87 protein-coding genes, 1 tRNA gene and 2 pseudogenes are annotated in these 87,707 nt (G+C 54.6%); 39 read left to right on the top strand and 51 right to left on the bottom strand.

The window, feature by feature from the left end:
- Window positions 1–272 precede the first annotated feature (272 nt).
- The 4 genes from ridA to ACJ9N4_RS18275 all read right to left on the bottom strand — a co-directional run bounded on the left by ridA (window position 273) and on the right by ACJ9N4_RS18275 (window position 2,278).
- Entirely contained in the window at window positions 273–659 is a 387-nt protein-coding gene (gene ridA / locus ACJ9N4_RS18290; protein ID WP_014068687.1) for a 2-iminobutanoate/2-iminopropanoate deaminase, read from the bottom strand.
- A gap of 73 nt (window positions 660–732) precedes the next feature.
- A complete protein-coding gene (gene pyrI, locus ACJ9N4_RS18285; RefSeq protein WP_182273556.1) occupies window positions 733–1,194 on the bottom strand; it encodes an aspartate carbamoyltransferase regulatory subunit in 462 nt (153 codons plus the stop codon).
- A gap of 12 nt (window positions 1,195–1,206) precedes the next feature.
- Complete coding sequence (gene pyrB, locus ACJ9N4_RS18280) at window positions 1,207–2,139, bottom strand: aspartate carbamoyltransferase (RefSeq protein ID WP_182273557.1); 933 nt, start codon at window positions 2,137–2,139, stop codon at window positions 1,207–1,209.
- A 34-nt stretch (window positions 2,140–2,173) separates the two neighbouring features.
- Window positions 2,174–2,278, bottom strand: coding sequence for a pyrBI operon leader peptide (locus ACJ9N4_RS18275; RefSeq protein WP_168769597.1), 105 nt, complete (start codon window positions 2,276–2,278; stop codon window positions 2,174–2,176).
- On the opposite strand from ACJ9N4_RS18275, the pseudogene ACJ9N4_RS18270 reads away from it, so the two are divergent.
- Window positions 2,258–2,375 (top strand): annotated as a pseudogene (locus tag ACJ9N4_RS18270) (hypothetical protein). The gene ACJ9N4_RS18275 and the pseudogene ACJ9N4_RS18270 overlap by 21 nt on opposite strands.
- Window positions 2,376–2,378: 3 nt before the next feature.
- Here ACJ9N4_RS18270 and ACJ9N4_RS18265 read toward each other — a convergent pair.
- From ACJ9N4_RS18265 to arcA, 5 genes are all read right to left on the bottom strand, one after another.
- Window positions 2,379–2,858, bottom strand: a complete 480-nt coding sequence (locus ACJ9N4_RS18265; protein ID WP_182273558.1) for an arginine repressor — start codon at window positions 2,856–2,858, stop codon at window positions 2,379–2,381.
- Between the two features lie 76 nt (window positions 2,859–2,934).
- Window positions 2,935–4,338, bottom strand: coding sequence for a YfcC family protein (locus ACJ9N4_RS18260; RefSeq protein WP_182273559.1), 1,404 nt, complete (start codon window positions 4,336–4,338; stop codon window positions 2,935–2,937).
- A gap of 47 nt (window positions 4,339–4,385) precedes the next feature.
- Window positions 4,386–5,390 (bottom strand): ornithine carbamoyltransferase, encoded by a 1,005-nt coding sequence (argF, locus tag ACJ9N4_RS18255; protein WP_182919319.1) that lies wholly within the window; start codon window positions 5,388–5,390, stop codon window positions 4,386–4,388.
- 152 nt (window positions 5,391–5,542) lie between these two features.
- A complete protein-coding gene (arcC, locus tag ACJ9N4_RS18250; protein ID WP_182273561.1) occupies window positions 5,543–6,454 on the bottom strand; it encodes a carbamate kinase in 912 nt (303 codons plus the stop codon).
- A 10-nt stretch (window positions 6,455–6,464) separates the two neighbouring features.
- Window positions 6,465–7,685, bottom strand: coding sequence for an arginine deiminase (arcA, locus tag ACJ9N4_RS18245; protein ID WP_182273562.1), 1,221 nt, complete (start codon window positions 7,683–7,685; stop codon window positions 6,465–6,467).
- Window positions 7,686–8,358: 673 nt separating this feature from the next.
- Between arcA and ACJ9N4_RS18240 the strand changes: the two genes are divergently transcribed.
- Complete coding sequence (locus ACJ9N4_RS18240) at window positions 8,359–8,811, top strand: YhcH/YjgK/YiaL family protein (RefSeq protein ID WP_182919320.1); 453 nt, start codon at window positions 8,359–8,361, stop codon at window positions 8,809–8,811.
- 188 nt (window positions 8,812–8,999) lie between these two features.
- Here the strand turns inward: ACJ9N4_RS18240 and argF (ACJ9N4_RS18235) are convergent, their stop codons facing one another.
- Together argF (ACJ9N4_RS18235) and argL are read right to left on the bottom strand one after the other, a co-directional pair.
- Complete coding sequence (argF, locus tag ACJ9N4_RS18235) at window positions 9,000–10,004, bottom strand: ornithine carbamoyltransferase (RefSeq protein ID WP_182919321.1); 1,005 nt, start codon at window positions 10,002–10,004, stop codon at window positions 9,000–9,002.
- Window positions 9,974–10,069, bottom strand: a complete 96-nt coding sequence (gene argL / locus ACJ9N4_RS18230; RefSeq protein WP_230857839.1) for a putative translational regulatory protein ArgL — start codon at window positions 10,067–10,069, stop codon at window positions 9,974–9,976. Before argL ends, argF (ACJ9N4_RS18235) begins: the two co-directional genes overlap by 31 nt.
- 99 nt (window positions 10,070–10,168) lie before the next feature.
- Here argL and rraB point away from each other — a divergent pair, with 99 nt between their 5' ends.
- From rraB to ACJ9N4_RS18190, 8 genes and pseudogenes are all read left to right on the top strand, one after another.
- Window positions 10,169–10,591: a ribonuclease E inhibitor RraB gene (rraB, locus tag ACJ9N4_RS18225; RefSeq protein ID WP_182273565.1), complete on the top strand. Its 423-nt coding sequence runs from the start codon at window positions 10,169–10,171 to the stop codon at window positions 10,589–10,591.
- A gap of 46 nt (window positions 10,592–10,637) precedes the next feature.
- The gene (gene miaE / locus ACJ9N4_RS18220) at window positions 10,638–11,396 is read left to right on the top strand and encodes a tRNA isopentenyl-2-thiomethyl-A-37 hydroxylase MiaE (protein WP_411500697.1); all 759 of its coding nucleotides are present in this window, start codon (window positions 10,638–10,640) and stop codon (window positions 11,394–11,396) included.
- A gap of 30 nt (window positions 11,397–11,426) precedes the next feature.
- Entirely contained in the window at window positions 11,427–12,158 is a 732-nt protein-coding gene (locus tag ACJ9N4_RS18215) for a topoisomerase II (RefSeq protein ID WP_182919323.1), read from the top strand.
- A 105-nt stretch (window positions 12,159–12,263) separates the two neighbouring features.
- A tRNA-Leu gene (locus ACJ9N4_RS18210) sits at window positions 12,264–12,348 on the top strand.
- A gap of 266 nt (window positions 12,349–12,614) precedes the next feature.
- The gene (locus ACJ9N4_RS18205) at window positions 12,615–14,975 is read left to right on the top strand and encodes an N-6 DNA methylase (protein WP_411500696.1); all 2,361 of its coding nucleotides are present in this window, start codon (window positions 12,615–12,617) and stop codon (window positions 14,973–14,975) included.
- On the top strand, window positions 14,975–16,339 hold the full coding sequence (locus tag ACJ9N4_RS18200; RefSeq protein ID WP_411500695.1) for a restriction endonuclease subunit S: 1,365 nt from the start codon (window positions 14,975–14,977) through the stop codon (window positions 16,337–16,339). The genes ACJ9N4_RS18205 and ACJ9N4_RS18200 overlap by 1 nt, the downstream gene beginning before the upstream one ends.
- Complete coding sequence (locus ACJ9N4_RS18195; protein WP_411500694.1) at window positions 16,336–19,584, top strand: type I restriction endonuclease subunit R; 3,249 nt, start codon at window positions 16,336–16,338, stop codon at window positions 19,582–19,584. Before ACJ9N4_RS18200 ends, ACJ9N4_RS18195 begins: the two co-directional genes overlap by 4 nt.
- 88 nt (window positions 19,585–19,672) lie before the next feature.
- A pseudogene (locus ACJ9N4_RS18190) lies at window positions 19,673–20,245 on the top strand (integrase core domain-containing protein); the annotation flags it as partial.
- Window positions 20,246–20,281: 36 nt separating this feature from the next.
- On the opposite strand, the gene ACJ9N4_RS18185 reads toward ACJ9N4_RS18190, so the two are convergent.
- Window positions 20,282–20,866: a hypothetical protein gene (locus ACJ9N4_RS18185; protein ID WP_411500693.1), complete on the bottom strand. Its 585-nt coding sequence runs from the start codon at window positions 20,864–20,866 to the stop codon at window positions 20,282–20,284.
- A 339-nt stretch (window positions 20,867–21,205) separates the two neighbouring features.
- Between ACJ9N4_RS18185 and ACJ9N4_RS18180 the strand changes: the two genes are divergently transcribed.
- A complete protein-coding gene (locus ACJ9N4_RS18180) occupies window positions 21,206–21,907 on the top strand; it encodes a hypothetical protein (RefSeq protein ID WP_411500692.1) in 702 nt (233 codons plus the stop codon).
- The gene (locus tag ACJ9N4_RS18175; protein ID WP_395121827.1) at window positions 21,904–22,338 is read left to right on the top strand and encodes a hypothetical protein; all 435 of its coding nucleotides are present in this window, start codon (window positions 21,904–21,906) and stop codon (window positions 22,336–22,338) included. Before ACJ9N4_RS18180 ends, ACJ9N4_RS18175 begins: the two co-directional genes overlap by 4 nt.
- Here ACJ9N4_RS18175 and ACJ9N4_RS18170 read toward each other — a convergent pair.
- Window positions 22,332–23,024, bottom strand: a complete 693-nt coding sequence (locus tag ACJ9N4_RS18170) for a winged helix-turn-helix domain-containing protein (RefSeq protein WP_411500691.1) — start codon at window positions 23,022–23,024, stop codon at window positions 22,332–22,334. The genes ACJ9N4_RS18175 and ACJ9N4_RS18170 overlap by 7 nt on opposite strands.
- A 25-nt stretch (window positions 23,025–23,049) precedes the next feature.
- Complete coding sequence (locus ACJ9N4_RS18165) at window positions 23,050–23,922, bottom strand: phosphorothioated DNA-binding restriction endonuclease (protein ID WP_411500690.1); 873 nt, start codon at window positions 23,920–23,922, stop codon at window positions 23,050–23,052.
- A 300-nt stretch (window positions 23,923–24,222) separates the two neighbouring features.
- Here ACJ9N4_RS18165 and ACJ9N4_RS18160 point away from each other — a divergent pair, with 300 nt between their 5' ends.
- A complete protein-coding gene (locus ACJ9N4_RS18160) occupies window positions 24,223–24,690 on the top strand; it encodes a SymE family type I addiction module toxin (RefSeq protein WP_182919337.1) in 468 nt (155 codons plus the stop codon).
- Between the two features lie 145 nt (window positions 24,691–24,835).
- On the opposite strand, the gene ACJ9N4_RS18155 is transcribed toward ACJ9N4_RS18160, so the two are convergent.
- From ACJ9N4_RS18155 to trpS, 3 genes are all read right to left on the bottom strand, one after another.
- On the bottom strand, window positions 24,836–26,107 hold the full coding sequence (locus tag ACJ9N4_RS18155; RefSeq protein ID WP_182919338.1) for a type II toxin-antitoxin system HipA family toxin: 1,272 nt from the start codon (window positions 26,105–26,107) through the stop codon (window positions 24,836–24,838).
- Window positions 26,108–26,120: 13 nt separating this feature from the next.
- Window positions 26,121–26,618 carry a helix-turn-helix domain-containing protein gene (locus ACJ9N4_RS18150; RefSeq protein ID WP_182919339.1) on the bottom strand — a complete coding sequence of 166 codons (498 nt, stop codon included), beginning with the start codon at window positions 26,616–26,618 and terminating at the stop codon, window positions 26,121–26,123.
- Between the two features lie 220 nt (window positions 26,619–26,838).
- The gene (gene trpS, locus ACJ9N4_RS18145) at window positions 26,839–27,843 is read right to left on the bottom strand and encodes a tryptophan--tRNA ligase (RefSeq protein ID WP_182919340.1); all 1,005 of its coding nucleotides are present in this window, start codon (window positions 27,841–27,843) and stop codon (window positions 26,839–26,841) included.
- A 199-nt stretch (window positions 27,844–28,042) separates the two neighbouring features.
- Between trpS and fosA the strand changes: the two genes are divergently transcribed.
- Together fosA and ACJ9N4_RS18135 are read left to right on the top strand one after the other, a co-directional pair.
- On the top strand, window positions 28,043–28,471 hold the full coding sequence (gene fosA, locus ACJ9N4_RS18140; RefSeq protein ID WP_182919996.1) for a FosA/FosA2 family fosfomycin resistance glutathione transferase: 429 nt from the start codon (window positions 28,043–28,045) through the stop codon (window positions 28,469–28,471).
- 330 nt (window positions 28,472–28,801) lie between these two features.
- Window positions 28,802–29,407: an ATP-dependent Clp protease proteolytic subunit gene (locus tag ACJ9N4_RS18135; RefSeq protein ID WP_182919341.1), complete on the top strand. Its 606-nt coding sequence runs from the start codon at window positions 28,802–28,804 to the stop codon at window positions 29,405–29,407.
- Window positions 29,408–29,434: 27 nt separating this feature from the next.
- Here the strand turns inward: ACJ9N4_RS18135 and ACJ9N4_RS18130 are convergent, their stop codons facing one another.
- The gene (locus ACJ9N4_RS18130; RefSeq protein ID WP_182273625.1) at window positions 29,435–29,731 is read right to left on the bottom strand and encodes an SH3 domain-containing protein; all 297 of its coding nucleotides are present in this window, start codon (window positions 29,729–29,731) and stop codon (window positions 29,435–29,437) included.
- Window positions 29,732–29,939: 208 nt separating this feature from the next.
- Here ACJ9N4_RS18130 and ACJ9N4_RS18125 point away from each other — a divergent pair, with 208 nt between their 5' ends.
- The gene (locus tag ACJ9N4_RS18125) at window positions 29,940–31,061 is read left to right on the top strand and encodes a cupin domain-containing protein (protein ID WP_182273624.1); all 1,122 of its coding nucleotides are present in this window, start codon (window positions 29,940–29,942) and stop codon (window positions 31,059–31,061) included.
- A 42-nt stretch (window positions 31,062–31,103) separates the two neighbouring features.
- Here the strand turns inward: ACJ9N4_RS18125 and ACJ9N4_RS18120 are convergent, their stop codons facing one another.
- On the bottom strand, window positions 31,104–32,519 hold the full coding sequence (locus tag ACJ9N4_RS18120; protein ID WP_182273623.1) for a PLP-dependent aminotransferase family protein: 1,416 nt from the start codon (window positions 32,517–32,519) through the stop codon (window positions 31,104–31,106).
- 176 nt (window positions 32,520–32,695) lie between these two features.
- On the opposite strand from ACJ9N4_RS18120, the gene ACJ9N4_RS18115 reads away from it, so the two are divergent.
- Window positions 32,696–32,857, top strand: coding sequence for a DUF1127 domain-containing protein (locus tag ACJ9N4_RS18115; protein WP_182273622.1), 162 nt, complete (start codon window positions 32,696–32,698; stop codon window positions 32,855–32,857).
- A 53-nt stretch (window positions 32,858–32,910) separates the two neighbouring features.
- Here the strand turns inward: ACJ9N4_RS18115 and ACJ9N4_RS18110 are convergent, their stop codons facing one another.
- Both ACJ9N4_RS18110 and ACJ9N4_RS18105 read right to left on the bottom strand, forming a co-directional pair.
- A complete protein-coding gene (locus ACJ9N4_RS18110; protein WP_182273621.1) occupies window positions 32,911–33,165 on the bottom strand; it encodes a DUF4282 domain-containing protein in 255 nt (84 codons plus the stop codon).
- Between the two features lie 82 nt (window positions 33,166–33,247).
- Window positions 33,248–34,636, bottom strand: coding sequence for a PLP-dependent aminotransferase family protein (locus tag ACJ9N4_RS18105; protein ID WP_182273620.1), 1,389 nt, complete (start codon window positions 34,634–34,636; stop codon window positions 33,248–33,250).
- 102 nt (window positions 34,637–34,738) lie between these two features.
- On the opposite strand from ACJ9N4_RS18105, the gene ACJ9N4_RS18100 reads away from it, so the two are divergent.
- The 11 genes from ACJ9N4_RS18100 to ACJ9N4_RS18050 all read left to right on the top strand — a co-directional run bounded on the left by ACJ9N4_RS18100 (window position 34,739) and on the right by ACJ9N4_RS18050 (window position 44,951).
- Window positions 34,739–35,218, top strand: coding sequence for a carboxymuconolactone decarboxylase family protein (locus tag ACJ9N4_RS18100; protein ID WP_182273619.1), 480 nt, complete (start codon window positions 34,739–34,741; stop codon window positions 35,216–35,218).
- 145 nt (window positions 35,219–35,363) lie between these two features.
- The gene (locus ACJ9N4_RS18095; RefSeq protein WP_182273618.1) at window positions 35,364–35,687 is read left to right on the top strand and encodes an antibiotic biosynthesis monooxygenase family protein; all 324 of its coding nucleotides are present in this window, start codon (window positions 35,364–35,366) and stop codon (window positions 35,685–35,687) included.
- Window positions 35,680–36,078, top strand: a complete 399-nt coding sequence (locus ACJ9N4_RS18090; protein WP_182273617.1) for an amino acid-binding protein — start codon at window positions 35,680–35,682, stop codon at window positions 36,076–36,078. Before ACJ9N4_RS18095 ends, ACJ9N4_RS18090 begins: the two co-directional genes overlap by 8 nt.
- The gene (locus tag ACJ9N4_RS18085) at window positions 36,050–36,745 is read left to right on the top strand and encodes an ArsR/SmtB family transcription factor (protein WP_182919342.1); all 696 of its coding nucleotides are present in this window, start codon (window positions 36,050–36,052) and stop codon (window positions 36,743–36,745) included. Before ACJ9N4_RS18090 ends, ACJ9N4_RS18085 begins: the two co-directional genes overlap by 29 nt.
- Window positions 36,746–36,885: 140 nt before the next feature.
- Complete coding sequence (locus tag ACJ9N4_RS18080) at window positions 36,886–37,356, top strand: MarR family winged helix-turn-helix transcriptional regulator (protein WP_182273615.1); 471 nt, start codon at window positions 36,886–36,888, stop codon at window positions 37,354–37,356.
- Window positions 37,353–38,420, top strand: coding sequence for an HlyD family secretion protein (locus ACJ9N4_RS18075; RefSeq protein WP_411500698.1), 1,068 nt, complete (start codon window positions 37,353–37,355; stop codon window positions 38,418–38,420). Before ACJ9N4_RS18080 ends, ACJ9N4_RS18075 begins: the two co-directional genes overlap by 4 nt.
- A complete protein-coding gene (locus tag ACJ9N4_RS18070; protein ID WP_182273614.1) occupies window positions 38,410–39,477 on the top strand; it encodes a DUF2955 domain-containing protein in 1,068 nt (355 codons plus the stop codon). Before ACJ9N4_RS18075 ends, ACJ9N4_RS18070 begins: the two co-directional genes overlap by 11 nt.
- Before the next feature lie 69 nt (window positions 39,478–39,546).
- On the top strand, window positions 39,547–41,205 hold the full coding sequence (locus ACJ9N4_RS18065) for a hypothetical protein (protein WP_182919343.1): 1,659 nt from the start codon (window positions 39,547–39,549) through the stop codon (window positions 41,203–41,205).
- 234 nt (window positions 41,206–41,439) lie between these two features.
- On the top strand, window positions 41,440–42,450 hold the full coding sequence (locus tag ACJ9N4_RS18060) for a hypothetical protein (protein WP_182919344.1): 1,011 nt from the start codon (window positions 41,440–41,442) through the stop codon (window positions 42,448–42,450).
- Window positions 42,447–43,517, top strand: a complete 1,071-nt coding sequence (locus ACJ9N4_RS18055; RefSeq protein ID WP_182919345.1) for a glycoside hydrolase family 105 protein — start codon at window positions 42,447–42,449, stop codon at window positions 43,515–43,517. The genes ACJ9N4_RS18060 and ACJ9N4_RS18055 overlap by 4 nt, the downstream gene beginning before the upstream one ends.
- A gap of 75 nt (window positions 43,518–43,592) precedes the next feature.
- On the top strand, window positions 43,593–44,951 hold the full coding sequence (locus ACJ9N4_RS18050) for an esterase-like activity of phytase family protein (protein ID WP_182919346.1): 1,359 nt from the start codon (window positions 43,593–43,595) through the stop codon (window positions 44,949–44,951).
- 71 nt (window positions 44,952–45,022) lie between these two features.
- On the opposite strand, the gene ACJ9N4_RS18045 is transcribed toward ACJ9N4_RS18050, so the two are convergent.
- From ACJ9N4_RS18045 to hpaG, 15 genes are all read right to left on the bottom strand, one after another.
- The gene (locus ACJ9N4_RS18045) at window positions 45,023–46,870 is read right to left on the bottom strand and encodes a 3'-5' exonuclease (protein WP_395121835.1); all 1,848 of its coding nucleotides are present in this window, start codon (window positions 46,868–46,870) and stop codon (window positions 45,023–45,025) included.
- 189 nt (window positions 46,871–47,059) lie between these two features.
- Window positions 47,060–48,013, bottom strand: a complete 954-nt coding sequence (yjiA, locus tag ACJ9N4_RS18040) for a GTPase (protein ID WP_182273610.1) — start codon at window positions 48,011–48,013, stop codon at window positions 47,060–47,062.
- A 10-nt stretch (window positions 48,014–48,023) separates the two neighbouring features.
- A complete protein-coding gene (locus ACJ9N4_RS18035; protein ID WP_058840493.1) occupies window positions 48,024–48,227 on the bottom strand; it encodes a YbdD/YjiX family protein in 204 nt (67 codons plus the stop codon).
- Between the two features lie 97 nt (window positions 48,228–48,324).
- The gene (locus tag ACJ9N4_RS18030) at window positions 48,325–50,478 is read right to left on the bottom strand and encodes a carbon starvation CstA family protein (RefSeq protein ID WP_182919347.1); all 2,154 of its coding nucleotides are present in this window, start codon (window positions 50,476–50,478) and stop codon (window positions 48,325–48,327) included.
- 213 nt (window positions 50,479–50,691) lie between these two features.
- Window positions 50,692–51,585, bottom strand: a complete 894-nt coding sequence (locus tag ACJ9N4_RS18025; protein WP_411500689.1) for a helix-turn-helix transcriptional regulator — start codon at window positions 51,583–51,585, stop codon at window positions 50,692–50,694.
- Window positions 51,586–51,765: 180 nt separating this feature from the next.
- The gene (locus tag ACJ9N4_RS18020) at window positions 51,766–52,278 is read right to left on the bottom strand and encodes a 4-hydroxyphenylacetate 3-monooxygenase reductase subunit (protein ID WP_182273607.1); all 513 of its coding nucleotides are present in this window, start codon (window positions 52,276–52,278) and stop codon (window positions 51,766–51,768) included.
- A gap of 17 nt (window positions 52,279–52,295) precedes the next feature.
- Window positions 52,296–53,858, bottom strand: coding sequence for a 4-hydroxyphenylacetate 3-monooxygenase, oxygenase component (gene hpaB / locus ACJ9N4_RS18015; protein WP_014168483.1), 1,563 nt, complete (start codon window positions 53,856–53,858; stop codon window positions 52,296–52,298).
- Window positions 53,859–54,035: 177 nt separating this feature from the next.
- Window positions 54,036–54,968: a 4-hydroxyphenylacetate catabolism regulatory protein HpaA gene (hpaA, locus tag ACJ9N4_RS18010; RefSeq protein WP_182919349.1), complete on the bottom strand. Its 933-nt coding sequence runs from the start codon at window positions 54,966–54,968 to the stop codon at window positions 54,036–54,038.
- 9 nt (window positions 54,969–54,977) lie between these two features.
- Window positions 54,978–56,324, bottom strand: coding sequence for a 4-hydroxyphenylacetate permease (gene hpaX, locus ACJ9N4_RS18005; RefSeq protein ID WP_182919350.1), 1,347 nt, complete (start codon window positions 56,322–56,324; stop codon window positions 54,978–54,980).
- Window positions 56,325–56,345: 21 nt separating this feature from the next.
- Window positions 56,346–57,143 carry a 4-hydroxy-2-oxoheptanedioate aldolase gene (hpaI, locus tag ACJ9N4_RS18000; RefSeq protein ID WP_196390768.1) on the bottom strand — a complete coding sequence of 266 codons (798 nt, stop codon included), beginning with the start codon at window positions 57,141–57,143 and terminating at the stop codon, window positions 56,346–56,348.
- 9 nt (window positions 57,144–57,152) lie between these two features.
- Entirely contained in the window at window positions 57,153–57,956 is an 804-nt protein-coding gene (hpaH, locus tag ACJ9N4_RS17995; RefSeq protein ID WP_182273603.1) for a 2-oxo-hept-4-ene-1,7-dioate hydratase, read from the bottom strand.
- A 129-nt stretch (window positions 57,957–58,085) separates the two neighbouring features.
- On the bottom strand, window positions 58,086–58,466 hold the full coding sequence (locus ACJ9N4_RS17990; RefSeq protein ID WP_196390769.1) for a 5-carboxymethyl-2-hydroxymuconate Delta-isomerase: 381 nt from the start codon (window positions 58,464–58,466) through the stop codon (window positions 58,086–58,088).
- A gap of 9 nt (window positions 58,467–58,475) precedes the next feature.
- Window positions 58,476–59,327, bottom strand: a complete 852-nt coding sequence (gene hpaD / locus ACJ9N4_RS17985) for a 3,4-dihydroxyphenylacetate 2,3-dioxygenase (protein ID WP_182919353.1) — start codon at window positions 59,325–59,327, stop codon at window positions 58,476–58,478.
- A gap of 1 nt (window position 59,328) precedes the next feature.
- A complete protein-coding gene (gene hpaE, locus ACJ9N4_RS17980) occupies window positions 59,329–60,795 on the bottom strand; it encodes a 5-carboxymethyl-2-hydroxymuconate semialdehyde dehydrogenase (protein WP_395121839.1) in 1,467 nt (488 codons plus the stop codon).
- Window positions 60,792–62,069, bottom strand: coding sequence for a 4-hydroxyphenylacetate degradation bifunctional isomerase/decarboxylase (gene hpaG, locus ACJ9N4_RS17975; RefSeq protein ID WP_411500688.1), 1,278 nt, complete (start codon window positions 62,067–62,069; stop codon window positions 60,792–60,794). The genes hpaE and hpaG overlap by 4 nt, the downstream gene beginning before the upstream one ends.
- 269 nt (window positions 62,070–62,338) lie before the next feature.
- Between hpaG and hpaR the strand changes: the two genes are divergently transcribed.
- Window positions 62,339–62,782: a homoprotocatechuate degradation operon regulator HpaR gene (gene hpaR, locus ACJ9N4_RS17970; protein WP_182919356.1), complete on the top strand. Its 444-nt coding sequence runs from the start codon at window positions 62,339–62,341 to the stop codon at window positions 62,780–62,782.
- Window position 62,783: 1 nt separating this feature from the next.
- Here hpaR and ACJ9N4_RS17965 read toward each other — a convergent pair whose 3' ends face one another.
- Genes ACJ9N4_RS17965 through ACJ9N4_RS17950 form a run of 4 tightly spaced genes read right to left on the bottom strand, consistent with a single transcriptional unit; the run spans window position 62,784 to window position 66,319 of the window.
- Complete coding sequence (locus ACJ9N4_RS17965) at window positions 62,784–64,040, bottom strand: FAD-dependent oxidoreductase (RefSeq protein ID WP_411500687.1); 1,257 nt, start codon at window positions 64,038–64,040, stop codon at window positions 62,784–62,786.
- Window positions 64,027–64,281 carry a (2Fe-2S)-binding protein gene (locus tag ACJ9N4_RS17960; RefSeq protein ID WP_411500686.1) on the bottom strand — a complete coding sequence of 85 codons (255 nt, stop codon included), beginning with the start codon at window positions 64,279–64,281 and terminating at the stop codon, window positions 64,027–64,029. The genes ACJ9N4_RS17965 and ACJ9N4_RS17960 overlap by 14 nt, the downstream gene beginning before the upstream one ends.
- The gene (locus ACJ9N4_RS17955) at window positions 64,278–65,381 is read right to left on the bottom strand and encodes an NAD(P)/FAD-dependent oxidoreductase (protein WP_182273595.1); all 1,104 of its coding nucleotides are present in this window, start codon (window positions 65,379–65,381) and stop codon (window positions 64,278–64,280) included. The genes ACJ9N4_RS17960 and ACJ9N4_RS17955 overlap by 4 nt, the downstream gene beginning before the upstream one ends.
- Window positions 65,378–66,319: a 4-hydroxyproline epimerase gene (locus ACJ9N4_RS17950; RefSeq protein WP_411500685.1), complete on the bottom strand. Its 942-nt coding sequence runs from the start codon at window positions 66,317–66,319 to the stop codon at window positions 65,378–65,380. Before ACJ9N4_RS17950 ends, ACJ9N4_RS17955 begins: the two co-directional genes overlap by 4 nt.
- A gap of 308 nt (window positions 66,320–66,627) precedes the next feature.
- On the opposite strand from ACJ9N4_RS17950, the gene ACJ9N4_RS17945 reads away from it, so the two are divergent.
- The 6 genes from ACJ9N4_RS17945 (at window position 66,628) to tsr (ending at window position 74,539) form a co-directional block, all read left to right on the top strand.
- Complete coding sequence (locus ACJ9N4_RS17945) at window positions 66,628–67,443, top strand: AraC family transcriptional regulator (RefSeq protein WP_182273593.1); 816 nt, start codon at window positions 66,628–66,630, stop codon at window positions 67,441–67,443.
- 138 nt (window positions 67,444–67,581) lie between these two features.
- Entirely contained in the window at window positions 67,582–68,502 is a 921-nt protein-coding gene (locus ACJ9N4_RS17940; RefSeq protein ID WP_182273592.1) for a dihydrodipicolinate synthase family protein, read from the top strand.
- Window positions 68,503–68,516: 14 nt separating this feature from the next.
- Complete coding sequence (locus ACJ9N4_RS17935) at window positions 68,517–70,124, top strand: aldehyde dehydrogenase (NADP(+)) (protein ID WP_411500684.1); 1,608 nt, start codon at window positions 68,517–68,519, stop codon at window positions 70,122–70,124.
- 11 nt (window positions 70,125–70,135) lie between these two features.
- Window positions 70,136–71,737, top strand: coding sequence for an APC family permease (locus tag ACJ9N4_RS17930; protein WP_182273590.1), 1,602 nt, complete (start codon window positions 70,136–70,138; stop codon window positions 71,735–71,737).
- A gap of 12 nt (window positions 71,738–71,749) precedes the next feature.
- Complete coding sequence (locus ACJ9N4_RS17925; RefSeq protein ID WP_411500683.1) at window positions 71,750–72,760, top strand: Ldh family oxidoreductase; 1,011 nt, start codon at window positions 71,750–71,752, stop codon at window positions 72,758–72,760.
- 117 nt (window positions 72,761–72,877) lie between these two features.
- A complete protein-coding gene (gene tsr / locus ACJ9N4_RS17920) occupies window positions 72,878–74,539 on the top strand; it encodes a methyl-accepting chemotaxis protein (RefSeq protein WP_182919362.1) in 1,662 nt (553 codons plus the stop codon).
- Between the two features lie 63 nt (window positions 74,540–74,602).
- On the opposite strand, the gene ACJ9N4_RS17915 is transcribed toward tsr, so the two are convergent.
- The 9 genes from ACJ9N4_RS17915 to ACJ9N4_RS17875 form a co-directional block, all read right to left on the bottom strand.
- The gene (locus ACJ9N4_RS17915) at window positions 74,603–75,112 is read right to left on the bottom strand and encodes a GNAT family N-acetyltransferase (protein WP_196390777.1); all 510 of its coding nucleotides are present in this window, start codon (window positions 75,110–75,112) and stop codon (window positions 74,603–74,605) included.
- Window positions 75,113–75,126: 14 nt separating this feature from the next.
- The gene (gene opgB / locus ACJ9N4_RS17910; protein WP_196390778.1) at window positions 75,127–77,418 is read right to left on the bottom strand and encodes a phosphatidylglycerol--membrane-oligosaccharide glycerophosphotransferase; all 2,292 of its coding nucleotides are present in this window, start codon (window positions 77,416–77,418) and stop codon (window positions 75,127–75,129) included.
- Window positions 77,419–77,687: 269 nt separating this feature from the next.
- Window positions 77,688–78,170, bottom strand: a complete 483-nt coding sequence (locus tag ACJ9N4_RS17905; RefSeq protein WP_182273636.1) for a DUF2501 domain-containing protein — start codon at window positions 78,168–78,170, stop codon at window positions 77,688–77,690.
- 85 nt (window positions 78,171–78,255) lie between these two features.
- Window positions 78,256–78,993 (bottom strand): DNA replication protein DnaC, encoded by a 738-nt coding sequence (dnaC, locus tag ACJ9N4_RS17900; RefSeq protein ID WP_182273637.1) that lies wholly within the window; start codon window positions 78,991–78,993, stop codon window positions 78,256–78,258.
- Entirely contained in the window at window positions 78,990–79,535 is a 546-nt protein-coding gene (gene dnaT, locus ACJ9N4_RS17895; RefSeq protein ID WP_182919365.1) for a primosomal protein DnaT, read from the bottom strand. Before dnaT ends, dnaC begins: the two co-directional genes overlap by 4 nt.
- Before the next feature lie 137 nt (window positions 79,536–79,672).
- Entirely contained in the window at window positions 79,673–80,101 is a 429-nt protein-coding gene (locus ACJ9N4_RS17890; RefSeq protein WP_023310299.1) for an organic hydroperoxide resistance protein, read from the bottom strand.
- Between the two features lie 84 nt (window positions 80,102–80,185).
- Window positions 80,186–80,638 carry a MarR family winged helix-turn-helix transcriptional regulator gene (locus ACJ9N4_RS17885; RefSeq protein WP_182273639.1) on the bottom strand — a complete coding sequence of 151 codons (453 nt, stop codon included), beginning with the start codon at window positions 80,636–80,638 and terminating at the stop codon, window positions 80,186–80,188.
- Window positions 80,639–80,751: 113 nt separating this feature from the next.
- Window positions 80,752–81,225 (bottom strand): threonine/serine exporter, encoded by a 474-nt coding sequence (locus ACJ9N4_RS17880; RefSeq protein WP_182273640.1) that lies wholly within the window; start codon window positions 81,223–81,225, stop codon window positions 80,752–80,754.
- On the bottom strand, window positions 81,216–81,992 hold the full coding sequence (locus ACJ9N4_RS17875) for a threonine/serine exporter ThrE family protein (RefSeq protein ID WP_182273641.1): 777 nt from the start codon (window positions 81,990–81,992) through the stop codon (window positions 81,216–81,218). Before ACJ9N4_RS17875 ends, ACJ9N4_RS17880 begins: the two co-directional genes overlap by 10 nt.
- Window positions 81,993–82,397: 405 nt before the next feature.
- On the opposite strand from ACJ9N4_RS17875, the gene ACJ9N4_RS17870 reads away from it, so the two are divergent.
- A complete protein-coding gene (locus ACJ9N4_RS17870; protein WP_182273642.1) occupies window positions 82,398–83,135 on the top strand; it encodes a helix-turn-helix transcriptional regulator in 738 nt (245 codons plus the stop codon).
- Entirely contained in the window at window positions 83,132–83,767 is a 636-nt protein-coding gene (bglJ, locus tag ACJ9N4_RS17865; RefSeq protein ID WP_182274622.1) for a DNA-binding transcriptional activator BglJ, read from the top strand. The genes ACJ9N4_RS17870 and bglJ overlap by 4 nt, the downstream gene beginning before the upstream one ends.
- 38 nt (window positions 83,768–83,805) lie before the next feature.
- Here the strand turns inward: bglJ and ACJ9N4_RS17860 are convergent, their stop codons facing one another.
- Window positions 83,806–84,264, bottom strand: a complete 459-nt coding sequence (locus ACJ9N4_RS17860; protein WP_182273643.1) for a YbaK/EbsC family protein — start codon at window positions 84,262–84,264, stop codon at window positions 83,806–83,808.
- A gap of 328 nt (window positions 84,265–84,592) precedes the next feature.
- Between ACJ9N4_RS17860 and ACJ9N4_RS17855 the strand changes: the two genes are divergently transcribed.
- Entirely contained in the window at window positions 84,593–85,939 is a 1,347-nt protein-coding gene (locus ACJ9N4_RS17855) for a PTS sugar transporter subunit IIC (protein WP_182273644.1), read from the top strand.
- A 99-nt stretch (window positions 85,940–86,038) separates the two neighbouring features.
- Here the strand turns inward: ACJ9N4_RS17855 and ACJ9N4_RS17850 are convergent, their stop codons facing one another.
- Window positions 86,039–87,103, bottom strand: a complete 1,065-nt coding sequence (locus ACJ9N4_RS17850) for a GGDEF domain-containing protein (RefSeq protein ID WP_182273645.1) — start codon at window positions 87,101–87,103, stop codon at window positions 86,039–86,041.
- A 216-nt stretch (window positions 87,104–87,319) separates the two neighbouring features.
- Here ACJ9N4_RS17850 and ACJ9N4_RS17845 point away from each other — a divergent pair, with 216 nt between their 5' ends.
- Window positions 87,320–87,589, top strand: coding sequence for a DUF1435 domain-containing protein (locus ACJ9N4_RS17845; RefSeq protein ID WP_182919366.1), 270 nt, complete (start codon window positions 87,320–87,322; stop codon window positions 87,587–87,589).
- Window positions 87,590–87,707: the final 118 nt, after the last annotated feature.

The raw sequence follows: 87,707 nt of genomic DNA, 5'->3' as shown, positions 1-87,707 counted from the left end.
GTGAATTCATTTTTTGCACCTCATCAGTTATTTAATTTATAACCTCTGAACGTGTCTAAAACTATTAAACCACTTCATGCCCGACCCGAAGCCGGAAGGAATAAGCTGAGGGTACCGCGAAGCGGCGATTTTCTTTGCCGGGAGACGGGATTGTTAAGGGGGCGCGATAGCCCCCTTAACACGTTCACCGCAGCGGATTATGCAGGTAGCAGGAATGTCTGAGTGAACGGAACGATGCCACTGAAATAGCAAAGTGCCATGCCGAAAACGCCTTAGCGACGAACCGCAATCGCTTCGATTTCAATCTTCACGTCTTTTGGCAGACGTGCCACTTCCACGCAAGAGCGCGCCGGGAAGGTGGCGTTGTGCTCGGTGAAGAACGCTTCGTAAGTGGCGTTAACGGTCGCGAAATCGTTCAGATCTTTAACGAATACGGTGGTTTTCACGATATCGCCCACTTTCAGACCCGCAGATTCAACGATAGCCTGCACGTTTTCCAGCGACTGACGCGCCTGAGCGGCTACGTCTTCCGGCACTGCGCCCGTTTTCGGGTTCACCGGGATTTGGCCAGAGGTAATAATCATGCTACCCAGATCAACGCCCTGAACGTATGGGCCGATAGCCGCTGGTGCATTTTCCGTCGCGAGTACTTTGGTCATGATTTCTCCAGAATAACAGCTGATTAAATGTTCCCGGCCATTATAACAGCCGGGATTTCATTACCAACCTCAATTAGTTGGCCAGCACCACATAATGAGAAAACTCTTTTTCGCAGTATTTGCATTTGAGTGCGATGTCATCAGCGCGTTTTTTCACTGCAAAGCTGGAGGCAACCGGCTCAGCATGACTGATGCAGTTGCTGTTTGGGCAGACCAGCACGCTTTCGATGCGCTCCGGCAGGCTCGGACGGGACTTGCCGACCACTTCATACTCGTCGATGCGGTTCACGGTGGCGTCAGGCGCATACAGCGACAGCTGGTTAACCTGCTCGTCGGTCAGGAAGGTATTCTCAATCTTGATCAGGTCTTTGCGGCCCATTTCGCCCGACGGCAGGTTCAGGCCGATGGTGATGCGCTGGTCGGTTTCGGTCAGTTTGAACAGCGTCAGCAGCTTAAAGCCGACCTGCGCAGGGATATGGTCGATCACGGTGCCACGTTTGATGGCTTCAACCTGGAGTTTGTTATCGTGTGTCATTGTCGTTTCCCCTTACAGAGCCAATTCGCGATTCAGAACCAGTGCCAGTAACGCCTGGCGGGCAAAGATGCCGTTTCCGGCCTGCTGGAAGTACCAGGCGTGCGGCGTTTTATCCACGTCTGTGGTGATCTCATCGATGCGTGGCAGCGGGTGCAGCACTTTCATGTTGTCGCGTGCGCCTTCGAGGTCGCTGGCGCGCAGCACAAACTGCGCCTTCACGTTGGCGTACTCGGACGGATCCAGACGCTCTTTCTGCACGCGGGTCATGTAGAGGATATCCACGTTGCCCATCACGTCTTCGATGCTGGCATGCAGGCTCCACGGGATACCTTTCTCGTCCAGCATGTCGAGAATGTACTGCGGCATCGCCAGCGCATCCGGGGCGATGAAGAAGAAGCGGTTGCCGTTAAATTTCGCCAGCGCCTGGGTGAGCGAGTGGACGGTACGGCCATACTTCAGGTCACCGACCATCGCGATATTCAGATTTTCCAGACGTCCCTGGGTTTCCTGAATGGTGAACAGATCCAGCAGGGTTTGCGTCGGGTGCTGGTTCGCCCCGTCTCCGGCGTTCAGCACCGGAATGCCGCCGGAAAACTCGGTCGCCAGACGTGCCGCACCTTCCTGTGGGTGGCGCATCACAATAGCGTCAACGTAGGTACTGATAACTGAAATGGTATCCGCCAGGGTTTCGCCTTTTTTACCCAGCGACGTGTTGCTGCTGTCTGAGAAACCCACCACGCTTGCGCCCAGGCGGTGCATGGACGTTTCAAAGGAGAGGCGGGTGCGGGTAGACGCTTCAAAGAAGCAGCTCGCAATCACCTTGTGCTTCAGCAGCTCCGGTTGCGGATTCGCTTTCAGTTTTGCCGCGGTTTCCAGAACCAGTTCCAGCTCTTCGCGGCTGAGGTCGTTTATGGAAATGATGTGTTTTTGATAAAGCGGATTCATGTTTATCTCCTGACGCCGGGCAAAAAAAAGCCCCTCAAATGAGGGGCTCTGGGAATAGATTGTGCAACGGGAAGAAAAACGGCAGGCCAGCGTCTGATTTCAGACGCGGTAAGACGTTATGTCGTACACGCTTGACCATGCTTCCTCCCGGCAAATTGTCGGGCATTATACGCAGCCCGGTTTTCGGATCAAGCGATTTAATGCACATTTTACTCAGTGCAAACGGTTCTTTGTGAATATTAATTCGTTCTGAGTAAATAATTAATTTGTTTGTGTACCAGCGCAGTGCGCTTCACTATCCGAGGGGCGACCCAGACAATACTGCTTCCGGCCACCACTCCTAAAATTTCCGGTAACTGGTGATAATCCAGAATTCGCGCCACTGCGCGACCATACCCGGCGACGGTATGGATAAGGATAAACTCGCTATTATGCTCCACGCTAACCACCATTTCGGAAACCGAACGCGCGGCGTCAGGGGTAGGGTGCAACTGAGGATTCAGCGAATAAATCTTTAGCCCTTTAGCATTTCGAATTTTTATGACACCGAGCAACCTGAGCAGACGCGAAACGGTAGACTGGCTAATGCTGTCAAAGCCCCTCTCCTGCAAGTCGCGGCGAATTTCTTCCTGGGAGAGATAACTCTTTTCTGTGATCAGACGCTGGCAGACCGTCAGCTGTAGCTGTTCTTTTGGAGAGTAATCACCATATTCCGTCATAACTATTTCCCATGTATGTGGCTGAAACAAAACGCCCGGCAGGCACTACGCTTACCGGGCCTACAACGTCAAAAAATCACAACAACGCCCCCAGGCTTAACGCCGCCATGATCACCACTGTCAAAATCCCCAGCAGCGGCGCAACCCATTTCAGGTAGCGCACGTAAGGCACGCGGGCGATAGCCAGCCCGCCCATGACGACGGCAGAGGTAGGAGTGACCAGGTTAACGATGCCTGATGCCGACTGATAAGCCGTAACCACCAGGTCGCGGTTGACGTTAGCGAAATCGGCAAGGGGTGCCATGATCGGCATCGTCAGAACGGCCAGGCCGGACGAAGAAGGCACAAGAAACGACAACACCACTTCCAGCCAGTACATCACGTTGATAAACGCCACCGTGGATAACCCGCTGACCAGCCCTTCGGCGCTGTGCAAAATGGTGTGGGTAATCATGCCCTTATCCATGATCACTACGATACCGCGCGCAATGCCGATAATCAGCGCGACGCCCAGCAAATCTCGCGCGCCGTTGATAAACGTTGAGGTCAGCTCCTCTTCGCTCATGCGGGCAATCAGGCCGACGATAATGGCGCTGGCGAGGAACACCGCTGAGATCTCCGCCATCCACCACCCCAGCACCGCCACGCCGTAGATCATCACCGCGAAGGCGAGGGCGAAGATCACCAGGATGATTTTGCGCACCGGGGTAAATTCCAGCGACTGCTCGCCTTTGTTGCCGAGGAAATGGGCGAGGTTCTCTTCCTGCTTATCCGCAACAATAGAGAGCGACGGATTGAGGCGCACTTTACGGGCGTAACGCATCACCCATGCCACGCAAATGAGCCAGCCAATCACTAACAGCGCCACGCGCAGGATGATGCCGTTGGTGAACGGGATCCCGGCGGCGTTGGCGGCGATCACCGTGGCGAACGGGTTGATGGTGGAGCCGAGAGTGCCGATCCCCGCCCCGAGCAGCACGGTGGAGGCTGCCACAACCGGGTCGAACCGGGCGGCCAGCATCACCGGTACGAGCAGGGTGTAAAACGGTAGCGACTCTTCGGCCATGCCGTAGATGGTGCCGCCAGCGGCAAACAGCGCCATCAGGATCGGGATCATCCACTCTTCACGTCCGCGAAGGCGGGTGGTGACGCGCTCGATCCCGGCGTCAATCGCGCCAGTTTTGGTGACGATCCCGAGGAAGCCCCCGATGATCAGGATAAACAGCGCCACGTCGATCGCCCCGGCCTGGCCGGAGACGGGATCGTACAGCCCGGCAATCGGTGCCATCAGCACGGAGATTACCCCCTGCGGATGTGCCGCAACGTGTGCGTAGGTTCCGGCAATCGGTACTTCTTTGCCGAGGGTTTCATTCAGGGCCATCTGGTACTGACCGGCAGGCACAACCCAGCTCAGCGCCGCAACGACGGCAATCAGAAAAAAGAGAATGGTGTAAGCGGAAGGAAACTTGAACTTGCCCATGATGTTCTCCTGAAACCCGGCACACCCCGTGGCGTGCCGGGGGGTGATTAGTCGCCGAGTGTCGCCACCATGACCGCTTTAATGGTGTGCATGCGGTTTTCGGCTTCGTCAAAGACGATAGAGTTCGGTGATTCAAAGACCTCTTCTGTCACTTCCAGCCCTTTCAGGCCGTAGGCCATTTCAATTTCACGGCCCACTTTGGTGTGCTCGTTATGGAACGCAGGCAGGCAGTGCATGAACTTGACGTTCGGGTTACCGGTGGCCTTCATGACCTTCGTGTTGATCTGGTACGGGGTCATCAGGCTGACGCGTTCGGCCCAGGCCTCCTTCGGCTCGCCCATTGAGACCCACACGTCGGTGTAGAGGAAATCGGTACCGTGTACGCCTTCTTCCACGTCGTCGGTGAGGGTGATGCGCGCCCCGGTTTCTTTGGCGATGGCGCGACACTGTTCAACCAGACCCGCTTCAGGCCAGAAGGACTTCGGTGCCACGAGGCGGATGTCCATGCCCATCTTGGCCGCGCCAACCATCAGGGAGTTGCCCATGTTGTTACGTGCGTCACCCAGGTAGGCAAAGCTCAGCTCCGGCAGGGTTTTGCCCGGAGCGTGCTCCAGCATGGTCATCAGGTCGGCGAGGATTTGGGTTGGGTGGAACTCATCGGTCAGGCCGTTCCACACCGGTACGCCTGCATACTCACCCAGCTCTTCAACAATCGCCTGGCCGTAGCCGCGATACTCAATGCCGTCATACATCCGTCCCAGCACGCGGGCGGTGTCTTTCATCGACTCTTTATGACCAATCTGCGAGCCGCTTGGGCCGAGGTAGGTCACCTGCGCACCCTGGTCAAATGCGCCGACCTCAAAGGCGCAGCGGGTGCGGGTGGAGGTTTTTTCAAAAATCAGGGCGATGTTTTTCCCGACCAGGGTTTGCTTTTCGCGTCCGGCTTTTTTGGCGGCCTTCAGCTCAATGGCGAGGTCGATCAGGTACTGGATCTCCGCCGGGGTGTAGTCCAGCAGTTTGAGGAAATTGCGGTTTTTCAGGTTGATGGTCATGTGGGAAATCCTTTTAAAATTTAGCTGTCTGATGCCCTCACCCCGTCCCTCTCCCACGGGGAGAGGGTGTGATCGCCCCCTCTCCCACGGGGAGAGGGTGTAATCGTCCCCTCTCCCTTTGGGAGAGGGTTAGGGTGAGGGGAAATTTCGACTCAGTTACGAATCAACGTGCCTTTCTCGCCCGCCAGGATCTCTGCTCCATCGGCCAGCGCGCCGATCCCGGCAATGCCGTGACAGGCTTCAACAAACTCGCGGCAGGCGGCCACTTTCGGCCCCATCGAACCGGCGTCGAATTGCATGCCTTTGAGCAGTTCCGGTGTCACCTGTGCCAGCGGGCGCTGCGTCGGTTTACCCCAGTCGAGATACACCGCATCGGCATCGGTCAGGATCAGCAGGGCATCGGCCTCGATCTGACGCGCCAGCAGTGCGGCAGAGAGGTCTTTGTCGATCACCGCCTCGATGCCGTGATAGCCCCTGGCGTTTTCCACCACCGGCACGCCGCCACCGCCGTTGCAAATCACCAGGTGATCGCGCTGGATCAGCGCCGAGATGGCGTCGCTCTCGACGATGCGTTTCGGCTGAGGGGAGGGCACCACGCGGCGGAAGTAGCTACCGTCGGCCTTGAATACCCAGCCTTTTTCCGCCTGTAGCGTTTTCGCCTGCGCTTCGTTGTAAACCGGGCCGATGTACTTGGTTGGGTTGGTAAAGGCCGGGTCGCTGGCATCCACTTCCACCTGGGTGAGCAGTACGCTGACCTCACGCTGGGGAAGGATATTTTTCAGCGCCTGCTGGAGCATGTAGCCGATCATTCCCTGGCTTTCGGCTCCGAGGATGTCGAGCGGGTAAGGCGTCACTTTGTCGTAAGCACTGTTTTGCAGCGCCAGCAGCCCGACCTGCGGCCCGTTGCCGTGAACCAGCACCACGCGCCACTGTTCCGTCAGCCCGGCGATGGTGCGAGCCGCCAGCTCGATATTCTGGCGCTGGATCTCCGCTTCCAGCGGTTCGCCGCGTTTGAGCAGGGCGTTGCCGCCGAGGGCCACAACCAGAGTGGGTTTTCTTTCCATGATGACTCCTTTAAATTCCGTCGCGTTCCAGTGGGCAGCTCATGCAGCGCGCGCCGCCGCGACCGCGACCCAGCTCGTCACCCGGGATCGGCAGCACGGTAATGCCTGCTTTGTCGTACTTCTCGTTCGTCCAGACGTTGCGCTCGTAACCAATCACCACGCCCGGGCGGATGGTCAGCACGTTGTTGGCGTCGTTCCACTGCTCACGCTCAGCTTCAAAGGCATCGCCACCGGTGGTGATCAGGCGTACCTGGTTAATGCCGAGGGCTTTTTCGATGGCGTGTAGCAGGTCGGTTTCCTGCGTGCGCAGCAGGCCGCCGCGTCCGTCCGGAGTGAGCGTCCAGCACTGGGCGTCTTTACGCACCACTTCCGGGTAAACGGAGAAGGTATCCACGTCGATGTGGGTCATGACGGTGTCGAGGTGCATGCAGGAGCGGTGTTTTGGCAGTTCAACGGCGATCACGCGTTCGGCCTGGCGATGTTTGAACAAACTGTTGGCGAGGAACTCCACGCCCTGCGGGGTGGTGCGCTCGGACATGCCGATTAATACTGCCCCACGGCCAATCACTAATACGTCACCCCCTTCTAATGTCGCGTGGTCGTAATTAATGTTTTCATCACCGAAATATTTAATAAAATCGCCATCGGCAAATGCCGGATGCCAGCGGTATATTGCGCGCAGGTTATTGGTTTCACGCTGACGTGCCGGTTTAGCCATTGGGTTAATGGATACACCGTTATAAATCCAGCAGGAGGTATCGCGGGTAAATAAATGGTTAGGCAACGGCTTCATAATAAAATCATTTGCCGTGTGGGTATCCACCACCATATTTTTAATGGCTGCCGGAATTTCACCGTAGGTTAACCCGCCGCTTAACCGACGCGCCAGTTCGCGGTGTGGCATATCTGCCAGCCAGCCCCGCACGTCACCCGCGAAGGTTGGCCCCAGGCGATAGTCAGAGATTTGCGTTTCCAGCAGCCAGGCTTTTGCTGCAGCAATATCAAGCGTTTGGGTAAGTAGATCGGTTAACAGCAGGACTTCCACACCCTGCTCACGCAGCGTGTTTGCGAAAATATCATGCTCTTCACCCGCCCGTTCAACCGAGAGCACATCATCAAATAACAGTTCCTGACAGTTCGATGGTGTTAAACGTTTCAGACTTAAATTTGGGCGATGCAGCATAACGCTACGCAATTGACCAATTTCAGAACCGACGTAATGCTTTTCCATAATTATTCCTTTAACTGTTTTTCAGAATAAAAAGGGCTTGGCCATGCGCTTCGTTTATTTGCATGGCGGCTTAGCTCAATTGATTTCAGAGCCAATACTAGGCAGTTAAATAATCCGTATTGTGATGCTGCTCACGCGAAAATGGATATTAAAGGGTTTGTTTTCAATTGCATGATTCGCATCAGATAATAGCTAATTTGATATTATTGGCGGGTGAATAGCTAAGCATGTTCCGTTGGCATTATTTGTGATTGTTATTATTTTGTAGAATTTAATCTTTTGAAATGTTTTGTTATCTCATTGATTCTAAATGAATAAATAAATGGCATGGAATGACTATGCAATAATGATAATTAACTATTTTTGACTTAATAAAAATTAATAAATAATTATGGGTTTTTATAGCAAATTATCAAAGTGACAAAGTGTGAAGCAGCAGCGGGTTTTGTTATTAAGGGTTGTTGATCAGGAGGTTAGCTTTTCAGGCTGAAGGGTGAAAACTGATGTTATGCATAACCACTGCATAATTGCCTGAGTGTGATTAACAGCGGGTTAACACATTTCCCGATAAACATGCGCTCGCGCAAACCTCATCGAAAAATGAGTGGTATGGTAGTTTGAATTCTCGTATAAAAGCTGAATTGAAACGACGTTTTATATTGAGGGTTTAATCATGATCGTTGGCAACATTCACCACCTGCAGTCCTGGCTGCCAGAAGAACTGCGTCAGGCCATTGAGCACGTTAAAGCGCACGTCACCGACGCGACGGCGCTGGGCAAGCACGATATCAACGGCAACAACCTGTTTTACCTGGTTTCCGAAGACATGACCCAGCCGTTTGCTGAGCGTCGCGCCGAGTACCATGCGCACTATCTGGATATCCAGATCATGATGAAAGGCCAGGAAGGGATGACCTTCAGCACCCTGCCGCACGGCACGCCGGACACCGACTGGCTGGCGGACAAAGACATCGCGTTTCTGCCGGAAGGTGGGCAGGAGAAAACCGTGGTGCTAAGCGAAGGGGATTTTGTGGTGTTCTGGCCGGGTGAAGTACACAAGCCGCTGTGCGCGGTGGGTGCGCCTGCGCAGGTCAGAAAAGTCGTCGTCAAAATGCGGGTTGCCTGAAACGGGCTTGTTCCCACTCCCCGTGCAAGGCAAAAGCAAAAACGACAACTCTGTTGTCGTTTTTTAATGTTTACTCCCTCTCCCCGTGCAAGGCAAAAGCAAAAATGACAACTTTGTTGTCGTTTTTTAATGTTTACTCCCTCTCCCCGTGGGAGAGGGCTGGGGTGAGGGCACCAGACCGCAGAGGATCACTCCCCAAGCGTCGCGACCATCACCGCCTTAATGGTGTGCATCCGGTTTTCCGCCTGGTCAAACACAATGCTTGCCGCCGACTCAAACACCTCGTCCGTCACTTCCATTCCGCCGTGCAGATCGAACTCTTTCGCCATCTGCTTGCCGAGCGTGGTCTGGTCGTCATGGAAGGCCGGCAGACAGTGCAGGAACTTCACGCCCGGGTTGCCGGTCAGCGCCATCATCTGGCTGTTCACCTGATAGCCGCGCAGCAAAGCGATACGTTCCACCCACTTCTCTTTCGCCTCGCCCATCGATACCCACACGTCGGTATAGATGAAGTCCGCCCCTTTCACGCCAGCCGCCACATCTTCCGTCAGGGTGATCTTACCGCCATTCTTCTCTGCCAGTGCGCTGCACTCGGCCACCAGGCTCTCTTCCGGCCAGCAGGCCTTTGGTGCCACCAGACGCAGGTCCAGCCCGGTTAATGCCGCCGCTTCGAGCATTGAGTTGCCCATGTTATTGCGCGCATCGCCTGCGTAGACCAGCGTCATCTCGTTAAATGCTTTGCCCGGCAGGTGCTCCTGCATGGTCAGCAGATCTGCCAACAGCTGCGTCGGGTGGAACTCGTTGGTCAGCCCGTTCCAGACCGGTACGCCCGCATACTGCGCCAGCGTTTCGACCACTTCCTGACCGTGGCCGCGATACTGAATGCCGTCGTACATACGGCCCAGCACGCGAGCGGTGTCTTTAATTGACTCTTTATGCCCAATCTGGCTGCCGCTCGGCCCTAAATACGTGACGCGTGCGCCCTGGTCAAATGCGGCAACTTCGAAAGAGCATCGTGTACGGGTTGAGTCTTTTTCGAAGATGAGCGCGATGTTTTTACCAGTAAGCTTTTGTACTTCCTTGCCATTTTTTTTATCCGCTTTGAGTTGTGCGGCAAGGGTCAGCAGAGAGGTGAACTGTGCAGGCGTAAAATCGAGCAATTTCAGAAAGTGTTTCTTATACAGATCAGACATTTTATCCTCACATGGCAAACGCCACTAATTGAATTAAAATTCACTTTATATGTATGAATATTCATTTGCAACCCTGTTTAACAAATCTTTCTTACAAAGGTGGAGGCAAACACGTCCGTGTGTGAAAATAGAAGTATCTGCCGCACTTTAAAGAGGAATGAGCCATGGCAAACCCGGAACACCTGGAAGAGCAACGCGAAGAGACGCGTCTGATTATTGAAGAACTGCTGGAAGACGGTAGCGATCCGGACGCGCTGTACACCATCGAGCACCATTTCTCTGCCGACGATTTCGATGCGCTGGAAAAACTGGCGGTTGAAGCCTTCAAACTGGGTTATGAAGTGACTGAGCCGGAAGAGCTGGAAGTGGAAGAGGGCGACACCGTCATCTGCTGCGACATCCTGAGCGAAGGCGCGCTGAAAGCGGAGCTTATCGACGCACAGGTTGAACAGCTGATGAACCTGGCCGAGAAGTTTGACGTGGAGTACGACGGCTGGGGAACCTACTTCGAAGATCCGAACGGTGAAGACGGCGACGAAGACGACGAAGATTACGTCGATGAAGACGACGATGGCGTGCGTCACTAAGCGTTTCAGGCGGTGGCATTTGCCACCGCTTTTTCAAGGTTAAAAAATGGATTACCCGCAGATTCTCGCCCCCGTACTCAACTTCCTCCAGTGCCCAACCCCGCAAGCATGGATTGATAAAGCCCGCGACCCGGCTAACCTGCCGCTGCTGCTCACCGACCATATGGTGTGCGAACTGAAGGCTGCACAGACCGCGCTGCTGCTGGTGCGCAAATACGTCGCCGATGAAAGCGGTGCCGACGCGCTGCTCGACTGGCTCAAACCTTACGAAGCCTTTACCTTCCGCGAAGGCCCGGAGCCGGATTTTGTGGCCCTGCATAAGCAGATTGGCAAAAGCGTGATGCCCAAAACCGACGACCCGTGGGGCCAGGCACTGATCGACAGCATGGTGTTGCTGATAAAAGAAGAGCTGCACCACTTCTGGCAGGTGCGCGAGGCGATGCTGGCGCGCAACATTCCGTATGTGAAAATCACCGCCAGCCGCTACGCCAAAGGGATGCTGAAAGAAGTGCGTACCCACGAACCGCTGACGCTGATCGACAAGCTTATCTGCGGTGCGTACATTGAAGCCCGCTCCTGCGAACGCTTCGCCGCGCTGGCCCCGTTCCTGGACGACGAGTTGCAGAAGTTCTATCTCTCGCTGCTGCGCTCGGAAGCACGGCATTACCAGGACTATCTGACGCTTGCCCAACGGGTGAGTGACAACGATATCTCCCCCCGAATAAAGCTTTTTGGTGAAATTGAAGCCACACTTATCTCGACACCGGATAACGAGTTTCGCTTCCATAGCGGCGTGCCGGTGTAAACCGACACATCAACAGGATGCGATATCGAGATGAGAAGAACGTGGATGCGTATTGCCGTGGTGGCTATTGTGGCCGCCGCCGTGGCGTTCTGGGTCTATTTTGACAAGCAACGTTTGCAGCAAGACCCTGAGCAACAGCTTGATACTACCCTCAATGCGATGCCCGCCTGGCAGGTGCTGAAAGAGCAGGAACCCGCGTTACAGAAACGCATCCGCGACCAGATCCTCACTATGCAGAAAGCGGGTGAGTCTGAGCAGCACATCATCGACGTGATCCAGCCGCAGATCCTGAACCTGCAGATGTCGCGCCTGCAATACGCCCCGGACGCCAGCGTGGTGGAGTATATGAAGGCCAACATGGAGCAGACCGCTGCTATCCAGAAGGTGAGTGACGACGCCTGTTTTCGCTTCCTCTACCCGGCGGTGAAGGGGGGCGTTAACCCAATGCGCGTGCTGGATAAACCGATGATGCAGCGCCGTATGCAGGCCGATGCCGACATGATGCGCTCGGCCTACGGCAAAGATCGCCACACCGTTACCCCGGCAGAACGTGAAGCCGCCGCGACCGATGTCCGCCCGATAATGAAAGCGCTGGCCGACAAATACGGCGAGGATATCCAGTTGCTGCAGATGCCAGAGAAGGCGGTGGGCAAAGAGAAGCTTTCCTGCGATATGGTGCAGGAGATGTGGGCGAAGGTGCTGAAGCTGCCAGAGAAGCAGGCCGCGGGGGTGATTCGGCTGGCGGTTTCAGAGCTGGACTGAGGGTTGCGCTGGTTTTTTCGACACTTAGCGCGGGTTTAGCGCGTCGCCGCTTGCATGGCGGCGCGCGACAGGTATAATCCACAACGTTTCCGCATCCCCTTCAGTGCCGAAGTGGCGAAATCGGTAGACGCAGTTGATTCAAAATCAACCGTAGAAATACGTGCCGGTTCGAGTCCGGCCTTCGGCACCAAAAGATGCAAAAGAAAGTCGCTTAAGGGCGGCTTTTTTTGTGCCTGGCATTTAGTGTCTGTACAATTATCTCCCTTCATTTACAGCAAGCTAGATAAACTTTGTTAACTCTGCTGATGATCAGATTTTCAATTCCATTGTTCATTTCTTTGTCCTCTATCGTTTGAGATAACCCTCGTAGCGGTTATTATTTTGCGAACTGAATTCCAAAACTGAATATTTGCCTGAGCACATTTGCACTAAGGCCGCGATCTCCCCGAGGGTTTCATGACTAACACTAACTTTTCTCAAATGGCTGCGTTTATCTGGTCGGTGGCTGACCTGCTGCGCGGTGATTTTAAACAGTCTCAGTACGGACGCGTGATCCTGCCCTTTACGCTGCTGCGCCGCCTTGAGTGTGTGTTGGCGGAGACCAAAGACGCGGTTGTGGCGAAATATGATGAATTAAAAACCAGCCCACTGCCGGAAGATGCCAAAGAGAAGTTTCTGCTGCGCGCCAGCGGGCTTTCCTTCTTCAATACCTCGAAGATGGATCTGGGCAAGATGGGGCAGAACGACATCAAAGCCAACCTGGAAAGCTACGTACAGGCGTTCTCCCCGGACGCGCGTGAGATCTTCGAACACTTCAAATTCAGTGAGTTTGTCGGCCTGCTGGAAGATGCCAACCTGCTGTTTAAAGTAGTGAAGAAATTCGCCACCACCGATCTCAGCCCGAAAGCGATTTCCAATTATGAAATGGGTCTGGTGTTTGAAGAACTTATCCGTCGTTTCGCGGAAAGCTCTAACGAGACAGCCGGTGAGCACTTCACCCCACGCGATATCGTGCGTCTGACAACTTCACTGGTATTTATGGAAGATGACGAAGCGCTGACGCAGGACGGTATCATCCGCACCATTTATGACCCGACGGCCGGGACCGGCGGCTTCCTCTCTTCGGGCATGGAATATGTGCACGAGCTGAACCCTAATGCGGTCATGCGTGCCTTTGGCCAGGAGCTGAACCCGGAATCCTACGCTATCTGTAAAGCCGACATGCTGATCAAAGGTCAGGACGTCAGCCGTATTAAGCTGGGTAACACCCTCTCTAACGACCAGTTACCGCAGGACCAGTTCGACTACATGCTCTCTAACCCGCCGTTTGGCGTCGACTGGAAGAAGATTGAGGGCGAGATTAACGACGAACATACGCAGAAAGGCTTTAACGGTCGCTTTGGCCCGGGCCTGCCGCGTGTTTCCGACGGCTCGCTGCTGTTCCTGATGCACCTGATCAGCAAAATGCGCGACAACCACAATGTGGATGGCACCGTGAGCAACGGCGGGCGTATCGGGATTATCCTTAACGGTTCGCCACTGTTTACCGGTGGTGCGGGCAGCGGTGAGAGTGAAATCCGCCGCTACATTCTGGAAGCCGATTTGCTGGAAGGCATCGTCGCGCTGCCATCGGACATGTTCTATAACACCGGCATTGCCACCTACGTATGGATCCTCTCCAACAAGAAAGCGCCTGAGCGTAAAGGTAAAGTGCAGCTGATTGATGGCACTAACCTGTGCGGCAAGATGCGTAAATCGCTGGGTTCCAAGCGTAACCTGATGGGCGAAGACGATATCAAACTGATCACGCAGACCTTTGGTGATTTTGAGGTGGTGGATGTCACAACTCTGGAAGAACTGGGTCTGGAAAAAGCCGCCGAGCAAAAATCCAGTCGTGGTCGTCAGCCTGCCACCGCCAAAACCGAAGCGCCGAAAACCTTCGCCAGCAAAATCTTTAACAGCACCGACTTTGGCTACCGCCGCCTGACCATTGAGCGCCCGCTGCGGTTATCCGCTCAGGTCACGGATGAGGCGATTGCGACTCTGCGCTTTGCGCCGAAGCCGTTTAACGCGCCGATGGAACGTCTGTATGAAGATTTTGCAGCTCAATGGCAGGCGGATAACTACGGTGATTTCTCCGAACTGGAAGCCGAAGCGCGCGCCATCATCAAAGCCGAATTTGCTGAGCTGAAAGAGAAGCAGATTAAAGACCTGCTCGACAGCAAACTGTGGCTGGCGCAGCGCACGTTGCTGGAAAAAGCGCAGCAGATTCAGACGGCTCTGGGTGCGCAGGCGGGTGGAAAAATGTTGGTGAGCAATGACTTCAACCAGTTCCAGTTGACCCTGAAAGGGGCCATCAAAACGGCTGGCGTGAAGCTGGACGCGAAAGAGAACAAGCAGTTTATCGATGCCATCACCACCAAAAACCCGGATGCCGAGCCGGTGGTGAAGAAAGCGCTGAAAGAAGCCGCTCAGCCGCTCTATGGCGCGTTTGAATACAAAGGCAAAGTTGTTGAGTTTGAGCAGGACGGCGAGCTGCGTGATAACGAGAATGTACCGCTGAATCCGGCAGTATCTACCAGCGATCTGATTGAAAACTATTTCGAGTCTGAAGTGCTGCCGCATGTTAGTGACGCATGGATCAACGCCGATAAGCGTGATGCGAAAGATGGCGAGGTGGGGATTGTGGGTTATGAGATTCCGTTTAACCGCCATTTCTATGTCTATCAGCCACCGCGCCCACTATCCGAGATTGATGCCGATCTAGATGCCGTCAGCGCCGAGATTATGAAGCTGCTGCAGGAGGTACATTCCTGATGGCTAAGTATAAGGCGTATCCGGAATATAAGGATTCTGGGGTTGAATGGTTGGAGAGGGTTCCCAGGGAATGGGACGTTATTAATATTAAATACCTCAGCCAAGTAAAAAGAGGTGCGTCACCAAGACCGATTGATGACCCTAAGTTTTTCGACGATGACGGAGATTATGCTTGGGTACGCATTGCAGATGTAACGGCTTCGGATACCTATTTACTAGAAACGACACAAAAAATGTCGGCGTTGGGAAGCTCGTTGAGCGTAAAGCTTGAACCTAACAAACTTTTCTTAAGTATCGCAGGTACAGTAGGGAAACCATGTATCACTGCAATTAAATCATGTATACATGATGGTTTTGTATATTTTCCTTACTTGAGAATACCCAATAAATTCCTTTTTTATGTCTTTGCTGGAGAGCAGGCATATAAAGGGTTGGGGAAAATGGGAACTCAGTTAAACCTTAATACTGACACGGTAGGTGGTATTAAAGTCGCATTGCCATCGAATAATGATTTTATTACGAATATTGTAAATTTTCTCGATCACGAAACCGCAAAAATCGATAATCTGATTGAGAAGCAACAGCAACTGATTGAACTGCTGAAAGAAAAATGTCAGGCAGTCATTAGCCATGCCGTTACAAAAGGGCTAAATCCTGATGTGCCGATGAAAAATTCTGGTGTTGAGTGGTTGGGAGACATACCGAGTCATTGGTTATGCACAAAAATAAAACACATAGCACTACTTACACCTAAAAAATCATCAGTAAATTTTAAAAATAACGATGAATGTACTTTCATCCCGATGGAAAAGCTAAAAAGAAACTCTCTTGTAACGGATGAAAGCAAACTAATTCGGGATGTTATAAGTGGTTATACTTACTTCGAAGATGATGATCTTCTGTTGGCTAAGGTTACACCATGTTTTGAAAATAAAAACATTGCTGTAGCTAAAGGGCTGGTTAATAGTATTGGATTCGGTTCTACGGAAATATATGTCTTGAGGCCAACTGAAAAAATCCGTGTGAATTACTTATTATATCGTCTCCAGGAGGACAATTTTATCCGTGCCGCAACAGCAGCAATGACAGGTGCTGGCGGTCTGAGACGTGTACCTTCAGATTTTCTGCTTAACTATCCAATTGCTATTCCGCCAAAACCAGAAATGGATGCAATTGTTGCTTATCTCAATGCACAGGAAGTTCATTATGACTTGATGGAGAAGAATGCGACACAGGCTGTTCAACTCCTTCAAGAGCGCCGCACCGCCCTCATCTCCGCCGCCGTCACCGGAAAAATCGACGTCCGCGACTGGGTTGCCCCTGACACGCAGGATATTGAGGAGCCAGAGGAGGCTACCGCATGAGCATGGACAGCACCAAAGAGCTGATTTTCCAGAATGAGATGATTGCTCAGATGGAAGCAAAAGGCTGGGTTCGTGGCAAAACGGACGGCTACGATCGCGAACGTGCGCTGTACTCGCAGGATGCACTGATTTTTGTGCAAACCACGCAGCCGCAGGAGTGGGAGAAGTTTGCCAAAATTTACCCTACCGATACCGAGCGTCATTTCCTCGATGCGCTGGTGGCGCAGCTGAAAAAAGCGGATATCAACGCCACCGATGTGTTGTCTCGCACTTACGGCACACTCGGCGTGCTGCGTCACGGTATCAAAAGCCATAACGCGCGTTTTTCGCTGTGCCAGTTCAAGCCGGAACATAACCTCAATCCGGAAACCCTGACGCGCTACAAGCAGAATATCTGCCGCATTGTGCCGGAGCTGGTTTACAGCCCACATGCATCGAACGCCGCATTTGAAGAAACGGGCGTTAAGGCAAAGAAATGGCGTATCGATCTGGTGTTGTTCGTCAATGGCCTGCCGATAGCGACCCTGGAACTGAAGTCTGAATTTAAGCAGACGGTGCAAAACGCCATTACGCAATATAAGAAAACGCGTTTGCCGAAGGACCCTGGCACCAACAAACCCGAGCCGCTGCTGACCTTTAAACGCGGGGCGCTGGTGCACTTTGCCGTCAGCCAGTACGAAGTGTTTATGGCGACCAAACTCGAGGGCGATAAAACCTTCTTCCTGCCGTTTAACAAAGGGACTCATGACGGCGGTGCGGGGAACGACATCCCGGAAGATGCCAACGACTACGCCACCAGCTACCTGTGGAATGAGGTGCTGTTGCCGGACAATCTGCTGAAAATTCTCGCCAGTTTTGTGCATCTGCAAATCGTCGAAAAAGAAAATGCCATTGGCCTGAAGTACAAAAGCGAGAGCCTGATTTTCCCGCGCTATCACCAGTGGGATGTGGTGAACAAACTGATCACCGCCGCGACGGTTGAAGGAACCGGCAATAAATACCTGATTCAGCACAGTGCGGGGTCGGGCAAATCGAACTCTATCGCCTGGACGGCCCACCAGCTTTCCCGCCTGTACGATGAAAATGGCGAGAAGCAGTTCCACTCGGTGATTGTGGTGACGGACCGCACCGTGCTGGACGATCAGCTGCAGGACACTATCTATCAGTTTGAACATCAGGATGGCGTTGTCGGGCGTATCAATAACAAAGAGGGTGATGGTTCAAAATCGGAGAAGCTGGCCAGCGCGCTGGAAAACTCTCAGCCAATTATTATCGTCACCATTCAGACCTTCCCGTTTGTCCTGAAGGCGATTGAAAACAGCGTCAGCCTCAAGCAGCGTAAATACGCGGTGATTGCCGATGAAGCACACTCCTCGCAGAGCGGTTCTACGGCGCGTCAGCTGAAAGAAGTGCTGATGATCGAAGAAACGGATGATGACGTGGAGATGTCGTCAGAAGATATTCTGGATGCCACCGTCGCCGCGCGTAAAGGCAGCAACAACCTCAACTATTACGCCTTCACCGCCACGCCGAAAGCCAAAACCCTGGAGCTGTTCGGTCGTCGTCCTAATCCGCAGGAAGCGGCTTCAAAAACCAATAAGCCAGAAGCGTTCCACGTTTATTCCATGCGTCAGGCCATCGAAGAAGGCTTTATTCTTGATGTGCTGAAGAATTACACCAACTACAAGGTGGCGTATAAGTTGCTGCAAAAGCTGGACGATCCTGACCGGGAAGTGGACAGCAAGAAAGCGAAGATCAGACTGAACCAGTGGGTCTCGCTGCACGACCATAACGTGTCGCAGAAAGTGAAGGTGATTGTTGAGCACTTCCGCAAGCATGTGATGCACTTGCTGGCCGGTCAGGCCAAAGCGATGGTAGTGACCAGCTCGCGTAAGGCTGCGGTGCGCTACAAGCTGGCGTTCGATAAATACATTGCCGAGCAAAAGTACGACAAGATAAGCGCAATGGTGGCGTTCTCCGGGGAAGTGGAATTCCACGAAGATGACCACAACAGCCTTGCGCTGCTTAACCAGAAGTTCACCGAAATCAATATGAACCCAGGCCTGAAGGGCCGGGATATGCGCAAAGCGTTTGATACCGACGACTACCAGGTGATGCTGGTGGCTAACAAATTCCAGACCGGTTTTGACCAGCCTAAGCTCTGCGCCATGTATGTGGATAAAAAGCTGGGGGGCGTGGAGTGTGTGCAGACGCTGTCCCGACTGAACCGTACCTATCCCGGGAAGGCGCAGTCCGGCACGTTTGTGCTCGATTTCTACAACGAGCCCGACGAGATTTTGGGGGCTTTCCAGCCGTACTACCAGACAGCGGAACTGACGGATGTTAGCGATCCGCAGCTCGTCTTTGAGCTGTTTGAAAAGCTGCGTACCAGCGGTATTTTCCTGTGGAACGAAGTGGAGCAGTTCTGCGAGGCGTTCTTCAGTAAAAACAAATCCAACGCGGCCATTAGCAATATCTGCAAACCAGCAATGGAGCGCTGGAAACAGCGCTATACATCAGCGATTGATGCGTATGTGATTGCTAAAGAGATGTTTGAGCGCACCAGGAAGACCGGCGATGTTGTGCTAATCACCAATGCGGAAAACACCTTCAAAGAGTGTGAGAAAGAAAAAAGTAAGCTGGATATCTTCAAGAAAGATCTCGGTAGCTTTGTCCGTTTTTACGAGTTTATGTCGCAAATCATCGATTACGATGACAAGAACCTGGAAAAGCTGAGCCTGTTTGCCCGCCATCTGCGTCCGTTGCTGCATGAACAAAGTATTGAAGAAGATGAGATTGATTTAAGCAATGTCGAGATGAGCCATTATCGTCTGTCGAAGCTTCACGAACAGCATCTGAAACTACAGGAAGATGCAACGGACTGCAAAATCAAACCGGGTAATGATGTCGGCACGGCGAAGCCGAAGGACAAGAAAGAAGAGTTTCTGTCGAATATCCTGGCTCGCCTTAATGAGCTGTTCGTCACCGATAATCTCACCGATAAAGACATGATTAATTATGCCTTTGCGGTGCGCGACAAGTTGTCAGAAAACCAGGCGGTGATGACTCAGATTGCGAACAATACGCGCGAACAGGCCATGCTGGGCGATTTCCCGAAAGCCATTGATGATGCCGTGATGGACAGCAACGACGCCCAGCAGGAGATGATGGTGCAATACCTCTCTAACCCTGAACTGGCGAAAGGTTTTGCGCGGGTGGTATTTGATATGTTGAAAGGGGCTTGATTTACGATTCCCCGATAAAAAATGGGATGTTTTGTCAGGAATAAAACCCAAAACATGACATCCCCATCAGTTTACTCAAAAAGGATGGTATCTGCGCTCTCAGGACACGTTCTACGTGGGCAGCCTGAAAGGTGTCGGACGCATTTATCAGCAGACGTTCGTTGATACGTACTCGAAGGTTGCACACTGCAAGCTGTATGTCACTAAAACGCCGATTACAGCGGCTGACCTGTTGAATAATCGCGTGTTGCCATTTTACGCGTCCCAGGGACTGCCAATGCTGAGAATACTGACCGACAGGGGCACGGAGTACTGCGGCAAAGTGGAGCAGCATGATTACCAGCTTTATCTGGCAATAAATGATATCGACCACACGAAAACCAAAGCAATGTCGCCGCAGACAAACGGCATCTGCGAACGGTTCCACAGGACGATATTGCAGGAATTTTATCAGGTAGCGTTCCGCAAAAAACTGTATGGCGAACTCGATACATTACAATCAGATCTTGATGCATGGCTGGCTCACTATAATAATGAGCGAACCCATCAGGGGAAAATGTGCTGTGGCCGGACGCCAATGGAAACATTACTTGATGGAAAACGCATCTGGGTTGAGAAAAATTTAAGCCAGATGCAATCTGACAGATACCTGTATAAATAACTAGTAACTGTCAGATCAGGTCTGAGCTAATATAAATTAACCACATGACGAGATTACAAATGGTGCATTCGAGGTGAAAAATCCTTTATAAGCGTCATATAAGCCATTCGCACGAGCATAGGCTTCAGCTTCTCGTAACTTAGAATTTGCCATGTTGTATCTTTTCCATTTTTCTTCTCCATCATCACATTTTGGAGAATGACCCAAATCAACACCAAAACTTGAAAACTCAGACATCATTACCTGAAGTTTTTCACTGGCAAGACGTTTTTGATTTGCGTCAGTCAATTCCTTTTCTTTTGTTGCGAGCGCTGTGTATTCACTATTTATATTTTTTCTAGTGTTTTCTAATTCAGCAAGCTTGTTTTCATATTCTTTTTTTATTTGCTCGAGATAAACTTCTTTTTTATAGTTCTCTCCTTGTTTTTTTATTATTTCATTCTCCTTTGCTGAGGTTTTTTCATAAAAGGCATTTACCTCTTTATTATGTGCATCTTTTAACGTCTGAAGTGATTTGTACTCACTGATGAAAAAAAGAGCGATGGGTATGCATATAACAATGACGATAAGCGACTGTATAGAGTATTTTTTTACTATTTCAAGTGCACTATCTACTGTCATGTTTTTTACCCCCTGTTTGGTTTGACCTTATTCTAATTAGCTAAAGGTAATTTTGCAATATAGCAACTCACTAAGTTATGATTGATATAATCATATCAACACCTTCTTTCTCAATACTATTAAAATCATGTATGAACATCGACGAAAAATGTTTTTATAGATCGTTTTACCGTTCCTACCGGACAGAAAAGTTGTATTTTTATTGTTACTCAACAGAATATAATGTTCTTCATCAATCCCGCTTGCGGCCTTATGCTTCATAACTCTTTAACAGTTGTCTGGACTGTCAAAAAAATCGTCTATAACATAGCCAGTTAGACTACATATGGAGATGTAAACATGAGCACCAGAAGAGAGATTAAGGATGGGGCTCTGTTTGACGTTCTCGACAGAGGAATCGTCTACACAGAGGTGTTGGGCTGGATTGATATGGGACATGCCCGTGGCAATGATGTGGCGGCGCTTAAACGTCAATTCGTTGAGGGAGAGCGTAGCGGCAAACCATCTTATTTCGTCATGTATCGGCAAGATATGGGCGTCTTAAAATTCCAATCGCGGCTTGGCGTCGGGAAGTTCTCTCACTGGGAAATTAAGCGTGGCCGGAGTACCGAAGACATTAACAGAATCATGCTGGCGATGATGATGATGACCGCATCCAGATTTGAAGGCCTGCAAAGCCTGCGGTTCTTCTCCTGGTATACAGACAGCGGCTTTAGCGGTGAGGATTTGGTGTCTGACTTGTTCGGGTTCTATCGGGCTATCATACCGGGTCGGTATGGCTATCGTCTCAAGCCCGTGAGTTATGATTCAGCCGTGCGTCGCTGGGATTATTACGGCGCTATCGGTTCCCATAAAAATCGTGGGTTCCGTCCGATTCTTTTTCCCGATCCTGTTGACCAGTGTGTGCGGCACCAGCCGTATACGGTTAATCTTCCGCATTTTATGACATGGCTCAGGCCGTGGGATGATTTCACATCCGGAGTGGTGAAGGTCATTACAAATGATGGGACATCGCTCTCGTTCATGGGGGCTAAGCTATGACAATCCTTTTAAAAATCCTGAAGTGGTGCGCACTCTCGGTTGCCACAGTCTTTATCCTTGGATGGCTGTTTGTCTGGCTCGTGGCATCGGGTTCTGAGGAAACGACGGTTTACACAGAACATGATTTTTTCCACTACCACACGCTGACTGACAAGGATATTGAACACGCCCCGCGTGTAACGGACGACTACTATTTCGAGGCGCATCCCGGCGATGGTTATGCCCCTTCAAATAGTATCGTTTTTAAAGGGGCTACCGGGGTCGCACCGTTGCGCGCGTATCTCGAAACGCTGGGATACGCGAAGGAAAAGCGTCGCCTGGGGGAAAAGGAGATCTGGTCAAAACCCGAACAGGTAAAAGGGGACATTTTCTATCTGTACTTTAATGCCGCTACGGGTGAAGTTGAGCTGACCAAAGTGATGAATTACTGAGTTAACTCACTCTGTGTTGATTCATCTACTTTTTGTGCTTTGGTCATCAAGGCTTTCAATTCTTCAATAGTGAGTGAGGGTTTTTGTCTGTGGAGCATTGCATGGCAATTAGGACAGACAGGGCGAAGATCTTTCACGGGGTCGAGTTTGTAGCGCTCCCCAATCTCAGAGAGAGGCGTGATATGGTGGACGTGAATATAGTCCTTACCGGTTTCACCATACGTTTTCTCAAAGTCCATATTGCACACGCTACATTGACAGCCGTAATGATCTATACATTTATCTCTTGCTGTTTTGCTACGTTCGTATTTGTTAACTTTGATCTGCTTAACAGCACCCTCATAAAAGGTTTCGGGCACATCATCTGGATAGTCGATATCTAACCTTGTAGAAAGCGACTCTGCTTTTTTGATGCCATCTTGCGTGAGTTTCCAGATGCCAGGGCCTGATTCTTTAGCATTATGAAGGTACTTGTAATCAACTAGCTTTTTTCGTGCCCATTGGACCATGTTATTCCATTGAGGACGATTGCTATCATCAGGAAGTAAGATGCTCATTTCTTCATCTGTAAGGCCAAACTCCTTCCCCAGCGGTTCATAACATGAGGAAGAGCTTACTTCTCCGCCACGATTATAAATATTTAAAAGTAAAGGGATTTCAATCTCTTTGTAGCCAGGGAACGACATCTTTATGCTCTCCAAATTGTATGAATTACTTCCTGAAAATTTCTCGTATATGCCACTCAATAAAACTAGCTTGCGGATAATTTTCTTTCTGTAGTGGGAGGTGAATTTGAGATCCTGCGAAGTCCCAAAAGAATCTGGATACAACGCTATTGCCATTTACAGCGGAAGATATTTGAACACGCATGTTTTCATCCACTCCAAGAGATCCTTTATCAAAGGCTTTATGGTGGATTGCACAGAGGGCTAAGCCATTCACGACCTCACATGGTCCTCCATATTGCTTCCATTTGATATGAGCGGCTTCAAGTGCGACAGAGGTATTATCATGTCGCATATTGAAACCGCAAATGGCGCACTGATAGTTATAAGCACGCAATACCTGCTGTCGGAACAAGGGATCGCGCTGTTTACGAATTTGCAGGAGATTAAATCCCAACTCGTCGGCGATTTCTTCCTGAATGCTTTCGGTAAAGTGTGCTTCGAGGATTTGCTGAGCGATAGCGTTAATCAGGTTCTTACTGTTGATCAAACGAGTGTAATGCTGCTCGTCAAAACCACCTGCAACATGATGTTCAACTAATTCTCCCGCAGGTGGTTGTCTGCTGGTACCTGATGTGGAACAGCGCGCCGCATTTTGTAGTTCCCAAAAGCCATCACCTTGTAAACGCCAGAACGGCATATCAGGACGGTACTGTGCACACTGTGGCCCAAAACGTTCCAGCAGGCTGTGCAGCTGATCGCGTACTTCCGTACCATAATCAAACAGACGCGCATGCCCCTGCTGGTAGTTCGCCAGCACGTACAGAAGCAATAGAGGCTTATGCGGCGCACGTTGTTCGCCTTTGCGCCAGATGGTGATGTCGGCAATTGCCTGTTCGAGAGTTTTGCTGGAAGCCATCGCGTTACGGAAGAAGGTAAATAATTGCGATGATGCTCGCAAAACTGAGGTCAATCAACCCACAACCAGCAAAAACATGACCTTACTCCACCCATCTCTATTTCCTGAACCCTCCTCGCATTTCTCAAATTTACCCCACCCAAAACCGCTGTATTTATATTCAGCACGGTATAATAGCCACAATAAATAACGCCGAATGGCAAAAGGAAGTATCACAGGAAATTAACGAAGAATTCGCGATATGAAGGTGCTGCAACACCCCCATACCGCTAACCACAACCAACTAAACAGGAGTTGAAAATGGCTGCGACGAATTTTAAGCCAGAGTTTACTGTTTGCAAAACAGAATCAGACGCTTTTACCGGCATGATTGAAAACCACGAGCTGGTACGCAAAAACAGCGCCCGCCGTTTACATGGCAACCAGCCCAATGCCGCGCCCGTCCATCCCCGTGCGGAAACGCCGCAAGACAGTGCCGCCTGCTGCGAACTGTATGCGCGCATAGACATGAAATACCTTCTTCTGGGCGGCGACTGGTTAAAACGGGCGGGCTTTATTAACGGTATGCCCGTGAAAATCCGCGCGATGAAAGACTGCATTGTGATTACCCCACAGCATACAAGAGAATTATGGGGATGCCTGGAAGGTATGAGTGTGGTGAATATTAATAAGCAGAAAGTCGTGCAGTGGTTAAAAACATTTCCGGGGGCGTTGAATGATACCGGCGATATACCGGTGGTTAAGCGTGGGATCGGGCAGGCAGGGTAAGCGTAACGTCTAACGCGTCACTTCCTTCAAATCTGTCTTTACGGGCATGTGAGCGCATGCCCGCATTACTTTAGTCCGAACAGTATGCAATTTCGCAACCGTTAAATCATAAATAATATATTCAGATATGCTGTGGATAATATAATTACCGGTCTGCAAGCCTGAATGCATCCGCCATCTGCTCCTGCTCGCGAAATGGCAGAGCAAGCCTCTCCGCAATCGTTCGCCACTGACTGACTATTCCTCGGAAATCGGCAATAATTTCATCCGCTTGCTCCAGATTAATACGGAAGTATTCAGCGACTTCCCGTGCTAACTCCAGATCAAGTGCATTGTCCGCCTCTGTAATATTTAGCTTCAGACCGTCTGCTCGGGGGACCGGGTTCATATCGTAGGCTTCAGAGAGCCGCCAGCCTCTGCCGGGGACCAGAATAAACCCGTGGTTGCGCAGGTGATCATCGGTATTGGATACCAGAATATTAAAAACGATCCGCGACCAGAGTTCGCGCAGGTCAGAATGGGTCTGTGCGCCGTGCCTTATCAGAACATCAGCGAGTTCAAGATAGCTGACACCTGTTGAGGCATCCTCGCCATCCTGATGTCTCGTCAGCGTCATGGCTGAGGCGAAATGAAGACGATGGCCAGCGTCGGTCCGGTCGAAACGACGCACCATGAAACAGTGATGATCGCTGGCAAATTTACGTGCTTCGGCGGCGGCCACGTTGAGCCCACAACCGACGGCAAGCGCATTAACGACCATCTCCCAGCCGCCAACATCATACTCATCTCTGGTGCTGGGAAATTTAGCGATATAAAGATGTCCATTATCATCCGCCACGCTGGCTTTTGGGCGGGCACCACCCAGGGAGCCACCTGGCGCAATCAGCATCCTTAGCCATTCCTGGCCCATGAGTGAGCGGTTATCTGGATCGTCTTCCAGTGCCCGACTTGCTCTTTCTAATGCAGCAATTTCGGTGAAAGGCGGGGCAGCTATGTCGATTCGGTTATCGAGAAATTCACCTTCGTCTTCCAGCCGATAACGCAAAGCGCCAACCCGATAAAGATCGTGTACGCCCAGCAAATAATCGGACTCGTACAGCTGTGTGCCATCAGCCCTGATCCCTTCACGGATATCCCGTTCCAGGCGTCGTTTCATTAACATCCGTCCCCAGCGATCCGGGCTGGAGTCACCGAACATACCGAATTTATCTCGCGGTGCCGTTGGGTATTGAGCACCCGCAAACAAACCAATTTCCGGGTCAAGCTGCAGGAAATTTAGCTGAGGGTCGGCCAGTGCCTGTGGATCGTACTGAAATTCAAATAATTCTCGTGCACGGGTCCTGCGGCTATGCAGGGATCCAATCCGTCTGGGGCCATGCAGTCCGTCCCAGTCTGCATACACGCCGATCATTGTCATTGTCAGTTCCCTGTTATGATTTTTTATTGGGCTTTAAAAGCGCCGCGAGAGAGGCCGATGTCGCACCTGATGTTTTTGCCCGAGGTTTTTTTTCGGGTGCAGAAGCTGTTATTGGTCTTTCAACCCACTGACCCGACTTGTCGGGTTTAATCGAGGAACTGACCTGCGCATTTCGCCTGGATGCTTTGACCGGGCTTACTGATAATCGCTCGCTGTGCGATTTTTTTATCAGCCGGGAGTCCTGAAGCTGGCGTCCCAGGTCATCCTCAGCCGCAAGCTTATTCAGATCGCTCTCAAGCCCCAAAACCTGCATAACGGACAGATATGCGCCTATTGTTACTCCCGCTCCGCCCGCTTCAAGAGAACGCAACGTCATTGGCGACATGCCTGCCCGCTCTGCTACCTGTTTGGCGGTGAGTCTACGGCGCAGACGCGCCAGCTTGAGTCGCTCGCCAAAATCGATCAGCAACTGGTTTGTATCAGGAAGTAAAGGTGCGGTTTTTTTAGCCATAGTGCTAATATTTTATCTCTTTTTGTTCAATTTAGCCATAATTCTATCGTGTCGGCTCCCTGGCGAGATTAATCCGGTTCAGGCACATAGATAAGATATAACAATGCTAATATTACTTTCTTTATGAGCGTAAAGTGCCAGAATATTGACACTTTACGTTAGTGCAACGAGTGTGTGTGATGGTGTAAGTTATCGTCCAGTCTCAATCACTCCTCGCTCTTCAAAACACCGGCACCCCCAGCCCCATTTTCACTTCCCTTAACGTCCCCTGCGTCACCCCCTGTGCCCGTTCTGTTCCGCGTTTCAGCATCGCCATCAGCTCCCCTTTGTCCTGCATATACATCGCCCGTCGTTCCCGCATCGGCGCAATCAGCTCCTGCAAACACATCTCCAGCTCGTTCTTACACACCCGGTCTCCCAGTCCGCCTGCCTGATAGTGCGCCTTCATTGCCGCCACGTTGGCTTTGTCCGGGTGGAACGCGTCGAGATACGTAAACACCACGTTCCCCTCAATTTGCCCCGGGTCGCTTACCTTCAGGTGATTCGGGTCGGTGTACATGGCGCTCACCGCGCGGTGGATGGTCTCTTCGCTTGCGGAGAGGTGCAGCGTGTTGCCCAGCGATTTCGACATCTTGGCGCTGCCGTCGATACCCGGCAGGCGACTGGTGTCGCTCAGCATCGCCTTGCAGTGGTGCAGCACCGGGGCGGGGAGCAGGCTGTTCATCTTGTGTACAATCTCGTTGGTCTGCTCAATCATCGGCAACTGATCGTCGCCGACGGGCACGCACCCGGCTTTGAACGCGGTGATGTCCGCCGCCTGGCTGATGGGGTAGGCCATAAACCCGACCGGCAGCGAGCGGGCGAAGCCTTTCTGCGCAATCTCGTTTTTCACCGTCGGGTTACGCTCCACGCGGGCGACGGTGACGATGTTCATATACAGCATCGTCAGCTCGGCGAGGGCGGGCAGGGCAGACTGCAGGCAGATTGTGGTCAGGTTCGGGTCGATACCGGCGGCGAGATAGTCGGCCAGCACTTCGGGGATGTTGTCGCGAATTTTTTGCGGGTTACTGCCGTTGTCGGTCAGCCCTTGCAGGTCGGCAATCAACACAAACTGATTGTGCGTCTGTTGCAGCGCCACGCGCTGGCGCAGGGAACCGACGTAGTGACCAAGATGCAGTGGGCCAGTCGGACGGTCGCCGGTGAGGATAGTGGTTGGGGTGTTCATAAAGACTCCTTAATGTGCAAATGCCGAAAGGGGTCTTAAATGTGTGAAAGCCGCCTTTCGGCGGCTATCTGAATGTAGGGTGAACTACGCTATGCCGCCTTTAAGAAGGCAGCCACCAACGGTTTACGGTGAGCACGGCGTGATTTATGTTCATTCCATTACCGTACCACGACTGGCGCGAAAAACAAAAGGGCACGTCATGCTGCAATCTCTCAACCATCTGACCCTCGCGGTCAGCGACCTGCAAAAAAGTGTCACCTTCTGGCACGAGCTGCTGGGCTTAACCCTTCATGCTTGCTGGGATACCGGGGCGTATCTCACCTGCGGCGATCTCTGGCTGTGCCTGTCATACGATGAGGTGCGCCGTTACGTGCCGCCGCAGGAGAGCGACTATACCCATTACGCGTTTACCGTTGCGAAGGACGATTTTGCGCTGCTCTCGCGCAGGCTGGAGCAGGCGGGTGTCACCGTCTGGAAGCAGAACAAAAGTGAGGGAGCATCGTTCTATTTTCTCGACCCGGACGGGCACAAGCTGGAGCTGCATGTCGGCAATCTTGCCGCGCGGCTGGCTGCGTGTCGGGAGAAACCGTATGCGGGGATGGTCTTTTATCCGCAGAAGGGATCCTGAATCCTCTCATACCGAGTAACCGCCAGCGGCTGATATCCGGCGGAGGTGAACAGCGGCGCAAATCTCTCGGGTACTGCGACGGGTGTGCAGATGCCCGGATAGAGCGCGCTGAGATTTTGCAGCATCCTGCGCGCGTGGCTCTGACCACGGTATTCAGGCAAGATAGCAAAAGCACCGAGCCTGACAGCACTGGCACGTCGGGTGTTAATTTTGTTTTCTGTCGGGTTCTGATTGTCATACGCGGTGTGCTGAGCGCCGTATCGCGTGAGGACTTCAACAGGTAAAACAGGCTACACTCTGGTTTTGAGCGCTAATGCTGAGGAAATAACAATGCACTACACACTGAAAGACAGCGACGATAAAGGTAAAGCGGAAGGGACACACGGCGCGGGCGCTCTGCAGCAAAAACTGCTGGAATCCCGTTCGATTGTGATCTCCGGTGAGATCAACCAGGAGCTGGCTGAGAAAGTCATCACCCAGATGATCCTGCTGCAAAGCGTAAGCAATGACCCGATCAAGCTGTACATCAACAGCCAGGGCGGCCACGTGGAAGCGGGCGACACCATCCACGACTTCATCAAGTTTATTCGCCCGGATGTACACGTCATCGGTACCGGTTGGGTGGCAAGCGCCGGGATCACCATCTTCCTGGCAGCGAAAAAAGAGCACCGCTACTCCCTGCCAAATACCCGCTTTATGATCCACCAGCCGCTGGGCGGCGTGCGTGGTCAGGCGACGGATATCGAAATTGAAGCGCGCGAGATCATCCGCATGCTGGATCGCGTAAACAAGCTGATTGCTGACGCCACCGGCCAGCCGCTGGAAAAAGTGAAAAAAGATACCGACCGCAACTTCTGGATGTCTCCGGCAGAAGCGCTGGACTACGGCATCGTGGGCAAGATGATTACCCATTATGACGAGCTGAAGCTCGACTAAGTTCGCAATAGCGCCCGGCTGCGGGCGCTAACGCACCTCAAACACCACCGCCATCCAGTTGATACGGGTGTTTTCCGGAAACTCCGGGTACGGATCAAGGCGTGTACAGGCTCCCGCCCAGATAAACGTATTCTCATCAATACGATACCAGTGCGCATTACCTTCTACCGCATCACCCACCACGGCGGCCTGGATTGTCACCCGGCTTCCCGCAGGCAGTGCCTGTGCCACCGGGGAGAAAACCGACGGGTTATCCTTGCGCGTGTAGACCCCAATGATGGTCTTCACGTTGCCCGTCACCGGCAGTTCAGTGAAATCGCTCATTTCAGGCCTCATGACAAACACACTCTCTTAACGTAACGATATAAGCTGCTGTAAATCCTGGCGGTAACGATAAAGCGTGAAACTGTCATGGTGTGTCATGAGAAAGTCTGAAAGCGGCAGCTTTTTATTCCCGTTTGACCCACGACAAGGCAGCCCGGTACGGCGTCTTTCATAATCACACCTGTTTACCTTCTCACGGGTGCTACCTATGGCGTATCAACTGAACCTGAACTGGCCGGAATTTCTTGAAAAATACTGGCAGAAACAACCTGTTGTGCTGAAAAATGCCTTCCCGAATTTTGTCGATCCGATTACCCCGGACGAGCTGGCCGGTCTGGCGATGGAGCCGGAAGTCGATAGCCGTCTGGTGAGCCATTTCAACGGCAAGTGGCAGGCCAGCAATGGGCCATTTGAGCATTTTGACGGGCTTGGCGAGACCGGCTGGTCGCTGCTGGCGCAGGCGGTGAACCACTGGCATATGCCGGCGGCTGAGCTGGTACGTCCGTTCCGCGTGCTGCCGGACTGGCGTCTCGATGACCTGATGATCTCCTTCTCTGTCCCTGGCGGCGGCGTGGGTCCGCACATCGATCAGTACGATGTGTTTATCATTCAGGGGATGGGAAGCCGCCGCTGGCGCGTAGGAGACAAACTGCCGATGCGTCAGTTCTGTCCACACCCGGCGTTGCTGCATGTTGACCCGTTTGAGCCGATCATCGACGAAGATCTGGAGCCGGGCGATATCCTCTACATTCCACCTGGATTCCCGCACGACGGCTTTACCCATGAAACCGCGCTGAACTACTCCGTCGGTTTCCGTGGGCCAAACGGCCGCGATCTGATCAGCAGCTTTGCTGATTACGCGCTGGAAAACGATCTGGGCGGCGAGCATTACAGCGATCCGGATCTCACCTGCCGTGAACACCCAGGCCGTATTGAACAGTACGAACTTGATCGTATTCGCCAGATGATGATCGACATGATCAGAAAACCGGACGATTTCACAAAATGGTTCGGCAGCTTTGTCTCTACGCCGCGTCATGAGCTGGATATCGCCACCGCCGAACCGCCGTATGCACCGGAAGAGGTGCTGGATGCGCTGCAGGGCGGAGAAACCCTGACTCGCCTGAGTGGTCTGCGCGTGCTGAATATTGGCGGCAGCTTCTTTATCAACAGTGAACAGCTGGAAACGGTTGATGCGAAAGCGGCGGATGCGCTGTGTCGCTACACCGAACTCGGCCAGACCGAGCTGGGCGATGCCCTGAATAACCCGGCGTTTGTTGAAGAGCTGACCGGGCTGATTAACCAGGGTTACTGGTTCTTCGAAGAGTAATGATCCCTTGCCCGGTAGGCACAGGCTACCGGGCAAAACTCCCTACGCCTCCATTGCAATCACAATCGCTTCACCCATCTTCTTCAGCGCATCGCGATTTTTATCGGTAGGCGGCAACGCCACGTTGATCCGCAGGCAGTTGCGGTATTTCCCGGATGCGGAGAAGAGTGACCCCGCCGCGGCCTGGATCTTCAGGCGACACAGCTGTTTGCTGACGCACACCATGTCGACCTTCTCCGGCAGCTCCACCCACAGCAGAAAGCTTCCTTGTGGACGCGTCACGCAGATCCCTGCCGGGAAATACTGCCGTACCCAACAGGTATAGGTTTCCATATTTTGCTGATAAATCTGGCGCATACGCCGCACGTGGCGATGGTAGTGACCGTCACGGATAAACGCCGCCACCGCCATCTGCGTGCCCGGCACGTTGAACCCGCCTGCGGCATATTTCATGTGCATCACCCGGTCGTAATAACGGCCTGGCACAATCCAGCCGACGCGCAGCCCCGGTGCGACGGTTTTGGTAAACGAGCTGCACAGCAGCACGCGGCCATCAATGTCCATAGAGTGAATGGTGCGCGGGCGCGGGTATTCTGCCGCCAGCTCGCCGTAGATATCATCTTCAACAATGACGATATCGTGACGCTGGGCCAGTGCCAGCACCTGCTTCTTGCGTGCCTCCGGCATGATAAAGCCGAGCGGGTTATTGCAGTTAGGCACGAGGATCACCGCCTTGATTGGCCACTGCTCCAGCGCCAGCTCTAGCGCCTCAATGCTGATCCCTGTTTGAGGATCGGTAGGAATTTCAATGGCCTTAATGTCAAACCCGCGCAGCATCTGCATGGTACCGTGGAATGACGGGGATTCGACTGCCACGATATCCCCCGGTTTACAGACCGAAAGCAGGGCAATCGACAGCGCGCCGTGGCAGCCGTTGGTGATGACAATTTCGTTCGCTGCCACGGTAGACCCCCCGTCCAGCATCAGGCGTGCGATCTGCTCGCGCAATTCCAGGCGGCCATCGAGGACGTCATAGCTCAGCATTTCGTTCGGATTGTGCAGCGCAATGCGGCTCATCTCGCGCCACAGGGGCTTCATACTGGGCTGGGAGATATCCGGCGAGCCACCACCAAAAGAGATCATCTCTTTGTCTGCGCGGGCATCCAGCAGCATCATCACTTCATCCCACTGGGTGACCTCTACGGGGCGCTGCACCGGGCGCGTCATGGCCGGGACCGGGGGCTGAGCTTTGCGTTGAGAGACAAAATAGCCGGAACGAGGCTGGGGGGTAATCAGCTGCAGCTTTTCGAGGATCTGGTAGGCCTGCTGTATGGTGCTGATGCTCACGCCGTGCTCCTGGCTCAGCGTGCGAACCGACGGTAAACGCTCACCGCTGCGATACAACCCTTGTTCAATGCGTTCTGCCAGAAGGTTGGCGAGATGTTGATAGCGCGTCATGCTGTATCCTCAGTTTTCACCATACAGATTTAAAAACCAGTACAGATTGCCGTAAAAAACGGCATGCAGATACTGTTTTAGCGGATCTGTATGTTAAACAAAAGTTGTTTTTGAGTCTGTATTGCGCAGGCTGATTTCCACGATGATAACCCCACTGGCACAGTGAGGAGAGCATCATGGAATTCTATGAGAATCGTTCAAAACGTCCGTTTATCGCGTTTGTCTGGATCTGGAAAACGGTGAGACAGTGGTATCTGATCAACCGTACCCGCAGGATTTTAAGCCAGATGAGCGACGAGCAGCTCAGGGATGTCGGGCTGTCGCGACATGATGTGTAAGTTTTGGCGGGTATCGCCCGGTGGCGCTATGCTTACCGGGCTTACGGACAGGATTATTCGACTGATTTCACGGATGTGTTTTCAGCGATGCGGCGCAAATATTCGTTATTCTTAAACGCCACCATGATCAGTTCGAACATGACGCGACAGCCAATCAGGCTGAAGATCATACCGATAAATCCGGTAATCAGATGCTCTGTGAACATGGAGTAAATGCCGCCGACGAAAATAAGCAGCATGGCGATCCAGTAGAAAAAGACCAGCACGCGTGGCGTTAATAAATAGTCGAATCCCAGAATTGATTTCATTTTCTTTTCCTTAGAAATATAAAAAAAGCGTCAAGATTGTATCTGTATCACAATCAGTAGCCAGCCGGACAGCTATCTGATTTCAGAGTAGTAATTCCAGCGTGTGTTGTTTCGGCCTTTCCAGTAACGCCAGCGCCTCCTCATAGCTCCGCACGTTGTTATACCCCATCACCAGCCCGTAGCGTTTGCCTGACCCGCGATACCACTCGGAGAGTGCATTCACCTGTAACTGCTGCGCTTGCCAGCAACGTGCGATCTCCCTGTCGCAACTGCCTTTCGCCAGAAACGCCACGATATGCATCCCGCCGTCGTTCTGCCCGGTAAAGAACAGGTCGCCATATACCGCTTTGAGCGCGGCGATCATCCAGTCACGGCGGGTCTGGTACAGGGCACGCATCTTCTTGAGATGACGGAAAAAATGGCCCTCGTTGAGAAAAGCGGTGAGGATCTTTTGCGTCAGCACCGGCTGGCCGCTGGTGACGATATCCGCGCAGTCGGTAAAAGCGTCCACTGTGCTGGTGGGCATCACCACGTAGCCCATACGCAGTGACGGCATAATGGTTTTGCTGAAGGTGCCCATAAAGATCACCCGGTCATGCTGGTCGAGGCTTTTCAGCGACGGCAGCACCTTGCGGGTGTAGTGAAATTCGCCGTCGTAATCATCCTCAATGATCCACGCCTCGTTCTGGCTTGCCCAGTCGAGAAGCTGCTGTTTGCGCGGCAGGGAGAGCGTAACCGCGAGCGGGCTTTGGTGCGAGGGCGTGACGATAGCAAAACGGGCATCGCGGTGGTGGCGAAGCAGGTACTCCGTATCCATACCCGAATGATCGACGGGCACGGTGTGCAGCCGGGGCACAATCCGTTTGAGCAGCTGTTGTCCCATAAAATAACCCGGATCTTCAAACACGACTTTGTCGCTACGGCTGGCGAGGGTGTCGAGGATCAGGCGCAGGCTGCCGCTGTAGCCGCTGGTGATCAGCACCTGTTCGGCGGTGCAGGACAGCCCGCGCGAGATGTTCAGATAGCGGGCGATGGCCTGGCGCAGCGGATACCAGCCCAGCACCGGCGGGTTGAGCATCTCCTCCTGGCGCATAGAGCGCGTTGCCTGGCCTGAAAGCAGCAGCCATTTTTTATAGGGAAAACTGTCGAGAGACGGGATCCCCGGGCGCAAAAAACCGGCCCGTTCACGCTGGCTGATAAGCGATGCCGGCAGCGTGCCGGTCGCCTGTTCTGCGGGCACGTTCCGGACAGGTAACAGGAGATCCGGGTTCACCCGCGTACCGCGCGCGCCCTGGCTCACCAGATACCCTTCGCCCGTCAGGATGGCATACGCCGTTTCGACAGTTTTGCGTGCTACCTTCAGCTCTTCCGCCAGGACGCGAATGGCGGGCACCTTGTCGCCAGGCTTCAGCACGCCGCGCGTAATGTTGTCGCGATAGCGGGTATAAATCTCGTGATAGCCGGGTTTCATGTCCTACCTCATTTCACGCTTTTTGTATCTTTTTACTATGTCATGAATCGCGTAAATTTTCCTCATCGCATGACATATGCCGCATACAAAAGAGGAAAGACAATGAGCACTCGCGTCAATCACCATAAAGCCACACCAGCCCTCGCCAAAGCGCTGTCCGACCTGAGCATGGAAGTGGCGAAAACCTCCATCGACCCGGCACTGAAGCACCTGATCGACATCCGCGTTTCGCAGCTGAATGGCTGTACTTTCTGCCTGGATATGCACTCGAAAGAGGCCAAAATTGCCGGGGAGCGTGAGCTGCGTTTGTACCATCTGGCGGCATGGCGTGAGTCCCCGCTGTTCAGCGCTCGTGAGAAAGCGGCACTGGCGTTCACCGAAGCGCTGACGCAAATCGGCGTTCACGGCGTGAGCGATGCACTGTACCGCAGCGTGGCGGAGCATTTCTCGGACGTGGAGATTTCAGAGCTGAACTTCGCCATCGTGGCAATCAACGCCTGGAACCGTCTGGGTATCACTTCCCGCATGGAGCCTGGCTCGCTGGATGCGGCTTACGGGCTGAATAAGGCTAATCTGGAGTAATCGCTGTACGCTGCGCTTACCGGACTGACGGGAATGTGTAGGGCGGATAAGCGCAGCGTCAACCGACAAAATACTTCGCTCCTCACCGAAGCATCACGCTTTTCTTTCCCGCATGCTCTCTCTAACCCACAACGGAGAGACAAACATGATCGCAGTCCTTTTCGAAGCTAAAGTTGAACCTGCCTGCCAGGCTCGCTACCTGCAACTTGCCGCAGAGCTTAAGCCTTTGCTGGCGGAAATTGACGGGTTTATCGATATTGAACGATTCCAGAGCCTGACGAACGACGGCAAGATCCTCTCCCTCTCCTGGTGGCGGGACGAAGAGGCTATCCGCAACTGGAAGCAGAACGTCTTTCACCAGGCCGCACAGGCTGAGGGGCGAGAGTCGATTTTTAGCGACTACCGCATACGCATCGCGCAGATGGTGCGGGAATATTCTTTCGAAACAGGAGGTCACGCGAATGTATGACGTTCATGTGATTTTCAATGATGTGCCAGGCGAACTGGCGCGATTCGGCCAGTTGCTGGGACGCAGCGGCGTGGGGCTGGAAGGCGGTGGTGTATTTGGCGTTGAGGCACATTTCCTGGTGGAAGAGGGGGAAAAAGCAGGACGCATTCTGCTTGAGGCCGGGTTTGAGGTGCGTTCGGTGCGCAGGCCGATAATCCGCAAGCTTAAACAGGAGCGCCCCGGCGAGCTGGGTGAGATTGCGGCGGTGCTGGCCGGGCAGGGAGTCTCTATCCTTACTCAATACAGCGACCATGCAAATCAGCTTATCCTGCTGACGGATAATGATAAGCTGGCCGCAGAGATCACTGAACCGTGGGCTGTCGATGTTAAAAACGAGCTTACCTCCCGATAATCATGCGGGACTGGAGCAGGCCATTGCGGCGGTCGCTGCGGCGATGGCCGATGCGTCGCGCGTGAAAATGCTCTGCGCGTTAATGGACGGACGGGCGTGGACCGCCACCGAGCTGAGCGCGGTGGCGGATGTGGCTCCTTCGACTGCCAGTGGGCACCTCGCCCGGCTGGTGGAGGGGAAGTTGATCGCCTGTCTTGCACAGGGGCGGCATCGTTACTATCGCCTGGCGGGGCACGATGTGGCGGTGCTGGTTGAGCAGATGATGGGACTCTCCTGGAACCGTATTACTCCGCCGGAAACCACCGCGCCGAAAGCGATGCGTGATGCACGAACCTGCTATGACCATCTGGCGGGCGCGGTTGCTGTACAGATTTACGATGATATGCAGGCGGAGGGCTGGCTGGAGGAGGACGGTTCGGCACTGACCCTGTATGGTCGCGAGCAGTTTCTGCAGCTCGGCATTTCCCTGAGTGCACATTCGCGCCGTAAGGCCTGCTGCGCCTGTCTCGACTGGAGTGAACGGCGGTTTCACCTTGGCGGTGAGGCAGGTGCGGCGTTACTGATTCATCTTGAAAGCAAAGGGTGGATCCAGCGGGTGGTGGGGTTTCGGGAGGTGATGGTGACCGCTTCCGGCAGGAGTGCCGTTAAGAAGCATTTTAGTCGCTAAATTTCTCTGCGGTCCGATGCCCTTCGCCCCGCAGAGAGAAGGAGGATCTTCTTTAGCAATTCCTGCTCTTTCCCCTCGCGTTTCTTGATAGTTACCATGATAACTATTATCGTGATCATGTTATGCAAGAGGGTTCCCCCATGAGTGAAGACGAACTGTTTAGCCGCAGGCCGATGGGTATGCAGATGGCGATGATCGTGCGCCAGTGGCGTGCTGTTATCGACGATGCCATTCTCGATACCGGGTTGACCCAGTCGAGCTGGACGGTGATGGTTCAGCTGCAACAACTCGGGGATAACGTCTCGGTGAGCGAGCTGGCGGAAGTGCAGGGCATTGAACTGCCGCCGCTGATGCGCACCCTCACACTGCTGGAGACGCGGGGCTACCTGCTACGCACCGTATCGCCCTATGACAAACGCATCCGGCTGTTGACACTGACGCCTGAAGGTAACGCCATCCTGCAACGGCTTACCCGGGTGATTGAGACATATCAGGCGCGTGTATCGCACAATATCGCGCCGGAACAGATGGCGGCTTTTAGCGCCACATTACAACAATTTGCCTGCAATTTGCGGACTATCCGCGAAGAAGATAACAAGACCGAAAAATAATGACTCCTGAACAAAAGTTTGCCCGCTGGGTAAGGGTGAGTATTGCCTCTTTCCTGCTGATGTTTGTTTACTTTATCGTCGCGGATATCTGGATCCCGCTGACGCCGGACTCCACCGTGATGCGCGTGGTGACACCGGTATCGGCGCGCGTCTCCGGCTATGTCGCGGCAGTCCATGTGCACAACAACAGCCTGGTGAAGAAAGGCGATCTGCTGTTTGAGCTGGATGACACGCCGTTTCTCAACAAGGTTGAAGCGGCACAAATTGCGCTGGCGCAGGCGCGTCTTGCCAATGCCCAACTGGATGCACAAATTACCGCCGCACAGGCCAGCCTGCAAACGGCGCTACTGACGGCGCGTAACGATAAAGTGACCTTTGACCGCTACCAGAAGCTGAGCACCCTGCAAAACGTCTCGCAGGCGGATCTGGATAAAGTTCGCACCACATGGCAGAGCAGCGAGCAGTCCGTCAGCTCGATTCAGGCGAACATTCATAACCTGCGTATCCAGCGCGGCGAGCGGGATGAACACCGCAACGTTACGCTGCAAAAATACCGTAATGCGCTGGATGAAGCCGGGCTGAACCTCGGCTGGACGAAGGTCTACGCGCAAGCGGACGGTACGGTCAGTAACCTGCAGCTCAGTCCTGGATTTTACGCCTCCTCCGGTTCGGCCTCGCTGGCGCTGGTGAACAACCAGACCGATATTGTGGCAGATTTTCGTGAGAAGAGTCTGCGCCATACCCGCGAGGGGACCGATGCCGCCGTGGTGTTTGATGCCTTCCCGGGGCAGGTGTTCCACGCCCATGTGACCAGCAGCGACGCGGGGATCCTCGCAGGGCAGGAGGCCGTTAACGGTGAACTGTCTGAACCAGAAACCTCCAGCCGCTGGGTGCGTGATGCTCAGCGCATGCGTATTCACGTGGCGGTGGATGAGGCGCTGCCGAAACACCTGCCAACAGGCGCACGTGCCACCGTGCAGCTCTACAACAGCGAAGGGGCGTTTGCGCGCTTTTTCTCCGGGATGCAAATCCATCTGGTGAGCCTGCTGCATTATGTCTATTAGCACTCTGGCGCGGGTGTTTACCCCGCACGGCAACATCGTCTACACGGCAAACGACTTTCGCCAGACCCTGCGCATCGTCTTTGCCGGGATGATTGCGCTCAGCATCTCGAGTTTTTACAACACCCGCTACGGCGTGTTTTATGTGGTGTACCCCATCATGCTGTTGTCGCTGGTACCGGTGTTTAATCGCCATGTAGCGAAGCAGTTTATCTTCAGTGCATTGCTGAACTGCGTCGAAATGGTGATGATCATCGGCTATCTGTCGCAATGGCCACTGATCATGACGCTGGTGGTATTTGCCCTGTACGTGATGCGTTTTCGCTTTATGAGCAAGGGGCCGCTGTTCCTGTTCGGTTCGATGGGCGTGGTGTGCCAGAGCGTGATGCTCAACTTTATGAGTTACCCCACTACTCACTGGCACACGTTGCTGTTTTCCAACCTCGAAGCGAGCGTGATGGCCGTGTGCCTGAGCGCGCTGATGAACTACCTGCTGCCGGACGTTGAGCCGCGCAACCCGCCGCCGCTGATAGAGAAAGATGACGCCCGCGTACGCCATGAGTCATTGCTCTCCGGCACCGTCGCCACGCTGATTTTTGTGGTCTTCCAGCTCAGCGATTTGAGCGACTCTCTTTCAGCACTGATGGCGGGGATTTTGATCCTGTTCCCGATGCACTACCGTGGCGCGGTAATCAGCTCGATCTGGCGCGTGGTTGGCGTGGTGCTGGGCTGCCTGTATATTCTTGTTGTGCAGCTCATCCTCTACGATCACAGCAGCCACATGTTGCTGATGATGCCGCTTATCGGCATGGGGCTGGCGTTTGGCGCACGCTTACACGTGATGGAGAAGGTTGGGGCAGGCGTGGGTTTTGCCAGCATTACCACCATCGGCATTATGTTCGGGCAGAACATGCACCCGGACAGCGATCTGGTGTTCAGCGATCTGTACCGCATCACCTCCGTGACCTTTGCGCTGGTGGCGACGCTGACGATGGTCTTTCTGGTGCATTTGATCCTCAATCGCTTTGAGGCGACGCGCTACGTGATCCGTAACACGTGACACATCTCTTTTTGTCGTTCTGTGGTATCACTGTTGGCCGGTCAACCGGGCGACAAAAGGAACGAATGAATGTGGCAGACGCGCGCGCTGGAGTTAAATAATCAGGCTTACTGGAACTGGGAAAAGGCCTGCGAGCTGGTGGAATACGCCGTCGCACATGCGTTCAATACCGTGATTGTCGGGCAGGTGGATCTGTTCGACAAACTTGTCTCTCCCAAAGGCTACACGCCGCATCAGTACAATGACCGCCTTTCCAGCCAGCAGCGCGCCCGCTGCGTGTATCTCAACCGCCTCGGTCTTTTGTGTCAGCAAAAGGGACTGCGTTTTTACCTGCAGGCGAAAGAGTTCAACTTCCCGACCGATCTGCTGCTCGCGCACCCTCATCTGTTTGAGCCAGGGCACGGTGTGCGCTTTGACGTGGATTTCTGGAGCGGGTATCTGGCCGAGAAAGTTTCACTCATTTGCCAGCGTATTCCCGCGCTGCATGGCCTGCTGGTGGCCATCTCCAATACGGACGGTCTGCTGCCTGTTTCGCGTCCGAACTGGGAGCTAAGCGCGGAAGCGCCGCAGCATGATGAGCGTAGTTTAGCGCTCTACAGTCGCTGTTTTAACGCCCTGTCTCGCGCCATGCAGCACGAAAATAAACACCTGGTGCTGCGCGTTTTCCCGGCGGGGAATCATGATGTGGCTAACGTGCTGGATGCTATTCACCCGCTGCCGGAAAGCGTGAGCGTCTCCATCAAGCTGACGCCTGAACGGTTCTGGCCGTCGTTCCCGAATAACCCGGCGCTGCTGGCGGTACAGGAACGTGAAGTGTGGGCGGAGATCGATCTGGTAGGAGAAGAGGTGGGCTGGGGCGTGTTTCCGTTCCCGCGTATTGACGAACTGCAGGGGCGGCTGTTGTGGTGTCGCAGCAACCCGGCGATCCGCGGTGCAGTGTGCAAAGCCAGCTGGGAAGGGGTCGATAACCACTGGATCATCGGCACCCTGAGTGAATGCAATCTGGTGGCCTGTAGCCGCATGCTGGCGAGTGATGACACGCACCAGACGCAGGCGCAGCTGCTGACTCACTGGCTGGATGAGCGCTACGGCTGGCGGCCAGATGCGCAGACTTTTGAGACGTTCCAGGCGTTGCTGGAGCGAGCCGGACAGGTGCTTTACCAGGCTATCTACGTGCGCGATCACGTTTTTCATCGTCACAGCCAGGTACCCGAAAGCTACGGTCAGGCGGTGTGGAGCCTGTTCGGGCAGCTTAACCGCAACCACTGGCTGCCTGGTTCGGAGCGCGAGGTCTTTTTCAGCGCCCACGACGTTGAGGCGTCTGCCAGTTCCCTTTCGCGGATCGCTAAAGAGAAGGACGATGCGGGGGCGGCGTCTGCTGAATTGCGTGAACAGGCGCTGCGTTTTGCCGACACAGCGGCATTCCCGTGGGCGCTCAAACAGCGCTGGCTGGAGGAGTGGCAGGGTTTTTCACTCTACTGCCTCCTGTTTTTACATGCGCAGAAAGCCTTCTTTACCCTGCGTTTTGCCCGTGAAGTGGAGAACAGCTGGAGCATGCGGGAAATTTGTCAGATCAACATTCAGGAGCTGTACCGCAGCGCCGCCGAGATGGACGACTACTGCGCAAAGCACGCTGATGCCTCCCCCGGCTTACACGTCTTGTTTGATGCATCCCGCGTTCGCGCCCTGGCCGATAGCCTGGGCGAGGAGCTGAAAGGGCTTAAGTAAGTCGACGGGCATCACATAAAAATCCCGGACTGGGGAGTTTGTGTGACGTTTGTCGCATCACGATTTTTCTGCCATCCGTCAGGTGTGATACCTGTCACGCTGTTCCCCCGGTGCCTGGCGGCTTTGTGATTGACCAGGCAGAACCTGATATTCGTCGGTGATGTTCCCTCGTTCTGTTTATCCCGTTCTCTGAAAATATCCGTGTTTTGTATGGATTCGTGAGATGAGGAAGCGATGTTCCAGGGTGAAAGGCAACTGACGCAGGGCGGGGCGCTGACGCGTTTTCGCGTATCTGCCGCAAAAGAAGAACGTTTTGCGGAATTTTATACCGGGGAAGTGTTTGACGAACGTATCCGCCATGCCCGCAGGGCACAGGATATGTCGTTTTGCCGCCGCATATTCCAGCACCGCTATGCCGGGCGGGGCATCGACCCGTTGCAGGCGTGGCCGCTGGATCATATTGCGGCGAGCGATGCAGACGGCGTTGTCTCTTTCTCCGCGTTTTGCCCTTTACCGTTTCATGTTCAGCGCTGGCTGGCGGTCGATGTTATCGCGCCACATGGCGGGGAATATGCATTTCGTCTCGGTACCTGCGGCGGCGTGCGTCTGTGGTGCTCCGGTACACTGGCGGCCTGTTTTACGCCCTTTACCCGTAACGAAATGCAGTTTCTGGACGTCAGCCTCCCGCTTTGCCAGGGCGAAAACCGCGTGCTTCTCCATCTCGACGAATTGTTTGAGCGCGATACCCTCTGTGCGCTGAAAATGGTCTATCTCGGTGAACCGCCGCTGGGTGTTGTGTGGCATGAGGGTGAGGCACTTCCCCAAAGATCTGTGCCGCCGGAGCCTGACGCGGAGCGCCTGCTGACGCTGATGGCGCAGCGTGAATACGGCCCGGAGGCAGATGCCCTGCTGTATGGGCTGCTCAAACGGGTGAGCGCACGTGAGGAAGGATCTGTGTTTTCCCTGCTGACGCTGCTGCGGCTCTGGCAGGCGCACCGGAATGCCTGTTTCCCTGAACCGCTGTGGCGAAGGGTGAAATCGGCCATTCTGGGGTATCGCTACTGGCACGACGAACGGGGTTGCGATGTGATGGATTTTTGGGACCCAGGCCATGCTACTGCGTTTCATACCGCCCAGCATCTTGCCGGACAGCTGTTCCCGGAGGCGCTTTTTATTGCCTCGTCACGTACCGGAGATCGGCAACGGCGGCTTGGCGAGATGCGGATGAAGGGAGGCAAAGCATGAACAACGAGCCGCTAATGAACACCCTGGAGCGCGTGGTACGTGGTTTTTGTCGCCTGAAAAATCTCGATGAAGTGGGCGCGGGGGACGGATTTGCCATTCATTTCGAGGAGTGGGAATGGGAGGTGGGCGTGGGGCTGTACGGTTACTGGCGCTTTGCTGATTTCCGCAACGATACGGCGCTACAACGTGCCATTCTCGCGTGGTATGACGCGCAGATTGGCAAAGGTCTGACGGAGGTGCAGATCAATACCACTGCGCCGATGATCGCGCTGACGCTGGTGGCCGGGCACCATCAGCGTCAGGATCTGCTCGCCGTGGTCAACGACTGGGCCGATGCGTTGCTGCGTGAGCTACCGAAAACCGAAGAGGGCGGTTTCCAGCATGTGGTGAAGGAGCAGCCCAACACCGGGCAACTGTGGGACGATACGCTGTTTATGACGTGTCTGTTCCTCGGCGTGGCGGGGGTTGTGCTTGAACGCCGGCAGCTCATCGACGAAGCGGGATACCAGTTTTTGCTGCACACCCGCTACCTGAGCGACCCCGTCAGCGGTCTGTGGTATCACGGCTGGACGTTTATCGATAAGCACCATTTTGCTGGCGTATTCTGGGCGCGCGGGAACGCGTGGATCACCGTTGCCATACCTGAATTTATTGAACTGATGGGTGAGCATCTTGACGTGAGCGTACGCCGTTATCTGTCGCAGGTTGTGGCGCGCCAGGTGCGCGCGCTGTGCGAACTGCAGGCGGAGAACGGCATGTGGCACACGGTGCTCGACGACCCGTTGTCTCCGCAGGAATCTTCAGCAACAGCCGGTATTGCTTATGGAATGCTGCGCGGTGTGCGTATGGGGATCCTGAACGATGACGTGAGAGCACATGCTCTGCGCGCCTGCGACGCCGTGATGGCGCGTATCGACGACGACGGGCTGGTGCTTGAGGCGTCGCGCGGTACCATGCTCGGCTGGGATATCCAGTATTACTGCGATATCGCGGTTGCACCCGTGCCTTATGCACAGGCGCTGACCATGCTGCTGCTACTGGAGATGCAGCACCATCGGGAGCGGTAATGTTTCCATCCAATGTCATTTTCCTGACACGTTTATTCTTTACGGTGTTAGCTTCCCTTTATGGATGCTAACACTATGAAAAGAAAAATTATTCCCGCATTTATCGGTTGTGTTCTCTCTTCCTCTGCCCTGGCGGCGCAGCCCACTGCCGAACGCTATATCGTGAGTTTTCCCGAAGGTACACACGTGAAATACAGCGGTGCGTTTGCCAGTGCGTTCCCGAATGGACTCCCCGTTGGTATTGGTTCCGGCCTGCTGTTTACGGGCAAACAGGGTGATGCCCTGACCTTTGTCACCGTCACCGATCGCGGCCCGAATGCGGATTCGCCAAAGGTGGGTAAAAACGAAGCCAAAATCTTTGTGACACCGGATTTCGCACCGCTTCTGATGACAATTCGCGTACAGAACGGCAAAGCAGAGGCCATTGATGCCCGTCCTCTGCATGACGATAAAGGTGAAATTAACGGGCTGCCGCTACAAAGCGGCGTGATCGGCTCCACCAATGAAGTGGCGTTCAGCGACACGTTAAAGGTGCTGAAGGGCGACAATCGCGGGCTGGATACGGAAGGGATTACGCCGGATGGGAAAGGCGGTTACTGGCTGTGTGACGAGTATGGCCCGTTTCTGATTAACGTCGACAGCAAAGGTAAAATCCTGACCGTCCACGGGCCGCAGGCGGCGGAGGGGGAAAAATCTGTCGCGGGTGGTTTGCCCAATATTATCAAATGGCGTCAACCGAACCGGGGCTTTGAAGGCCTCACCCGTATGCCGGACGGGCGTATTATTGCCGCAGTACAAAGCACGCTGGATATCGACGGTAAGAGTAAAAAACAGGCGCTGTTTACGCGTCTGGTGAGCTTCGACCCGGCAACCGGAAAAACCGCGATGTACGGCTATCCCATAGACAGTGCGGTCTACAGCAAAAACAGTGATGCCAAAATCGGCGATATCGTGGCGCTTGATAACCAGCACATCCTGCTGATTGAGCAAGGTGAGGGTAAAAACGAAGAGATGCGTAACCTCATCTACAAGGTCGATCTCAGCAAGGCGAGCGATTTAGCCGCTTTCGATAAGCCGGATGAGTACCCGGAATTTGATGATGAGAAGACGCTGGCGAAGCGCGGTATTACGCTTGCGGGTAAAACGCGGGTGACCGATTTGCGCGCGCTGGGCTGGCAACAGGAGAAGGCCGAAGGGCTGGCGCTGATTGACAATAAAACGCTGGCGGTGGCGAACGATAACGACTTTGGCGTGAAGGTGGCGATGCAAAACCCGGTCGAAGGTAAGAAGCTCAAGGATTATCGGGTGAATACCCAGGGGGCTCTGACGCTGGATGACAAACCGGTGACCACCACGCTCAGCGTGAAGCCGCTGAAGAAGCCGGAGTCAGACAGTGAACTGTGGATTGTGACGCTGCCGGAAGCGTTGAAGTAAGGACTGACCCTCTCCTCGTTGGTGTACAGCCCGGGGAGAGGGAATGTGTGTTGATTAATAGCGTAGATTCACTAAATTGCCTTCGCGCTATGCTCGTAGGTATCGACAAGATGATCGCGCAGGCTTCCGGTTCCGTGCATTGTCACCAGAAGATTCTGGCGCGCGCGGGTAAATCCGACATACAGGCGCTTGATATCGTCACTCAGATCCTCCTCGTCCCTTTCCTTTGCGGCATCCATAATAGCGACCGAGTGGAATTCAAGCCCTTTACTGCTTGGTAACGGCATCACGCAAAGGAAATCATTTTGCGGCGACCAGTGCTTTTTATCATCGCTGGTGACAATCATCTGGTAAGGGATGTTACGTGCCGAGAGACGTGGCCCCAGCATACCCGAGAGGCTGTATGTTGAAGGGCACAGTATGGCGATCTCTGACCATGCAACACCTTGCTGCCGCTGCTCTGTCACCCAATCGAGCACGTGAGTAATCTCCTGGTCCTGATTATCAAAGCTGGCCAGTGCCGGGTAATTACCTGACAATCCTCCGGCATCAGGTTGCTGGTATTTGAGCGCCTCTTCAATGTGATTATTGAGGTAATTAAATGCAATGCTGCTGGCGAAATGGAGTATTTGCCGGGTATTACGATAATTGGTGTTCAGGATGGTCGTGCGGCCGAGGGCCTTGATATCGACACTGGAGAGTGTGAAGTCGAGCGCTTTTTTCTTCTGGTAGATAGACTGGGCGTCATCGTAGAGGAAAAGAAGCGAATTATCTTTGTTGTCCGGCATACGGGCGAGTATTCTCAACCACTCTGGCTTGAAATCGTGTCCTTCGTCGATTAGAACGGCGCTGTATTGCTCCGGTTTTATAATCCCCTCTTCAAATGCCACCGTCAGTGCATTTTCCATCAGCTCAATAAAGTTTTTGTTATTTGGTGGAATACGATGATGCGCGTTTAATTGCTGATAACACCAGGCATGAAAATGGATGACTTCGACGGGGAGTCTGAGGGTGTGCTGCTCGAGTTGCGCTTTGAGTTTTTTGGCCAGCGTGATGTTGTAGCAAATCACCAGAATCGGTTTGGTGTTTTCAATATTGTTGGCAAGTTCAATACAGCGGTGGTGCAAAATGAGCGTTTTGCCGGATCCTGCCACGCCGTGAATAACCCGGTGTCCCGCTCCCATGCTTCTGGCGAGTTGTTCCTGGTTCCTGTCCATCATGCAAACTATATCAGGGGTATGGAACGTAAAATTATCCAGAACACCCTGCGTAACAGACGTGTTAATGCGTACATCGGGATAAAGATGCCATCGGATGCGATCAAGCTGTTGCGGTGTTGTGTGATGAACGAAGTTATGCTTGAGAAGGGATTCGAGCCGGGCAGAGATTTGTTCCCTGGTCATAAATTCAGTGAGCTCATCTTTACAAATTACCTGGCTGGTGGGCAATATTTCATTTAGTTCGTCGGGTAGAAAACTCTTTTCAAGCTGGGCTCGGGTGATGTTGCTAAAATAAACACCATATCCATACGGCATAATAAAACCTCCCTGATAATCCCCTTCTTGTTGGCGAAGCAGAGGATCTTTTTTCAGGCTGTCAATGGTGTGAAAGGTATATTGACGAACCTGTTCGAGTGGGTTTTTCAACGGCTCAACGCCGTTCCTGGTTTCGTAATGAATATGCGTTTTGTTGGCAGATTTTATTTTTGTGATATACCAGTCTTTGACCTCAATGAATAACAAGCCTTTGTCTGGGGTCAATATCACAAAATCTGGGTGATTTTGCTTTTCCCCCATTCGGGTATCATACCAGCATGTGCACAAATCGCTGAGCCCCCCTTCAAGAAGCCTTGCCAGTCTTTTCTCGCCGGCCGTGATTTTCTCGCTACAACTACTAATTGTGGGGATGACGATTGCCATATTACGCCTATCAATTCATGAAAAATATAGATTTACGCTCGATTAATATTTCAGTGAATATTCATCCAAAGCATAATTTAATTATTGTTAATGACCTTAACAGACAATATGGGAAACACAAAGGAGGCTGCACGAAATTTGTGTTACGGAAAAATTACTCCCTTTCTCAATCAAAAGGGAGTCTGTATTTTATTTTTTCAGCCCCGCAAACTCTGCCCGGATCTCTTCTTCCGGCAGTTGCATACCAATAAACACCATTACACTGCGCGGCGTTTCCTCTCCCCACGGTCTGTCCCAGTCGGCGCTGTACAGACGCTGCACGCCCTGGAACAGCAGGCGGTTCGGTTCACTGTTGATCCACAACATCCCTTTGTAGCGCAGCAGTTTGTCAGCAAACGACAGCAGCAGGTTTTCCATTACGCGGGAGACGTCGCTGATATCCACCGGGTAATCCAGTTCGACCACAATTGACGACACATCGTTTTGTTTATCCGCCATAAAGTGGAAGCGCGGTTTTGAGGTGACGTTCTCTTCCAGCATAAAGCCGTTGGTGTTAAACAGCTGAGACAGGTCAATATCGCCGTGCGTGACGGTGTAAATCGGGGCGCGTGAGTTAATGCGCGTCAGACGTTCGCGCAGTTTTTCGCTGGCACCTGCCACGTCGGTTTTGGTCAGCAGAATGCGGTCGGCGTAACCCACCTGTGACTGGGCGATAGTGAACTGGTTCATCTGCTCGTCGGCGTGAACCGCATCGACCAGGGCAATCACACCGTCCAGCAGATAGCGCTGGCAGAGGATGTCATGGGAGAAAAAGGTCTGAATAATCGGGCCCGGGTCGGCCATGCCGGTGCATTCAATCACCAGGCGGTCAAAGTCGATATCACCGCGATCGCGGCTGTCGAGCAGGTCGAGCAGGGCATCTTCTAATTCGTTAGAACGGGTGCAGCAGATGCAGCCGTTGGTCAGGGTTTTGATCTGCGTGGCGCGGTCGCCAATCAGCTGATCGTCCACCGGGACTTCGCCGAACTCGTTTTCAATGACGGCGATTTTGAAGCCATGCTGCGCATTCAGAATGTGGCGCAGCAGGGTGGTTTTGCCTGCGCCGAGGAAACCGGTCAACAGGGTGACGGTAATCGGGGTCATGATCTCTCCTTTAGCAGCAACGGATGCCGCCTTCTCCACTTCCGCCGTAGCGCGCTTCCTGGCGCTCACGGAAGAATTCGGTGTAGGTCATGTACGGCTTATCCGGATGGTTGGTCTTCATATGCTCAACGTAGTTGTCATAGTCCGGAATGCCAATCAGCATTTTCGCCGCCTGACCGAGGTATTTTTTTGCTTCGCCTAAGTTACCAAACATTGTACGTTCCAGACAGAAAAAGCCCGGTGGCGCTACGCTTACCGGGCCTACTGTACCGTTGTAGGGCGGGTCAGCGTAGCGCCACCCGCCGTTATTTTTAGTGGTGTGAAGAGGTCTTCACGCCGCCTTCCGGAACCGGTACATACGGAGTCTCTTTATCCGTACGACCTTCAGCGTTACGCACTTTCATCCAGGTTTTGATGCCGTAGAAGATGATGCTGTACACCACCACCAGGAACAGAATGCTCAGACCCGCGTTGGTGTAGTTGTTCACCACGATATGGTTCATGTTGGCAATCTGCTGCGCGGTCAGGTCACCGCCGCCTGCGGCAATTTTCTCTTTGTACTGGTTAGCCATGAAGAAGAAGCCTTCCAGCTGTGGGTTGGTGCTGAACAGTTTCAGACCCAGCGCCCAGGTGGTGCAGAGCAGCAGCCACATCGCAGGAACCACGGTCACCCAGATGTATTTGGTGCGTTTCATTTTCACCAGGACTACGGTACCGAGCACCAGAGCAACGGCTGCCAGCATCTGGTTAGAGATACCGAACAGTGGCCACAGGCTCTTCACGCCGCCCAGCGGGTCGACAACGCCCTGATACAGCAGGTAACCCCACAGGCCTACGCAGCCAGCCGTACCCAGCACGCCCGCGACCAGAGAGTCGGTTTTCTTCAGGAACGGTACGAAGTTACCGAGCAAGTCCTGCAGCATGAAGCGGCCTGCACGGGTACCGGCATCCAGCGCGGTCAGGATGAACAGTGCTTCGAACAGAATACCGAAGTGGTACCAGAAGCCCATGTCCGCCCACGGCAGCACTTTGTGGAACACGTGTGCGATACCGACGGCCAGCGTTGGTGCGCCACCGGCACGGTTCAGTACGGACGGTTCGCCAATGTCTTTTGCGGTCTGCATGATCTGCTCAGGCGAGATCACAAAGCCCCAGGAGCTGACGGTCGCCGCCGCATGGGCGCTGGCATCTTTAAGCTGCGCCATGATCATTGCCGCGTTGTCACCGCCCATCTCATGCAGGTTTGGCATGGTAATGCCCAGGCCCGCTGGTGGGGTGTTCATCGCGAAGTACAGACCCGGTTCGATGATGGAGGCGGCAACCAGAGCCATGATCGCCACGAAGGATTCCATCAGCATTGCGCCGTAACCGATCAGGCGTGCGTCGTTTTCATTCGCCAGCAGTTTTGGCGTGGTACCGGAGGAGATCAGGGCGTGGAAGCCCGAGACCGCACCACACGCGATGGTGATGAACAGGAACGGGAACAGCGCGCCTTTCCACAGTGGACCGGTGCCGTCGATGTACTGCGTGACCGCAGGCATTTTCAGATCCGGGTTGAGGATCACGATACCCAGTGCCAGACCGACAATAACGCCGATTTTCAGGAAGGTTGCCAGGTAGTCACGCGGAGCCAGAATCAGCCAGACCGGCAGCAGGGCGGAGATAAATGCGTAACCGACCAGTGCGAAGGTGATGGTGGTGTCTTTGAAGGTCAGCGCCGGACCCCAGTACGGGTCGTGTGCAATCACGCCGCCGAAGTAAATGGACGCGACCAGCAGCACAATACCAATCACCGACACTTCGCCCACGCGTCCCGGACGCAGGAAGCGCATGTAGATACCCATGAACAGCGCAATTGGCACGGTTGAGCAGACGGTGAACACCCCCCACGGGCTTTCGGCCAGCGCTTTCACCACGATCAGTGCCAGCACCGCAAGGATGATGATCATAATCAGGAAGCAGCCGAACAGGGCGATCGTTCCCGGCACGCGGCCCATCTCTTCTTTGACCATCTCACCCAGAGAGGCACCGTTACGGCGAGAAGAGATAAACAACACCATGAAGTCCTGCACTGCACCCGCCAGCACGACGCCTGCGAGCAGCCACAGGGTACCTGGCAGATAGCCCATTTGCGCGGCCAGCACCGGGCCGACCAGCGGACCTGCACCCGCAATCGCGGCAAAGTGGTGACCAAACAGCACGTAGCGGTTGGTGGGCACGTAGTTCAGGCCGTCATTGTTAATGACCGCCGGGGTAGCACGCGTCGGGTCGAGTTTCATGACCTTCTGCGCGATGTACAAGCTGTAGTAGCGATAAGCCACAAGATAGACGGAAACAGACGCCACCACGATCCACAGGGCGCTTACGTGTTCGCCCCGGCGTAATGCGACAACCGCCAGACAGAAAGCGCCGAGGATCCCGAGTAATGCCCAGGGCACGTGCTTCAGTAGTTTTTTAGTATCCATAGTGTAAGACCTGGTTTTTTATGTGAAGAAAAAAGGGTCAGGGTTCGTTGAGGAGGTATTGATTAATGCTGGAGCGATCGTGCCAGAGTGTCGCGTGTGTCAAGGACGGTAAATCGGTGAGTGGTTGAAAGCGATGAGTAAGCGGTCAAAGGTGGCGGCGAGTGGTTCAGACCCGCCGTCAGTGGATGAAATTATGTGATTGAGATCACCTGATTAGGGTGCAGACTCCTGTGCCAGATAGTCTTCCAGCGTCTTCACGAACTTCTCTTTCAGCCACACCGGCTCTAAAATCTGAATGTTCGGCAGCCAGTAGAAAAGCAGCGGCAGGATCTGGTTCTCATGTGCCGCCAGGCAGCGGAGCGTGACGCCACCGCTTTCCTCACCCAATAGTTCTTGTTCTGGCAGTAAATTGCGGCGCTGGAAGTAGTGCGAAATATTACGATTGATAAATACTTTCACTTCGAAAGTACTCTCAGACACCCACGGATCGAGGCGTTTCTCCAGTAGCTCAATCACGTGCTCCTCAGGCATAAATGTGCTTTTCTGAATATCAAGCCAGCTAATCTGACTCAGGGAGAAGGATTTCAACCTGCTATTTTCGGTGGCTTGTAAATACCATATATTTTTTTGGTTAATGAGTTTGTATGGATTAATCAGACGGGTTTTGCCTTTATACACAATCTGGCAAACATTACGATTCTTAATCGATTTCTCAATTTTCGATAAATGGCGGCGAATATCACGCTGTACGGTATGCTCTGCATCATTTCCAAGAATAAGAATATGATTTTCGTCAACGCGGGATTCAAGTTTTTGCCAAAAATCTGTATTTCTTTCCGGGAAAAAATTATCAGCATTCAGGAAGTTAGAGATGGTGTGGTGCAGACCTTGTCCATAAGTTGATTGTGCGGTGTGGATCAAACGATATAGCCCATTACCGGTATGTTCCACTATCGGGGAGAGCGCATTTAAATCACGGTAGACGGTACGCTCGGTAATTTTAAATTTTTCCATCAGCGCGCTGCGGTTTACCACACCGTTTAAATGTAGCTCCACCAGAATATCGACCAGACGTTCAGCCGAGCGGCTCCGCGTCGAATTAGCCATAAGGTATTCCTGTTTATTTAAGGGATATGCGCTGAATTATGCGGGTGGCACTGACAGGAAATGTCAGTATTCAGACACAGAAAATTTATCTTATGGTTATATAACGGCGTGATTTAGCGGAAACCTTAGTATTTTTTGCGGGAAACGCGCTGGCCGCGGGGTGCGCCAGCGCGTGGCAGATCAGACGGTTGCTTCTGACTCCATCATCACCGGGTGGAAGTTGCGTTTAAAATAGATCAGGCCGTGGCCCTCTTCGCTCAGAATGATGTTTTTAATTTCAACAAGATAAACCAGATGCGTGCCGATGGTTTGCACCTGGCTTATCTCCCCTTCAAGGCTTGCCAGCGCGCCTTTGAGCACGGGTTGTGTCAGCGGGCCTTTCTGCCAGCAGGAGAGGCTAAAACGCTCCTCCATCGTCATGCCGGTCATCCCGGCAAAATGGCGAGCCATGAGCTCCTGCTCATGGTTGAGCACGTTGACGCACAGTTTACCGTTCCCCTGAAACACCGGGTTCATCGCGCTGTTGGCGTTAATACAGACCATCAACGAAGGGGGCGTGTCCGTGACCGGGCAGACGGCGGTGGCGGTAATGCCGCAGCGACCTGCATCGCCCTCAGTGGTGATAATATTGACCGCCGCCGACAGGCTGGCCATCGCATCGCGAAAACGCAGGCGTTGTTCATTTGATTGCATTGAAACCTCCCGCTGCGTTATTTCAGCAGCTTATCCAGCATGTTGATATCGCTGTTGTTGTGCAGGTGTGGCACCGTCCAGCCGTGTTGGTCGTACTCGGACATGCAGCGGTCGACCATCGCCATCATCTTGTCCATGTTGCCGGAGCTCTGCGCCTGGCGCAGACACTGCAGGCGAATTTCATCCTGGCTGCCGGAGTAGTTGATCTCATACAGCTCGTGACGACCGCCAAATTCGCTACCGATGGCATCCCACATCAGTTTCAAAATCTTGATGCGTTCAACGTGATCCATGCCGTTGGAGCCACGCACGTATTTCGCCAGATACTGGTCAATCTGCGGGTTGTTCAGGTCGCGGGCGCTGGACGGCAGGTAGATAAGACCGCTGGTAACGTTACGTTCGATGATGTTCTTGATCTTCGCGTAGGCCATTGGGGCCATCACGCGGTAGGTTTGCAGCGCGGCATGATCCGGCAGATACGCGCCATTCACCCACGGGGTAGCTTCGGAGCACATGGAGTCACTCAGCGCCCAGAACATATTGCGCCAGGCCACCACTTCGCCCAGATCGGCCTGTACGCCGCGGAACTCCAGGGTGCCGGTACATTCCAGTGATTTTTTCAGCAGGGCGGTGATGAAGTCGAGTTTGACTGCCAGACGCACGCAGGCCTGCAGCGGGTACATCCGCGCAAAACCACCTTCCATCGTCCAGCGACGGCAGCGATCGAAATCGCGGTAGATCAGCACGTTTTCCCACGGGATCAGCACATGATCCATCACCAGAATGGCATCGTTCTCGTCGAAGCGGCTGGAGAGCGGGTAGTCGTACGGAGAACCGGTTGCGCCAGCCACCATTTCGTAGGAGGCGCGGGAGATGAGCTTCACCCCTTCGGCATCCATCGGCGCGACGAACATCAATGCGAAGTCCGGGTTTTCACCCATCACCTGTGCAGAGCCGAAGCCGATCATGTTGTAGTGGGTCAGCGCCGAGTTGGTCGCCACCACTTTTGCACCGCTGACGATGATCCCGGCATCGGTTTCTTTTTCCAGCTTGATGTAGACGTCTTTCACCTCGTCCGCCGGTTTGTGGCGGTCAATCGGTGGGTTAACGATGGCGTGGTTGAAGTACAGCCCCGTTTCCTGGATGCGGGTGTACCAGTTGCGGGCGTTCTGCTCGAACTGGCCGTAGAAGGCCGGGTTGGCTCCCAGCGCGCAGCCAAACGCTGCTTTGTAGTCCGGCGTGCGGCCCATCCAGCCGTAGCTCAGGCGTGACCACTCGGCGATGGCGTCACGCTGCTGGCGCAGGTCGTCGGCACTTTTCGCCACGCGGAAGAACTTGTGGGTGTAGCCGCCGCTGCCGGTATCAGTGCCCCAGCACAGCGTGTCCTGCATGTCGGGTTTGTGCAGCGCGTCGTACATCTGGGCGATGGAGGCTGCCGCGTTGCGAAACGCCGGATGGGTGGTGACGTCTTTGACGCGCTCGCCGTAGATATAAATCTCACGACCATCCTGCAGGCTTTTTAAATACTCTTCGCCGGTTAACGGACGTTTGGCATCAGCGCGGAAATCTTCAGGCTTCATAGGGACCTCGTAACGGAATAGGATTGTTAAATTTATGTTTTGTTTTTGTTGTTTAATTGAAGCGTGAGAGAGGCGGCAGGTGAAGGGACGATTGGGACAACGACGGGTACTTTTCACGATAGATCGCAGAGTGTGATTTCCCTCACCCTAACCCTCTCCCAAAGGGAGAGGGGACGGTTACTCCCTCTCCCTTTGGGAGAGGGCAGGGGTGAGGGGAACAGGCGACACGGGTACTTTCTGCGCCCGATAGCTGCTGGGTGAGCACCCCACTAAGCGGTTAAAAAACCGCGCGAAATAGGCCGGATCTTTAAACCCCAGTTGCCAGGCAATTTCACTCACCGGGCTGTCGGAAAACAACAGCAGCCGCCTGGCTTCACGCAACTGCCGGTCGAAGATCAACCGTTTTGGCGGCCGGTTGGCGAAGCGACGGCAGATATCGGTCAGTCGGGATTCGGTAAGGTGCAGCTCGCTGGCGTAATCCGGCACCGTCCAGTGTTCATGGTAATGGACGTCAATCAGCTGGTTAAAGCGCTGGAACAGCTTCAGCTCGCCGCGCATGCCGTTTGCGGCATGGTCGTCGAGTTTGGCGTTGCGCAGTAGCAGAGTAAAAACCGCCTGCGCCAGCAGCGCCAGCGTATGCTCGCGCCCGGGCAGCTGTTCCGTGGATTCGCGCTCAATCAGCTGCCAGTAGTGTTTCAGTGCCGCCAGCTCGTCGGGTTTATCGGCCAGTGACAGGCAGATGCCCGGCAGGCCGAAGGCTTCCCGCGTGCCGGGGTAGAGCACCTCTAACAGCGGCCAGATCAGATCGTCGCGCACCGTCAGCACGTGCCCGTCACTGTCGGATTCGGTGATAAACGCGTGCGGTACCGACGGTGGCGTTAAGACAAACAGCGGAGCCTGCACCGAGTAGCGGTGATCGTCGAGCTGCAGCTCAATCTGCCCGGTATCGAGAAAGTGCATCTGAAAATACTGGTCGTGACGATGCGCCTGCATGTCGCGGCCAAAAAAGGCCGCCATGCGGGCGAACGACTGGTAGTGCACATCGTCAGTACCCAGACTTTCGTCGTACTCTTTGCTGATGTCGATATTGGCGACAGGGCTCTGGCACATAACCGTTCCTCAGTGGATCTTCTGCGCGGCGATGTCCGGTTCATGCTCCAGGCTTTCCCGCTGCGTCATCGGGATCCGGGTCAGCACCAGCGCGCCAACCACCAGCAGCCCGGCCACAAACCACAGACCAGAGCTGAAGCTGCCGGTCGTATCGCGCAAAATGCCGATCAACAGCGGGCTGACTGCAGATCCTACGTTACCGATGGCGTTGATCACCGCCAGCGCGACCGCCCGGGACTGCAGGCTAATAACCTGATCCGGCGTCGTCCAGAATATCGCCATAGCGGTAAACGATCCGGTTGAGGCCATGATGATGCCAAGCAGCTGGATCAGACTGTGGTCTGTCGCCGACGCCAGCATCCATCCCGCCGCCGCGAACAGATACGGCAGGATGGTGTGCTTTTTTCGCTCTTTTAGCCTGTCGGAGCGGCGGCTCCACCAGATCATCCCGAGGATGGTGCAAAACTGTGGGATCGCCGCCAGCAGGCCGATCACGATGTTGCTGCTGTGGCTGTTAAAGCTTTGCAGGATCTGTGGCGTCCAGATGTTGATAGCACTCAGCGTGTTGGTCAGGCAGAAATAGGCCAGGGTGTAGAGCAGCACTGCCGGGGTCAGCACTTCGCGCAGCGTCGATCGTGGTGTGACGGAGCGGGCAATGGCGACTTCCTGCTCGCGGGCGATCATCGTTTTCAGCACCCGTTTTTCGTCATCATCCAGCCAGCTGGCCTGATCCGGCGTGTCGTTAAGGAAGAACCAGGTCACCACGCCGAGCACCACGGAGGGCAGCCCTTCCAGCAGAAACAGCCACTGCCAGCCTTTCAAATTCCATAGCCCGTCCAGCGCCAGAATATAGCCAGAGAGGATAGAGCCGAGCATCATGGTCACCGGCATGGCAATCATAAACAGCGCGTTGGCACGGGCGCGGTGATAGGCCGGGAACCACCAGGTGAGATAGACCAAAATCCCCGGCAGGAAGCCCGCCTCCGCAATACCCACCAGCATGCGTAAAACGTAGAGCGTCTGCGGGCTGGTGGCGAACATGGTGCAGGTGGAGGCAATGCCCCACACCACCATGATCCCGGCGATCCAGCGGCGCGCACCGATTTTCGCCAGCATGATGTTGCTGGGGATACCGCACAGCACGTAGGTGACGTAAAACAGCGTTGCCGCCAGGCCAAACATGGTGGAGGTGAGGCCCAGATCTTTGCCCATCGTCAGCCCGGCAAAGCCGATGTTGATGCGGTCGAGAAACGAGAAGACAAACAGGATAAAGAGAAACACGATCAAACGACGGAACAGCTTGTTTATAACGCGATGTTCAACAGCTTTATTATCTTGCAGGGTAGAGGTCGTCATGGTGCGCTCCAGATCTTACATTCAGTAGACGGATTTATTGTTATTAACTGACGTAACCGGGTTATCGATAAAACGTGCCGCCAGCGCTTCGGCGCTGCGGGCGAGCAGGGTGGTGTCCACGCCGACGGCGACAAACAGCGCGCCGAGTTCGAGATAGCGTTTTGCCAGCTGCTCATTGGCCATCAGGATGCCGGGCGCTTTGCCCGCAGCACGAATCTGCACGATCGCCTGCCCGATGGAGGCCTGTACTTCCGGGTGCTGCGGATTACCGGCAAAGCCCATGTCGGCACTGAGATCCGCCGGGCCGATAAACACGCCGTCCACGCCTTCTACATCCAGGATCTGCGGCAGGTTTTTCAGCGCCTCGCGGGTTTCAATTTGTACCAGCACGCACATGGCGTCGTTGGCCTGTTGCAGGTAATCGGGAATGCGGTTCCAGCGTGATGCACGCGCCAGAGCACTGCCCACACCGCGAATGCCCGCAGGCGGATAACGGGTGGAACGTACGGCCAGACGCGCTTCGTCAGCGTTTTGCACCATCGGCACCAGCAGGGTTTGCGCGCCCACGTCCAGCAGTTGCTTGATCTGTACCGGGTCGTTCCACGACGGGCGCACCACCGGCTGGCTGGCATACGGCGCAATCGCCTGAAGCTGGGTTAACACGGTTTGCACGCTGTTGGGGGCATGCTCCCCGTCGATCAGCAGCCAGTGGAAGCCTGCACCCGCCAGCAGTTCAGCGCTGTAGCTGCTGGTCAGTCCCAGCCATAAACCGATTTGCGGTGTTCCGGCTTTCAGCGCCGCTTTGAATGCGTTTTGCATGGTTGTCTCCTAGACAAAGCGGCAGCTGATGGAACCCATGTCGCCGTAGTCCACGTGGAAGGTATCGCCCTTACTGGCGGTGACCGGACGGGTAAACGACCCTCCGAGGATGACCTGCCCTGGCTCAAGCTGTACGTCGTACGGTGCGAGTTTGTTGGCCAGCCATGCCACACCGTTCGCCGGGTGGTTGAGTACGCCAGCGGCGACGCCGGTCTCTTCGATCACGCCGTTGCGATAGAGCAGGGCGGAGATCCAGCGCAGATCCAGCGCGTCGGGCTTAATCGGGCGGCCGCCGAGGATCACGCCTGCGTTGGCGGCGTTATCGGAGATGGTGTCGAACACCTTGCGCGGGCGCTGGGTGTCCGGGTCGATGTTGTGACAGCGGGCGTCGATCAGCTCCAGAGCCGGGATCACGTAGTCGGTGGCGTTGTAAACGTCGAAGATCGTGCAGTTCGGGCCGCGCAGCGGTTTTGCCAGCACGAAGGCCAGCTCCACTTCGATGCGCGGGACGATAAAGCGATCGACGGGAATGTCACAGCCGTCGTGGAAGAACATGTCGTCCAGCAGTGCGCCGTAGTCCGGTTCGCTAATCTGCGAGCTGGCCTGCATCGCTTTGGAGGTAAGGCCGATCTTGTGGCCTTTCAGCACCCGGCCTTCGGCGATCTTCAGGCTCACCCATTCGCGCTGTACGGCGTAGGCGTCGTCGATGGTGATCGTCGGGTAGTCGAGTGAGATCTGGCGGATCTGCTCCCGGGATTGCTCCGCCTGATGCAGACGATGAGCGATCAGGGTATGGGTATGTTTATCGAGCATGGCAATATCCTGTTGTAAGGTTTTCTCCCTCTCCCCGTGGGAGAGGGCCGGGGTGAGGGCATCAGGCCGCAGCGATTTCCCCTCACCCTAACCCTCTCCCAAAGGGAGAGGGGACAGACCGTGCCGGTATTACTTAAACAAGGCGTGCACGTTGTTTTGTTTGTAATTGAGCGTCGGGTGCAGCTCGTCGAGCTCAAACGACAGCGCCAGATAACGGCTCGCCATCAGCGCGGCGAAGTGCGTTTTGATAAGCTCAAACAGCATCTCCCCCACGGCTTCCCGGCTCTCCAGGCTGCGCCCCGTGCCGATTTTCAGCGTCATATGCACAAACGCGTAATCGTGCTTACCGTCGGCCATCTGCCAGGTATCCAGCCAGTGCGCGCGGCTGCGGATACCGCCGAGCGGGAAGATGCCCGTGGCGGCAAGTGCGTCGTTCACTTTGGCAAACAGCCCCGGCAGGTCAGCCTGTTCGCGGATGTTGTCAGTACATTCAGCAATAAAGTGCGGCATAGGGGTTCCTTACGCGGGCAGCGGGAAAACGGCGTTGACCTGACCGGTACCGGAGCTGGCAAACAGTTCGGTGAGAAACTCCACCTTGCCGTCGTATTTATCCCAGCCGAGCATCCCCAGCAGCATCACCGTGTCGTGCATGTTGCCCTCGCCGTAGCAGTAGTCGGCGTATTCCGGCAGCATGCTGCAAAATTCTTTGAACTGGCCTTCGCGCCACAGCTTCACCACGCGCTCGTCCATCTGACGGTCGAACTCGCGGGTGTAGCTGTTCATCCCTTCTTCCGCGCGCTGGTCGTCGATAAAACGGTGCGACAGCGAGCCGCTGGCGAGCACCGCCACGGTGCCGTCGTATTTTTCGATGGCGCTGACGATGGCCTCACCCAGCCTGCGGCTGTCGGCGAAGTCGTGCACGGTGCAGAACGCCGAGATGGAGATCACTTTGAAGTGCTTGTCGCTGTTCATGTAGCGCATCGGCACCAGCGTGCCGTACTCCAGCTTCAGGCTCGGGATGTTGTGCGCTTTGGCGCGCACGCCGAGCTTCACCGCTTCGTCAGCAATCAGCTGACCCAGCGCCGGATTGCCGTCGTAGTCGTAGGTCATGTCGCGGATAAAGTGCGGCAGCTCGTTGCTGGTGTAGACACCTGCGAAATGATCCGCACAGTTGATGTGGTAGGCACTGTTCACCAGCCAGTGGGTGTCGAACACGATAATGGTATCCACGCCCAGCTCGCGGCAGCGCTGGCTGATCTCTTTGTGGCCGTCGATGGCTGACTGGCGGCAGCCGTGGTTTTTGCCCGGCAGCTCAGAAAGATACATCGACGGAACGTGCGTGATTTTTGCCGCTAACGCTAACTTGCCCATATCAGACTCCCCATTTTGGAATCGGATGGTCGCCCATAGAGATACAGACGTTTTTCATCTCTGCGAACACGTCAAAGCTGTACTCGCCGCCCTCACGGCCGGTGCCGGAGGCCTTCACGCCGCCAAACGGCTGGCGCAGGTCACGCACGTTCTGGGTGTTGACGAATACCATGCCCGCTTCGATATTGCGCGCCAGGCGCAGCACTTTACTGATGTCCTGCGTCCAGATGTACGACGCCAGGCCGTATTCCACGTCGTTGGCCAGGCGCAGACCTTCCGCTTCGTCCTTAAACGGCAGCAGGCAGGCCACCGGCCCGAAAATCTCTTCCTGCGCCACGCGCATGCGGTTGTCGACATCTGCCAGCACGGTCGGGCGCAGGAAGTTGCCGCCTTTCAGGTGCGCAGGCAGATCGGTGGGTTTGTCCGGGCCGCCTGCCAGCAGGGTGGCTCCCTCTTCAATACCGAGGCGAATATAGCCGGAGACTTTTTCCCAGTGTTGCTGGCTAATCAGTGCGCCAACCTGGGTGTCTGGATCGGTCGGGTCGCCCACGCGCAGACGGTTGGCGCGTTCGGCAAAGCGCTTTACGAACTCCGGGTAGATGCTCTGTTGAATGAAGATGCGTGAACCGGCGGTGCAGCGCTCGCCGTTGATGGAGAAGATGGTGAACAGGGCGGCGTCCAGCGCGCGCTCGATGTCGGCATCTTCAAAAATCAGCACCGGGGATTTTCCCCCCAGCTCCATCGAGTATTTTTTCAGGCCGGCGTTCTGCATGATACGGCGTCCGGTGGCGGTGCCGCCGGTAAAGGAGACGGCACGCACGTCGTGATGACGTACCAGCGCGTCGCCCGCCGTTGCGCCATAGCCCTGCACCACGTTCAGCACGCCCGCCGGAATACCCGCTTCCAGCGCCAGCTCGCCCAGACGGTCGGCGGTCAGCGGCGAGAGTTCAGACATCTTCAGCACCGCGGTATTGCCCAGCGCCAGACACGGTGCGACTTTCCAGGTGGCGGTCATAAACGGTACGTTCCACGGCGACACCAGCGCGCAGACGCCAACGGGCTGCACCAGGGTGTAGTTGAGCATTTTGTCGTCGACCGGGTAGGTTTTGCCGTTCATCTGCTGGCACACTTCGGCGAAGAACTCGAAGTTATGCGAGGCGCGCGGGATCAGCACGTTTTTGGTCTGGTGGATCGGCAGGCCAGTATCGGCAGTTTCCATTGCGGCGATCTCAGGGACGTTTTGATCGATAAGATCCCCGAGACGACGCATCAGGCGTGCGCGCTCTTTCATCGGCAGATTGGCCCATTTCGGGAATGCCTCTTTTGCCGCCGCAACCGCCTGATTAATTTCTGCTTCACCGCCGGCGGCCACTTCAGCCAGCACTTCGCCGGAGGCCGGGTTAGTGGTGTGGAAGTAGTCGCTTCCTGCTACGTTTTTGCCGTTGATCCAATGGTTAATCTTTTTCATTTTGCCGTTTCCTCACTCACAATTCGGTTCACCAGGCGGCCAACGCCTTCCACTTCCACCACCACTTCGTCGCCAGGCACTACGTCGGAAAGGCCTTTTGGCGTGCCGGTGGCGATCATGTCGCCCGGTTGTAAGGTCATAAATTCGCTCAGGTACGCAATCAGGAACGGGATGCTGAAGATCAGATCCGCCGTGGTGCCTTCCTGGCGTAGCTCGCCGTTAACGAAGGTGCGCAGGGTTAAGTTGTGCGGGTCGGGGATAGCTTCTTTGGGCACCACGTTGGGGCTGATGGGGGTTAACCCGTCGCGGCTTTTCACCCGCAGGTTCGGGCGGTAGTAGTTTTCCAGGTAGTCGCGAATGGCGTAGTCGTTACACACCGTGTAGCCCGCCACATAGTCCATCGCCCCGGCTTCGCTGACCTTGCGTGCGGTTTTGCCGATTACCACCACCAGCTCCGCTTCGTAGTGCATGTAGTCGACGTTGTCCGGGCGTACCGACGTCTGGTTGTCGCCGTTAAAGGTGTTCGGTGCTTTGATGAACACCAGCGGTTCAGTCGGCGGCTTAAAGTCCAGCTCGCTGGCGTGATCGGCGTAGTTCAGGCCCAGCGCAAACAGCGTGGCGTGAGGGTGTGGGCGTTGAACGGTGGCGACGTCGCACGCCTCAACCACCGGGTTTTCCAGGGGCGGGAAACCTTTTGCCAGGATACGCACGCGATCGCCGGGGCGCAGCGCCACGCGCGAGTGCGGGGTGCCAATCAGAATGGCATCGCCGGGGTTGAGGGTGGCGAATTCGCTCAGGGCGCTCAGCAGTTCGGCCGCGTTACGCTGCAGATCTGCGGTGTTCCAGTGGTCGGCTTCGCGGCCATTGATCTCGGTGATGATGGTCAGGTTATCGACATTGTCGACAGTGGCAAGCTCGCCGAGCGGGCAAAATCCGTCACGGCATTTGGCTTTGATCGCCGGGCGGTAAAAGCTCTCTTCCGGCAGGCTCACCTCGTTGGCCAGCGCGTATCCGGCGATGTACTGCGCAGCGTCTTCCACGTGTACCTTGCTGGCCGTTTTGCCGACCACCAGAGCCACCGTTGCACCGCTTAACACCGTTTCCCCATGCGGAAACGGGATGGGTTCACCTGCGCGGATCACGGTGTTATGGGGTTTGATAAACCATACCGCCGTTTTAGGTGGGGTGTGATAAGGGGCTTTTTCAAACGCGTCGCCCCAGGCATCACGCTGGCTGCGATGGTTAAGCGCCACGGCAAAAACAGTACCTTTCATTGACTACTCCTCAGGCCGGGGATCCGGGTTGTGATTTCATTAATATGTTAATGATCTGGTTTTATGCTTTTGCTGTTTGTTTCGCAATCAGAAGTGAAGAAATTGTGATATGAATAACAATAAATTTACATATCAATTTTAAATTCTATATAAATCATTCTGTTAATAAAATTGACTGGTTTCTGTTAGACTTTTTGATGTAAAACGTGTTGTTTATAAAAACATCTTTTTTAAATTGTTTACTTGTTAATGATTGGCGGGGAGAGGCTATGCATGACTCATTAACCATCGCGCTGTTGCAGGCGCGGGAAGCGGCGATGGCTTACTTTCGCCCGATTGTGAAGCGGCATAATCTGACCGAACAGCAGTGGCGGATTGTGCGCGTGCTGGCAGAAAGCCCGTCGATGGATTTTCACGACCTGGCGTTTCGGACCTGCATTTTGCGTCCGAGCCTGACGGGCATTCTCACGCGCATGGAGCGCGACGGTCTGGTGCTGCGCTTAAAGCCGGTGAATGACCAGCGCAAGCTGTATGTGTCGCTGACCAAAGAGGGGAATGTGCTGTACGAGCACGCACAGGCGCAGGTGGAAGAGGCGTATCAGCACATTGAAGCGGAATATACGCCGGAGAAGATGAAGCAGCTGACGGCGCTGCTGGAAGAGTTTATCGCGCTCGGCAATCGCCATATTGCAGAGCGCGGGGAAGAGGAATAACTCAGCCCTCCGGCTTCGCCATGTGGATCAACGTGTCGATACGCGCGGGGGAAAGGGGCTCGCGCGGTTGTGGCAGCGGCCAGCCGTACAGCCAGCGGGCGCTGGTGGCGCAGGTTTTTCCCTGGCAGGCACCCATCCCACAGCGTGATGCGAGCTTCGCCGCCTGCCAGCTTTCGGCATTTTGCACATCGCCGCAGCGCACGTCCTCGCAGCGGCAGAGCAGCGTATCCGCAGTGACAACCTCTTTTAGCGCGTCCGGTAAGGCAAAGGTGGTATGTAGCGCCCGGGAAAAACGTTGCCAGCGGGCACGGGCGGCGATGGCTTTTTCTGCCTTTCCGGGATTATTCGCCGCGATATAACCCGCGATTTCCCCTTCTGCCAGCGCCAGCTCACTGCCACCAAAGCCGGTGCATTCTCCTGCAGCGTAGATATCCGGCACGCTGGTGCGTTGCTCTGCATCAACCCAAATTGCCTGATTTTCCGTTTTGCAGCCAAAAATCAACCCGGGTTCAAGGTTCGGCACCAGTCCGTAGCCGATAGCCAGCCTGTCGCAGGCGATCTCCCGGATTTTTTCCTGATGACGTACGGTGACGGAGTGCAGATGCGAGTCACCCTGCGCACGGATAACCTGGCTTGCCGGGTGGTAGTGGGCGGGGAAAAGCTCGCCGAGCTGGCGCAGTTTTTCAGGCCAGCGCCAAAGCCCCACCGCGAAGCGGGCCAGCGCGCTCACCGGAGCCTGTTCGATGATGGCAACGATATTTCCGCCCGCGCGTTTCACCGTGCTGGCGACCGCCAGTAGCAGCGGGCCGCTTCCGGCAATGATCACCCGTTCGCCGTTGAGCGACAGGCCATGTTTAATCTGTGCCTGTAGCCCTCCGGCTCCCGTCACGCCGGGTAACGTCCAGCCGGGAAACGGCAGCGAAAGCTCGCGCGCACCGCAGCATAAAATTAACCGCTGCCAGCGGATCTCTCCGCAGCCATCTGCGGTTTCAAAAACAATGGAATGCGCGTGAGGACGGGCAATCAGCCGCGCGCCGTTCAGCAGCGTAATGCGCGGCTGTTCTGCCACTGCCAGGCGAAGGCGACGGGCCCGTCGGGGCAGCGAGACCTGCGGGCCATCGCGCCAGATTTGCCCGCCAGGACGCGGGTTGTCGTCAAGAACCATGACCGATTTTCCGCAGCGTGCGGCGGCCAGCGCCGCCGATAGCCCGGCTGGCCCTGCGCCGAGGATCAGAATTTCGCAGTCAAACATTCGCATACTGGCTCCTTTCAATCACCATATCGGGCTGGCATTCCGTCTGGCAGGCCAGCACCCGGCGTCCGTTTACCGTGACGCGACACTCCTGGCATATTCCCATTCCGCAGAAGGGCGCTCGCCGTTCGCCGCTGACCGAGTGGCGTGTGACACCGTTGCCCATCAGCGCCAGTGCTGCCGCGATGCTGATACCAACGGGAACCTCGCAGGGCTGGCCGTCGATAATCATGTTCAGGATCGTCATGCGATGGCCTCCTGTTTGTACAGCCGTGCGGGAAGCCAGGCGTTTGGGGAAACCGCCGGGCGCTCGCCCAGGATCTGCGCGCTAAGCAGCTCGGCGGTTGCGGGGGCCGTCGTGACGCCCAGCCCTTCATGACCCAGCGCCAGCCAGACACCCGGACGTGTGGGATGCGGGCCAATGAGCGGATTGCCGTCTGCCGATGCAGCGCGAAAACCGCTCCAGCAGCGGATGATATTCAGGCTCTCCAGCGAGGGTAAAAAATGACGTGCGCGCGCCAGCATTTGTGCCAGCAAGGGGAGATCCAGCTCGCGGTCCGTGTTATCGAACTGGCGGGAAGAGCCAATCAGTAACTGTCCGGTGGGGCGAGGCTGGATGTTAAACGCCACCGACGTTCCGCCTGCGTGGGCGCTGGCCCCGTATCCCAGCTCCACTAGCTGGTGGCTGAGCAACGGGCCGTAACGGTCGGTGATCGCCAGCTGGCCTTTTTTCGCCCTGAGCCAGTTTTCCTCCAGCAGCGTGTTGGCATTCAGACCACAGGCGATGACGATAGCGCCCGCACGCAGACGTTCACCGCTGCGCAGGGTGACGTAAGGAGCCTCGACAGAGAGGGCGCTATCACGAAGATGCGTGACGCCGGCATCGTCAATAAACCAGCGGGCGACGTTCGGTGCGTAGACGATACTGTCACCGGGCACCCACAGCCCGCCGGTGAGCCGGGAGGTGAGCAGGGGTTCGCGTGCGGCAAGCTGCTCGCGGGTGAGCATCTCGCTGGTGACCTGGACCTGTGCCATCCGCTGCTGTTTTTCCTCTGCCAGCGCAAGCTCCTGCGCAGTTTCCGCCAGCCACAGGGTGCCGCATCCGCGCCAGGCGCAGCTTTCCGGCATCCGGGGGGTCAGTTCCCGCCAGCGTGCCAGAGACCAGGCGGAGAGGGTGAGTTCGGCGGGGTCGTCATCCATACAGACCAGGTGACCCATACCCGCTGCCGTCGCCCCGGCGTTGCCGTCGTCGACCAGCGTGACCCGTTGCCCGCGCTTTGCCAGTTGCCAGGCGCAGGCCGCGCCGATAATCCCGGCCCCGATGACAATCACGTCACTTTCGATCACAGCACGATCCCCCAGCGGAACGGATCGCCAGCATTGAGGATCAACCGGTTATCACCGCAGACCCACGCCTCACCGCGGATCGTCGGTACGATTTTGTCGCCATGCGGCACGTAGTGGGCGGTAAATTCGCTGCCGATGATGCTCGCCTGTCGCCAGGTTTCTCCGGGCCTGAGTTTGCCATCCGCCGCCAGACAGGCCAGCTTGGCGCTGGTGCCAGTGCCACAGGGCGAGCGATCCCAGGCTTTACCGGGGCAGAGTACAAAGCTGCGGCTGTCCGCATGGGTATCCTCAGCAAACAGTTCGATATGGTCGATAATGCCGTCATGTTCGCCGCGAATACCTGCATGTTCTAGCCCTTCACGGATTGCCCAGGCGTATTCGGTCAATTCAGGGAGCTTATCCGGTGTGACTGCAAACGGATGATCGCTGACGAGGAAGAACCAGTTGCCGCCCCAGGCGATATCGCCCGTGGCCGTGCCGTGGGCGGTTTCTACCTGCACCTGCTTACGCCAGCGATAAGCCGGGACGTTTTCGACTGAGACGCTGCCATCTTCGTGCAGCGTAGCGGTAACGTCACCCACCGGGGTTTCAATCACGTGTCGGCCTGGCTGAATGCACCCAAGCCAGGCCAGCGAGGCAATAAGCCCGATAGTGCCGTGGCCGCACATGTTCAGAAAGCCGCAGTTGTTGAAGAAGATGACCCCCGCCGTGGCCTGCGGTGAAACTGGCTTACAGAGCAGGGCTCCGACCAGCACGTCGTTACCGCGTGGCTCAAGGATGATGGCTTTACGCCAGTCGTCGTAATCGCGGGCAAAGCGCGCCCGGCGCTCGGCCATGCTGCCTGTTCCCAGATCCGGAAAACCGTCGATGACCAGGCGGGTGGGTTCGCCGCCGGTGTGGGAGTCAATTACTCTCAGTTCACTGTGCTGCGCTGTCATGGGATCTCCGGGAAGTTAAAATCTTGTTGCTAAATGCTGGCGTAAGCCTGACGTTCCGGCTTGATCGCTTTCGTCACCGGAAATGACGAAATCAGCACAGTGACCGGTTTCATTCTTAAGTGAAATTCATATTTATTTCTTATTAATCATTCTGTTGATGGTGTGGTAAACCAAAAAAGGGGACTGCGCCAGTGGATGATACAGAGGAAATGACAAACCTGTGGCAGGATCGCAAAACGCAGCATGGGGGCTTGATGAGTTAATGAAAAGTTAATAAAGATCCAGCTCACTAATCGGGAGGAAGCGTTATGTCCTGTGTTATTGATGATGTGCTGGCTCCGTCGCCGGTGCTGGAAGTGTCTGAACTCAGCCAGATATGTGAAGGGCTGGCGCGCCAGCGTCCGGAAGATATCCAGATGTTGCTGAATGCGATAGCGTTGATTGCACCCTTGCTCAATGCCATTCCTGACGTGGTGTTTTTTGTTAAAGACGTGCAGGCGCGCTATCTGATGGTCAACATGACCCTGGCACGCCGCTGTGGGTTTAAGAACGTTGTTTCTCTGCTGGGCAAAACCTCTGCCGATGTGTTCCCTTCCGCGCTGGGGCAGGGGTATACCGAACAGGATATGCGGGTGTTGCGTGAGGGGGTGACCCTGCGCGATCAGCTGGAGATGCATCTCTACAATGGTCGTGAGCGCGGCTGGTGTTTGACTCAGAAGCTGGCGCTTCGGGATGCGCAGGGCCAGGTGATCGGCATGGCAGGCATTTCGCACGACTTGCAGGAAGCGCAGGCGCGTCACCCGGCGTGGCAGCGGCTGGCGATTGTCGATGAGCATATCCGCAACCATTACCACCGGCCAATCGCGATGGAAGAGCTGACCGCGCTGAGCGGCATGTCGGTGGCGCAGATCGAACGCTACTGTAAGCGCATTTTTCACCTCACCCCACGCCAGATGATCCACAAGGTGCGGCTGGAAAAGGCCACCGAGCTGCTGGCCGGCGATACGCCGATTACCGATATTGCCCTGCAATGTGGTTATACCGATCACAGCGCGTTTAGCCGCCAGTTTAAAGCGATGACCGGCTCTACGCCGCGTGATTTTCGCATCACGCTGGCCGGGTAAGACAAACTCACTGTGCTAATTTCGTCATCAAAGGGGAGGAAAACCACCAAGCCGTCGGTCGCCTGAAACGTCAATCTGTCAGTGAATATTCACCATTCATTCACTTTGATTTAACAAATTGACGACAAGGAACTGAACATGAGCAAGAAAGCCATTCACTGGAGCGGTGTATTTCCGGCAGTCACTACCCAGTTTCGTAGCGATTACTCTCTCGATCTGGACGCCACCCATGCAGTGATGAAAAACCTGGTCAGGGATGGTGTTTCCGGCCTGGTGGTGTGCGGCAGCGTGGGGGAGAACACCTCGCTGACCACGCAGGAAAAGCTGCAGATTATCGAGGTGGCGAAAGACGCGGCGGGCGGTCAGATCCCGGTGATTGCCGGGGTGGCTGAATTCACCACCGCGTTTGCGCAGAAGATGGCGAAAGAGGCTGAGCGCGTGGGCGTTGACGGTATTATGGTGATGCCTGCGCTGGTTTACTCCTCTAAGCCGCATGAAACTGCCGCCCATTTCCGCAGCGTGGCGACCGCCACCGACCTGCCGATCATGGTGTACAACAACCCGCCAATCTACAAAAACGACGTGACGCCGGACATTCTGGCGACGCTCACCGACTGCGACAACATCGTCTGCTTCAAAGACTCCTCCGGCGATACCCGCCGTTTTACCGACCTGCGTAACGCCGTTGGTGACCGCTTTGTGCTGTTTGCCGGGCTGGATGACGTGGTGGTAGAGAGTATTGCCGTTGGGGCGGAAGGCTGGATCTCCGGGATGTCGAACGCTTTCCCACGTGAAGGGGAGACGTTGTTCCGCCTGGCGAAGCAGCAGCGGTACGAAGAGGCGATGGCACTTTACCGCTGGTTTATGCCGTTGCTGCATCTGGACGCGCGTCCGGATCTGGTGCAGTGCATTAAGCTTTGCGAAGAGTTGCTGGGACGCGGCAGCGCCATTACCCGTCCACCGCGTTTAGCGCTGGAAGGGGAGACCCGTGCGCACGTGGTGGCGGTTGTTGAGAAGGCGCTGGCGACCCGACCGCAGCTGCCGGACGTAGGCCTCTGAGAAAAGGAACGACGATGACTTTATCTCTCTGCATATCAGGCCAGCAGTTTATCGCCGGACGCCGCGTGGCAAGCGGTGAGGCGACGCTGCCGGGCCTGCGTGCCGCTGACAATGAGCCGACCGGATACCGTTTCTTCCCGGCCTCCCGCGAGGAGGTCGCCGCTGCGGCACTGGCGGCTGAGCAGGCGTTCCCTGTCTTTTCGCAGACCTCACCCGAGGTGCGCGCCCGCTTTCTCGATACCCTCGCCGACGAGCTGGATTTACTCGGCGAGGACTTTTTCGCGATAGCTCACCAGGAGACGGCGCTACCGCTGCCACGGCTGCAGGGAGAGCGCGCCCGTACCAGCAATCAGCTGCGGATGTTTGCGGGTGTGCTGCGCCGGGGTGACACCTTTGGCGTGCGTATTGATACCGCGCTGCCTGCACGCCAGCCGCTGCCGCGCCCGGATCTGCGCCAGTATCTGACCGCGCTGGGCCCGGTGGCGGTGTTCGGTGCCAGCAATTTCCCGCTGGCCTTCTCCACGGCAGGAGGCGATACCGCTTCCGCACTGGCGGCAGGCTGTCCGGTGGTGGTGAAAGCGCATCCCGGACATATGGCAACGGCGGAGTTGACCGCCCAGGCCATTGTGCGCGCAGTTGATAAATCGTCGCTGCCTGCGGGCGTTTTTAACATGATTTTCGGCACCGACATTGGGGCTGAGCTGGTTCGCCATCCGGCTATTCAGGCGGTCGGTTTTACCGGCTCACTGCGCGGCGGCAAGGCGCTGTGGCAGCTGGCGCAGCAGCGTCCGCAGCCAATACCGGTTTTTGCGGAAATGTCAGCCATTAACCCGCTGATGATTCTGCCTCAGGCGTTAGCTACCCGGGCAGAGACGCTGGCAAATGAGCTGGTGGCCTCCTTCACCCTGGGCTGTGGGCAGTTTTGTACGAAGCCGGGGCTGATCCTCGCCCTGCGGGGGGAGGGTTTTACCCGCTTCACTCAGGCGCTGAAGGCGGCGGTGAATCAGGCTCCGGCACAGACCATGCTGAATGCCCCGACGCTGGCGCACTATCAGGAAGGCGTCAGCGCGTTTGAGGCGCATCCCGCTATTCAGCGGCTGGCGGGAGCTGACGGATTGGCCACAGGCTGCGCACAGGCCCGGCTGTATCAGGCTCCGGCTTCGCTGCTGCTGGCAGAGGATCCACTGTTACAGCATGAGGTGTTCGGCCCGATGGCGGTGCTGGTGGAGGTGGCTGACGAGGTTGAACTGTTGTCTATTCTGCGCGCCATCCCGGGCCAGTTGACTGCGACGGTTCACGCGGAATCTGACGACGGGCCGCTGGCGCAGCGCCTGCTGCCTGCCCTGAGCGAAAAAGCAGGGCGCGTGCTGTTTAACGGTTATCCGACCGGGGTGGAAGTGTGCGATGCGATGGTACACGGCGGTCCGTGGCCTGCCACCACTGACTCACGCGGTACTTCCGTAGGGACAAAAGCCATTGAGCGTTTTCTGCGCCCGGTGTGCCTGCAAAACGTGCCTGCCGCACTGTTGCCGCCTGCTGTCCAGGATGCCAACCCCCTGAACCTGCTGCGCCAGATTAACGGGCAGTGGACCCGGGAAGCCATTTCCCCCTCTGTTGACTGAAGGGCTTGACCATGACGATCCACTCTACGCATCAAACACAGTCCCGCGTTGTTGAGTCGGGGAAATTTAAAAAGCAGCTCACGCTCACCGACCTGACGTTTATCGGTCTTGGGGCGATCTTTGGCTCCGGTTGGCTGTTTGCTGCAAGCCATGTGGCATCCATTGCCGGGCCAGCGGGGATTGCCTCGTGGGTCATCGGCGGGATTGCGGTTCTGCTGCTGGGGATTGTCTATTGTGAGCTGGGGGCCGCGCTGCCCCGCGCCGGGGGGATTATCCGTTATCCGGTGTTCTCCCACGGTGAGCTGATGGGCTATCTGCTCGGCTTTATTACGCTGATTGCGTTCTCCAGCCTGATCTCTATCGAGATTGTGGCCGCGCGCCAGTATGCGGCAGCCTGGTTCCCGATGCTGACTCAGCCCGGGTCGAGTGACCCGACGCTACTGGGCTGGGGGGTGCAGTTTTTGTTGCTGTGTTTCTTCTTCGGACTGAACTACTACAGTGTGAAAACGTTCGCCCGCTCCAATAACATCATCAGTATTCTGAAGTTTTTGGTGCCACTGGCGGTCGTCGTCACCCTGTTTACCTTCTTCAGGCCTGAGAACCTGCACGTTCAGGGCATTGCGCCGTTTGGCATGTCGGGCGTGGAAGCGGCGATCAGCGCGGGGGGGATAATCTTTGCCTACCTGGGGCTGACGCCAATCATCTCGGTGGCGAGCGAAGTGCAGAACCCGCAGCGTACCATCCCGGTGGCGCTGATTTTGTCGGTGGTGCTGTCGACGATTATCTACGTGCTGCTGCAACTGGCGTTTCTCGGCAGTATTCCGACGGAGATGCTGGGTAGCGGCTGGGCGGAGATCAGCAAGCAGTTTTCGCTGCCGTACCGGGATATCGCCATTACGCTCGGGATGGGCTGGCTGGCATTTATGGTGGTGTGTGACGCGATTGTCTCCCCAAGCGGCACTGGCAATATCTATATGAACGCCACGCCGCGCGTGATTTATGGCTGGGCGAAAGCGGGGACGTTCTTTAAGGCATTCACCCACATTGATAAAGAGTCTGGCATTCCGCGTCCGGCGCTGTGGCTGACTTTCGCGATGTCTATCTTCTGGACGCTGCCGTTCCCGTCATGGGAACAGCTGATTAGCGTGGTGTCGGCGGCGCTGGTGCTGAGCTATGCCATTGCACCAGTCACGGCGGCGGGGTTGCGCCGTAATGCGCCGGATCTGCCGCGCCCGTTCCGCGTGCGCGCTTTCGGGGTGATCGGCCCGGTGTCATTTGTGATTTCGGCGTTGATTGTGTTCTGGTCTGGCTGGGGCACGCTGTCGTGGCTGCTGGGGCTGCAAATTGTGATGTTTGTGGTCTACGTGTTGTGCAAATCTAAAGTGCCGGTGCATACCGTCAGCCTGGCGCAGCAGGTGAAATCGTCCCTCTGGCTTATCGCCTTCTACGCGCTGATTATGCTCTTCTCCTGGCTTGGCAGCTTTGGTGGTTCGGGAGTGATTGCGCATCCGTGGGATACAGTCATCGTGGCGGTGATGTCGCTGGGAATTTACTACTGGGGCGAGCGAACCTGCCTGCCGCAGGCTAACTTTACCGGGGACGAAGAAGAGTAAGAGGTGTCGGTAATGGAGATGGTCAACCTCTCGTTAACAGAGGCTTATGCGCTGGCACACCGGGTGCTGCGCGGGAATGGATTCAGTGAGGCACATGCCGCCGTGGTGGCAAAAAATGTCACCCACGGTGAGCGTGATGGTTGTGCCTCGCATGGTTTATGGCGGTTGCTGGGGATTGTTGCGACCCTGCACAAAGGGAAGGTGTCGCCAGACGCTGAGCCGGTTATCACCGATACCGCGCCCGCCATCGTGAAGGTGGACGCCGGTGGGGCATTTTCCCTGCTGGCGTTCGAGCGGGCGCTCCCGCTGTTGATGGAAAAGGCACGGCACAGCGGAATGGCTGCTCTGGCGATTAATCGTTGCGTACACTTTTCGGCGCTGTTTGCCGATGTCGAGCCGTTGACGGATGCGGGGCTGGTGGCACTGGCTACCACCCCCAGCCATGCGTGGGTCGCCCCCGCTGGCGGGACGAAGCCACTGTTTGGCACTAACCCGATTGCGTTTGGCTGGCCGCGCGGGGATAAACCACCGTTTATCTTTGATATGGCCACCAGTGCGGCAGCCCGCGGTGAGATCCAGCTCCATCAACGGGCGGGAAAAGCGGTACCGGAAGGGTGGGGGATCGACCGCGACGGCCAGGCCACCACGGATGCGCAGGCGATCCTCGACGGTGCGATGCTGACGTTCGGCGGATATAAAGGTTCGGCGCTGGCGGCGATGGTTGAACTGCTTGCCGGGCCGCTGATTGGCGACATGACCAGCGCGGAGTCGCTGGCGTGGGATAATGGTGCAGGCGGATTGCCCTATGGTGGTGAGCTTATTCTGGCGCTGGATCCGGCTCGCTTCCTGGGTACGGACGCAGCGCGGCATCTGGCGCGTGCCGAGACGCTTTTTATCGGGATGCAGCAGCAAGGCGCTCGTCTGCCGGGTGAGCGTCGCTATTTTTCTCGTGAGCGTACGATCCGCGAGGGAGTGAATATAACCCATTCACTTTTCAGGGATATCTCTTCTCTGATCAAATAATCGTCGGCGTTATCAACATATCAGGAGGGATTATGTCCTTCCTGGTAGTACGTTTTTCGTAAAGTTTTCCTTTCCCAGGCCGAAAATTCTGTTATCTGTCTGATGGAAAGAGAAAACATGTTAAATCGTATCAAGATTGTCACCAGCTTAATGCTGGTTCTCGCTATTTTTGGCCTGTTACAACTTACCTCCGGTGGTCTTTTCTTCAATGCCCTCAAGCATGACAAAGAGAACTTCACCGTCCTGCAAACCATTCGCCAGCAACAATCCACGCTGAACGGCAGCTGGGTTGCGTTGCTGCAAACCCGTAACACCCTGAACCGTGCGGGCATCCGCTACATGATGGATCAGAGCAATATTGGCAGCGGCGCGACCGTTTCCGATCTGATGCACATTGCTTCTGCGTCTCTGAAACAGGCGGAAAAAAACTGGGCTGACTACGAAGCCCTGCCGCGTGACCCGCGTCAGAGCGACGCCGCAGCGATGGAAATCAAACGTAACTACGATATCTACCACGGTGCGCTGGCGGAGCTGATCCAGCTGTTGGGTGCAGGCAAAATCAATGCGTTCTTCGATCAACCAACCCAGAGCTATCAGGATGGTTTTGAGAAGCAGTATGTGAGCTACCTGCAGCAGAACGACAAGCTGTACCAGACCGCGGTGGAAGACAGTAACAGCTCTTACAGCCAGGCTATCTGGGTGCTGATTAGCGTGCTGGTTGCCGTGCTGGTAGTGATTATTGCCGTCTGGCTGGGTATTAAGCAGGCGCTGATCTCCCCGCTGAACCGTCTGATCGACAGCATTCGCCATATCGCCAGCGGCGACCTGGTGAAACGCATTGATGTGGAAGGTTCCAACGAGATGGGGGTTCTGGCCGACACGCTGCGTCATATGCAGGGTGAGCTGGTGCGTACCGTGGGTGACGTGCGTAACGGTGCGAACGCCATCTACAGCGGCGCGAGCGAAATCTCGATGGGTAACAACGATCTCTCTTCCCGTACTGAACAGCAGGCTGCTTCCCTGGAAGAGACCGCTGCCAGCATGGAACAGCTGACCGCGACGGTTAAGCAGAACGCCGAGAACGCCCGTCAGGCGAGCAACCTGGCGCTGAGCGCGTCTGAAACCGCGCAGAAAGGCGGTAAAGTGGTGGATAACGTGGTGCAAACCATGCGTGACATCGCCGGCAGTTCGCAGAAGATTGCTGATATTATCAGCGTGATCGACGGTATTGCTTTCCAGACCAACATTCTGGCACTGAACGCGGCGGTAGAAGCGGCGCGTGCGGGTGAGCAGGGGCGTGGTTTTGCCGTGGTTGCGGGTGAAGTGCGCAACCTGGCACAGCGCAGCGCCCAGGCGGCACGCGAAATTAAGAGCCTGATTGAAGACTCCGTTGGCCGCGTGGAAGTGGGTTCTACCCTGGTAGAAAGCGCCGGTGAAACGATGGGTGAAATCGTCAATGCGGTGACCCGCGTGACTGACATCATGGGTGAAATCGCCTCTGCCTCTGACGAGCAGAGCCGCGGTATTGACCAGGTGGGTCTGGCGGTGGCTGAGATGGATCGCGTGACCCAGCAGAACGCCTCGCTGGTGGAAGAGTCCGCCGCTGCTGCGGCCGCGCTGGAAGAGCAGGCGAGCCGTCTGACGCAGGCCGTTGCGGTATTCCGCATTCAGCAGGAGCAGATGAAAGCGCGCGAGCTTGCCTCAGCGAAAACCGTTGCCCCGGTCATGGCGCGTAAAGCGGCAACGGCCGATGCGGGCGATAACTGGGAAACGTTCTAATTCTGTCTGTTGTGCCGGGTGGCGGTTGCGCCTGACCCGGCCGATGGTTCGGTTTTTTAGCGCCTAAATAAGATGCCGGCGCATGGCACAGCGAGAGTCATACGCTAATCCGTGCGCGGCTTCTTCCTCTCTTTTCTGACGCAGCTCTGGCGTTAATTCTGTGACTATTTCAAACCCCAGCCGCGAATAAAACGGCGCATTCCACGGTACGTCACGGAAGGTGGTCAGCGTGAGCGACGTCAGCCCCAGTTTGCGAGCCTGCTCAACAGCACAGGCGATAAGCTGCCGACCGACGCCTTTTCTCTGCCAGTCCAGGTGAACCGAGAGTTCCACAATAAACAGCGATGTGGGATGTATCTCCGCGAGGATGAAACCAACCGGCTTATCCCCGACCAGCGCCAGCCAGCTCATCCCTTGTTCGATACAGGCCAGATGACGTTCTGCTGAAATGGCAGGGCTGTCGGCAAGCCATGCCAGCGCAGGAATCTCACGAAAGCGCTGGCCTGCGGCGCGCTCAATGGCGGGCAGGGCAGCGACATCGTGAAATGTTGCAGGTCGAACGGTCATTTTCATGGTGTACAGATCCATCAGCCCGCGCTGCTCACGATTTTAATTTCAACCATTCCGATCCCAAGCTGTCGCGGTGAGTGGCCGAGGATATTGCCTTCGTTAGTGGATTGCGGATCTGGCGGCACAATCACCAGGGTCTTGCTGCGCGATGGGTTATCGAAATGCAGCGTGGTGGTGGTGACGTTGTTTCCGAGCGTTAACGTTTGTTCTTGATTGCCCACGCGTACAGGAATGGGCTGGTTTGCGTTCGGCCCAAAGGCTTTCGCCGTGATCACCAGATCGAATTTTTCCGGCAGAGGATGGGTGTACTCAATTTTCACCTCATCGCCCAGTTGTGCGTTGGACCAGCGTCCCCAGGATTCGGGGCGGGAGATGCCGCTGAACTGCTTCACCTCTTCCGGGGCTCCGGCCACGTTGAAGATGAAGCTGTCGGCCTTGTAGCGGATATCGTTGTCGACGATTTTCAGCATGTCGACGTTACGCTGGTAGCGCGCGGTATCAATAACCGTATCCTTAAACGCGGTTTTACTTTTCCACTGTGCTTTGTCGACGCGCTGGACAGTCTGTTCCCCCCCGAGCTGCCCCTGAGAAACACACCAGTCGGTAGAAAGCGCCAGCGGCTGCGACCAGAGCTGGCCCATTTTGTAGCATTTGTCGACCCAGACAAAGTTATCGCGCGGGGCGAAATCGGCCAGTTGGAAACGCAGCGGCGCGGAGTATTCACTTTCCGGCAGCGGCTCGACCCGGTTATCCGACACGCGCAGCAGTAGCGGCAAGCGGAAATGGCTACCGGAGAACGCGATCATGCTTTTATCCTGATCGATGGTGAAGTCTTTCATCTCTTTCGGGAAATTCCATAGCCGGATGATATCCGGTTTCCATGCGAGGATTTTTTCCTTCATGTTGAGGAACACTTCTGACAACGATTGTCCCGACAGCGTGCTGCGGCCAAGACCGATAAAGTTATCTCCCCCCAGGATATCCAGCACGGTGGCTCCGTTATCCATTGAGTTGCGTTTGGTGGCAATCACCTCCTGTTGTGGGTGATCGCCGCGCAGAACGAAGAACAGGTTGGTGCGATCCTGTTTATTAAGGGCATCCCATGCGCTGTTTTTCATCGCCAGGTGGTCAGAAGAGACAACAATTACCGTGTTTTTAAAATACGGTGAGGCTTTGATTTTCTCGACTAATGCCGCGATATGCTCCTGGCTGCAGGCCACGGCGCTGAAGGATTTATTACTCTTACCGTCAATGGCGTAGTTTTTACGCTTACAGGTGCGTGAAACGAATCCGTCAGGATGGTGGGTATCCACGGTCAGGGCAAAGAGCGAGAAGCGCTTGCCGGAGCGAGACAGCTCCTCGAATTTCTTCCAGGTTTCGTCCAGCACCGTATCATCGTAGAAGCCCCAGTCGTTACGATAATTCGGATCGGCGACCGTGGTTTTTAACTCTTCTGAACCATACAGATAGTCAAAACCGTGCGATTTCAGGAACACGTCTTTTCCGGCAAAGCGCAGGTTGGCACCTTGTACAAAATAGTTTTCGTAGCCGGAGTTCTTCAGGATATCGCCAAGACAGATATTCTGCGGGAAGAAGCTCGACATCGAGGCTGAAGCATTGCCTTCAAATGGCGCAAAAAGCGGGATACCGCACTGTGAGGCGACCATGCCGGCGATGGTGTAATCAGTACCGGGTAATTGCATGGTGTGGCTAAAGTCGAGACCGTCGTTTTTCAGCGCGCCCAGCTCCGGCGTGAGGTTCGGGAAGGCATCGTCATCAAAATACGTGCGTTCCAGACTCTCGCCGTAGATATAGACCAGGTTGAGCTTCGGGTGGTCTATCTTTTTCGATGGCTCTTTGTAATACGCCACGAAATCCGGATCGCCGTCGCGCGACTGGGATTTTACCAGCTCGGTTATCTGGTGAAATGCCGGGCTGGCGTCGACGGAGGCCAGCGCAAGGAAAAGCGCCAGCAGGCTGTAGCCATGATGATGAGGACGATGCCGACGGCGGCGCAGTACCCAGGTGAGAGTCCCAAAAATGGCAACCAGCGCCAGGACGACTCCCAGACCTGGAAGTATGTACTTACTGACACCCGCACCGGTCAGGCTGTTGGTCAGGGTATAGAGCACCGCATCGTTAATACCGTCTCCGGTAAAATAATTACTGGCGTACAGGGTAATGTTTAAAACAATGAAAATACCGAGTACCCCCAGCGTGACGACAAACCACCAGGTGTTACGGCCCGCTTTCCAGGCGTAAACGCCGATGGAAGCCAGGAAAAGGAATAGGGACACTAACTCTGACAACAAGCTATCCTCATCACGCCAGGATCTTAGCTGGCTAACTGTTCATGTTTTGGTAGTACAATGTAATTACGATGTTGTTAAGCTGCAATTTTAGTGTCACTAAAGCATGCAGTTGTTAGGAATTGGTTTATAAAATCGCTTTTTTGAAGGCGGTCGCATCCTGACATATGGACGCTGAGACGGTGGCAGGTGGTAAAAACGCTCAGTTGACGCCGCGTTGCAAGACTATCGTAATAAACGCGGCGTGTTGTGGCAGAAAATGGGGTGGATCAGGAGATGAAATTAATGCCCTGTTTCAGTACCAGATCGCAGGCTTTGGTTTTCACCTGTTTCGCCAGCGAGGAGTTGCCGATAGTGCTCAGGTTAAGCTGCTGCCCGTTTTGCGCATTGAGCAGGCCCTGAATACCATCCATATAGCTGGTGTCCTGTTTCTGTTCCTGGGTATCCAGACCCAGTTTACCCAGCACCTGGTTTTTCACGTTTTGTGCGTCGGTCACGGAGGCCAGTTTTTGCTTCGCACAATACTCCAGAATACCCGCGGCGTTATTCATTGTGCCCGCGCTCAGCCCCTGAGTGCTGCCACCTAACAGGCTGGTGAGGGAAGACGCTGACAGACCGCCCTGAGAACTGCTGCTCTCTTTGGTGAGTTCGTTCGCGGCACTGGTCAGAGAATCCTGCCATGATGCAGCCTGCACCGCGCCGGTAACCAGCAGTGCGCCTAACAGTGTGCTGAAAAGAAAAGTTTTTTTCATAGTGGCTTACTCAAAAAAGGTCCGTTTCGGGCCGAAAGTGGCTCCAGTATATACCTTCGGGTCACCTGCATTTCCTGGAAATATCCTAATACTCTTTGCCGGTGACGCGGCTGCGATAACTTTCCCAGTCAAAGATGACATACAGACTGTTGCCGAGCTTCATGCGATCCATCACGCGTTCGCCCAGTAAGCGGGTCATCTCGTCGATATTGTGGTTCGTCAGCATGCCGGTTGGGCGTTTGGAAGAGGAGCGGCGATCGACAATCTGGTTAATGATCACTTTTTCATAGCGTGATTCGGTCTGGACGCCAATTTCGTCGATGACCAGTAAATCGACGTTGCTCAGATCGTTAAGCAGCTGTTCTTCGCTGGTTTCACGGTTGCTGAAGGTGTCTTTCATGGCGGACATAATATCGGCCACGGTGATGATTAATACGGATTTCCCGCGCAGCAGCAGTTCGTTGCAGATGGCGGCGGCAAGGTGGTTTTTCCCGGTGCCTGGCTTGCCGCTAAAGATGAAGCTGGCGATGTTGCCGTCGAATTCATCCACGTACTGACGTGCGGCGGCGAGAGCGTTCATCTGCCCGTTGCTCTCAAGCTTATAGTTATCAAAAGAGCAGTTCTGGTGTAGCGGACGGATACCGGAGCGATTAAAGGTGCGCTGCATTTTCATCGCCCGGTTTTCGCGGGCGAGGGCGGCTGCACGGATCTCACCCTGTTCCTTTTGCCATGCCAGCAGTTCTTCACCCGTGGTAAAGGCGGGTTTTACGTTAGCGGGCATCATTTTTTGCAGACGTTTCATCAGGTCGCCGACGTTTTTCATTTCGCACCTCGGAATCCGTTGGGGATCTGTTTATCCGGTTCTGAAAACGCGTTGATATCGCGCTTTGGTTGCCCGCCGTTGCTGGCGCGGTTGATTTGAAGGCTGCGTGCGAGCTTTTGCTGCCACTGAATATGGGTGAATACTTTGCCTTCTGCCTGCCACCAGGCGGTGAACGCGGCCAGCTCTTCGGGGGTTGCGGGCTGAGTCAGTGCAATGCCCCATAGCGCCGCCTGACGCTGAAAATCGGCGTCCGGCTGCCAGCCCGCGTACAGGGCAAATTTCCCCATCGGGATGGCCATGGGGGCGTGACCCGGTTCGTCAAAGAACTGGTTATCCAGAGTGACATCGCTCGCCGGGCGTGACAACCGCGCTTCAATTTCCAGAAGCTGCGCCAGACGCTCCGGTGTAATTGCATAAAACGCCGGAGCGTTATCGGCAAACACGGCAAGCGTACCGCCTTCGGCATGGGTCAACACGCCACGGGGATCGCGCATAAAGGCATCAATGCCAGCGACGCTGTTGGTCAGGATTCTGGAGGACATAACACTTTCTCTGCTGATAACTACGGGCGTGATATGGGTTTATGGTAGCACAGAGCGGGGGAGGGAATGGAGGGGGAAAGTGCGGGTTGATGCCCTCACCCTAACCCTCTCCCACAGGGAGAGGGAATCGGTCTGGATTACGCGATAATGTTCAGCGTTACGTCGATATTACCGCGGGTGGCGTTGGAGTATGGGCAAACAATGTGCGCAGCATCCACCAGTTTTTTGGCTTCAGCAGGATCCATACCTTCGACGTGGATGTTCAGTTTTGCTTCAATACCAAAACCGGTTGGCAGCGGGCCAATCCCCACTTCGCCTTCAATAAAGGCATCTTTTGGCAGAGTGAATTTGTCACGTGCGGCCACAAACTTCATTGCGCCCAGGAAGCAGGCAGAGTAACCCGCAGCAAACAGCTGTTCAGGGTTGGTGACTTCACCGCCCATGCCGCCCATCTCTTTTGGCACACCCAGTTTAACGTCCAGGACGCCATCGGAAGAGGTGGCGCGGCCATCACGGCCTCCGGTTGCTTTGGCTTTGGCAGTGTAGACAACTTTTTCTAAAGACATGGCAGGTTCCTCATCTTACGTTTATGTGTGCTATTAAATAGCGTGCGATATATATGGGTAAATAAATACGCGTAAAGTATAGCCTTACGCGTGCTGTAACTGTTGTCGCAAAAGTTCAAGCTGTTGCTTGAGTGCCAGCATACTGTCAGTGTCACATTGTGCTGCACAGCCCACCGCGTGAGGGACTTCCAGCGCTTGTTGCTGAAGTGCGCGCCCCGCATCACTCAGGGTGACCGCGACCTGACGCTCGTCTTTACGCGAACGATGGCGGTTTATCAGCCCGGCACTTTCCAGACGTTTTAACAAAGGCGTCAGGGTGGCGGAGTCAAGAAACAACCGTTCACCAATGTCCGACACCGTAATGTCATCCTGCTCCCACAGCACCAGCATCACCAGGTATTGCGGGTAGGTCAGGTTTAGCGGTGCCAGCAGTTGCCGGTACAGCTTGTTAAGCGCCAGATTTGCCGAATAGAGGGCAAAACAGAGCTGGTTATCCAGCAGAAGCGCGGTGGTGGTGTCGTTCGTTTTTGCATTCATGGATTGAATATAGGTAGTGCGCGATATAATTGCAAGCGATTTTATTGGTGAGCGCCATTCAGCACCAGGCGGAATGGCGAGATTATCCCCACGGCAGCGAAACAACTCGACTCTCAAACGCGTGGACGTTTGCGGTACAGCCACAAACCGGGGATCGACAGCCCGATGGAGAGCGCTCCAACAATGGAGGATGCCTTAAGAAAGTTGCTCAGCAGGAGGATCATTTGTGGCTCGCTGTAGCCAAAGTGACTGATTTTTACTGCTGAAATCATGGCCGTATAGGCGGAGATGCCCGGGAACATAGGGATAACGGCTGCGACGGTGAACACTTTTGGATGTGCCAGATACCAGCGTGACCACTGAATGCCAATGCTGCCAATCAGCATTGAGGCGATAAATGTCGACCATTCGATGTTAAAGCCCGCCGTCATCATCAGCATCCGCGAGCCGTGACCAATAGCACCCAGCAGAGCACACCACGGCAGTGCACGTTGCGGTACGTTAAATACCATCGCAAATCCGACGGCAGGAATGGCGGCCAGGAGCATGTCCTGCGCCAGTGCGAGCAGAAAATCTATTACGCCCATCCGCGTAACCCCCACAGTGTCATTGCCATGACCACACCGATGCAGGTGGCCAGCGTAAGTAAACTGGCGATAGCCCAGCGAGCCAGACCGGTATTGATATGTCCTTTAAACATGTCGGCAACCGCGTTAATTAACGGAAAGCCTGGTACCAGCAGGAGTACGCTGGCGGCCATAGCAATGGTGGGAGTATCGGCAAACTGTGGCAGGCGCAGGAGCAAGCCTGAAACCGTGGTGGCGACAAACGCGGTAATGCAGAAGTTAATTTGTGGGTGCAATTGCCGGTGCGTCAGTAACTGACGGACATACATGGCGAGGCTGCTGGCGAAGAACGTGATGAGTGCGCCGTCCCAGCCACCTTTATTGAGCTTACAAAAACAGGCGCATGACAGTCCCACCATCAGCACAACCAGCCAACGTGGATAGCGTAATGGCCTGATTTGGTTAAACCGTTTCTCAATCTCCTTGAGGTCGAGCAGTTTGTGCTCCGCAAGAATAACGATATGCTGCACCTCCGTCACAACGTGCATATTAATACCGCGATCGTGGTTTTTACGGGTGGAGGTCAGGCACTGACCGTCTTTAATGGTGGTCAGCACAATGGCGTTTGATGAGATAGCGCTTTCAACGCTATCCATACCCATCGCCAGCCCCAGCCGCGTAGAAAGTTCCTCGACCAGCGCGCTTTCCGCTCCATGCTGGAGGAGAAAAAGTCCGCACTGAATACATAGCCGCGTTATCGCACGCTGCATTGACTGATCTGCCTGCATGTATTGCCCTGAAGAGAAGAAAGAATGCTTGCCTGATGGCACTGAATGCTTACTTTTAGCACAAAGAGAGGTGTCTTGTGCTCTGGGTCAGATCAAGGTTTGTGCAAACAGTTGTCACCCGGTTTGCGCAACGGTGCGTGCCTTAATTCATTAATATTGTGAATTCTTTAATCTCAAAATATAAAACATTTATATTAAGTTTTTCTAATTTTATATTTTCGTTATTTTAAGGTTGTTTGAATTAAATTTAGTTGATCTTTATGAGATATTATAACTGTTTTAGACGTTTCTTAATTCAATAACATCTGCCATCTTCTGCGTGTATTAATCAGTTGTGCATTCAGGGGCGAATGTACGTTAAACCTAAAGATTACCCGATAAATGAAAAATGGACACGGAGGGTCTATGTTGCCATTGAATGGTAAACACGGAGTGGTGATTAGCAGGATACCCGTCATGCAAAACGGGTTGGGTAGCGTCATGGCACGTCATTTTCCTGAGTTTGAGCTGACCTACTGCCGCTCACTGCAAGAGTTAACCTTGCTTCAGTTACGCCGTGCTGACGTCATTATTGCTGATGTTTCAGGGTATTACGGCAACCCCCGGGGCTTACTGGAAGAGTATTACGGTTTATTGAACCAATACCGGGGTATTCACTGGATTTTTTTAGTCTCCCGTCCTCTTTATCCGATTGCTGTTGAGCTGCTTATGCGTCCGGAAAGTACGTTACTTTCTGATATGGAGCCGATTGAAGGCGTGATTAACGCTATTCGTGCAGGTAGCGATCGGGCGGAGCGGATAAGCCAGACGTTATTACTGGCAGAATCACCAGGCTCTGAAGATGAAGACGAACACTTTATTGCGCTCACACACTCCGAACGCAAAGTATTGCGCCTGTTAGGTAAAGGTTGGGGAATTAACCAAATTGCCACACTGCTCAAGAAGAGCAACAAAACGATTAGTGCGCAGAAAAATAGTGCGATGCGCCGGTTGTCACTACGTAGTAATGCCGATATGTACGCCTGGATCAGCAGTACACAGGGAATGAGAGAGCTGAGTTTAATGTCAGCCTATGGAGAGTATGAGGAATGGAAAAGACCGTTACAGCAAGACATATCGCTGTCATCGAAAATTGCGCAATGAGTGCGGTTGGGCTGCAGCATCTCTTTGCGATGCCTGAGCTCAGCCATTATCAGTTGCACCTGTTTACTCAGTTCGACAGTTTTAAGGCGGCACTTCCTCACATCTCCTTTTTCTCGGTGATTTATTCACTGTCTGATGCGCGAGAGGAGCGTCGTAACTGTCTGGCCTGTCTGCGGGATCTTGCGTTTACTCATAGTGACATCCAGCGGATTATACTGGCATCTGATGAGATGGAAGCGCGGTTGATTGGCCATCTTTCGCCTTCACGCCTTCATGGCATTATTAGTAAGGCGGTGTCGCTTAGCCACCTGCAGGCGGAGTTGCTTGCGTTGCTAAGTGAAACACATCGAATCAATGACAATGTACTGAACCACTGGTATGTGAGCCAGAGCAGGATGTTAAGCCCAACGGAGCGCGCGATTTTGCGGTATATGTCCTTCGGGTATTCCATCCCTGAAATCGCGACACAGCTTGAACGTAATATTAAAACCATCCGGGCGCATAAGTTTAACGCGATGGTGAAGCTGGGGGTTAATTCAGATGTAGGGCTACTGGACGCGGCGGACATTTTGACTCATCTTCCGGCCAGAGATACTCGAGGCTCTGTGTTAAGCACGCCAGTATTCTCATAACCTGGTGTGGATGCGCCAGATACGCTCTGGCGCAACGATCAAATGCAGACATCGACCCACCTGGCGGATGTCAGCTCAGCCATCCGCTCAGGTGAAATGCGCACAGCACTGTGGATTGCACCGGCAGCGGGGAGCACTTCAGCGTATTGTTTTAAGGAAATATCACAGTACACCGACAGCTGGTTTTCCAGCCCGAACGGGCATACGCCGCCAACAGGATGGCCGGTGATGGTGACCACCTCATCACTACTGAGCATGCGTGCTTTCGCACCAAAGGTGTCTTTCAGTTTTTTGTTATCCAGACGTGCATCACCTTTCGCGACCACCAGAATCACCTCATTTTTGACCTTTAATGACAGCGTCTTGGCAATTTGCCCCGGCTCAACGCGATGGGCAGCCGCGGCCAGTGCAACGGTGGCGGTACTCTGGCTAAGTTCTATGACCTCTATATCCGGAGCGTTGTCGGCAAAAAACTGCTGTACAGACTGCAAACTCATTGTTTCCTCCTGACAAATATCCTGCGTAATCTGTCATAAGAAATTATGCTCTGTAAATATCTCTTAAGTAACAAATATCCCGTATGGCTGATTTCTGGATCGCCTTCACATTCACAGAAACCGGTTACAGTAACCGGTTGCGGAGCGTGCGTGAGAGATTAATACTGAGTACGTAACGTCCCCTGTATCCAATAATAAGAGCAAATTATGAAACCATTCTGTCTGAGCAGTACCGCTGGTACACAAGCCAGCAAGGTTGTGAAGCTGATTTATGGATTAACGTGTGGCGTGGATGCGCCTGTAACGAACGTCTGACAGGAGATCTGCTATGTCTGCCAACCATGCTGCGTTTAACCTGATATTCCGTTTTGTTGAGAATTACGTTAGCCCGATAGCCGGGCGGATCTCCTCCCAGCGTCATGTTATGGCTATCCGGGATGGGTTCATCTCCGCAATGCCGTTCATGATTGTAGGATCATTCTTGTTAGTGTTTGCTTACCCACCGTTTTCGCCAGATACCACCTGGGGCTTCGCGCGCGCCTGGCTGGATATGGCGAAGCAATTCGAAGGCCAGATCCTGACGCCGTTTGATATGACGATGGGGGTGATGTCTATCTATATCTGTGCGGCCATCGCCTATAACCTGGGCAAACACTATGTTAAGTCGTATCAGTTAGATCCGTTCATGTGCGCAATGCTGTCGCTCATGGCATTTCTGCTGGTCGCAGCGCCAAAAACCAAAGGCACTCTGCCTGTAGACAGCCTGGGGGGGACGGGGATCTTTACCGCCATTCTGGTGGCAATCTACTGCGTAGAGATGATGCGGTTCCTGAAAGCGCACAACATTGGTATTCGTCTGCCTGACCAGGTACCACCGATGATCAAAAACTCCTTTGATCTGCTGATCCCGGTACTGGTGGTGGTGCTGACGCTCTATCCGCTGAGTCTGCTGATTCAGTCTGAGTTTGGCATGTTGATCCCACAGGCCATTATGTCTGTCTTTAAACCGCTGGTTTCTGCGGCAGACTCCCTGCCTGCGATCCTGCTGGCGGTGTTGATTGGCCATCTGCTGTGGTTTGCAGGGATCCACGGTGCAGCTATTGTCTCCGGAATGCTGCAGATGTTCTGGCTGACCAACCTGGGGGCAAACCAGACCGCGCTGGCGGCCAGCCAGCCTCTGCCACATATCTTTATGGAAGCGTTCTGGACGTTCTTTATTGTGATTGGGGGTTCGGGAGCTACGATGGGGCTGGTGTTCTGCTATCTGCGCAGCCGCTCTGCACATTTGCGCTCAATTGGTCGTCTGAGCGTGGTGCCAAGCATCTTTAACATCAATGAGCCTGTCATTTTCGGCACCCCGATTGTGATGAACCCGGTGTTCTTTATTCCTTTCCTGCTGGCCCCTATGGTCAATGCCGTGCTGGCCTGGTCAGCGATGAAGTTTGATCTGATTAGCCGCGTGATCTCTGTCGTGCCGTGGACGGCTCCTGCCCCAGTGGGTGCCGCATGGGCACTGGGCTGGGATTTCCGCGCAGCCATCCTGGTGGTGGTGCTGGCCTGCGTATCGGCAATAATCTACTTCCCGTTCTTTAAAGTGTACGAGAAGCAGTTGCTGGAACAGGAAGCTGAAGAAGCGCAGCGTAATGCTGAAGAGGAAAACCAGCAGGTTGCATAGGTCAAAGCAAAACGGCAACCGGAGGTTGCCGTTTTGCTTGTTTACCCTTCTCACCGGAGAAGCCGTTATTATTCATGCCGACCTTTCCGGTCCCCGTCCTTATGTTGTCTGCATCTCTTCGCTGAACAGGATGTTATTACGTCCCATATGCTTCGCTTCGTAGAGGGCTTTATCCGCTTTTTCCAGCGCGCTTTCAACGTCGTCACCCTCAAAAATGGCAATGCCAATACTGATGGTGACGTTGGTGGCGACACTTTCGTTGAACATATGCGGGATTTTTAAATCGTAAACTTTCTGGCGGATCCGCTCTGCCGTCAGACGGGCATGTTCAAGCGAGATGTTGGTCAGCAGTACCATAAACTCCTCACCACCAAAACGCGCGACAATATCACGTGAACGCACGGCATTACGGATTGCCGCAGAGACCCGGATCAGCGCCTGGTCGCCCATCATATGGCCATAGTGGTCGTTGTAGGCCTTGAAGTGGTCGATATCCAGCAGCAGGACAAAGTGCTCGCCGTTTTCTACCGTCGGCAGGTTCTCCAGCCGGCTTTGCAGGCCACGACGGTTATACAGGCCGGTAAGCGGATCCATCATACTGAGATCGGTAAGCGTTTCTCGTTCTTCCAGTAACCGGGAGAGCAGCTCCTGAGCGAAATGGTCGTTACGTCTTTGCAGAATATTGTGAATACCAATCGCCACCACAGGCAGTGCGAAGGAGTAGGTCATTCTCAGCCAGTTTTCATGATTGCTTAACCACAGGCAGGCAATAAAGGCGGGTAAGGAATGCAGAATAAATGCTTTGATATTGCTGGCAAATGACAGTGAACCGATAAAAAGTACTGTTAATAACGCCATGATCAAATATGTCAGCTGATCGTGCGTAATTAACAAAAATTTCGAGACAATTTGCCAGGCCCATAAAGAACCGAAGATCGAGGAAACGACAGAAATATTGACTTTCCGGGTTCTGTTTTTCCAGTGCCAGAGGAGTAATCCACTACTGATTGCAAAAATAGCGAACAGGGGCATCGGAAACTGAGGGACAGAATAGAGCGGGTTTGTTACCGAGAACACGGCTGAGGTAGCGTTCAGGAATAAAAATAAACGTAAAGATAATTGATATTTGCTATTGACCAAAGACCGCCAGGATTGTGATGTCATAGTAGTACGTTTTTATTAAAATTTAATTAAAACAGATGAATAGGTGTTGTTTTTGAATAGTGAATGCAAAGTAAATCGAAAAATAATTATCAGAAAATCTTTATAGGTAGTTAACAGGTGAGCAATTTATCACCTTAGGCATTTCCTGTCATTACAGGAAAGGTAAAGGGCGATTGATTTTAATTATGCATGCTGACATATGATAATTATTACCATATGATATTGGTTATCATTATCGGTATGAAAGGGCAAAGCATGTTGAACAGGGCGCTGGGAAGTGGTTGGGGTGTACTGCTACCGGGGGTGATTCTGGGCGGTCTGATGTTTGCCGATCTCTCCATTGAGACCTGGAAAGCCATCATTGTTTCGGGGTTGTTGGTGACGTCGGCAATGATCTGGCATAAGCAGTTACGGCACTTTGTGTTGCTGCCATCATGCGTTGCGCTGGTCAGTGGAATTCTGGTGATACTGATGAGTTTGAAATAACAGGGAAAAAGAAGAGGTACAACAGAAGGGATGTAAGATAATTGGTGCGAGGGGGGGGACTCGAACCCCCACATCCTAAGGACACTAACACCTGAAGCTAGCGCGTCTACCAATTCCG

Source organism: Enterobacter sp. LM3, from assembly GCF_046622475.1.
Lineage (GTDB): Bacteria > Pseudomonadota > Gammaproteobacteria > Enterobacterales > Enterobacteriaceae > Enterobacter > Enterobacter cloacae_P.
This window is presented reverse-complemented; position numbering and strand designations above follow the sequence as displayed.

What these genes read in the sequence shown, in the direction of transcription:
- ACJ9N4_RS17950 (WP_411500685.1), bottom strand. Translation starts at nt 66,319, where the DNA reads ATGACAGCGCAGCACAGTGAACTGAGAGTAATTGACTCCCACACCGGC.
- hpaH (WP_182273603.1), bottom strand. Translation starts at nt 57,956, where the DNA reads ATGCTCGATAAACATACCCATACCCTGATCGCTCATCGTCTGCATCAG.
- ridA (WP_014068687.1), bottom strand. Translation starts at nt 659, where the DNA reads ATGACCAAAGTACTCGCGACGGAAAATGCACCAGCGGCTATCGGCCCA.
- ACJ9N4_RS17990 (WP_196390769.1), bottom strand. Translation starts at nt 58,466, where the DNA reads ATGCCGCACTTTATTGCTGAATGTACTGACAACATCCGCGAACAGGCT.
- ACJ9N4_RS18030 (WP_182919347.1), bottom strand. Translation starts at nt 50,478, where the DNA reads ATGGATACTAAAAAACTACTGAAGCACGTGCCCTGGGCATTACTCGGG.
- ACJ9N4_RS18120 (WP_182273623.1), bottom strand. Translation starts at nt 32,519, where the DNA reads ATGACGCGCTATCAACATCTCGCCAACCTTCTGGCAGAACGCATTGAA.
- hpaR (WP_182919356.1), top strand. Translation starts at nt 62,339, where the DNA reads ATGCATGACTCATTAACCATCGCGCTGTTGCAGGCGCGGGAAGCGGCG.
- hpaG (WP_411500688.1), bottom strand. Translation starts at nt 62,069, where the DNA reads ATGAAAGGTACTGTTTTTGCCGTGGCGCTTAACCATCGCAGCCAGCGT.
- ACJ9N4_RS18130 (WP_182273625.1), bottom strand. Translation starts at nt 29,731, where the DNA reads ATGAGCGATTTCACTGAACTGCCGGTGACGGGCAACGTGAAGACCATC.
- ACJ9N4_RS18110 (WP_182273621.1), bottom strand. Translation starts at nt 33,165, where the DNA reads ATGAAATCAATTCTGGGATTCGACTATTTATTAACGCCACGCGTGCTG.
- ACJ9N4_RS18050 (WP_182919346.1), top strand. Translation starts at nt 43,593, where the DNA reads ATGAAAAGAAAAATTATTCCCGCATTTATCGGTTGTGTTCTCTCTTCC.
- ACJ9N4_RS17960 (WP_411500686.1), bottom strand. Translation starts at nt 64,281, where the DNA reads ATGACGATCCTGAACATGATTATCGACGGCCAGCCCTGCGAGGTTCCC.
- arcC (WP_182273561.1), bottom strand. Translation starts at nt 6,454, where the DNA reads ATGGAAAGAAAACCCACTCTGGTTGTGGCCCTCGGCGGCAACGCCCTG.
- rraB (WP_182273565.1), top strand. Translation starts at nt 10,169, where the DNA reads ATGGCAAACCCGGAACACCTGGAAGAGCAACGCGAAGAGACGCGTCTG.
- ACJ9N4_RS17890 (WP_023310299.1), bottom strand. Translation starts at nt 80,101, where the DNA reads ATGTCTTTAGAAAAAGTTGTCTACACTGCCAAAGCCAAAGCAACCGGA.
- ACJ9N4_RS17860 (WP_182273643.1), bottom strand. Translation starts at nt 84,264, where the DNA reads ATGAGTTTGCAGTCTGTACAGCAGTTTTTTGCCGACAACGCTCCGGAT.
- dnaC (WP_182273637.1), bottom strand. Translation starts at nt 78,993, where the DNA reads ATGAAAAACGTCGGCGACCTGATGAAACGTCTGCAAAAAATGATGCCC.
- ACJ9N4_RS18155 (WP_182919338.1), bottom strand. Translation starts at nt 26,107, where the DNA reads ATGACAATGATCGGCGTGTATGCAGACTGGGACGGACTGCATGGCCCC.
- ACJ9N4_RS17905 (WP_182273636.1), bottom strand. Translation starts at nt 78,170, where the DNA reads ATGAAAAAAACTTTTCTTTTCAGCACACTGTTAGGCGCACTGCTGGTT.
- ACJ9N4_RS18080 (WP_182273615.1), top strand. Translation starts at nt 36,886, where the DNA reads ATGAGTGAAGACGAACTGTTTAGCCGCAGGCCGATGGGTATGCAGATG.
- ACJ9N4_RS18060 (WP_182919344.1), top strand. Translation starts at nt 41,440, where the DNA reads ATGTTCCAGGGTGAAAGGCAACTGACGCAGGGCGGGGCGCTGACGCGT.
- hpaA (WP_182919349.1), bottom strand. Translation starts at nt 54,968, where the DNA reads ATGTGCCAGAGCCCTGTCGCCAATATCGACATCAGCAAAGAGTACGAC.
- arcA (WP_182273562.1), bottom strand. Translation starts at nt 7,685, where the DNA reads ATGGAAAAGCATTACGTCGGTTCTGAAATTGGTCAATTGCGTAGCGTT.
- ACJ9N4_RS17965 (WP_411500687.1), bottom strand. Translation starts at nt 64,040, where the DNA reads ATGCGAATGTTTGACTGCGAAATTCTGATCCTCGGCGCAGGGCCAGCC.
- ACJ9N4_RS18260 (WP_182273559.1), bottom strand. Translation starts at nt 4,338, where the DNA reads ATGGGCAAGTTCAAGTTTCCTTCCGCTTACACCATTCTCTTTTTTCTG.
- ACJ9N4_RS17845 (WP_182919366.1), top strand. Translation starts at nt 87,320, where the DNA reads ATGATATTGGTTATCATTATCGGTATGAAAGGGCAAAGCATGTTGAAC.
- ACJ9N4_RS18085 (WP_182919342.1), top strand. Translation starts at nt 36,050, where the DNA reads ATGTTAAAAACGAGCTTACCTCCCGATAATCATGCGGGACTGGAGCAG.
- bglJ (WP_182274622.1), top strand. Translation starts at nt 83,132, where the DNA reads ATGAGTGCGGTTGGGCTGCAGCATCTCTTTGCGATGCCTGAGCTCAGC.
- ACJ9N4_RS17855 (WP_182273644.1), top strand. Translation starts at nt 84,593, where the DNA reads ATGTCTGCCAACCATGCTGCGTTTAACCTGATATTCCGTTTTGTTGAG.
- pyrB (WP_182273557.1), bottom strand. Translation starts at nt 2,139, where the DNA reads ATGAATCCGCTTTATCAAAAACACATCATTTCCATAAACGACCTCAGC.
- ACJ9N4_RS18020 (WP_182273607.1), bottom strand. Translation starts at nt 52,278, where the DNA reads ATGCAATCAAATGAACAACGCCTGCGTTTTCGCGATGCGATGGCCAGC.
- ACJ9N4_RS18165 (WP_411500690.1), bottom strand. Translation starts at nt 23,922, where the DNA reads ATGGCTTCCAGCAAAACTCTCGAACAGGCAATTGCCGACATCACCATC.
- ACJ9N4_RS18055 (WP_182919345.1), top strand. Translation starts at nt 42,447, where the DNA reads ATGAACAACGAGCCGCTAATGAACACCCTGGAGCGCGTGGTACGTGGT.
- ACJ9N4_RS18095 (WP_182273618.1), top strand. Translation starts at nt 35,364, where the DNA reads ATGATCGCAGTCCTTTTCGAAGCTAAAGTTGAACCTGCCTGCCAGGCT.
- tsr (WP_182919362.1), top strand. Translation starts at nt 72,878, where the DNA reads ATGTTAAATCGTATCAAGATTGTCACCAGCTTAATGCTGGTTCTCGCT.
- ACJ9N4_RS18150 (WP_182919339.1), bottom strand. Translation starts at nt 26,618, where the DNA reads ATGGCTAAAAAAACCGCACCTTTACTTCCTGATACAAACCAGTTGCTG.
- ACJ9N4_RS18035 (WP_058840493.1), bottom strand. Translation starts at nt 48,227, where the DNA reads ATGTTTGGTAACTTAGGCGAAGCAAAAAAATACCTCGGTCAGGCGGCG.
- ACJ9N4_RS17875 (WP_182273641.1), bottom strand. Translation starts at nt 81,992, where the DNA reads ATGCAGGCAGATCAGTCAATGCAGCGTGCGATAACGCGGCTATGTATT.
- ACJ9N4_RS18025 (WP_411500689.1), bottom strand. Translation starts at nt 51,585, where the DNA reads ATGGCTAATTCGACGCGGAGCCGCTCGGCTGAACGTCTGGTCGATATT.
- ACJ9N4_RS17925 (WP_411500683.1), top strand. Translation starts at nt 71,750, where the DNA reads ATGGAGATGGTCAACCTCTCGTTAACAGAGGCTTATGCGCTGGCACAC.
- ACJ9N4_RS18205 (WP_411500696.1), top strand. Translation starts at nt 12,615, where the DNA reads ATGACTAACACTAACTTTTCTCAAATGGCTGCGTTTATCTGGTCGGTG.
- ACJ9N4_RS18275 (WP_168769597.1), bottom strand. Translation starts at nt 2,278, where the DNA reads ATGGTCAAGCGTGTACGACATAACGTCTTACCGCGTCTGAAATCAGAC.
- yjiA (WP_182273610.1), bottom strand. Translation starts at nt 48,013, where the DNA reads ATGACCCCGATTACCGTCACCCTGTTGACCGGTTTCCTCGGCGCAGGC.
- ACJ9N4_RS18180 (WP_411500692.1), top strand. Translation starts at nt 21,206, where the DNA reads ATGAGCACCAGAAGAGAGATTAAGGATGGGGCTCTGTTTGACGTTCTC.
- ACJ9N4_RS17945 (WP_182273593.1), top strand. Translation starts at nt 66,628, where the DNA reads ATGTCCTGTGTTATTGATGATGTGCTGGCTCCGTCGCCGGTGCTGGAA.
- hpaI (WP_196390768.1), bottom strand. Translation starts at nt 57,143, where the DNA reads ATGCAAAACGCATTCAAAGCGGCGCTGAAAGCCGGAACACCGCAAATC.
- fosA (WP_182919996.1), top strand. Translation starts at nt 28,043, where the DNA reads ATGCTGCAATCTCTCAACCATCTGACCCTCGCGGTCAGCGACCTGCAA.
- hpaD (WP_182919353.1), bottom strand. Translation starts at nt 59,327, where the DNA reads ATGGGCAAGTTAGCGTTAGCGGCAAAAATCACGCACGTTCCGTCGATG.
- ACJ9N4_RS18170 (WP_411500691.1), bottom strand. Translation starts at nt 23,024, where the DNA reads ATGTCGTTCCCTGGCTACAAAGAGATTGAAATCCCTTTACTTTTAAAT.
- ACJ9N4_RS17880 (WP_182273640.1), bottom strand. Translation starts at nt 81,225, where the DNA reads ATGGGCGTAATAGATTTTCTGCTCGCACTGGCGCAGGACATGCTCCTG.
- ACJ9N4_RS17915 (WP_196390777.1), bottom strand. Translation starts at nt 75,112, where the DNA reads ATGAAAATGACCGTTCGACCTGCAACATTTCACGATGTCGCTGCCCTG.
- ACJ9N4_RS18045 (WP_395121835.1), bottom strand. Translation starts at nt 46,870, where the DNA reads ATGGCAATCGTCATCCCCACAATTAGTAGTTGTAGCGAGAAAATCACG.
- ACJ9N4_RS18115 (WP_182273622.1), top strand. Translation starts at nt 32,696, where the DNA reads ATGGAATTCTATGAGAATCGTTCAAAACGTCCGTTTATCGCGTTTGTC.
- ACJ9N4_RS18185 (WP_411500693.1), bottom strand. Translation starts at nt 20,866, where the DNA reads ATGACAGTAGATAGTGCACTTGAAATAGTAAAAAAATACTCTATACAG.
- ACJ9N4_RS18070 (WP_182273614.1), top strand. Translation starts at nt 38,410, where the DNA reads ATGTCTATTAGCACTCTGGCGCGGGTGTTTACCCCGCACGGCAACATC.
- dnaT (WP_182919365.1), bottom strand. Translation starts at nt 79,535, where the DNA reads ATGTCCTCCAGAATCCTGACCAACAGCGTCGCTGGCATTGATGCCTTT.
- hpaB (WP_014168483.1), bottom strand. Translation starts at nt 53,858, where the DNA reads ATGAAGCCTGAAGATTTCCGCGCTGATGCCAAACGTCCGTTAACCGGC.
- hpaE (WP_395121839.1), bottom strand. Translation starts at nt 60,795, where the DNA reads ATGAAAAAGATTAACCATTGGATCAACGGCAAAAACGTAGCAGGAAGC.
- ACJ9N4_RS18240 (WP_182919320.1), top strand. Translation starts at nt 8,359, where the DNA reads ATGATCGTTGGCAACATTCACCACCTGCAGTCCTGGCTGCCAGAAGAA.
- trpS (WP_182919340.1), bottom strand. Translation starts at nt 27,843, where the DNA reads ATGAACACCCCAACCACTATCCTCACCGGCGACCGTCCGACTGGCCCA.
- ACJ9N4_RS18065 (WP_182919343.1), top strand. Translation starts at nt 39,547, where the DNA reads ATGTGGCAGACGCGCGCGCTGGAGTTAAATAATCAGGCTTACTGGAAC.
- ACJ9N4_RS18215 (WP_182919323.1), top strand. Translation starts at nt 11,427, where the DNA reads ATGAGAAGAACGTGGATGCGTATTGCCGTGGTGGCTATTGTGGCCGCC.
- ACJ9N4_RS18265 (WP_182273558.1), bottom strand. Translation starts at nt 2,858, where the DNA reads ATGACGGAATATGGTGATTACTCTCCAAAAGAACAGCTACAGCTGACG.
- ACJ9N4_RS18135 (WP_182919341.1), top strand. Translation starts at nt 28,802, where the DNA reads ATGCACTACACACTGAAAGACAGCGACGATAAAGGTAAAGCGGAAGGG.
- ACJ9N4_RS17885 (WP_182273639.1), bottom strand. Translation starts at nt 80,638, where the DNA reads ATGAATGCAAAAACGAACGACACCACCACCGCGCTTCTGCTGGATAAC.
- argL (WP_230857839.1), bottom strand. Translation starts at nt 10,069, where the DNA reads ATGAATATTCATACATATAAAGTGAATTTTAATTCAATTAGTGGCGTT.
- ACJ9N4_RS17940 (WP_182273592.1), top strand. Translation starts at nt 67,582, where the DNA reads ATGAGCAAGAAAGCCATTCACTGGAGCGGTGTATTTCCGGCAGTCACT.
- hpaX (WP_182919350.1), bottom strand. Translation starts at nt 56,324, where the DNA reads ATGACGACCTCTACCCTGCAAGATAATAAAGCTGTTGAACATCGCGTT.
- ACJ9N4_RS18195 (WP_411500694.1), top strand. Translation starts at nt 16,336, where the DNA reads ATGAGCATGGACAGCACCAAAGAGCTGATTTTCCAGAATGAGATGATT.
- ACJ9N4_RS18200 (WP_411500695.1), top strand. Translation starts at nt 14,975, where the DNA reads ATGGCTAAGTATAAGGCGTATCCGGAATATAAGGATTCTGGGGTTGAA.
- ACJ9N4_RS17870 (WP_182273642.1), top strand. Translation starts at nt 82,398, where the DNA reads ATGTTGCCATTGAATGGTAAACACGGAGTGGTGATTAGCAGGATACCC.
- ACJ9N4_RS17930 (WP_182273590.1), top strand. Translation starts at nt 70,136, where the DNA reads ATGACGATCCACTCTACGCATCAAACACAGTCCCGCGTTGTTGAGTCG.
- ACJ9N4_RS17935 (WP_411500684.1), top strand. Translation starts at nt 68,517, where the DNA reads ATGACTTTATCTCTCTGCATATCAGGCCAGCAGTTTATCGCCGGACGC.
- miaE (WP_411500697.1), top strand. Translation starts at nt 10,638, where the DNA reads ATGGATTACCCGCAGATTCTCGCCCCCGTACTCAACTTCCTCCAGTGC.
- pyrI (WP_182273556.1), bottom strand. Translation starts at nt 1,194, where the DNA reads ATGACACACGATAACAAACTCCAGGTTGAAGCCATCAAACGTGGCACC.
- ACJ9N4_RS18160 (WP_182919337.1), top strand. Translation starts at nt 24,223, where the DNA reads ATGGCTGCGACGAATTTTAAGCCAGAGTTTACTGTTTGCAAAACAGAA.
- ACJ9N4_RS18100 (WP_182273619.1), top strand. Translation starts at nt 34,739, where the DNA reads ATGAGCACTCGCGTCAATCACCATAAAGCCACACCAGCCCTCGCCAAA.
- ACJ9N4_RS18090 (WP_182273617.1), top strand. Translation starts at nt 35,680, where the DNA reads ATGTATGACGTTCATGTGATTTTCAATGATGTGCCAGGCGAACTGGCG.
- ACJ9N4_RS18175 (WP_395121827.1), top strand. Translation starts at nt 21,904, where the DNA reads ATGACAATCCTTTTAAAAATCCTGAAGTGGTGCGCACTCTCGGTTGCC.
- argF (WP_182919319.1), bottom strand. Translation starts at nt 5,390, where the DNA reads ATGACCATCAACCTGAAAAACCGCAATTTCCTCAAACTGCTGGACTAC.
- argF (WP_182919321.1), bottom strand. Translation starts at nt 10,004, where the DNA reads ATGTCTGATCTGTATAAGAAACACTTTCTGAAATTGCTCGATTTTACG.
- ACJ9N4_RS18105 (WP_182273620.1), bottom strand. Translation starts at nt 34,636, where the DNA reads ATGAAACCCGGCTATCACGAGATTTATACCCGCTATCGCGACAACATT.
- ACJ9N4_RS18125 (WP_182273624.1), top strand. Translation starts at nt 29,940, where the DNA reads ATGGCGTATCAACTGAACCTGAACTGGCCGGAATTTCTTGAAAAATAC.
- ACJ9N4_RS17850 (WP_182273645.1), bottom strand. Translation starts at nt 87,103, where the DNA reads ATGACATCACAATCCTGGCGGTCTTTGGTCAATAGCAAATATCAATTA.